Below are 91,005 nucleotides of genomic sequence, written 5' to 3'. Positions count from 1 at the left end.
CAATCGGTTCCCTCAAAACTTGCTTTGCCTGCATTGCCTGCAGCCAAGTCCGGAACCAGGGTCCTGGCCCAACTTCATCCACAGGGTTATGCACAACCCGTGGATAATCGGCTACTGGGACACTCTAGGGGATGAAAAGCCTAGAAGATAGCTGGCTATCCGGCTGTGGATAATTACACTGTTGTGGTTCTCCGGAAGGCCCTGTGAGCCACTTCATCCACAGGCTGTTGGGGATACTTAGGCACAGCTGGGGACAGCCCGGGAGGCAGCTTCCGGTTTGACTCCGGGCTGCGGATTGCCCTAACGTTGTGAAGTCCTTTGTGTCCGCTTTTTGGCCCCGTATGAACTTTCCAGTCGCAGTGCGCCTGGTCAGCTGGGGGAAGCGTGCATATACAAAACTTAGCGTCGGCCAGTTCTTCCCCAATACTGATCGGGTGGGCGCACCTTTGATCCACTGGAGTAACTAACGTGAGCAAGCGGACTTTTCAGCCGAATAACCGCCGTCGAGCCAAGAAGCACGGCTTCCGCCTTCGTATGCGTACCCGTGCCGGCCGTGCCATCCTGGCAGCCCGTCGTGGCAAGGGCCGCACCGAACTGTCGGCCTAAATAACTGGCTCGTCGGTAGACATCCCCTTGCGAGTTTAAGGTGCTGGCCGCCCGCAACCGCCTGAGGACCTCAACCGATTTTTCAACAACTGTACGTTCCGGTGTCCGCAATGGGCGCCGGAACGTAGTGTTATATGCGGCAGCTATTGCTGCCGACGAACCCAGCCGGATCGGGTTCATTGTTTCCAAGAGTGTAGGGAACGCTGTAGTCAGGAACCTCGTTAAGAGGAGACTGAGAGAAGCAGCTGCTGCGTCGCTGCGCGAGCACGGTACGGGCCTTGCCATCGTGGTGCGGGCGCTTCCTGCGTCTGCCACTGCCAGCTGGGACCAGCTGCTGTCGGACTACAACGCTGCACTGGGATCTGCGCTGAACCGGCTGGCCGGCCGCCCTTTGCGGGCTGCCGCCAAAGGTTCGGCCGGTACAACACAGGAGGGGACAACGCGTGCCTAACGCCACTGCCGTCGTCGTCCGCTCCCGCAGAGTGTTGGCCGCCGTCGGGAGGTTCCTCTGGAACCTGCCCCGGAACATCCTCATTCTCCTGCTGATCGCTTACCGCAAGGTGGTTTCTCCCTTGTATGGTCCGGTCTGCCGATTTTTCCCTTCATGCTCGGCGTATGCCCTTGAAGCGGTCACTGTCCACGGGGCAGTCAAGGGAAGCTGGCTCGCAGTCCGGCGCCTTGGTCATTGCCACCCATGGAACGCCGGCGGAGTGGACCACGTCCCCGCCGGCCGCCGGGAATGGCCGGAAGGCCAGACCCCCACAATTGTTGTGCTGAACAATCCGGACATTTACCTGGTTGCTCGGACTGATGAAGAAGGCCGCAGTGCGGCCTGACGAATAGGGATAAGTATGGACTTCTTTGGAACAATCATGGCCCCGTTCAAGTGGCTGGTTTCCATCATCATGATTGGATTCCACGATGGCTTGAGTGCTATCGGGATGCCCGCCGCGAATGGCTGGACCTGGACGCTGTCCATCATTGGGCTGGTGCTGGTGATCCGTGCCGCCCTGATCCCGGTGTTCGTCAAGCAGATCAAGGCCCAGCGCGGCATGCAGTTGCTGCAGCCGGACCTCAAGAAGCTCCAGGACAAATACAAAGGCAAGACTGACCAGTTGTCCCGGCAGGCCATGGCCCAGGAACAGATGGCCATGTACAAGAAGCACGGCACCAACCCGTTCTCCGCCTGCTTGCCCATGCTGATCCAGATGCCGTTCTTCTTCGCGCTGTTCCAGGTGCTGTCAGGAATCACGGCCGCACGCCAGACCGGTGCCGGCATCGGGGCGATGAGCCACGAACAAGTGGTGCAGTTCGACGAATCCAGCATTTTCGGTGCGCCCCTGTCTGCATCCCTGCTGCATGGCGGCGGCGGCAACCAGATGGCTGTCTGGATCCTGTCCATCGTGATGATTCTGGCCATGACGGCCTCGCAGTTCATCACTCAGAAGCAGATCATGGCCAAGAACATGTCCGAAGAAGCCATGGCCAGCCCGTTCATGCGCCAGCAGAAGATGATGCTGTACATCCTGCCGATTGTTTTCGGTGTGGGTGGCATCAACTTCCCCATCGGTGTCCTCATCTACTGGACCACCACCAACCTTTGGACCATGGGCCAGCAGTTCTTCGTCATCCGCCGCATGCCGACGCCGGGATCCCCCGCAGCCAAGGCCCTCGCCGAGCGCCGTGCCGCCAAGGGCCTGCCCGCACTTTCCGTCCTGAGCGGCAAGCGGGAAGAGGCAGCCGACGACGCCGCGGCCGCCGCAGTTGAGATTAAGGGACAGCGCGTCCAGCCCCAGCGCAAGAACAGGAAGAAGAAGTAATGTCTGCCGAGAGCACCGAGCACGCCTTTTCTGAAGAGATCGAAGATCAGGACGATTCCGTGAACCAGGATGCTTCCGCCGCCAAGGTTTCCGCCGCCAGCCGCCTCGAGGAAGAGGGGGACGTCGCTGCAGACTACTTGGAGGAACTGCTGGACATCGCCGATATCGACGGCGACATCGACATTGAAGTCCGCAACGGCCGCACCTACATCTCCATCGTCGCCGACGAGGAAGCCGAAGGGCTCGAAGGCCTGGTTGGCGAAGACGGTGAGGTCCTTGAAGCGCTCCAGGAGCTGACCCGACTGGCAGTCCTTTCAGCCACGGAAAACCGGTCCCGGCTTGTCCTGGACATCAACGGCTACCGGCAGGAGCGCACTGGCCACCTGCAGAAGATCGCCGAAGATGCTGCAGCGTCCGTAAAGGAAACCGGCAAGTCGGTGGCACTGGAACCGATGAGCGCCTACGAACGCAAGATCGTCCACGACGCCGTGGCCGACCTTGGCTTGGTCAGCGAGTCCGAGGGCGAAGGCGCCGACCGACACATCGTTGTATCCGCGGACTAGGGAAGCTGACCCGATAACCATGGTTGACATCACGGCAGCAGAACTCCGCGCTGCTGAGAAAATCTTCGGTGACCGGCTGGACCTGGCCAAGCGCTACGTGGAGCATCTGGCCACGTCCGGAACCGAGCGCGGCCTTATTGGGCCGCGGGAGGTTCCCAGGCTGTGGAGCCGGCACGTCCTCAATTGTGCGGTCATCGAAAGCGAAATTGCCCAGGGAAGCCATGTTGCCGATGTCGGAAGCGGCGCCGGACTGCCTGGACTATGCCTGGCCATCGCACGACCGGACCTTGAGCTGACGCTCATCGAACCGTTGGAACGCCGCGTGATCTGGCTCCAGGAAGTGGTGGATGACCTGGGACTGGACAATGTCACGGTTATGCGCACACGCGCGGAGCTGGCCGTAGGACAGGTTGAGGCTGACGTGGTAACCGCCCGTGCCGTTTCGGCCTTGACCAACCTGGCCGGCCTGACCATCCCGCTCCTCGGCGGCCACGGTGAAGTGGTGGCCATCAAGGGACGCAGCGCCGGGGAGGAAATCGAGAAGGCGGCCAAGACCATCCGTAAGCTGGGTGGCGTGGAGACCTCGGTGGTGACAGTAGGTGACAACCTCCTCGAGGAGCCCACTACCGTGGTCCGCATCGTGGTGAACAAGTCCCAAAAGAAGTCCTGACCCGGGCCCGCTGACGGCTGTCAGCAGGCAGGAGCGGCTAGGCTAGACAACGGCAGCAAAATTGGCTGAACGAGAGTGAGTGTGCCCCAGTGACCAGTAGTGAAGCCTCCGCACAACGGATCCCGCCGTTTGTGTCTTTGGGGTCGGCACGTTCTGTCGCTGGGTCCGGGCTTGCCGGTGTCGGCACGGCTCCTGCCCGAGGTGGAAATCATCCGAAAACGGGTGTCTCTGCAGCGTCCGGTAAGGCAGTTTCACGTGAAACAACCGGTGGCGGTCGATCCAACGTCATTGACGCTATCGATGATTCCAGCCCCATCGCACGGGAGCTTGCCCATGAGACGAAGCGCCGTGAACGCCTAATGGGGCGCCAGCTCCCTCGCCCGGAAAAGACTCGGATCTTTACGGTGTCCAATCAGAAGGGCGGCGTGGGCAAGACCACCACCACGGTCAACATCGCAGCCGCCTTGGCAGCTGCGGGACTCAATGTGCTGGTCATCGATATCGATCCGCAGGGCAATGCCTCCACAGCTTTGGGCATCGAGCACCACGCTGACGTGGACAGCATCTATGACGTCCTGATCAACGATGTCCCTCTTGCCGACGTCGTAGCCCCGTGCCCGGATATTGGAAAACTCATCTGTGCGCCGGCCACGATCCACCTTGCAGGGGCCGAAATTGAGCTCGTGTCCCTTGTGGCCCGTGAGCAGCGGCTGCGCCGGGCCATTGATGTCTATGCCAAGGAACGCGAGAAGAACGGCGAGGAGCGGCTGGACTATGTGTTCATCGACTGCCCGCCCAGCCTCGGCCTGCTGACCGTAAACGCTTTTTGTGCAGCCAGCGAGGTACTGATCCCCATTCAGTGCGAGTACTACGCGTTGGAGGGCCTGAGCCAGCTCCTGAAGAACATCGAGATGATCCAGAAGCACCTCAACGCGGACCTCGTTGTGTCAACCATCCTGCTCACCATGTATGACGGCCGTACCAACCTTGCTGCCCAGGTTGCCGCGGAGGTACGCCAGCACTTCCCCGAACAGGTTCTCTCCGCCGTGGTTCCGCGGTCTGTCCGGATCTCCGAAGCCCCCAGCTACCAGCAGACGGTCATGACGTACGATCCGTCCTCAAGTGGTGCCCTGTCCTATTTGGAAGCAGCCGCTGAAATAGCGGAACGCTAAAAATTTTCAATACCGCAACGCACGGAGCAAGGCCCAGCCTGGCTCTACCACTGGAGGGATTTACCCATGAGCGAGAAGCGACGGGGCCTAGGCCGCGGTCTTGGCGCGCTGATTCCAAGTTCCGCCGCAACCAATGGTTCCGGTAACGGTGGGGCGGTATCGCGGCCTGTGGACCTTTTCTTTCCGGAGGGCCGCAGGAAGACAGAACCCACGGAGCAGCCAACAGCCGCAGCAGCGACCAGGACGCAGGAGGCGGAAACGCCTACTACCCCTCCGTCTTCGGTTAAGCCAGCTGCCTCCAAGGCTCCTGCCGGCAAGAGCAGCGATGATAAGAAGGCCCCTGCGGCTGCGCCCGCTCCGGCAAAGAAGGCTCCTGCCAGGAAGTCCCCCGCCGCGGCATCCAAGGCTGCTGCCGCTGAACCTTCTGCCATCGTGGAAGATCCGGAAGTGCCAAAACGGGACGACCCCGTAGGCCCTGAGGAGCCGGCTGAGACTGGTGCGGCCCCCGACTCCGGTGTTGAGCTGGTGGAAGTCCCCGGTGCCCGTTTCGCTGAAATCCCGGTCTCGGACATCCACCCGAACCGGAAGCAGCCCCGCAATGTCTTCGATGAAGACGACATGGCCGAATTGGTGCACTCGGTTCGTGAAATCGGCGTTCTCCAGCCAATCGTGGTTCGCACATCAACCGAAACCGGTAGCGAACCATATGAACTCGTCATGGGCGAACGCCGCTGGCGCGCAGTCCAGGCTGCAGGGCTTGACACCATTCCCGCGATTATCCGTGACACGACGGATGACGATCTTCTCCGTGACGCGCTTCTCGAAAACCTCCACCGCAGCCAGCTGAACCCGCTGGAAGAGGCGGCGGCGTACCAGCAGCTCTTGGAGGACTTTGGTACCACCCATGAGCAATTGGCGGATCGCATTGGCCGTTCCAGGCCGCAGGTATCCAACACTCTTCGCCTGCTGAAGCTGCCGCCGTTGGTGCAGCGGCGGGTTGCTGCCGGAGTGCTCTCGGCAGGCCACGCACGTGCCCTTCTGTCGCTTCCCGACGCTGCTGCAATGGAACGGCTGGCGCAGCGAATCGTTGCAGAGGGTATGTCTGTGCGAGCCACAGAAGAGGCGGTGACCTTGTACCAGGATCCTGCAAAGCCTGCCAAGAACAACATTCCCCGCCCTGGGGCCCGGCATGAGCGCTTGGATTACCTGGCATCTTCGCTCTCCGACCGCCTGGACACCAACGTCAAGATCTCCCTTGGCGTAAGGAAAGGCAAGGTAAGCATCGAGTTTGCCAGCGTTGATGACCTGAACCGCATCATGGATGTTTTGGCTCCTGGATCCACCAACTAATCGCCACAGCAAAAGGGCCCGGTTCGTCTTGAACCGGGCCCTTTTGCTTTGCTCTTCAAATCCCTACTCGCCGGTGTTTCAGCGTCGGACCGCTAAAAAGTGACAATCGAACCGCATAACCGTGCAAAGCATCTTCAGTTAGCGTGCAAATTACATAGCCGCCGGTGTTCATCGACATTCCCAGGGGGCGTTAGTCGGGGTATCCGTCGGGAAGGCTGACTCGGTAGCGGCGGCAGTCAAGTGGCGGGGTGCTCGGCAGCAGTGAGGGTGGTTATCTCCTTCTTTGCGGAACCGTTGGCGGCCGCCGCACCAACGGGTGACATAGGGCGCGAAAGGTCCCATCAAAGGGGCCGCGTTCTCTTGCACGCGGGCAGCAAATGACGGGTATGACCATGCGATTCGTTGCGGATAAAGGCCGTATTCACGATTAGAAGAGGTCCGCGGGAGTTATCGGTCCTACTCCCATGGCCCAACGCCTCGTGTTTCACGTGAAACGATGCCAGCGGGAGGCTTGCGTACACGCTAGTCCCCCACTCGCAGAAACGCCGCCCACACCGCATTCGCTTACGCGCGACGTCTGAAAGCTTGACGTATGTGCTACGCGACCGCGTTCGCGTGGCCGTCGCATGGAGCACCGCCGGGTCCATCCGTGATGATTGAATCGTAGTGCGAGGGCGCAAGAATCTGGTGGCTGGCGGTCCATTCGCAAATTCCTCCAACAGAACAACTAAGCGAATAAGCGATACGGAGGCGAGTGGCTCTTGGTGGATACAGCCCCGCTGCCTTTTCGAACAACCGGAGCACTAGGCGAAGTCGCACGCGAGAAGTCGTGCGCGCGGGTTTCGAGGCGGGTTTATGGTCCAGGCTCGCATCTTGATCAGTGGCTGTGAGGAATCCACTCGGCAGCGTGCCCTTCGTAAACTGACTGCCCCAGTTGGAGTCGACGTTGCTGCACTCAGCCCAGTCTGCTGCTCCGTAGCTGCCGACACGGCAAGTTCTTCCAATGCGCTCTGACCTGCGCGCCTAGCTGCCGGCGCTTCACTTTTTATACCTGTCCCCGCTCCGCGTTCCAGGCTGTCGGAGACATGCGGGTAACGCTTGCAGTAGAAGTGGGCTTGCCCGGCCCTGCAGTTGACGCATCGGTTTCACGTGAAACATGAGGAGCACCCTACAAGGTTGACTTGTTCTCCTTGGCCGCGGGCCGGTTCACCCCTGCTAAGGGCTACCCTTTCAATTTCAAAGCACGGTCTGAGGCGGTGACGAAGCGGTCCCCCAGGCACGGACACTCTGCCATGCCTGTTTCACGTGAAACGCTTCCACGGCCCTTCACTGCCCCTTCGGTAAAGTCTCCGGCTACTGCGAGGGATGACAATGCGGCGTTGCCCGATCTCGGCGTGGGCTTGGACATAGTTCTCCGCACTTGTGATGGAGCCGGATGTCCGCGGGAGGCGCAGCAGACCGTCTCTTGCGATCGCACTGTTTAGGAGTTTCGTGTAGTGCTAGATGGCCACCATGTTCCTCAGGATCATACGTTCGGTGTCTCTATCCGGTGGTCGTCCGGCACAATACCGTATTCGGCTCACCCGGAGGCAGGTATCGATGCCACCGTTGCAGAGGTCCTGCGTCTGCCCGAGGAAGAGTGGTCGTGCACTTTAAACCTTCCTCTTTCGGAAGGGCTGCCAGTACATACGATCGTGGGCCATCGCCTCACCAATGTGGATCCCGGGGCATCGCGGGGCTTCCTGTCCATACGCACTAGTTTGCTGAAGTAGGGGGTGCACTTCAACCGGCATTTGGGCAACTCTGGGCCCTAGTGTCGAGCAAGACTCTCGGCTCCCTACTCCTTTAGCGACGCGTCGGGGCGTTGGATGGCTCCAAGTCATCAGCCGCGCACCCACGTCCAACTCATCCTAGTCTGTCGACTCACGAGCTTCCTGGGTTGGAGGTATGAGTACAGGCCTAGGGGCTCTCCGTTATCAAGACGCTCGAGTGCACGAGCCCTCATGAGCGGTGGATAGTGCTGTGGATAACTTTGTGGATAGGCTCACAGGTGGATCGGGCCGCTCCAGGTCGCCTTGCGTCTCAAGAGGCGATGCCCAGACGAATTCTTTTCTATATGCTTTCATCTTGCTTGCGTGACGTTCCAACGTTTCACGTGAAACAAAGGACGTGGTCAGGCCTATAGGCGGCCGGAGTACCTGCTGAGACGTATAGCAGTTGCTAAATCTCACCTATCGGGTGCTGGAGCCGTTCTTGCGAACAGCACCGACGGCTTCAAGATTGGTAGTCGCAGTATTTGAGCAGCAGGCATCCACTGGACTGGCTTCCGCTAGCCGCACGTCTGCCAGCGATGGGCACGCCTGAGCCTGTGGACAACGCTGTGGATAGTGATCCGCGACCCTGTGGATAAGGCTGGGGAAAAAGCCAGCTGCGGTAGTCCGCCTTCGCCCCATCCTCCTCCCCCGTCCTGTCGCTAGTGACTGCAGTAGACGCTGTGTACTCGCACATGTTGGCGCCACTCATTCGGTGTCTCAATCTACTTCGCATGGATCCCTACACGGCCCGTAATCCGTGGGCGTTCCTAGGTGGCGACTAGCCACGAGGATGACAAGAATCCCGATAGGTTGGGCGATGTCGCAGTCCATGTCCTCTCCCTTGGGATCATCACGGACACTCCCGTAATTGCTAGTTGCCGCGGCGGCCGGCATGCTTCGCCAGGCGTGTTGCTGCCCTCGAATACGTGTGTACCGAGATCTCATGAACGAGCCCAAGGTAGAGCCCCTACCCGATATTCTGTTGAGGTCGTGAGCCGGAAAATTCTGAACCGCATGAGCGCCGACCGGAGCAGTCATCTAGAGCTGAGCTGGGGTACGGGCAATCTGCATGTATAGCAGCACTGTCTCTACCGGAAACTCATGCGCCTGCGGGCCCCTCCACGCAAGCGGTTTCACGTGAAACAGCCCATCGAAGGTGCTGCCTGTTTCACGTGAAACAAGCACGTCGCGGCGGCAGGCACTGCTTGGGCGTCCGCCCATGCTGAACGACCGCTGTGGTGGGTCTCCTCCCCCTGCAGGGTAATCGCTATGGTCGCGTGGTCTTCCTGTGGGCAGGACGCACGTGGGCGATGTGCGCCCGGCCTATCGATCCAGCTCCCTTGGTGTGGGCAATGGCGCCGCAAGCGCTTGCTACCGGACCGGCGTGGCTCGACCTCATCGCAGGCTCCATCAACATCAAAACGGATCGGATCTGTGCCCTGTGAAGGGCCAGGGCCTCGGCTGTGGGGGCGCCCGGCTAGGGAGTGCCTACCATTCGCGCCGCTCACAACGGCTTGCTTGTGTGTAGGTATCGTGCGGCGGCTTGGACTTAGTGCCTCTCAGTTTTCGAGCGAGGTCGCGTCGACAGTTGGACGAGGAACGTAGAACTACTGAGGCTGTTCCCGTAGGCGCGGTTCCAGCGGACGAGGAGGGCGGGTCTATAGATCCTAGTTGTCCGTCTGACGGTCAACGAGTCAGAGCCGTAATGGGGATTCCTTGTACGGTAAGAGGCCAGCGCGCAGCCAGCGCGGCGCTCCAGGGTGGTGATATTCATAACCGCGCGCGGTACGAGAATAACGCACGAAGGAATACGAACCCCGACAATGCCAAGTGCAGCGGCGGGGAAAGAATTACGCGCTTCACACCTGCTGCTTTTGTGCGGGACGATGGTCTGACGACTCATCGCGCTTGGGGCGTTTCTTGGCCCCAACTCTGCGACCGCCCCAGGGCGGTATTCGAGACTACGTTGCCGCATTAGGTCCCTGGCGGCGTACTGCGGTACGGGCGTGGCGTGCTGGTTTCACGTGAAACACGCCTGGCCGCGGCAGTGCAGGTAGTGCCCAAAAGACGTGAGAACGTTACAGCTGATGCTTGGCTTCAATACTTTCATACAGTTGCATACCACCGACTCGACCTGAAACTTGCATCGTGCAGGTTCGCCCATCAAAGCTAGTCGAAAAACTCAGTCACAGCGATACGGTGTGCCTGGCTCGATCGATTCAGGGGGCACCCACCACCGCTCCGGAAATTGCAACCAGCGAGTCGATGTTTCCCGTGAAACAGGCACCCCTGGTAGCTACCAACGCTGGCGGCAACACCGCCGCGTATGAGGATGGTGCTCGAAACCCTATAAATAAGACCCAGAAAGGTACCGAACGTCCTGCACATAAAAGAGTGGCCACCGCCTCCCGGCGATGGCCACTCCTACAGGAAACCCATGTTCACCATGGGCGCTACAACCTAGGACAGGACGTCAGCAAACTCCTTCTCGAAAAACTGCTTCGGCTTTGCTCCGATAACGGTGCTCTTCACCTGGCCACCCTGGAAGAGGTAAACGGCAGGAATGGAGGTGATTCCGTACTCCGCAGCGATCGCGGGGTTGTCGTCAACGTTTACCTTGACGACGTCCACCTTTTCACCGTACTCGACGGAGATCTCATCCAGAATGGGGCCCAGCTTGCGGCAGGGGCCGCACCATTCCGCCCAGAAATCCACGATTACCGGCTTCTCGGCCGACAAAACGTCAGTGCCGAAACTTGCGTCAGTTACATCTTTAGCGTTGCTCATAACCTATCTTTCTCTTCGGATAACAGTGCGCGGATCAAGCCGGCAGGTCTGCCAGGTAGTGTTCGACGTCGATTGCTGCGACACACCCGGAACCAGAAGCGGTAATCGCTTGGCGGTAGGTGGGATCCACAACGTCGCCGGCCGCAAATACGCCGGGAAGGCTTGTCTTGGAGCTTCGACCCTCTACTGCAATGGTCCCTTCCGGGGTCAGGTTGAGGACGTTCTTGACCAGGTCAGTTCGCGGGTCGTTGCCGATCGCCACGAAGACACCTGTAACGGCAAGCTCCGACTCCGTGCCGTCCACCAAATTCTTCAACCGAAGACCGGTGACCTTGTCGGTTCCCAGCACGTCAGCAACAGTGCTGTTCCAGATGAAACTGATCTTTTCGTGCTCCAAGGCTCGGTCAGCCATGATTTTGGAAGCCTTGAGGGTGTCGCGACGGTGGACAACCGTGACCGATTTCGCAAACTTCGTAAGGAAGAGGGCTTCTTCCATGGCGGAGTCACCACCGCCGATGACAGCGATGTCCTGATCCTTGAAAAAGAAACCGTCACAGGTTGCACACCAGCTAACACCATGACCGGACAGCCGCTTCTCGTTGGGCAGTCCCAGCTCCCGGTATGCAGAGCCGGTGGAGAGGATGACGGCCTTCGCCTTGAAGGTCTCCCCCGTGGCGATGGTGACCGTCTTGACCGGCCCCTCCAGCTCCAGCGCGGTTACATCCTCAAACTGGATCTCCGTCCCAAAGCGGGCGGCCTGCTTCTCGAAGTTCTCCATCAGGTCCGGGCCCATGATTCCCTCGGGGAAACCAGGATAGTTCTCCACGTCCGTGGTGTTCATTAGCTCGCCGCCGGCAGTAACCGACCCGGCCAACAACAGTGGCTTGAGGTCCGCCCTGGCGGTATAGACGGCCGCCGTATAGCCCGCCGGGCCCGAGCCCACAATGATGACGTCGCGAACATCCGACGCCGTCTTCTCTTCGATGGTCACTGGACCGTGAACCTCTTCCTTGTTCGACTCGCCTCCCTGTGGAGGCCGGCCACATGGCACAACTGCGTCCGCGTGCTGAATATTCCAGCGCCTGGGCAAGGCAAACCCCCGACAGCATGAGAGATAGTTGCAGTCAGGGCGCACTTTCCAGACTACATTCCCAGCCAGGCTGGTTCGCGCCCGGCAGCAACATGCGGAGTCGTAAAGCCGCCCAGGCTCCCGCCCTACTGGACCTTGATCTCAGCCAGCCGGAGGCCGTAGCCGTAACGGGTCTTGGGTGCCGCGAGCTTGGGCAGTGAGTTGATGGACACAATGACATACTGTGCCTGCACGGGCTCCGGGAGGGGCATGTTCAGGTCCGTGGACGTGAAGCTGTTGGTCCCAACCAGCTTGGCACCGTCCGTGGTGGGCTGGTCATTGGTGTACACGCTGATGTTGCCGCCCGATCCCCCAAGCTGGGAGAGCGTGATGGAGGAGACAGTGGACTGGCTCTTCAGCTTCACCACGAGGGGAACACCCTGCGGGGCCAGGCCGCCCCAGTTCTCCGTGGCGAACTCCATGTCGGACCAGTAGCTTGCGGCGTTGCCGTCGTACGCCTTGATCAAGTCGCGGTCGAAAGTGGCGGCAAAGTCGAAGTTACCCTGCCTGCTGACACTCTCGATGGCCGGCGGAACTACCGGTGGTTTTGAGGGAGCTGCCTGCGTTGCCGGCGCGGATGCCTGCGGTGCAGTGGTGCTCGCTGCCGGTGCGGCCGTTGGCTGGGCCTGTGGTTCGGAGGTGAATAGGCTGCCCAGGTTGGTGACGGCAAAGATCAGGCCAGCAATCAGAACCACGGCCAGCAAACCCCCAACCAGCCAACGCATGGAACGGGGCTGGTTTTGGGATTCATCCCGGTCATCGTCGTAGTCGTCCCGGTCAGCGAAGGAGACTCCCGCGGAAGCGGGTGCTGCCGCGCGGGCGAACAGGGCAGACTTGCTCTTGACCGGCCGCGCTTCCTGCTGTGCTTCGTCGGTGTCCTCGTAGCGGTCCTGGTCCCCCGCGTGTGTGTAGTCGTCGTCGGACCACAGGGAAACCTTTGGCTTGCGCTGCTCCGCGGCTGGGTGGGCCTGGGTGCTGCCGACGGCCGCCGTATCGTTCGGGCCCGTGTCTGCCTCCGCGGAACCAGCACGTTCAGACGGAGAAGGAGCACGATTGGTTACCGGCTGGGCGGCGGTGGCATCCGGGTCGACCCGGGAGGCTCCCAACCCGGCCTTTGATGCTGCGGCACCGGAAGCAGCGGCAGCACCAGCAACACCGGCGGCTGCACCCGCAGCAGCTCCGGCACCGCGGTGGCCGTTCGAGGCACGCGGCGGAGAGGCAGGCTGCTGAGAGCCAGCCTGCTGCGGACCAGGTTGCTGTGCTGCGGGGCGAACGGGAGGCCGGGGCGGTACAGCGGGACCGGAACGGTAGGGATCAACCTGGCTGGGGTGCGAATCGGCGTAATTGATGTACCCGGCCTCGACGTGGTCTTCCTCGTCGTACGGCTCAGGCTCGTGGGACCGGGGCTGGCCAAAGATTTCACTGCCCAGGGTGTCCGTGAAGAAGGGCTCAACGTAGGGCGGATTCGAGGTAACCACCAGGTCCAGCAGGTCCGCGGCGGACGTGTGGTTGGTGATGAGGTAGGTGGTGTCCTCGGTCACGCCAAGGTCCAGGACCTGCACGGTGCCAGGGCGTTCGCCGGTGGCCACTTCACGGGCGCTCTGGGCAACCTGTTCGGTGTTTTCCGGCCCGGCAACCAGGATGCTGACCGGGCGGTTGAGGACCTGGTCCACACCGTCCAGCACCAGATCGTGGTCATGCGAGGCCAACACTGTGGCGGTGACCTTGTAGCGGCCGCCCAGTACTGATCCGACATCGATCGGGTTGGACACGTGTTCCTCCTAGACTGTCCGGGATTGCCGGCCTCTATGACGCAACCGCCGTTCAGGCGCCGCGCACGGCCAACCCTGAATGCAACTACCCCTGTACCTGTTCGATCCTAGCCGATCCGCCCCGGACGGCCGCGGAGAAGACGGGCTCCGGGGCACATTCGCGTTACTTTTTGCGCTTGCGCCGGCTGCTGAAATACGGGTTTTCGCCGGCTTTCCCCTGGTAGGTCCGGCGGCCGGGGAGCGGGATCCGTTCGCTGAGCAGGCCGCCCCGAGCCGTGCTTGGCTGGTCCTCGACCGGCAGGTAGCCGCCCTCGGCACCTTGCTGGCTGCCGCCGTCGTACGTTTCCTGGCGGCGGGAACCCCGCTCCGGATCGGGGCCCGCACGGAAGGAGACGGCATCGAACTCGCCGGAGATCCGGGGGATGAGGCCGGTGTCCACGGAGGTGGTGGCCCGTTCAGGACGGTGCCCGGAGGAACCTGCGGCAGGAGCGGACGACGGCGCGTCCCCGGCTTCCGGCGCAGGGGCCTGGCCGCCGCGGCCAAGCCGTCCCAGCAGGGGCCGGAGCATGTCGCTCAGCTCCGAGACGCGGAACAGCCGCAGCAGCAGGAAGTAGACGGCCAGCATGACCGGCCCTGCGATGGCTACCGTCACCAGCGCTTGGAGGCGCCCGCTCCACGCGAAACCGTCCGGGTTGTAGCTGCCCATCAGCCACAGGGCGCCGGCGCCGGCAATGGCCGAACCCAGGGCTGCGTACCCCATCCGGATGTACGAGTTGGCAATCCGCGGCCCGTCGAGGCTGCCCAGCATGCGCCGCAGGAAGAACGCGCTGATGACCACCGAGAGGATGTTGCCCACCATGTACAGGACGGCAATGGCATAGATGATCTGTCCCACCGGCAGGAACTGGATGACGAACGCACCGGCCACGTACACGACTGCGAGAAGCAGCTGCACGTAGAAAGGCGTGCGGGCGTCCTCGTTGGCGTAGAAGACGCGGGACATCATGAAGTTGGCGCTCATGAACGGCGTGCTGAGGGCCAGGATGGTGAGCGTCTGGGCCAGCATGACGCCGTCCTGGCGCAGGCCGCCGGAGAAAAACATGCCCAGCGGACCGGCCAGGGCGAACAGTGCCAGGGCACCGAAAACAGTGGCCACGGCCATAGTCCGCAGGCCGTGCGAGAGGGCGTCGCGCAGTTCCGCGCGGTTGCCGTCCTGCGACGCCCTGGTCATCCGGTTAAAGAGGACAGTGGCCAGGGACAGCGCGATGATTGAGTGCGGCAGCAGGTACAGCTGGCTGGCAACCTCGAGCACGGCATTGCCGGGAAGGGTGGAGGCGGACGGGTCCCCCGCCTCCTGCAGCCGGATGCGTTCGGCGCCGGGGATGGTGGCGATGCGCATGACGTACAGGAAGGCGAGCTGCCCGACGGCGGCCGTCAGGAGGGTCCAGACGCTCAGCCGGGCAGCGTGGCCCAGTCCCACGCCCCGCCACCCGAACCGGGGACGGAGACCCAGCTTCAACCGGAAAACTGGAACCAGCAGGATGGCGGTCTGGGACAGCACGCCGATAGTGGAGAACCCGGCCACCAGGAGCGTCTGGGTGGGCCCCCAGTTGTCCAGGGTGTGGGGGCTGACCTTGTTCGTGCCGAAGATCCAAATGAACATGCCCAACCCTGCGATCGACACCAGGTTGTTCAGGATAGGCGCCCACATGGCAGGTCCGAACGCGCCATTGGCGTTCAGGACCTGGGTGAGCAGGGCGTAGAGGCCATAAAAGAAGATCTGCGGCAGGCACCAGAAGGCGAACGCGACCGCCAGTGCCTTCTGCTGCGGCGAGTAGCCCTGGGTGGTCAGCTCAATGACCCCCGGGGCCGCCAGGGTGACCAGTGCCGTCAGGCCGAACAGGAGCAGGACAGCCAGCGTCAGCAGCCGGCTGATGTAATCCGCTCCCCTGTCCGGAGCCTTGCTCGCCTTGATGATCTGCGGAACCAGCACCGCATTGAACACGCCGCCGGCCACCAGCAGGAAAATCAGGTTGGGCAGGTTGTTGGCGTTGATGAACGTGTCATTGACCGTTGAGCCAAGGCCCAGGGCTGTTCCCAGCATCCAGGTCTTGCCGAAGCCCAGGAAACGCGACACCAGCGTGCCCGCAGCCATGATGGCGCTGGAACGCGTCTCGCTGGCTCCCGCTGCTGCGGGCTGGTCGATGTCCGGCGCAGCTGGCTCGGGGGGCACGCCGTCGGGTGCCGAATCATCGGGCCGGCCGGACCGGTCGGAAGGAAAGTTGGTAGCTGACATCGACTTCATCGTCTCACCCGCAGGCACTTAACACCGCAATGACGACGGCGGCGTCCGGGCTTAGAGGTGTCCCGGCAGGACTTCGCGGGCGAGGTCGGCGATGCGGCGTTCGTTGGGAAAGGACAGCTTCCGGGCCAGTTCCTGGATGGGCACCCAGGCGACGTCCACGGCTTCCTGGTCCGGATCGTTCTCGATGGTGAGCTCGCCGCCGGTGGCGCGCAGGAGGTAGTGGTGCACGGTCTTGTGCACCCGGTGTCCGCTGACGGTGAACCAATAGTCGATGCTGCCCAGGGGGGCCAGGATGATGCCCTCGATGCCGGTTTCCTCGGCAATTTCCCGGACCGCGGCCTCTTCGTTGTTTTCCTTGCCCTCCGGATGGCCCTTGGGCAGGCACCACTCGAGCCGGCCACCCCGGTTAAGGCGGGCGATGATCGCCACCCTCAGTTCGGCGTCGGACGTGTCCACCACGACGCCGCCGGCGGAGACTTCCTCCACCGTGGGCAAGGACGCCGGCGCCGATTGCTGGGCAGGGGCAACGTGCGCCCCGATTGCCGACGGCAACGGTGCGTTTGTCCTCCTGCCTGGAGCGCTCGGTACTGGATGGGCCATGGAGTCCACTCTAACGACTGTTGCCCTCCTGTGATGACCGGAACATGACACGAAGATGGACGGGATATGACGTACTTTTTGGCGGGGAAGGCGAATCAGCGCGGATCGTGACGCTTTTTTGGACTGCCGCCGCGCTGGTTTCTGCCAAGCTTAAGGAACTATGTCGCACGCACATCACAAGATTGATACCCACACCGTCGACTTCAAGGTGGATCCGGTGGTCCTGGAGCTCGGGCAGCGCTTCGTGGACGCCGGCCACGAGTTGTCCCTTGTGGGTGGTCCCGTGCGTGATCTGTTCCTTGGCCGGACCTCCCCCGATCTGGACTTCACCACCGACGCCACACCCGACCAGACCGTAGCCCTGATCAAGAAATGGGCTGACAATTTCTGGGAGATCGGCAAGGCCTTCGGCACCATCGGCATGCGCAAGGCCGGTTTCCAGATCGAGATCACCACCTATCGTGCGGAGGCCTACGATCCCGAGTCCCGCAAGCCCGTGGTGGCGTTCGGTTCCTCCCTGACGGATGATCTGCTGCGCCGCGACTTCACCATCAATGCCATGGCGCTGAAGCTGCCTTCCATGGAATTGGTGGATCCCTTCGGTGGCGTACGCGACCTGCACGCTTCCCTGCTGGCCACGCCCGGTTCTCCGGAGGCGTCCTTCTCCGATGACCCTCTGCGGATGATGCGGGCCGCCCGGTTCGCCGCGCAGCTGGGGGTCTCCGTCCGGGACGACGTCCGTGAGGCCATGGCCAACATGGCGGACCGGATCAAGATCATTTCCGCCGAACGGGTGCGCGACGAGCTGGTCAAGATGGTGTGTGGGGCGCGGCCGCGGACAGGCATCGACCTGCTGGTGGACACCGGGTTGGCCGAGCACGTGTTGCCGGAGGTTTCCGCCCTCCGCCTCGAATCCGACGAGCACCACCGGCACAAGGACGTCTACCAGCATTCCCTCCAGGTCCTGGAGCAGGCGGCCCGGCTTGAAACCGATGCGGAGGGCCCCGTGCCCGGGCCGGACTTCGTGCTGCGCTTTGCTGCATTAATGCACGACGTCGGCAAGCCGGCTACGCGACGCTTCGAACCGGGCGGAGCGGTGAGCTTCCGCCACCACGACATGGTGGGTGCCAAGCTCACCACCAAGAGGATGAAGGCGCTGCGGTTCGACAATGACACCACCAAGGCCGTGGCACGGCTGGTGGAACTTCACATGCGCTTCTATGGCTACGGCGACGCCGGCTGGAGCGACTCGGCCGTCCGGCGCTACGTGACCGATGCCGGTCCGCTGCTGGAGCGGCTGCACCGGCTGACCCGCTCCGACGTCACCACCCGCAACCAGCGCAAGGCCGACCGGCTGTCCTTTGCCTACGACGATCTGGAAGAACGGATCGCCGCACTCCGCGAACAGGAGTCCCTGGATGCGGTGCGCCCAGACCTGGACGGAGCCGCGATCATGGCGCTGCTGGGGCTCAAGCCGGGCCCCGTGGTGGGCCGCGCCTACAAGTTCCTCCTCAACGAGCGGATGGAACACGGACCGCTGCCCACCGAGGAAGCGGAGGCGCGCCTGCTCCGCTGGTGGGCCGAACAGCCTGAATCTGCACCTGCCGGACCGGGGGCAGAAGCCTCTTCCGCCGTCGTCGAACGTTCACCCGTTGAGGAGCCCAAGTGACTAATTCCGCCTTTGCCCCGCGCCCCCAGCTCTGGATCCTTCGCCACGGTGAGACCGAATGGTCAAAGAGCGGGCAGTACACGGGCCTGACCGACCTTCCCCTGACAGTGGAAGGCGAGCAGCAGGCCGTGGAGGCCCGCAAGGTGCTGGACGGCGTCGACTTCGACCTGGTGCTCACCTCTCCGCTGCGGCGCGCACGGCGGACGGCCGAACTGGCCGGATTCCCTGACGCCCGGCACGAGCCGCTCGCCGTGGAATGGAACTACGGCGACTACGAGGGCATCAGCTCGGACCTGATCCGCAAGGACAACCCCGATTACCTGATCTGGACACACGGCGTGCCCAACGGTGAAACGCTGGACGAGGTGGCCGCGCGGGCGGACAAGATCATTGGACGGATCCTGGAATCCGGGATGGACAACGTGCTGATCGTGGCACACGGCCATTTCTCCCGGATCCTCACCGCCCGTTGGCTGGAATTGCCACCCACGGAAGGCCGGCACTTTGTCCTGGGCACCGCCAAGGTCTGCACCCTGGGATGGGATAAAAAGACGCCCGCTATTGTGCGCTGGGGCCTCTAAATCTTCTTTTTGAATAAACTTCTTACCTTTTTACGGGAATTGCTGGCCTTTCGCTGATTCCTGGGGTAACTTTATTCCTGACCCCACGGTGATCTGCCCGGGTCCCAGACCGCAACGCAACCCACGCAGCGGACAGCAGAAAAGGAGGTTGGGATAATGATGACTTTGACTGGCGAATGGAATGCCCCCATCAATGCGTTCCCGGCCTTTGCTGATGACGCACGCGTAGCTCCGGTCTACTCCGGTTCCCGCCGCCCAGCCGCCCTCGCGGGCTTGCTGCGGCGCCGCTAACCGGCACCTGCATCCGCTCACCCGCCAGGACTCCTTCCAAGGCTTCGGCCCTGGCTCTCGGCCTGCCCGGAATGCTGCGCTTCTTCGCTGACTTCCCGGAAAAGCTTTTGGCATAGCCCCCGGCTCTTTCTTCGAATAGTCCCTGCTCGGAGAATTTTGCATCCGGCTTTGTGGTCTCACTTCAGCTTCGCCATAGTCAGGCACCCCTGGAATTGCGCTTTCTTGTGCGATTCCGATTAATTCCCTGGTGGAATTTATGCACCCTTTTTACTGCACTTTCCCGCGCACAAAAACAGCGCTAATTCGCCGTGCCCTTTTGCACCTAATGATCAACGAAAGGAGGTGGTTCCCTTGATGCGAATGATCATGGGACTCCTGTCCCGCCCCCTGCAGCGCCGCAGTTCCTTCAACAGCGCCCTGCTGGAGCAGCACCGGAACGATGTTTTTGTGCTCATGCACCAGCAGCTGGGCGGCCTGCGCTGACGGCCGGCCCCGATCCTGCCGGACACTGATCTCCTGGGACGGGGCCGGCGGTAAGCTCGATGCCATGCACGAGACCCAGCCGCCGGAGGATGAACGACGGCCCCGCATCGTGGTGCCCAGCCGCAGTGATGACGTGTTGCGGAATTTCACGGAGGTGCTCGGTGGCCCGCTGGGGACCAGGACAGCGCCCGGTGTGGTCTCCCCCGGCATCTTCACCGTTGAACGGGTGCTGATTGTCCTCACGGCGCTGGCAGCCTTGGTGGGAATCCTGTTGAAGGGATACTGCAGGGCCAACGGCTGGGAGACGCCCACACAGTTCTACGCCACCTGCTACTCGGACTTCCCGGAGCTGTTCCGGAACCGCGGCATGGCAGCGGGGATGTTCCCCATCCTGGGCAGCGGCAGCCAGTTCGAATACCCGGTGCTCATAGGACTCATCGCAGGGGTTACGGCCTGGTTGGTGCCGGGCGGAGACCCCAAAACCATGGCCCTTGCCTACTTCGACATCAACGCCGTGCTGCTGGCGGCAGTGGCCATGGTCACCGTGGTGGTGGTTGCCCGCATGCCAGGCAGGCGGCCCTGGGACGCGGCCATGGTGGCCGTGGCCCCGGGGATCGTGCTGGCCGGCACCATCAACTGGGATCTTTGGGCCGCCTGCCTGCTTGCCATGGGCATGTACCTCTTTGCCCGGAAGCGGCTTGTCCTTGCAGGGGTGCTGATCGGGCTGGCCACCGCCACCAAGCTGTATCCGGTGCTGGTACTCGGAGCCATCCTGCTGCTCGCCGTCCGGTCGGGCAGGTGGCGACCGTTGCTGGTAACCGGCGCCAGTGCAGCGGCCACGTGGGTGCTGGTTAATCTGCCGTTCGCGCTGATGAACCCTTCCGGCTGGGCCTATTTCTTCCAGTACAGTGCCGACCGGGGCGCCGGCTACAGCTCGGCATGGTTCGCCTACAACCTGGTGGCGGGCAGGCTGGGCTGGTCCGGTCTGGGCGCCGAAGGCGTCAGCATCCTGTCTGCCGGGTTCTTTGTGCTGGCCTGTGCCGGGATTGCCGCCGTTGCCCTGACCGCGCCCCGCCGTCCCCGCCTGGCCCAGCTGGCATTCCTGATCGTCGGGGCCTTCATCCTCACCAGCAAGGTCTATTCGCCGCAATACGTGGTGTGGTTGATCCCGCTCCTGGCCCTGGCCCGGCCGCGCTGGCGCGACTTCCTGGTGTGGCAGGGCATCGAAGCCCTGCATTGGGCCGCGATCTGGATGTACCTTGGACAGGTGACCAGCGCAGGTTCCTCGCAACACAACCTGGACATGCCGTACTACGTCCTCGCCGTTGCCGCGCACATGGCCGCGGTGGCGTACCTCATGGCGCGCGTCACCTGGGACATCTACAACCCCGCATACGACCCCATCCGAAGGCACCACCTCGATGACCCGCACGGCGGGCCCTTCGCGGACGCACCGGACCGGTTCCGCTGGCGCATCCGGCGCCGCGCCGCTTCGCCCCTCCCTTCCAAAGCTTCACCCTCACTTTGAAAGAAGGTCCCATGGTTGATGTTGCGGTAGTAGGTTCCGGGCCCAATGGGCTCTCGGCGGCAGCGGTCATGGCACGTGCCGGGCTGTCGGTGGAGGTCTTCGAGGCAGCATCGACGATCGGCGGCGGCACGCGGACCACCGAGTTGATGCAGCCCGGCCACCTCCATGACGTCTGCTCCGCGGTGCATCCCATGGCCGTTGCATCCCCCTTTTTCCGCGCCTTCGAGCTGTCCCGGAGGGTTGACCTGATAACCCCGGACGTCTCCTTCGGGTCCCCGCTGGAGGGTGGCCGTGCTGCATTGGCCTACAAGTCCCTGGACAAGACCGCGGAAGCCCTGGGGCAGGACGGCCCGGCGTACCGGCGGCTGATGGAACCGCTGGTCCGCCATGTCGCTGACGTCATGGACTTCACCCAGAACCAGCTCCTCCGGATCCCCCGGAACCCGCTCGTGGCCGGCATCTACGGGCTGCGGACCCTGGAACAGGGAACCGGCCTGTGGAACCTCCGGTTCCGGGAAGAACTTGCCCCGGCCCTGCTCAGCGGGGTGGCGGCCCACGCCATCTCACACCTGCCGTCCCTGGCCGCGTCCGGGGCCGGGCTCATGCTGGGCGCCCTGGGGCATGCGGGCGGATGGCCCATCCCCCGCGGCGGCTCGGCATCAATCGCGGCAGCACTGGCTGATGACATCCGCGCCCATGGCGGCGTGATTCACACCGGAACACCGATAGACCGGCTCGAGCAGCTTCCGGCGGCCCGGGCCACCCTGCTGGATGTGGCGCCGCGCGGACTCCTGGACATGGCAGGGGAATCACTTCCGGGCCACTTCCGGCGGGCACTGGACCGCTTCCGCTACGGCAACGGCTCCTGCAAGGTGGATTTCATCCTGTCCGGGCCGGTGCCATGGCAGGCCGACGGACTTTCCGAATCCGGTACCGTCCACGTGGGCGGCACACGGGCCGAACTGGCGCGTTCGGAAAATGAGGTCAGCGCAGGACGCCACCCTGAACGGCCCTACGTGCTCGTGGCCCAACCCTCCCGTTTCGACCCGAGCCGGGCACCCGCCGGCAGGCACACCCTCTGGACCTACTGCCATGTTCCCTCGGGCTCCACAAAGGACATGACCAACCAAATTGTGGCCCAGCTGGAACGGTTCGCTCCGGGCTTCCGCGACCTGGTGGTGGAATCACATGTCATCACCGCTGCGGAGCTGGCCGAGTACAACCGCAACTACATCGGGGGCGACTTCAGTGCCGGCGTCATGGACGTCCGGGGGCTTATCCAGAAGCCTGTGATATCCCCCGTCCCGTGGCGGACGCCGCTGCTGGGCGTCTACCTCTGCTCGTCGTCAACCCCACCGGGGCCGGGGGTGACAGGCATGCCGGGCATGCATGCGGCAAGGCAGGCCCTCAAGGATGTCTTCAAGCTGCCGGTCCCTGACCTTGGCATCGCCTAGGTTCCAGGCATGGCCGGCGCGTGGTTGGGCCGTCCGCTGCTTACACAGTTGCGCAGCAGGCGGCCGGCCCGGGGGATAATGGCGCGATGGGGAAATCAACAAAACTTTCGCTTGCCGTAGCTGCGCTCATTCTCGGAACCTCGCTGGTGGCCTGCGACGACGGGAAGTCCGGGGCGGAAGCCGCCGCGCAACAACTGGCCGGCGCGGTCTCGGCGCTGGATGTGGGATCTGTGGCCTTTGAGGGCAAGGATGCTGCGGCAGCCAACGACCAGCTCCACCAGGTCTTCGCGGCCCTGGATCCGCAAAAGCCGCAGGTCCAGGCAGGCGGGCTTACGCTCGACGGCGACAAAGCATCCGCCCCACTGAATTACACGTGGAAGTTTGGCGACGCCGAGTGGAAGTACACCATCGCGGCAAACTTCAAGAAGTCCGGCGACAAGTGGCTCACTGTCTGGGACCCGGCCATGCTGGCACCCGGCCTGGCGGACAGCGAGATCGTGACCAAGGGCTCCCAGTCGCACAAACGCGCGGACATCCTTGGTGCCGGGGACGTCCCGCTGGTCACCTACCGTCCCGTGGTGAACGTGGGGATCGACAAGCCCCAGCTCGGTGGCGCGGACCCGGCCGATTCCGCCGGCAAGCTGGCCGCACTGGTGGGAGTGGATCCTGCCGCCTACGTACAGCAGGTCAAGGCTGCCGGTGAACAGGCCTTCGTTTCCGCGATCACCCTGCGGGAAGAAGGCCGGACCATCTCCGACCAGCAGATCCAGGCCATTCCGGGTGCCCGGGGGATACCGGCGTCGATTCCGCTGGCGCCGAGCCGGACGTTCGCCCGTGCCGTTCTTGGGTCGGTGGGTGAAGCATCCGCAGAGCAGATCGAGGCATCCAACGGTGCCCTTGTGGCAGGTGACGTGACCGGCGTCGGCGGTCTCCAGCAGCAGTACGATGAACAGCTCCGCGGCTCGGACGCTGTCGTCATCCGTGCACAGCGGGCCGACCTGACCCGCGAACAAATCCAGTCCGCCGGCACCGACCCCCGCCGCGTCCTCTTCCAAGTGGACCCCAAGCCCGGAACCCCGCTGAAAACCACCCTCGATCCGCGGCTGCAGACCCTGGCGGAAAGCACCCTGGAGGGCGTGAAACCGGCGTCGGCGATCGTTGCCCTGCGTCCCTCCACCGGCGCAGTCCTGGCAGCTGCATCCGGACCGGGCAGCAACGGCTACAACACCGCCATGCTGGGACAGTACGCGCCGGGCTCCATTTTCAAAATGGTGGACTCGCTCGCCATGTTCCGCAACGGGATGACGCCCGATTCCACCGTCCAGTGCACTCCCACCCTTACGGTGGACGGCCGCACGTTCAAGAACTCCGAGGGCTACCCCGAGACCTCCCTGGGCGCGGTAACGCTGCGGGACGCCTTTGCACACTCCTGCAACACGGCCTTCATCTCGCAGCGGGACTCGGTGTCACAGGGCCAGCTTGAAGCCGCCGCCACGTCCATGGGTGTTGCGGTGGAAGCGCCGAAGCTTGGTGCTGAAGCCTTCCTGGGTTCCGTACCCGGCCAGGCCCAGGGCACCGAGCACGCGGCCTCCATGATCGGACAGGGAAAGGTGCTGCTGTCCCCGCTGGCGGCGGCAATCATGGCCGGGTCCGTCGCCAAGGGCGCCCCGGTCTCGGCGCAGCTGGTCCTCAACGCCGACGCCGGTGCTCCCGCCGCCGGAACGACAGCAGGGTCCACCGCCCCGGCAGCAGAACCGACGGCCACAGCCACGGCCGAGGCGCCGTCCACGGCCTCGGACAAGCCCATCACTGCAGCGGAGGCGGCATCGCTCGCAGACATGATGCGCGCCGTCGTCACCTCCGGACACGCAGGATTCCTCTCCAGCGTCCCCGGTGCCCCGGTGGGGGCCAAGACGGGAACCGCCGAATTCGGCACCGAGAACCCGCCGAAGACCCACGCGTGGATCGTGGCCGTGCATGGCGACCTGGCAGTGGCCGTCTTCGTGGAGGACGGCGGCCTGGGTGCCACCACCTCCGGCCCGCTGCTGAAGCAGTTCCTCACCGCCGCCGGCTAGGGAGCGGCGTGGGAGGATTGACGGTGTGGCCCATATTGACGTTTCCGGCATCGACTACTTCCTCTCCGACGGCACCCAGCTCCTGAACGGGGTCACCTTCAAGGTCCCGGACGGCACCAAGACCGCCCTGATCGGGCCCAACGGCACCGGCAAGACCACCCTGTTCCGAATCATCGCGGGAGACCTGGTTCCGGACGAGGGCGTGGTGGGCCGTTCCGGGACCATGGGCATCATGCGACAGTTCGTGGGCCAGGTGCGGGACGGTTCCACAGTCCGGGACCTCCTGGTCTCCGCCGCTCCCCCGGCGCTGGCGGCGGCTGCGCGCGAGGTTGATGAGGCGGAGCTGGCCATGATGGAGCACGACGACGAACCCACCCAGGTGCGGTACGCCCAGGCCATCGTGGACTGGGGGGACGCGGGCGGCTACGACGTCGAAACCGTCTGGGACGAGGTCTGTATGGCCGCGCTGGGACTGCCCTTTGACCGCGCGCAGCACCGCCCGGCGTCGACCCTTTCCGGTGGTGAGCAGAAACGGCTGGTACTGGAGGCGCTGTTTGCCGGCCCGGACGATCTCCTGCTCCTGGACGAGCCGGACAACTACCTGGACGTCCCCGGGAAGCGCTGGCTCGAGGAAAAACTGAACGAGTCCAGGAAGACGGTCTTCTTCATCAGCCACGACCGCGAACTGTTGAATAACGCTGCTGGACGCATCGTGACCTTGGAGCCGGGCATCAACGGGGCTGCGGCCTGGATCCACGGCGGCGGCTTCGGCTCCTATGTTGAGGCACGCGCAGACCGGAACGCGCGCTTCGAGGAACTGCGCAAACGCTGGGACGAGGAGCACATCAAGCTCAAGGAACTCGTCAACATGTACAAGAACAAGGCCGCGTTCCGTTCAGACATGGCCAACCGCTACCACGCTGCCCAGACCCGGCTGGCGAAGTTCCTCGAAATTGGGCCGCCGGAGGCGCTGCCCATCGAGCAGAACGTCCAGATGCGGCTCAAGGGCGGGCGGACCGCCAAGCGCGCCATCGTGGCGGAGCGGCTGGAGCTGACCGGCCTCATGAAGCCGTTTTCCACTGAAGTATGGTTCGGTGACCGCGTGGGCGTCCTGGGCTCCAACGGTTCCGGCAAGTCCCACTTCCTGCGGCTGCTGGCCACCGGTGGCACTGACCCCGAACGGGAGCACCTGCCGGTTTCCGATGTGCAGATCGTTGAGGTGCCGCATGAAGGGACGGTGAAGCTGGGTGCGCGTATCCGGCCCGGCTTCTTTGCACAGACGCACGTCCGGCCCGACCTGCTGGGGAAGACTCTGCTGGAGATCCTGCACCGCGGCGACGAGCACCGTTCCGGGCTGGGCCGTGAGGCCGCCGCCGGCGCGCTGGACGGCTACGGCCTGGCGGGGCAGTCGGAGCAGAAGTACGAGTCCCTCTCCGGCGGCCAGCAGGCACGGTTCCAGATCCTGCTCCTGCAGCTCAGCGGTGCCACCCTGCTCCTGCTGGACGAGCCCACGGACAACCTGGACCTGCATTCGGCCGAGGCCCTGGAACGCGCCATTGACCACTTCGAGGGGACCGTCCTGGCTGTCACCCACGACCGCTGGTTCGCCCGGACCTTCGACCGGTTCCTGGTTTTCGGATCCGACGGAAAAGTCTACGAGTCCGCCGAGCCCGTGTGGGATGAGCAAAGGGTGGACCGCGTCCGCTGAGAGGTTGCTCCATCAGATATCGCTGTTTCACTCGTGGTTTGGCAGCCGCAACTGATAGAGCAACTGCAGAGTTGCTCTTTTGCAGTGACCAAGTGATCAGAGACTGTTAGCATTTGCTCATGAAGACCGATGAGCGGCACCGCACAATTGCCGAAATCCTTCGGCAGCAGTCGGAAGCGAGCGTCGAACAGCTGATGCAGGCGTGCGGTGCCTCGGGCGCCACCATCCGCCGCGACCTTGAGGTGCTCTCAGGCCACGGTGTCCTCCGCAGGGTCCACGGCGGTGCCAGGAGCCTGATCGGGCAGGGGCAGAACCCCGGCTACGGGCAGCGCGAGCTGGAGGACCGGGATGCCAAGACCCGTATAGGGGCTGCGGTGGCAGGCCTGCTGGCCGAACGGGAACACGTCTGGCTGGACAGCGGAAGCACGGCGACGGAGGTGGCGCGGGCCGTGTCAGGCAGGGCGCTGACCCTGATGCCCATGTCCCTGCAGGCCCTCAATGCGGCAACTGCGGGTGAGGGAAGTGCAGGCTCCCGGCCTGCACTGTTGCTGCCGGGCGGGAGCGTGGTGCCCGGAGAACTTTGTTTCCGTGGACCCCTGGCCGAGTCCAATATCCGGTCCCTCCGCTTTGATACCGCCGTGGTTACCCCCTGCGCAGTGCATCCCAACGACGGCCTGCTGGCCCACGACCTGGAAGATGCAGCAGTCAAGAAAGCAGGCCTGGAATCAGCTGCACGGGTGGTGGTAGCCGCCTCAGCGGCAAAGTGGCAGGCCCACGCACGGGTGCTCGTGGCCGGGCTGGACCGCGTGGACATCATCGTCACCGACAGGCAGTTCAGTGCGCAGGATAAGGCCGAACTCGAAAAATACTCTGTGGAAGTAGTGAGCGTATGAGCACCAGCACCGGCATGGAACAGCACGCAGGATTGAAAGCCGCCGCCGCGGCCACGTTTGTGGTCTTCGGCATCAACGGGCTTGTCTTTGCCAGTTGGGCAGCCAGGATTCCCGCAGTCACCCAGACGCTGCAGATCACATCCGGCCAAATGGGCACCCTGCTGCTGTGCACGGCCATCGGCTCGCTGCTTGCGCTGCCCACCGCGGGACTGGTGGTGGGCAGGATCGGTACGGCCAACACCGTGCGTTTTGCCGGCCTGCTGGCCGCGGCGGCAGGCGTGGGTATCGCGATGTCGCTTTCGGCTGTTTTCATTCCCGGAACGGCGGTGTCCCTGTTCTTCTTCGGCATCGGCATTGGGCTGTGGGACGTGGCGCAGAATATTGAAGGGGCCGACGTGGAGCACAAGCTCCGCCGGACCATCATGCCGCAGTTCCACGCGGCCTTCAGCGGCGGCGCGTTCATAGGTGCCCTCGTCGGCGCGGGGCTGTCCACCCTGGGCGTGGACCTTCCGCTGCATCTTCTGGTGATCGCCGCCGTGGTGGTTGTGGTGGCCCTGGTGGTCCCACGCTATTTCCTCCCCCACCTGGTTACAGCCACCGTGGAGGGGGCCCCGAAGCCTGCCAAGGGGCAGTCCGCCTGGCGGGACAGCAGGACGCTGCTGATCGGCGTAGTGGTCCTGGGCGCCACGCTCACGGAGGGTGCCGGAAACGACTGGATTGCCAAGGCATCGGTTGACGGACTTGCCACCTCAGAGTCCACCGGTGCCCTTATGTTCGCCCTGTTCGTGCTGGCCATGACCGCTATGCGATTCCTCGGTGGCCGTGTCATTGACAAGTACGGACGCGTCGCCGTGCTGCGCGCCAGCATGGCAGCGGCCGCCGCAGGGCTGGGGCTCTTCGTGCTGGCATCCAATATCTGGCTGGCGGGGATTGGTGCCGCGCTGTGGGGCGTGGGCGCCGCCCTCGCCTTCCCGATGGGAATGTCCGCCGCGTCCGACGACCCGCAACACTCAGCCGCCCGCGTCTCCGTTGTATCAACTTTGGGGTATATCTCGTTCCTGGCTGGACCGCCGCTGCTGGGCTATCTGGGGGACCTGACGGGGATCCACACGGCGCTGCTGGCGATCATGGCCCCCATCCTGGTTGCCCTCCTGCTCGCCGGAGCGGCCAGGCCCTTACAGGTGGAGCAGGCGACCGCCGCGCAGGACACCGATCAGGACAGCGTGCAGGAGTCCTCCAAGCACGAGTAGCCCTTGGGGTTAGGGTGATCACATGCAAAGCAGCAGGCCACGGGGCCGGACCTGGATCAGCCGGCTCGATAGATACCTCTTGAGGCATGTTTCAGACCTGCCGGGCGGTAACCACGACGTCTTCTTCCGGCGGCTTTCCGCTGCCGCCAACCAAGGCAAACTCTGGATTGGCACGGCGGCTGTCATGGCGCTCTTCCCGGGCAAGACGAGGAGGGCTGCGCTGCATGGCCTGATTGCCCAGGGGGTAGCCTCGGCGGTGACCAACGTGGTGTTCAAGACGCTGCTCCCCCGGACCCGTCCGCTCCCTGAACATCTGCCGGTCTTCCGCTTCGTGCATCCGCAGCCCACCAGTTCCTCCATGCCGTCCGGCCATTCCGCATCCGCCGTGGCGTTCGCAGTGGGAGTGGGTTTGGTCCGCCCCGCCCTGGGCGCCGCATTGGCACCGGCTGCCTTAGGTGTGGCCTATTCAAGGGTGCACACTGGGGCGCACTGGCCCTCCGATGTTCTGTTCGGCTCCGCCCTCGGTGCCGGCGCTGCCTTGGTGACCCGCCACTGGTGGCCGGTCCGCCCGCCCATCCCGCAGACCAACCGGGCTTGGACCAGTGCCCCCGAACTGCCTGGTGGTGAAGGCCTCAGCATCGTGGTCAACACCCTTGGCGGCTCCTTCAAAGAAGAGACCGCCGAGGCTTTGCAGGAAGTATTTCCCAAAGCTCATATAAATACCGTGCAGCCTGACGAGGACCTGGTGGAGCGGATCGCCGCTACTGCTGATTACCCTGGTACCCGCGCCCTGGGTGTGTGGGGCGGAGACGGGACCGTGGGCACGGCGGCTGCTGCCGCCGTCGACCGTTCTTTGCCCCTGCTGGTCCTCCCCGGTGGGACCTTGAACCACTTTGCCCGGGACGCGGGGACGGGCAGCCTGAAGGATGCCGTGCGGGCGGCAAACAACGGTGAGGCCGCACTCGCAGACATCGGAGTGGTGACCGCAGAGCGGGGCCTGGCCGGGAACCCGGAGGTATCCGAGGTGGCAATGCTGAACACGTCGAGCATCGGCCTCTACCCGAACTTTGTCCGACGGCGCGAGCACCTGCAGCCCGCGCTCGGAAAACCGCTGGCCGGCGTCGTTGCCATGTTCCGGACCTTCGCCGCGGGTACGCCCACCACTCTCACCGTGGACGGGAAGCGGCACAAAGTGTGGATTGCCTACCTGGGGAGGGGCCGGTACTACCCGCGCGACCATGCGCCCCTGATCCGGCCCGTCATGGACGACGGTGTGCTGGATGTCCGGCTGATCACCGCCGATGAGTCCTTTGCAAGGCTGCGCCTGCTCTGGTCCGTGCTCACGGGCACCGTGGCAAGCTCCCGGATCACGCATCTCCGGGAGGCCACGGGGGTCAGGATCGACGCCGACGGTGCCCCCATGGCGCTGGCCGTGGACGGAGAGGCCCTGGCCGGAGTCCGAAGCGTGGCCTACAAGGTCCGGCCGAAGGCGCTGACGTACTACTCACCGCGCTCCTGAGGGGAGCGGGCGCGGGGAGGACCCTGATTCTCCCCTGAATCATCCCTGATACGAGGCGAAACGCTGCCCGCACCCCGGTAGCGTGGGGCAAGAACACCCAGCGAAAACCGTCCGCAGCCGCGTGCTGCCGTCCGAAGGATGAATCATGATCGAGGCAAACGGGCTGACCAAGGTCTATGGTGCCAAAACCGCCGTGGCCGGTGTCAGTTTCACCGTTAAGGCAGGGCAAGTCACCGGCTTTCTGGGCCCCAACGGGGCAGGAAAGTCCACCACCATGCGCATGATCATGGGATTGGACCGGCCCACATCCGGATCTGTCACGGTGAACGGCCTGCCATACGTCCGGCACAAGGCGCCACTGCGGCAGGTGGGTGCCCTCCTCGACGCCAAAGCGGTGCACACCAGCCGCAGCGCCTACAACCACCTGCTGGCCATGGCGGCCACGCACAGCATCCCCAAAACGCGGGTGCATGAGGTGATCGAGATGACCGGGCTGGAGGCCGTGGCCCGCAAGAAGGCCGGCGGCTTTTCACTGGGCATGGGCCAGCGGCTGGGTATCGCCGCTGCCCTGCTGGGGGACCCGCAGACCCTCATCCTGGACGAACCGGTCAACGGCCTGGACCCCGAGGGGGTGGTGTGGGTGCGGAACCTGGTGCGGTACCTGGCCGGGCAGGGGCGCACAGTGTTTCTTTCGAGCCACCTGATGAGCGAGATGGCGCAGACTGCGGACCACCTGATAGTCATTGGCCGCGGCCGGGTGATTGCCGACGCACCCATCAAGGACATCATCACCGGCAAGGGCCAGTCACGGGTCCGCGTCCGTACCGACCAACCTGACCGGCTCCATCAGCTGCTGTCTGCGCGGGGTGCCTCCGTTGACGTGCCGGAGCGGGAACTGCTCGAAGTAACGGGTCTGGAACCCAAAGCAATCGCCGCGACCGCCCTGGAAAACCAGGTCATGGTCTATGAACTCACCCCCCTTGTTGCCAGCCTTGAGGAGGCATACATGGAACTGACCAAGGACGACGTCGAATACCACTCCCTGCCCACTGTGGAGGTCAGCAAGTAATGAGTTCCACAACCACTGAGTCAACGTCCTCCCGCGAACCGGCACCGTCCCCCGCCGGACCAGCCTCCCGCAACGCCGGAAGGTCCCTTCCCGGTCCCACCTTCTTCCGGGTCCTCAACTCGGAGATCATCAAATTCCGCAGCTTGCTCTCCACCCTGATCCTGCTCGCCTCCACGGCGGTGGTCATGGTGGGATTCGGTGCGCTGTCGGCGTGGGGGACAGGACAGTTCACGAATGCCGCCACCCGTGATCCGCAGGCGGCCTCGAGGATGGCATCCCAGGGCGGAGACCTTGCCATCAGCGCCCCCACCTCCGGTATCGCCTTCGCGCAACTGATCCTCGGGTCCCTGGGTGTGCTCCTGATGAGTTCCGAGTTCACTACGGGCATGGCCCGGTCCACCTTCGCAGCCGTACCCAAGCGGATCCCCGCATTTGCCGCCAAGCTGGTGGTGGTGATGGTGACGTCGTTCGTGGTCACCGCCGTGTCCACCTGGGTGGCCGGGCTGGTTGCCGTGCCCATCCTGGACAACTACGGCCTGAAACTCGACCTGGCCAGCTCCCAGTCGGTGAAGCTCCTCCTGGTCAACAGCATCTACGTGGCCGCCGTCGCCGCCATCGGCATGGCCCTGGGCACGCTGCTGCGGAACTCCGCCGGTGGCATCATGAGCCTGGTGGGCATCTTCTTCGTGGCACCTCTTGCCTTCCAGCTCATCCCCGGGGACTTCTTCAAGGAAGCCCGGAAGTACCTGCCCGGCAACACCGTTGAGCCGCTGACGGCTGTGCAGCACGTTCCGGACACCCTCGAGGCGTGGCAGGCCGGACTGGTCCTGGGCGCCTGGGTGGTGGTTCCCGTCCTGCTGGCCGCCGTGCTGCTCAAACGCCGGGACATCTGACCTCCGGGCTCCTGCTTCCGGCCAATGCATCCGCAGCGACGTGGTTTCCGGCACATGACAAATATGCCTGGGAGGAAACTTTTCTTGCTCGTGATGGTTCCTGCTTGGAGGGCCGTCCTGTTCGCCGGGGGCAGATCTGTTGAACTGCACAAAGCAGGGCGGATAATGGCGGACCTAGGGTGAAACGACGATGTGGTGCATCACACGGTCCGCCGGTGTCCACCAAGGCACGTCGCTCAACCCATGCTATTTCCCAACAGGACGGCGCTTCCATGCATGCTGACCAGCAACTTTCAAAGTCCCTGAAACCCAGGCACCTGTCCATGATCGCCATCGCCGGCGTGATTGGTGCAGGACTTTTCGTCGGCTCGGGGGCAGCCATTCAGCAGGCCGGCCCAGGCATCCTCGTGGCGTACGCGGCCGCCGGCCTGGTGGTCATCCTGGTGATGCGCATGCTGGGCGAGATGGCCGCGGCCAACCCCGAGACAGGCTCGTTCTCCACCTACGCCGACAAGGCGCTGGGCCGCTGGGCAGGGTTCAGCATCGGCTGGCTCTACGCCTGGTTCTGGATCATCGTCCTGGGCATCGAAGCCACCGCAGGCGCTGCCATCATGCACCGCTGGGTGCCGGGCATCGACCAGTGGGTGTGGGCCCTTGTCCTCATGGTGCTGCTGACGCTGACCAACCTCGGTTCCGTGAAGTCCTACGGTGAGTTCGAGTTCTGGTTCGCGTCCATCAAGGTCGCTGCCATCGTCCTGTTCCTCCTCTTCGGCGCTGCCGCCATCCTGGGCCTCGTTCCGGGCGTCCCCGCACCGGGGCTGAGCAACCTGATCAACAACGGCGGCTTTATGCCCAATGGCCCGGGTGCGGTCCTGGCAGGCATCCTTGTGGTGGTCTTCTCCTTTTTCGGCGCTGAGATCGCCACCATCGCAGCCGGCGAATCCGAAAACCCTGTGGATGCCGTCAAGAAGGCAGTGAAATCCACAGTGTGGCGCATCCTGGTCTTCTACATCGGCTCCATCGCCGTGGTGGTCACCCTGCTTCCCTGGAACTCCGCCTCCGTGGCCAAGAGCCCGTACGTGGCGGTCATCGAACTCTTCGGCATCCCCGGCGCCGGAACCATCATGGACGTCGTAGTTCTTACTTCCGTCCTTTCCTGCCTGAACTCCGGTCTTTACACCGCCAGCCGCATGCTGTTCTCACTCTCTACCCGCGGTGACGCGCCGCGCTCATGGACCCGCATCTCCCGCCGGGGTGTTCCCGCCGCTGCCGTCCTTGCCTCCACTGTGGTCGGGTTCGTCACGGTCGGTCTGAACTACATCGCACCGGACACCGTGTTCCTCTTCCTGGTGAACACCTCGGGGGCCATTGCCCTGTTCGTATGGCTGGTCATCTCGGCGTCGCAGCTTGTCCTCCGCCGCCGCATGGGCGCCGCGGCCAAGGACCTGCAGCTGAAGATGTGGCTGTTCCCGTACCTCACCTGGGCAGCGATCATCAGCATCGTGGCCCTGCTCATCGGCATGGTGATCGTGGAGTCCACCCGGGAATCGCTGCTGCTCTCCCTGGCCCTGGCTGCCGTGGTCGTGGCGGTCGGTGTGCTCCGTTACCGTCGGCACGGCGCTGCCGCCGGCCAGCCGGACGCCGTGGAGGTCGAACCCGCAGCGGCACCTGCGGAGTAGGCGCGGCGCTAAACTCGGGACCATGCCTTTGCCTTCCTCTGCCGCAGACCACATCCAGGACCTTGGCGCCTATGTCAGCGCATCGCCGTCGAGCTTCCATGCTGCGCACGAGGGCGGCCGGCGGCTGGAGGAGGCCGGGTTCACCCGCCTGGATGAACTGCAGCCCTGGGAGGGCGGGCCGGGTCGGTTCTTCATCATCAGGGACGGCGCACTGATCGCGTGGGTGGTCCCCGAAGGTGCGGGGCCAACCACGGGGTTCAACATCCTCGGGGCGCACACCGATTCGCCGTCGTTCAAGCTCAAGCCCAAGCCCACCACCGGTGCCCACGGCTGGCTCCAGGCCGGAGTGGAAATCTACGGCGGACCGCTGCTGAATTCCTGGCTGGACCGCGAGCTCCGGCTCGCGGGCCGGCTGGTGATGCTCGACGGCGCAGAGCACCTCACGGCCACCGGCCCGCTGCTCCGCTTCCCGCAGCTGGCCATCCACCTTGACCGGGCCGTGAACGAGGGGCTCACCCTGGACAAGCAGCGGCATATGAACCCGGTGTGGGGGCTGGGGAATCCTACGGATTCGGACCTGCTGGGCGTGCTGGCAGGTTCGGTTGCCGGCTCCCCCGTCGATCCGGGACAGATCGGCGGGTACGACGTCGTCATCGCGGACACGCAGGAGCCTGCGGTTTTCGGCGGCAAGGGGGAGTTCTTCGCATCAGGGCGGCTGGACAACCTTTCAGCCACGCACGCCGGGCTTGCGGCGCTGGTTGCGCACGCGGGCTCCGGGGATGCCGGCGGCCCCATTGCCGTCCTGGCCGCGTTCGACCACGAGGAAATCGGCTCCAACTCCCGATCCGGTGCGTGCGGACCCATCCTTGAAGACGTGCTGGTGCGCATCTCTGACGGCCTCGGCGCGACGGTGGGCCAGCGGCGGCAGGCCCTGGCGGCGTCGTTCTGCCTCTCAGCCGACGCCGGGCACGCGGTGCACCCGAACTATCCGGAGCGGCACGATCCCGCCAACCATCCCGTGCTGAACGGCGGTCCGCTCCTGAAGATCAACGCCAACCAGCGCTACGCCACGGACGCGTACGGCGCCGCTTTCTGGGCACGGCTGTGCCGCGAAGCCGGCGTGCCCTACCAGGAGTTCGTGTCCAACAACGTGGTGCCCTGCGGCTCCACCATCGGCCCGCTCACCGCCACCCGGCTGGGCATCCGGACTGTGGACGTGGGCGTGCCGCTGCTGTCCATGCACTCAGCACGGGAGCTGTGCGGGGTTGAGGACCCCCTGCGCCTGGCCACGGTGGCGGAGCTGTTCTTCGGGACGGCTGCGTAGTTTCCTAACGGATGAATCCCCGGTGATCAATCTCGTGGGCGGGTACCCCCACCCACGTTTCCCCGTCAGGGACGTTGCTGAGGACTGCGGCGCCCATTCCGATCGTCGCGTAGTCTCCCACTGAGGTCCTGTCCCGAACGCTGGAATTCAACCCCAGGTAGGCGCCCCTGCCAACCCTGACTCCGCCGCCCAGCGAAACGCCGGCGGCGAACGTGGCAAAGTCGGACACGTCGTCGTCGTACGAAAACGTCACCGCTGGCATGGCCACCACGTGCGACCCCAAGGTAACAGCGGCAGTGAGGGTGACATTCCGCAGCAAGATGCTGCCCCGCCCCACCCGGCACCCCTCGGGAAACTGGACGGTGGGATCCACCGCCGTGGCGTACCTGGAGTCGTTGATTCCCAGCGATGCAAGCCGCGCCACCACGGCCTCACGTTCCTTGCTGGCCATCACGCACACGAGCAAGAAGGCGTGTGTGTAGTTCGGAGCTTCACCAATGCTGCCCAGGACGGGGGCGCCGTCTACTGTCACACCCGCCATTTCCTTGTCATCGTCGAGCAGGCCGACGACGTCGTACTGCCCGCTGCTGCGAACCATCGCAAGGACTTCGCGGGCGAGGCCAGTTGCGGCAACCAGTATCAGTTCGCTCACGTGCCCACCGGGGATGCTGTTTTCCGGATGGCGTTGATGACGCGGTTGATGCTGGTGGCATCCAGTTCATGGAATACCGGCAGGACCAAAGTCCGCTCACTGAGCCGTTCAGTGTTGTGAAGTCGCGTGTTGCCGGTATCCCGCCATCTGTAGGCGGGCTGCCGATGGGCAGCGTAGGCTCCCCGCCGCGCAGTCACCCCGGCCTCTGCCAGCCGTTCCAGCAATAATTCGCGCGTCGCCGGGAACGCCGGAAGGACTTCCATCCAGAGGGACTGGAAATTCGTCGTGCCATAGGGAGGATCAGTTACAAACCGCAGGCCATCCAGGCCTGACAAAGCGCCTGCATAAATGCCCGCAATCCACCGCCGGCGTTCCACCATGGCCGGAAGCCGCCGTAGCTGGCAGATCCCGATCGCTGCCTGCAGGTCGGTCATCTGGTAATCGAAGCCCACTTCCAGGCACACCTCCCGGGGAGGGACGAACTGCTCCGTGTTCGGCCGCGTCAGGTTGCTTGCATGCCCGCGCAGGGCCCGGGCGCGGGCGGCCCAGTCCGCCCGGCGGGTGGTGAGCATGCCGCCCTCACCAGTAGTGAGAATGTGATCGGGATGAAATGACCACACGGCAATGTCTGATCCAGTCCCAACGGGCTTTCCTCTATAAAGTGACCCCACCGCGCAGGCGGCATCCTCGATCAGTGTGATCTCGTGGCGGTTGCAAAGGTCCCGAATAGGGTCGAGATCCACAGGCACACCGGCTTGGTCCACTACGATCACCGCGCGCGTGTCCAGGGTCAGGGCGGCATGGATCGTTTCTGCAGTCACGTTCCCGGTGGCAGGGTCGACGTCACAGAACACAGGCCTTGCACCCACGTAGGTGACGGCGTTCACTGTGGCTACGACGGAAAGGGACGGAACCACCACATCGTCGCCCGGGCCGATACCGGCCACCACCAAGGCGAGGTGCAGGGCTGCGGTGCAACTCGACGTTGCGACGGCAAAGCGGGCGCCCTGGGCGGCTGCGAAAGCAGCCTCAAATTCCCTGACTTTCCTGCCTTGGGTAAGGCAACCGGAATGAACCACGTCGGCCAAGGCATCGGCTTCCTCTTGCCCGAGCCACGGCTTCACGACTTCTATCCTGGCAACTACTGACTCAGTAGCCACGGGACACCAACTTTCCTTGGAGGAGCAGGAGGAAGACAATGGCTGCCTCTACGTGGTCCACAAGATGCTCTGCGACCAGTCCCCGGAGAGATCGCCCGGGCCTTCCTGAAGCGGCGCAAGAACTCCGGACACTTGGCCATCAAGGCTCCTGCTCCGGGCGACGGCTTCCAGCACTGCCAGGACCCTCAGCCCGGGCAGGTGCGGTGCGTACCCGTCCCTTTGGCGTCGGATCCGGTTTGAAAACTCAGCCGCCAGCCGATCCATTGTTTGCTGCTCAATGGTCAACAGGGTGCCGTCTTCGCCCAGCAATTGGAGAAGGTCGGGTTCCGGGCAATATGGGGCCGTCAGTTTCTGCTGGGCGGACAGGCAGGGGTCAAAGACCCGCAGACGCTCCTTGTGCAGTTTGGCATCCCAAACCAGCGTGAGCCGGGTACCCGCTATCACCAGTTGGTGGCTTCTGGCCCGGCTGAGCCTGTTGACGTGGAGGTGGACAGGGGCATCATTGGGAAGCCTGAAATAGATGTGGCCCACACAGTCACGTCCGGTGCCCAGAGGGTCACCGCCGAAGGCTGAGACGTCCAGGGGAGCCAGGCCGTCCGGGAGTACCTGGTCCAGGATGGCAAAGTCGCCCGGCGCCAGATCCCAAAACACGTCCCGCTCTGTCTTCAGGAGGTTGGTTTCGGACAGGAGGGCTTCGACAAAAAGGATCTCGCCCAATGAACCGGTTTCCATCAGCTTTTGAATTTTCTGGATGGCCGGCTCAAAGGAATGGGGATGGTCGGCCATCAGGACAAGACCACCCGTTTTCGCTTGCGACACCATCTCCTGTCCGTGTGCCAAGCTGTCTGCGAGGGGCTCTTCCACCAGGACATGCTTGCCGGCCCGCAAGGCCGTCATGGCCGTTCCATGGAGGGCACCCAGCGGGGTGGCAATTGCGGCAGTATCTACGTCGACGCTGTCCAGCAGTTCATCTATCGTTTCGAAACAGGGGACAGCTCCGAGTTTCGCGGCGAGCCTGCGTGCCCGGTCAATGTCTACGTCGCATATTGCCGCCAATTCCCAGCCGGGGGAGGCCTGGAAGGTCCTGGCCAGAGCAGCGCCCCTGGATCCGGCGCCCACGACGGCCATTCCCAACTTGGCAGCCGACTGGTTGTCCAAGCCGAAATTGTGTGCCACGGCATTCATCTCGTCCTCTTCCTGCTTGAGCTGTCAGTAGGCGCCGGAAGGCTGAACAACGGCACGGAAAGTGCGCCACAGAATCAGCAGGTCCCCGGCGATCGACCAGTTTTCGACGTAGTACAGGTCCAGGCGCACGGCTTCATCCCATGAAAGGTCCGAGCGCCCGTTGATTTGCCAGAGCCCCGTAAGGCCGGGCTTGATCAGGAGGCGTCGGTGGGTATGCCGCTCGTACGCGCTGACCTCGCTGGCGAGGGGAGGGCGGGGCCCCACCAGGCTCATATCGCCCACCAGGACGTTCCACAGCTGCGGCAACTCATCCAGCGAATACTTGCGCATCCAACGGCCGCATTTGGTGACCCGTGGATCGTTGTGCATTTTGAAAAGTACGCCTGAGCCCTCGTTGTTCTTGGTCAAAGTTGCCAGGCGTTCCTCGGCATCCACCACCATCGACCGGAACTTGTACATTCCGAACGTCTTTCCATCCTTTCCGATGCGCTCTTGGCGGAACAGGACCGGGCCGGGGCTGTCTTTCCTGACGATGACGGCAAGGAGGAGCAGAATCGGTGCCAAGACCAGGAGTGCGGTGCCGGCCAGTGCCACATCCACCACCCGCTTAAGGATGTGCCTTCCGCCCGAGTACTGGGGGATGTCAACGTGCATGAGCGGCAGTCCCTCCACGGGGCGCCAATGGATACGGGGCCCTGCCACGTTGGTCAGGGTTGCTGCCAGCACCATCTCGGCCGAACACTCCTCCAGCTTCCACCCCAGCTCCCGGATGAACCTGTTCCCTCCTGGGAGAGGTCCGGCGATGATCACAGCATCCGCCGTGGCGAGCCTTGCCGTTCGCGGAATGTCATCCGTGGACGAAAGGACCGGGACCAGTCGGTCGTCTACCCGCAGCCGTGCCCCCCGCCGGGAACCCGGGAGGCAGACACCCAGGATTTCGTAGACGGGACCCGATTTCTTCTCGATCTGGTGGACCACATAGCGGACGTCCTCAGGTTCGCCGACAACGATGGCCCGCGACAGGTGCCGCCCCTTTGCCTTTTCCGTTGCAAGCCGGCGCCGGAACGCCCAGCGGTTGGCGGTGAGCGCAACGATTCCCACGGGGAGGGAAACGGTGGCCAGGGCGTCACCGCCTTGGATCGAAAAAATCACGGCGGCCAAAGCAAGGAAACCAAAGACGCGGAAGGTAGCCCCAGCTACACGCTTATACTCGTCAGCGCCGACCCCCAAGACCTTGGGATCGCGTGTCCGGTGAATCTCCAACGCGGCGATCCAAATCAAGGCCACTGCTGCCGTGGCTACGGCTCCAGCCTTGGACCCGTCACGGAACAATCCGCGGTTGGCCAGCTCGGAACCCAGCATGACGGAGCCTGCCACCAGGAGGCTGTCCGTAATCCTCAAAAGATTGATATGGGTTGCGATCCAGTCGGCAGACGATTCCCGTCCCTTGGCTGGTACGTCCACGAGGGCAACAGGCTCTGCCGATCCTGCGTAGATGCCACGGGGAGGATAGTCGCTTCCAAGGTTGCCGGCGTAGATAGGGCGGCCAGTCCTCTTGTAGGGGATTGTGTTCCGTTCCCGGGTAATAGGTACTTCTGCCATCGTGGCCCCTAACGGTTTGTTCACCTGTAATGTGACTCTGACGCAAAGCTAGCTGGGGAGAGCAGCATGCGCCGGGTTTCGGCAGGTTCCCTGTGGATCCTGCGACGGTGTGTTGTGGGAAATGCGGAGACTGCGGAGCCCTCGGACTTAAAGGACAGGCAGGACGTAGGGCTCCGGCTGGGACTTCGCTTTCCCCGCAGCAAGGGCAGTCAGCTGGGCCCGTGATTCGACGCCGAGTTTGCGGTAGATGGCGGTAAGACGCACTTCCACCGTCCGCACGGAAACGAACAGCGTGGCCGCTATTTCCTTATTGCGCATGCCCCTTGCGACCATATTTGCCAGGACCCGCTCATGGTCGGCGAGCAGGAGCAGGGCCGGGTTACCTTGCGGACCTGGTGCTTCCACCCTTTCATTGAGCAGGAGGGCATCCACCTGCTGAAGCCAGGCGTTGGCCCCGATTTCGTCGAATATGACCTTGGCCCGCATCATCTCGTCCCGCGCGTCCCGCAACCTTCCCAGCGCCTTTAGCCGTTCGGCGTAGGACAACATTGTCCTGGCACGCTCAAGCAGAGACTCATGCCGGTTCCGGTTCTCGAGCGCCTGGGCAAACAGCTGGAGGGACTGTTCGCCGTCTGCCAAAATGGCCCGGCTCCGTGCAACCGCTGCCATCAACCAGGGGGACCGAAGCCCTACGGAGCGGCTTTCCAGGCTTGCTAGGGCTTGGGTAGCCTCGCGGTGGCGTCCCAGTCGAACCAGGACCTCCACAAGATCCGCATCGCAGCGGAGCAAGGTGGGATTGTTGAACCGCACGCCGATCTCCGCAGCGCGCGAAAGCTGGGCAAGCGATTCGGCGAGGTCGCCTCGGAGCAACGCGAAGTGCCCCTGCCAGGAGGCAAGCTGGGCGGTGATGGCGGCATGGCTCTCAACGCCGGCGTGGCGCTGTGCTTCCTTCGCATGGGTCTGGGCCATTGGCTCATCACCCAGAGCGTGGGCCCGCCATGCCCGGAGGACATGGCGCATCCCGCGGTGGTAGTTGGAGTCGGGCTCGCGCAGTTCGAGCTCGTCAACCAGCTTCACGGCAGTCCGGACATTGCCCGCCCTGATTTCGTTGTCTGCCGCGGCGAAAAGGGCCGTTTCGCGCCAATTACAGTTGGCGTCTGCTGCGGAAGAACGCACCCGCGCGAAGATTTCCTGCGCCTCACTGTGCCTTTCCGCATAGCTGAGGGCGCGGCCATGGATCAGCAGGCCTGCAATGGTGTTGTCACCGTCCGGGGCATACTTGGGCTTTGCAGGCTCCGGCTCGCCGCCAATAATCTCGGTCAGCATCCTTGCGCGCTGCGTGATCTCAAGGCATTCTTCGGAAGCGGAATCCGCGAACTCCCGTGCCTGGCACAGGATGTCCCTCGCGTCTGCGAGTTCCCACCATTCCGCATAATAGACGGCAGCCACAGCAAGCAAGTTGGCAGCAAAGGATGGATCGAACTGGCCGAATTCCTTCACGAGGCGCAGGACCATGGCAGAACGGATTGCTGCACCCTGGATGAAACCTATTTCGAATGAAAGCCCCGTCAGACGCAGGATGAGGGCCGGATTCCGGGTTATCCGCTGAGCCCACTCCAGATAGCGCTTGGAGTAAACAAACTCCCCGCGGTTGAACAAAAGCTCAGCCACAGTGGAAAGGCGGGCAGCGGTTTCAGCCTCCCAGGGGTTGATGCTCAGTGCCCGCTCGATGTATTCGACGGCGAAGGGGACTTCCCCGGCCCTTATCAGGTCGACCGCGTGGCGCAGCAAGCCAAAGGGTGTCTGCCGTTCCAGGGCGGTGAAGCTGAGGTGCCACCTTCGTGCGTAGGGATCTGTAGCTTCCGAAGCTTCCGCCAGTGCCGAGTGGCTGGCAGTGCGGACGGCAGGCGTCATCGATCCGAAGATGTACCCGCGAAGCAGTTGGTCGCGGATACCTACATAGGACCCCGTCCGTTGCACGAGTCCGCGGCCCAGCAGCTCCTCCACCGCGGCCCAGACATTGGGGTTGACTTTCTCTATTGCGGAGATGTCGCTTCGGAACGATAGTGATAGGAGGTCCAGGACGCTGCGGGCCGCTGCCGTCAGTCCTCCTACGGCCAAGGCGAATTCGGCTTCGAAACTGCCCTTGCAGGGCAGGGGAACAGGGAGGGCAAACTTGCCCTCGGCCTGGCGCTCCAGCAACTGGTTGTAAAGTTCGACGGCGGCGAGCGGGTTCCCGCGGCTGGCTCCGGCGACTGCGTGGGCAGCGGCGTTGGTACCCTGACTGACCGGAAGGGCCTCGAGCATCTTGACTGTGTCGCTGTAGCTCAAGGGATGAAGGGTGAGGACGGGCAGGCCCGAAAATGGGCTGTCAGGAATCTCTTCCCGCAGGCAGACAATCAGTGCGATATCCGTCCCTGCAAGGCGGCGGGCGAGAAAACCGATCACTGCCTGGCTGCTTGGGTCCAGTTGGTCTGCGTCGTCGATAACAATGACGGTCCTGGACGAAGAGCGCTGGTGCAGGCCCCTGAGCAGCAGGGCGGATATTGCCGGCGCGTCGAGGGTTCCAGGCGTATCGCGGAGGATTTGGTCTGCAATTCCGTTGAGAACGGGATCGTCCATCGCATTCAGGAGGGCGGTAAGCCCGGACATAGGCCAGGCGGACTCGAATGCGCTCGCGCCGAGAAAGACGGTCCGGTAGTCGGAAAGATGCGGAGTTTCGGAAACCAGTGCCGACTTCCCGACCCCATGGACACCGATCACGGCAAGGGCGGCATCCTTCGGCCCTCTAATCACGGAGAGGAGCCTGTCCAACTCCCTCTTTCGTCCTGCCAATGACATGGGGTCCCCAATTCTCGAAGAAGGAGACCTGCATTCTTTCGATTTTTAGTAGTAATAAATCCCTAAGCGTCGCCTCGTGGTTATGCTAATAACCACGGGAGCGGCAGGCCGTCGGCTTATCGCCTTCGGCGCGGTACCCAGCCGTAAATGAGAATATAGCCGTAAATCCGGAGCCAGCGCCATACAAATTTCTTCTGGATTTCATCAAGATCGCCCCTTCTTTTCATCAAGACGGGCGCCATGCTCCCTAGCTACCTAATGGACTGCGGCGCTACCCTCCCCTACCTAACGGCCACCGCCGCGCAGCTACCCCCATACTTACGTACTCCAATGGGCTTCCGTCCATAAAAGCGAGTACTCACTACTCGTGATGCCTGCTCAGGGGCGGCGTATGCTCACCAGACGGCCACAAGCCATGGCTGCGTTGCCGGCAGCAGTGACCAAACTGGGAGCACGCACTCCCTTGCCGGCCGACACGGCCCGGTCCGGAAACGACGTGTCTTAAGGGGTAAGTGAATTGTCGATATTTCCCGGGCTTCCGGATTCGGTTGCACACCCTAATCGGTTCGCCAAGTTTATACCCGATTCCGGTGCCCAGTTCGAACTAAATATCAATCCTGTTTTGATGTCCGTTTTTCGGACCTTGGAAGATACCGGACAGTCCTGGACTCTATTGCGGGGTGAGGACGATCTTATGCACCCCGCCGGTGATGTTGACTTGCTGGTTTCCCGAAAGTTACTGCCCCGTTTGGACCGCGTCCTTGAGGCTGCAGGATTCCGCCGGGTAATGGCACAAGGACACGGAAGCCACCGTTTCTATTTTTGCTATCTTCCAAATGAGGATTCCTGGATAAAACTGGACATTGTTTCGGACATTGCTTTCGGAAAGTTCCAGGAGCTGCGGACGGGCCTTGCCGCCGACTGTCTGCGGCGCCGGGTCGCCCATGGACCACTCTGGCTTCCGGAACTCCGGGACAAGGCATGGCTTCAGATCCTGCACTTGGTGCTGGACAAGGGACACATTGCACCCGAGAGAGTACCGGTTGCCCTTGGGGCCACTGCCGTAGCTTCGGCTTCTGACCCAGTGGCTGATTTCCTTGACCGCAAATTCGGAAAGGGGAAAGCGCAAGACCTCCTGGATTTACTGGGTTCCGGCAATTTTCAGGATGTCCCCGCCGCCGCGGCGTCTCTGTCAGGAAACTGGACGCGAAACACATCCGCGCCCAAGATGATTTCGGTAACCCACAGAGTGCTTCGACGGGTGGGACCGTACCTCAAGGGCAGGGGACCTGTGATCGGAGTGCTCGCGCCGGATGGAGCGGGCAAAACCACTCTGCTCGTCGAATTGCAGTCGCACTCTCCACTGCCCTCGACTTATGTCTACATGGGCCTTTGGTCGGGCAGCCGGCACGATCCCTGGGTCCGTCGGGTTCCAGGCGCTGTGGTTGCCAGGAAGGTATTCCGCATACTTCGCGGTAGCCTCACCGCAAGGTACGTCTCGTTCCGCGGCCGGCTGGTGCTCATGGACAGGCTCGCTGAAGACACCTTATTGGCCAGTCCCGAAACTAAAAGCCGCCTTGGTGCGCTGACCGATGCACTTGCCCTGCGCCTTCAACCGACACCCGACCTTGTGCTGGTCCTCGACGCGCCCGGTGAGCTGATGTTCAAACGAAAGGGAGAACACAGTCCCCAGATATTGGAGGAGTGGAGGGCGGCCTACCTGGAGCTGGCTGGGAACCTTCCAACGGCCCGCATTGTTGATGCCAGCCGATCAGCCTCCGAGGTGAGGAAAGAGGCATCAAGCCTTATGTGGCGCACGTTGGTGGGGGAGGAGGCCGCGGACCCTGTTGAGCCGGCGCGGCTGCCACTGCACTTGTGGACCTTGCTCGATTGGCGGTTCCTGCTTCCGGTCGCACAGTGCGGAAGGGTGGGCTACGGGGGCCAAATTGGACCGGACACCGCCGCATCCCTGACCCTGTTGGATCCGGGTGCCACCCGGATTGCCATGGATGGAAGTACTGGAGCAGTTGAATTCGACCTTGTTTTGCTCTCGCAGCCAGACCTCCTGCTGGTTGAAAAGGGTATCCGGTCCCTTAGCGCCGACGGCTGGATCTGTCTGCAGGTAAAACGGAAATTCACCCTGGGTCGAGGCCCGCATACCCTCGGCGGCTGGAAACGTGCCCTGGAACGGGCAGGCTTCGACGAGGTGGAAATCCATTGGCTCGTCCCGACGCTCGAACATCCGGAGCGTCTTGTACCCACTGCCTCTGAAACCGCCGTCAGGAATACCATCGCCCACTACTCAAGTGCACGCTTTGGGAAGGCCAAGGCACCTGTCGCGAGGCTGGCCCTAAGGCTGGGCCTGTTCAACATTGCCGCGCCCGCAGGCATAGTGATCGGCCGACGGGTGGAAGAAGCGGGCCACCAGGAGTCAGCGTGAAATACATTGATCAGATCCTCCGCGACCACTACCGCGAACTCTCACTTGGATCCTTTGGTCTTCGTGGCGGGTGGACCTCCCTGCTGCTTACACCGCAGTTCGTCACGTCCCGCCACGTAGTGGCACTGATCTTCGCCAAGGGCGCGCGGGACCCCAGCCTGGTGGTGAAGATTCCCCGCCAGCCGGGGGACAACGCCAGCGTGTGCAAGGAAGCAGACGTTTTGCTCGAACTCAGGGCGCTGGGGGTGGGGTCCGGACAGGGGGCACCGGAGGTCGTTGGCGTCCTTGATGTCGACGGACAAACAGTGCTTATCGAGACGGCTGTGACGGGCGCCTTGTTGGAGCCCCACATCGTCGCGGAAGACTTTGGCCGTGCGCTTCAAGCGGGCGAGGACTTCGTGGCTGCCCTGCCCTGCACCAAACAGGTCGCGGAAAATCCGGACTGGTACGAAAGGACGGTCCGCTCTCCTTTGGACGATCTCGCTTCGCTGGTTCCTGGCGATAATGAAGTCCTCGAGCTCATAGACCGCACCCATGAAGTGCTCGTGCCACTGCGGGAGGAAAAGCTTCCGGCCGTTGTTGAACACGGTGACCTTAGCTACCAGAACCTTTTCCTGCAGCAGGATGGACGGTTGCAGGTGGTCGACTGGGAGCGTTCGCGGCTTGACGGACTGCCCGCGCACGACTTGGTTTTCTACCTTCAATACCTTGGTCAATCCCAGGAAAATGCGCTGTCATCCCGCCAGCTTCAGCTCCGTGCCTTCGACAACGCCTTCAGTGCGGGCGGCTGGGCAGGCGCTTCGGTGACGCAGCACCTCAGGCGGCGGGGCGTTAACCCGGACCTGCTCCCATATGTGGTCATCGCAACCTGGGCGAGGTCCACCGCAACCATGGCCTACCGGCTGGCGGACCAGGGAGCCGGTTCCGGGGAGGCAGGGCGTCTTCGGTCGGCTGTCACCTATGACCGAGATTTTTGGCTATGGCGCCACTCGGTCACCGACTGGGCCGACCAGGCTCTGTAGGCAGTCACGGGAAGGTTCCTTACATGACTAATGATGGTGGTGGACTGGCCCGGGTCGGTTTCAGGGGAGCAATCTGGCAAGGTATCGCACTGGTGTCAGGCAAGGGCATCGTGCTCCTCACGACAATCGTGCTTGCGCGTCTCCTGTCGCCGGAACAATACGGGCTCGTGGCTGCAGCCCTTGTCCTCATGGCTTACATGGAAACTGTCGCGGATGCCGGAGTGGCACAAGCACTGGTGTATCTGCCTGCTTCTGCAGTAACTGCGCGCTCGGCGCTCCTGGTCTCGGTGGTGATTGGTGCCGTGCTCGCCGTCTTGGCCATACTGGCGGCGCCTTGGATCGGAGAACTGTTCCAGTTGCCCGAGGTTGCACCTTTGGTCAGGGTGCTCGCTATTTCACTGCTGGCCACAGCCCTCGGGGCGGTCCCCGAGGCGCTGTTGAGGCGGGACCTGGAGTTTAAGAAGCTGGCAGTCGCACCGGTCCTCCGCGCATTCACCACCGGAACGGTTAGCCTCATTCTTGCCTTCGCCGGGTATGGAGCATTCTCGCTCGCTGCAGGAACAGCCTCAGGATCAGTTGCGTATGCGATTGCCTGCTGGTTCCTTGTTCGCCACTCCGCTCCCTGGCAAATCTGGCGGGTGGCCGGGGATGCGATCCGGGCAACAATCAAGTTCGGACTTCCCGTGGCCGGCAGTAACTTGCTCGCGAGGCTCATCTTCGACGTGGACTATCTGATCATTGCGGCCGTGCTCGGGGCCCAGGCCCTGGGCTTCTACACGCTGGCATTCCGGCTTCCCGAGGCGCTCATCATCAATGTGTTCTTCGTACTTTCCACCGTCCTGTTTCCCTTGTACACCCAGGTTCAAGACCAGCCCGGGCGCTTGCGGGATGGCTATCTTAGAGGCGTCCGGATACAGGCCCTCTATGGCATGACAGCCGGTGTGGGGCTGGCCGTGCTGGCGCCCGTGGTCGTACCGTTGGTTTTCGGATCCAAGTGGATCGATTCCGTTATCCCACTTGTCTTCCTCTCGCTGTATGCCGCGGCGCGCTCGCTTGGAGCGGGAGCAAACGACGTATACAAGGCAATCGGCCGGCCCGGAATTTCGATCGCTTTTTCCAGCGTTCGATTGGCGGTGCTGGTGCCCGTCCTGCTGTTCGCCGCCCAGTGGGGGATTATCGGAGTAGCGCTGGCCCAAATGGCGGCAGCTGTCTTTTTCGCGTTCGGCATGCAGGCCGTGGCAGCCAGAGTGCTGGGCATAGCGCCGAAAGCCCTGCTGCAAGCGGTCTTCCCTGCGCTGGCATGCAGCGTGATCGTGGCAATTACCGGGCTCGGCATCTTCCTCCTTCCCTACCTCGGCGGATTGCCCACCGCGGTACTGGTGGTGGCAGCCGCCATTGGCGCGGTGTACGCCGCCCTGAGGTTTTGCTTTACCGCACTGCATGACGAGCTTCTGGTCCTCCTCCGCAGGAAGAGGCCTCAACCTGCATGACCCAGGACTAAAGGCAACGGAACCTTCAAAGCCATCCAACCTGAAGCATGGAGTGACATGAGCAATTCAAAAGAAGCGGCCACGAGTGATCCTAAATTCATTCCCGCCTCCCTGATACTTGTAGCGCCGCGCGTGAATTCGGGAGGAGTCGGAGACTACGCACAAGAGCTCATTGCTGCGGCAATTCCTTCCTTCTCCTGCTTCCGTGAGATCAGGACCGGCGGGCCCGGAGATGCGGGAATCCTCGACCTGGTGCGTTACCGGGCACAATTGGCAGAGGTCATCGACAAGGCGGCATCGGACGGACCAGTTGTTGTCCATTTCGAATTATCCGCAGCATCGCTGGCGCCCTTCTGGCTGTTGGCAGGTTGTCCCCGGCACGTGGTCATTACAGCCACGGTTCACGACCCGCCGTGGGCGGTTTGGTGGCCCTTCCGGTTCAAGTCCGTGGCGGCGAGGAAGTGGCTCCACCACGGCATCCACCTTCCGCTTCGGCCGGTAAGTAAGCAGTTTGAGCGCTTAGCTTTGAGAGGGACTGCTTTGTTCGCGCTTACCGACGTCGGGGCACGGGCTTTGCGGGAGGCATTCCCTGCCTGCACGGCAGTGGCGGCGCGGCACTTCATACCCTCCAGGGCCGCCCTTAAACCAGCTTTTGACCGGCCACTGGCCGTAGGACTGTATGGCCATGCCGCCAAAGGCAAGGGTTTCGAGCGGCTCGTGGAATTGCGTGCGGCGCTTCCGCCCGAGGTTGATGTGATCGTGGCGGGGCGTGGAACGGAAAAGCTTCCGCACGTCCCTGGAGTAACCATTCTTGGCGCCGTTGAGGGCGCTGAGGAAGACGCCTTCTTCGAGTCCGTGAGGGCGATCCTTTTGCCGTACGACAAAACAAGTCGGTTCTACGGAAAAATGCTGCCGGCGTCCGGCGTGGTTTCGCGTGCTTTCGCCTATGGCACGCCTGTGCTCGGCTTCGACTCCGGAACGCTCGGTGAAGCGTCGAAAGCGGGCGGACTTATTGCAGTCCCGAATTCCGTGCAGGCGCTGGCCGATGCGGCTTCCATGGTCATCACGGACCAGGCGGAACTTGAACGACTTGAAAGTGAGATTGGAGAACTGCAAAAGGAGCATTCTGTCCGGCAGGCAGTCCTACCTTTTGTCTCGTTTTGGCGCGATGCCGTGGATGCACTGCCGCCCGGGCGTGAGCCCTTGCCGTGAGCTGAGCATCTGTGGAACCGCTGTCAGCCCTTGTTCCGGCTGCGGTTATCCACATACTCCCGCCAGGAACCTAGGGGCCCGGCGGCACCCGGAATAACGTGGAAAACAAACACGAAGCAACGTGCATAAGCAGCGGAGAGGATCTGCGCGTGGAGTCCCTATATCTTGGATTTGGCAGTGCCGCAGTCATACTTTCCGTGGTGGCAGTCCTAACGCATCCGGACCGCCGCTCTGCACTTTCGTTTCTGCTGGGAGTATCCGCCGGGCTGGTCGGCGTGCAGGTTTTCCGCATTCACATCTTCACGATCCTTGCGGTAATTTGGCTGTGCCTGCCGGGAGGTGCCGTCAACAGGAGCTCTGCAAAGTTCCTGGCACCGCTTGGCTTTGCCGCCGTGTTGTTTGCCTCCACTGCGCTCCTCGGAGATCTGGTGAACAGCCCAACTCTGGCACTGCAACTGCTTGGACTCGTTGGCTCAGCCGCAATCGTGGTGCTGAGGGCCAGCCGGGAAGATGCGAAGGCCATGCTGTGGGGCTTGCTTGTCATTTCCACTATTGGCAGTGCAGTGGGTCTGTTGCAGGTCTTCAAGCTCGTGCCGAGCGACCTGTGGCACTTGCAGATCAGTGCCATTGGCCGTCCGACAGGCATTTATCCCGAACCCGACTGGCTGGGCATGTACGCCGGCGTCGGGGTCATTCTCAGTTGGCGGTTGGCCCTGCCGAGGGTGGCGAAGGTGGTTTTCAGCCTGACAAACTTCATGGTTCTTGTGTTGGCAATGGCCCGGGCGTCATGGGTCGCCCTGGTGGGGACGCTGCTCCTGGTCGCGTGTGCCGCGGTGATCTACCGGGGCACACATGCAGTCGGCCCGAGGCTCAAAGGGCCTCGTAAAGGCCGCTTGGCGGCCATTGCTGCCGCCGTTCTGGCATCGGCAGTTGCCCTGACCGCGGTCCCGCAACTCCAGGAGGACCTGGTACGGCGGATCTCGACAATGATAGGCACCGTCCAGGAAGATGACATCTCGGGCCAGGCCCGGATCAGGCAAAACGACTCGTTGATGGCTCTGGCGGACACGGTGCCGGTGTACGGGCACGGGATCAGTGCAGCCGGCAGGGTAGGCGCCTGGGGACAATTCGAGGCCGTGGGCGAGGCACAGAACAACGTCGCCAGTAACTGGATTTTGGGCATGTGGGTTGACGGCGCATGGTTCGCTGTCCCGCTGATCGCCTTCCTGATCACACTGGCGTTGGTAAGGATCCGGACGATTCCGGGGCAACTGCTGACTTTCTGCCTGATCAGCAGTCTTTTCTCGAACGCGGTCTTCTTCCCGATAACCTGGATCCTGGTCGCTCTGGCAATCACTGCGGGCCAGCGCCGGCACAGCACACCCGTCACTGAACAGGAAACTGCGGGCGTCCCGGCAGGGGCGGTGCCGAGACCCTACCCACCCCGCGCAGCTGTGGCCCAGCCTTAGAAAAGGCCACCCCAGTCCGGCAAGGACTCCCAGTACTGCTGGCGACGTGGGCGTGATGGCAGGAGCCGGTGATGGTTTCGCTGGGGGTGCCGCGGCGAAGGTCAGACAAACTGGTAAAGCTGCATGCAGGCTCTTGGAACCGTGAAGGTTCGGGCCAGCCGGAGAATGACTGTTCGAGGCGATCGCAAATGCGAGCCCTCTTCCTCCCCTTCAGTAAAGGCCTGAACGGTTTGCTCAGCGCCCCTGGGTCCGAGCTCCAATCAGCCCAGTCCCTCGGCCCAGGGCAGGCTCCGCGGGGCTGTGCTATGCGTCCGACGGGCACCTCCGGACGTTGTCGCTGCCGCCTAAACCCCACTCAAACATAGGCCGCCCCAGCATTGCTGCTGGTCGGGGTCCCTTCCAAACATGGAAATGCTCCCCGAAAGTCAACACTGATTCCTCAGTCCGGCCTTCGGGGAGCAAGTCCATGCGTCCCCGGTCTTATCGCTCTGGCAAGATCCAATTTCGGTACAGGGCAGCCCAGTCTCTGGAGGCATCCGCATGGAAGAGCTTGCCTGCGAGTGCTGCTTCAGTCCTGCCCTGGCCCACGGCATGTTCGATCGCACCGATCCAGCCGGCGATTGATGTATCCCGCTGTTCGCCTGATTCCGTCACCAGCAGCCTGGACTGCGGTCCATAGAGTCCCCGGAGGCTGGTGCCAGCACGTCCAACGATAGGAACGGCCTGTTCCAGCGCACGGATAGCGATGCCGCTCTGATAGAAGCGCTTGTAAGGGATGATAATTGCGTCACTGGTGGCAATCAGCTCATCAAGCTCGCCTTCACTAACAAAGCGCGCGTCCACAGTCCAGCCGTTGACGGCGGGCCAACCACGGCCAACTATTTCAAGGTTGTACTTTGGCGTGAGCCTGGTGGCCAATTCCTCAAGCAGGGCCACGTCCCTGTCGGGCTTGTACTGCCCAAGTACGCGGACAGTTGGCCTTCCGGTGCCACCGGTACGCCCTTGTACCGCATCACCCACTGGAAGCATGGGATGCGGCAACAGGATCATCCCGGGTGCCAGGCCCAGGTCGCCCATGGCCTCCGCCGCCTCCTGGCTGTGCACAAGGGCTCCCGGCCGCTTCTTCAGCTGCCCCACAAGTCGGGCAACCAGGGGACTGCTGCCAACAGACCGGACCAGCGGGCGCGGATCATGGTAGACGATGATCCCGGAGTTGCCGCAGGTGATTTTGACAGTAAGGAAGTCCAGGAAACCGAGTACAGGCCATGTTAGAAGAACGCGGGTCGGTACAGGGCTTCGGCGTGCCAGGCGACCCGCCGAACGGAGGGCCCCCGAATAGGCAATAAGCCAACGAAGCCGCCCCTTTCCGGATTGCGACGGTTCCGGGACGGAAATCAGCTCTGTCTCCGCCCCGGCGTCCTGCAGATGGCCGCACAGGGCTGAGGTGTAATGTTCCAGCGCAACGCCAAGCGGGTTGACGACGACGATTCGCGCAGTGCCGTTAGCGAAGGGTAGCCCGGAGATTGCCGGCGCTGTCGACGTCATTGCTCTGCTCCCCCTGCCTTTCCGCCGTTTTCTCACCCATGGCCGCACGCATGGCGCGTTCGTAGCGCTGGCACACGTCGGTCCAGTCGTACTGGGCAGCTGCCCGTTCCCTATTGGCCTCCCTGGCCTTCGCCCGCTCGTCGTCATCCTTCAGCATGCGTTCTACCGCCCTCTTGATGGCCAGTGGTTCCGGAGGCACCAGATACTCGTCCGACCCCAGGACTTCCGCGTTATAGGGGGTGTTGCGGGCGACAACGGGTGCCCCGCATGCCATCGCTTGAACGAGGGCAGGATTTGTTCCTCCGACACTGTGGCCGTGGAAGTAAGCGCCGGCATGCTCCCACAGGGAAAGGAGTTTTTTGTCGTCGCTGAGGTGGCCGAGCCAGTCGACATTTGGATGCTCACTCAAGCGGCGGGCAGCTTCGTCCAAGTCACCGCCGTATCCGGTGGATCCAACAATCACCACCTTGTGCTGCTCGGCAAGGAGCTCGGCCGCTTCGAAGAACTCAGATACGGTGTTTTCGGGAACGAACCGGGCGACCATGAGCACATATCCATCGTGCTCATATCCCGGGACCACATCGCTCCTGGCGGGAATTCGTCCGCCATAGGGGATGAAAACACTGTCGCGGCCGAACTCTTCCCTCCACCGGCGCTGGATTTCCAGCGAGTCACTCACAAGGATGGTGCCGTACCGGGCCGTCATCCGCGCCCCAAGCTTGAAGACGGATTTGGCAATCCGGTTCCACTTGGCACGTTCCCATTCAATGCCGTCAACGTTTACAACACTCGGTATTCCGCGAAGCCTAAGCAGGGGAAGGAAGAAACCATTCGCCACGTTCATCACCAGGGCAACCCGGGGCTTGTGCAGCAACGAATGGAGGACCGAGGACAACCCGAACGAGAGGGTGCTGAGTGATTTACTCTCAAGCCCCCACGTTCTCGTGGTCCGCACGCGTGCGTCGCGGGCCTCGTCGTCGTCCTTTGTTTGGCCTGCCCGGCAGTAGACGTTTACATCCCAGCCGCTTTCTGCGAGGAATGGCGCCAGGTGGCGGACGGCAGTCTCGAAACCGCCGTAATAACTCGGGTAGCCACGGGTCCCGATAACAACTACAGACTTGGACATTCGTTCTCCTCTGGGAGCGTGAAACCAGTACCCACAGATCCGCGGGCGGGTGACGGCAGGGCCATGAAGGTAAAGCGGAGAGCCAGCCGCCTAGGATGAGGGGACGCTTCTCCGTGCTTTCTCATTACCGGCCAAGGGAACAGCAGCGGGGCGCGGCGTTGTCCTGGTTTCATGCGCGTTGGACCGGTCACGGGGAATCGGAAGGCGTTCGGCCTCCGGTTCAGGCGTGTAGTACGTATACCCGTCAAACTCCTTGGCAGGCAGGCCGTTGATGAGCGTTCCCAGGACGCTTGCATTGACCTTCCGAAGGTTTCCGAGGGCCTTCCGCAACTGGTCGGTGGTTGTCCGGCCCGCCCTGACAACGACGATTGCTCCATGCGCGATGCGGCTCAGGAGTACGGCGTCCGTTACCGGGAGCAGCGGGGGAGCGTCGATGATGACAATTGCCCGTTCCGCCAAGGAATCAATGAGGTGCTTCATGGCGTGGGAGCTGAGCAGTTCGCTGGGGTTGGGTGGAATCCGGCCGGCCCCCAAAATCGACAGGTTTGGCAAGTCACCGCGCTGTTGAAGGACCTCATCGAGCTCAGCTTTGCCAGTGAGGATGTCGGTGACACCTACGCCGGGAACCACGCCGAAAATCTTGGCGACGCTAGGGTGCCTCAAGTCTCCATCGACGACTACCACCTTTTCCCCAGCTGCCGCCATTGTCGCGGCCAAATTGGCAGCAACGGTGGATTTACCCTCACCACTGACGGAGCTTGATACGACGATAATTCGCGGCGGGTTATCAACGTCGAGGAAGGCCAGGTTGGTGCGCAGTTCACGGAGTGATTCAGCGAATGCGGGGCTATGACCGGCTCCACCCTGCTTTACTGTTGCTCCTACGGCACCAGTGTGATCTCCCTTCAGCTTGGCCTCCACGGGAAGGGCCGCGATCACGGGCAGGGACGAAAGGCGCTCGACGTCGTCGGCAGTACGCAGCCGGCGGTCAAGGTGATTCCGGAGGAGTGCGGAGGCATAAGCCAGGAGAAGACCTCCGGCGAGACCGAAGATGGTAGCCAACGCCAGCCCTGGAGAAGCAGGGGCGGTGGGGACAGTGGCTGCGTCGAGCGGAATCAGGGAGAGCCGCGGGATGGCGGGTGCAGCCGGCTGCCCGGAGGCAGCGGCGGCCTCCCTGTCACGGACCTGCTTGGCCAGTTCGGTGATCCACGCGTCCGCAACTTTTTGGGCTGTTGCCGGATCATCAGACTCGGCTTTGACATAGATTTCAGCCGACTCAAGCGGGACGGTGACCGTGACGTCCTTCAGCAGGTCATCGCTGGCCTGGGACAACCCCAAAGAGGCACGCACGTTGTCGGCCACCAAACGGGATTCTGCCAGCGACTTATAGTTCTTGGCCCTTGCCTTGGCCAACGTGTCACCCTGCAGCAGGGTGCTCACATTGTCGGTTCCCACTGCAAGTACCACCGCAGAAGCCTCCGCGGCGTAGACGCGCGGTTGGAGCGCACTCCACGCCATGACTGCAAGCGTGATGCCAAGGGTTACGGCTGTGATCGACTTCCAGTAAGTGCGGGCTACCCGTACGTAGTCCCTCAATCCCATTCCGGCAGCCTTTTCATCGCTGCCGCCAATCTCCTGATAACTCAAGACTTCGATCCCTTCTGTGGGTTGAAGCGCCGGATAGGCAGCTTCGGCAAAGGGGCCCGGGAAGTCCGGGTCTCTGCGTGTGACCACTTCTGCTGCCATGGATGCCCCTTTTCCGGCTGTTGCCTGTGTCGTTGCTTGACGAAATGGCGTGAAGCAACGCTATGGCGCCTGGGGCCGCCGTGGTCCTTGTGGCCAGGGCGGCTGCGGACACCCGGGGCCAGAAATGTGGATACTGCGGGTACCTGCGGGGTTGCCTGGAGCGCCAGGCAACCCTGAAGGTGCTGGTGGGGAGCTAGCTTGCCGGCTTCAGGGCAGCTTGCCAGGCCCCAGCGGCCTTACTGGCTGAGAACGTCCAGGTGCTGGTGCCGCTGGCTCCCGCAGATGGCTGGACCCTGTCGGCTTCCTCGGTAATCTGGCCGCCTGCCGCTTCCCAGCGTTCGGACCAGCCTGTGGGAGCCGTAATCGCCGGCGTGCCACTGTCGTATCCCGCTCCACCAATGAGCATGGCACCGCTGCTGGCAGTCGTAATGCTTGGGACCGTGATGCTGGTTCCGGACGATACCTGGGTTGCCGCGTTGGCATCCAGAGGAGTGGTGGTGTTAACTCCCCGGTAAGCGGTGATTCCCCCGCCCCACTTCACAGCCGGATTCGTGGTCCATGAGTATGAGGTACCGTCGGCAGTTCCCACGACGTGGTAGTAAGCGAACACTTCTGCACCCGACCAGACGCGCAGTCCATTCACAATGGGTGTCCACCCGGCGGGCACCGAGCTGATCGAAGGGTTCAGGTCTGCTGTAAAGGACGCCACCAGGACATCTCCCGCCGCTGCGCCGGACGGTTTGGGCAGCGTAACGGTGGCTGCCGTGCCGGAGTAGCTGCTTGCCGTACCCACCACTGTGATGCTCCCCGTCGGCGTTGGCGTCGGCGTGGGGGTCGGTGTAGGCGTTGGCGTTGGGCTGGGTGAAGGGGTTGTTCCCAGGGGCCGGTCCGAGTACCAGTACCGCTTTGTGGCGTTATTGCTGGCCATGACCACCACACCCGTAGTTGCGTTGACGCTTTGCTTGGTGGTGGTGACGTCATTCATGTTGGCAGAAGCGCCGTCCTGGATAACCGGGGTTCCCCGGCCGGTGCCAAAGACCGGGTTGTCCATGGAGGCGGTCTTTTCGTAGATACTTCCGGGAATGCCGGAGTAGGCACAGCCTGATACTGAGGTGGACGGGCCGGTGTAGAAGGCCCTGACCAGGTTGTTGGTGGTGTCCAGCAGGATCTGGGGGCGCGTGACGCAGTCGGCAATGGTGGCAATAGTGGACCGGGTGAAGGAACCCGTCCCGGGCCGGAATACCAGGAGCTGCAACTCCGGCAGTGTGGGGTCTGACGACGTGTCGTTCAAGCTCGTTTTTACGGCTGCATACACGCGTCCTGCTGAATCTGCCATGAGTGCTTTCAGGTTCAGGTGGTCATCCGCCTGGCCTTTACCCTGGACAGCCGGCTGGAAGTTCCAGGAGGATGCAGCGGTGGTCGATGTCCCGTCCGTGCGGGTGGCCCAATAAACGGCATTCGAAAGGTGGTCACTCCACATCACGCCGATCTTGTTGCTCCCGAAAGCGACCACGGCCGAGATGTCATCCGGCGCGGGATTCGGATCGGCTACAGGAAGGACGAACGGCGTGCCCCAACTCGTTCCTCCTGGAGCGGACGAATTGACGTAGACGCTGCTTGTGTAGCCGCTCGTGGAGCTCCCGGAGACTTGGGTCCACGTAGCCCAGATGGCACCGGTGGTGTCTTTGTCGATTGTCATCGACTCACTGCTGTTGTTCGTGATGGTGGTGGGGAACCCGCTGTCGAGGGTGTATTTGCCGGCCGAGTAGCTGTACCTGTACAACTTGGCCGGCTGTCCGGATACGGAAGGTTGCGTGCTTGAGTCTCCTGACACCGTCACCACATGGGAAGCGATGTACAACTTGTTTCCGTCCCACAGCGTGTCCGCCAGCGTATTGCCGCGGCTATCGTTGAGGAGGCCGGTGTCCACCCATGTTTTTGAGGTCCGGTCCAGCCGGAAGATATGCCACCCGCTACCTGTGGCCCACATGTCTGCCCACCAGGTACCGTCGTTCCACCACAGCTTGCTTTGCGGCTTGTCAGCGGTGGGAGGGTTGCTCACTCCTGAATAGCTGATGCTTTGGTAGCCATAATTCTCGGCGGCCCGGGCACTGTCGATTCCGGCGATAAGCGTTAACAACAGGGCGACTGCCAGGGCCAGGGAGGAAGCAACGGAGGCAGGCGTTTTAGCTCTGGACATCTTGGGGTTTTCCTTAGGCGCAGGTTCATGGACATTTCCCTTGGCACCCCAGCCGTGCCGGACATTCGCGGGCGAACGTCGAGATTAGGGACAACGTAGTCCGCGCCTTCCAGATGGGGCAATGGGGTCTTTGCCGGCCGCATTTGATAGGGAGATGCGGGGATTCAGCCACTCTTCGCGGAGCTCCAGCAAGACGGAAGTCCCGGCCTTCCTGCCTCCTGTTTTCCACATAGCCCGTCCGGTTGCTGCCGGGCTGCAGCAGCATCCGGCTAGCCTTGAGTCAAGCGCGAATCGCCTATCGGGTCCATATGCACTAAGATATTGAAGTCTGTGCTGCGTCCTGCCCCCGTTCCGGTGGCAAGGCATTGCACGGAATCGCAAATGAACCTCCTGTTACGGAAATGCCGTAACCGCTTAGCCCAAAGGAGGTGGGTTCACATATGCGTCCTTACGAATTGATGGTAATCATCGACCCCGAGGTCGAAGAGCGTACCGTTGAGCCGTCGCTTCAGAAGTTCCTGAACGTCATCACCAACGATGGTGGAACCATCGAAAAGGTTGACATCTGGGGCCGTCGTCGTCTGGCTTACGAGATCAAGAAGAAGTCCGAAGGTATCTACGCCGTGGTGAACTTCACCGCCAAGCCGGAGACCGCCAAGGAACTTGACCGCCAGCTGTCTCTTAACGAGACCATCATGCGCACCAAGATCACCCGCCCCGAAGAGCAGAAGGTTGTTGCTGAGTAATTCAGCCGGCTTCATTCTTCACCCCGCAGGAAACGCACTCTTCACCCAGGATCGAACAAGGAGGCAGTAGATGGCAGGCGAGACCACCATTACGGTCATCGGTAACCTCACCAATGACCCGGAATTGCGGTTCACACCGTCCGGTTCAGCAGTAGCGAACTTCACCATCGCTTCCACCCCCCGCACCTTTGATCGCCAGTCCAACGAGTGGAAGGACGGGGAGACCCTGTTCCTCCGCGCCGCTGTGTGGCGTGAAGCAGCCGAGAACGTTGCCGAGTCCCTGACAAAGGGAATGCGCGTCATCGTGACCGGCCGCCTGAAGAGCCGCTCCTACGAAACAAAAGAAGGCGAAAAGCGCACCGTTATCGAGCTTGAGGTCGATGAAATCGGCCCCAGCCTGCGCTACGCCAACGCCAAGGTCAACCGCACCCAGCGCTCCGGCGGACAGGGTGGCGGCGGCTTCGGCGGTGGCAACAGCGGCGGTGGCTTCGGCGGCGGCAACTCTGGTGGAAACCAGGGCGGCAACTCCGGCGGAGGCTGGGGCGGCGGCAACCAGCAGGCTGCGCAGGACGATCCCTGGGCCACGCCCGGTGTGTCCAACGCAGGCGGCTGGGGCAACGGCCCCGATTCCGAACCTCCCTTCTAAAACCCAAACAACGGCCCGGCGCCGGGACTGCCTGGGTGCATAACGCACCCAGAGCAACTGCCGCCGTCGGACCACCACCATCCCGTGGATCAATATCCACGGGCTCCCTAGAATAGGAGCTCCACGATGGCTAAGGCTGAACTCCGTAAGCCCAAACCAAAGTCCAACCCCTTGAAGGCCGCTGACATCACTGTCATCGACTACAAGGACGTAGCATTGCTGCGCAAGTTCATCTCCGACCGCGGCAAGATCCGCGCCCGTCGCGTCACTGGCGTCACGGTGCAGGAACAGCGCAAGATCGCCCAGGCAATCAAGAACGCCCGCGAAGTTGCTCTGCTGCCTTACTCCGGCGCTGGCCGCGGCTAAGGAAGGGATTAACTAATATGGCAAAGCTCATTCTGACCCACGAAGTAACCGGTCTCGGTGCTGCTGGCGATGTTGTCGAGGTCAAGGACGGTTACGCACGTAACTACCTGCTGCCCCGCAACTTCGCCCTGACCTGGTCCAAGGGTGGCGAGAAGCAGGTTGAGTCCATCAAGGCTGCCCGCGCCGCCCGCGAGCACGCTTCCTTGGAAGATGCTCAGAAGCAGGCCGCTGCTCTGTCCGCCAAGCCGGTCAAGCTGGTCGTCAAGGCCGGCGAGTCCGGCCGCCTGTTTGGCACCGTCAAGCAGGGCGATGTCGCCGACGCTGTTGAGGCCGCTGGCCTTGGCAAGATCGACAAGCGCAAGGTTGAACTGCCCGCCCACATCAAGTCGGTTGGTTCCTACCAGGCCAACGTCCGCCTCCACGCTGACGTTGCCGCTGTGATCGAACTCGACGTGGTGGCAGGAAAGTAATTTCCCACCCCACGTGAGGACCCCCGTCGCCGGATTCCGGCGGCGGGGGTCTTTCGCTTTGGCGGTGGTAGCCTGCTCCGGTGAACCCGACACCGCGCAGCCGTCCTTTCCACCAGGTGGATGTATTCGCCAGCCAGCCCTACCGCGGCAACCCGCTCGCCGTCGTCCTTGATGCCCAGGGCCTGGATGCCGCGGCTATGCAGCACTTCGCCAACTGGACCAACCTTTCGGAAACCACCTTCCTGCTGCCGCCCGAGGATCCCCGGGCTGATTACAAGGTCCGGATCTTCACGGGCTCTGAGGAGTTCCCGTTCGCGGGCCACCCCACGCTGGGCTCGGCCCATACCTGGCTGGAAGCCGGGGGCGTACCCAAGGCGGACGGCTACGTGGTGCAGGAGTGCGCTGCCGGGCTGGTCCGGGTAAGGCTCGACGGCGGGAGGCTGGCCTTCGCGGCACCACCCCTGACGCGCTTCGGCCCCGTGGAAGCGCCGGTCCGCCGGCAGTTGGCGGCAGCACTGCGATTGCGCGTGGATGATGTCCTCGACGCGGCCTGGCTGGTGAACGGTCCGGAATGGATCGGCGTCCTGCTGGGGTCGGCAGAACAGGTGCTGGCCCTGGAACCGGACCAAGCTGCCATGGGCGACCTCAAGGTTGGCGTAATCGGGCCCCACGCACCGGGCGCCGGTACCGACTTTGAGGTCCGCACGTTCCTGCCGGGTGACGCCATGGTGGAGGACCCGGTCACGGGCAGTTTCAATGCTGGAGCCGCTCAGTGGCTGATTGGAAGTGGGCGCGCGCCGGAGCAATACCTGGCTTCGCAGGGGACCGTCCTGGGCCGGGCGGGGCGGATCCATGTCGGCGCCGGGGACGGGGAGATCTGGGTGGGCGGCGATTCCACCACCTGCATCAAAGGGAGCGTTCTGCTCTAAGCCGGGGCTCCGGCCGGGTCTGGTTGCGTACTAAATGCCTTGATCCGGGCGCCCGATACTCCGGGAATACTTCCGTGCTGCCCGCAGTTCATTGGTATAGATGCAAATGCATGTAGAATCAGAATGAACGAGCACCAGGAGAATGCCATGGAAACCCGCCGCATCACCGTCCTTTCTGCCGGGCTCGGCGTACCCTCATCCAGCCGGCTGCTGGCAGACCAGCTCGCCGCAGCCGCCGAGCGGCAGCTCAAGGCAGGCGGCTACGACGTGGCGGTGGATGTTGTGGAACTCCGCGACCTGGCCGTGGACATCGCCAACAACTTCGTTACCGGCTACGCCGCACCACACTTGGCGGAAGTTATCGCCGGCGTGGAGGCATCGGACGGAATCATCGCGGTCTCCCCGGTCTTCAGCGCCTCCTACAGCGGGCTTTTCAAGTCCTTCATCGACGTCCTGGACCCGAAGTCACTGGACGGGAAGGCAGTCCTGCTGGGCGCTACCGGCGGCACGGACCGGCACCAGATGGTGCTGGACTATGCCCTGAGGCCGCTCTTCAGCTACCTCCGCACCCGCATGGCTGCTACCGGCGTCTTTGCGGGGCCCCAGGACTGGGGAACCGCAGAAGAGGGTGGTGGATCACTCGCGGACCGCATCGAGCGCGCGGCGGGTGAGTTCACCCGGCTGCTTGAGGGGCCGCAGCCGGGCCGGAAGCCCGCTCCGCTGGAGTCCCTGCCGTTCGAGCAGCTGCTGGCGGGTATCGCAGGGTCCCGCTAGTTGTATTGACCACAGACGTTAGTGACGCCCGGCGTGGTTTGGTGACATGAAGAAGACCTCCGGGTGGAGTGGGGCTTGTCTAGAGTCCTTTTCCACACACGGAGGTCTTCGTGTCCCACCCTAATGCTTTCCTCACTCCTCGTGGCCGGTTACAGCTCGCGCAGTGTGTTGTTGATCAGTGCTGGAGCCTGCGCCGTGCCGCGGAGCGGTTTCAGGTTTCGGTCCCGACTGCTGAACGTTGGGCGAAGCGCTACCGCCAGGAGGGACCCGAAGGAATGGTGGACCGTTCGAGTCGGCCACATTCCTCGCCCCGCAGGACTGCTACGCGTACCGAACGGAGGATCATCGCCGTGCGTGTGAACCGCCGGTGGGGCCCTGCCAGGATCGGCTATCTGCTGGGTCTGCACCCCTCGACCGTCCACCGGGTACTGTCCCGCTACCGGCTGGCGAAACTAACCTGGCTCGATCGCGGCACAGGACGAGTGATCCGCCGCTATGAACACGACAGGCCGGGGGATTTGGTCCACGTGGACATCAAGAAGCTGGGCCGGATCCCCGATGGCGGCGGACATCGAGTCGTGGGCAGGATCGCTGGCTGGAAGAACAAGACCGGCACCAAGGCCAACCGCCGGCCCGGCTACCACTACCTCCACAATGCCGTGGATGACCACTCACGACTGGCTTACACCGAGATCCTCACTGACGAAACCAAGGAAACGGCAGCAGGCTTCTGGGTGCGGGCAAACGCCTGGTTCAAAGAACACGGAGTTACCGTCCAACGTGTTCTGACTGACAACGGGAACTGCTACCGGTCCCATGCTTTCGCCGAAGCGCTGGGTCCGAATATCAAACACAAACGCACCCGCCCCTACAGACCACAAACCAACGGCAAAGTCGAACGGTTCAACCGCACCATGCTTGAGGAATGGGCCTACATCCGCCCCTACCGCTCAGAAGCCGAGCGAGTTGCTGCTTTCCCCGACTGGCTCCATGCTTACAATCACCATCGAGCCCACACTGCACTCAAAGGTAAGACACCGGCCAGCCGCGTCATCAACCTCTCAGGTCAATACAGCTAGTTGTCCACCTGCTAGTCGTCCAGCAGCGCGATGAACTCCCGTGCCTGGGTGAGGGAGATGTCGGAGTGGCGGGTCAATGCGTTGGCCGCCGCCTCCGTGTCGCCGCTCCGGGCCAGGGTGCGGATCCTGCCGTAGATCTCATCGTTGAGCATGTTGCTGCTCACCTCGCGCGTGACGTCGCCCTTGCTGGCGATGGCCCGGTAGCGGTAGGGGAACCGCTGCGGCTCGTCGTCGTCGTCCTCCTGGACGGACTGTGGCGGCTCGTGGCGCCGATAAGGCTGGGGGTGGGCCGCCAGGGCGCCTACGGCGTCGCGTGAGGCCCTCAGCCCCTCTCCGGTGATCTCGTAATACAGTTTGATGGCGGCCATGGCCTGGCCCTGCGCGATCAATGCGTAAAGCCGCCGGTGTTCCTCTTCCGACAACCGGTCCGCCGCTGCCCTGGCCAGCTCATGTGATGTGGCGGCAGGTTGCGCCGGTGTGGAAGGGTGTGCGGCCTTGCGCTTTCGGCCGGCGCGGTACGCCACCGTCACCCCCGCAACCACCGCGAGCAGGATAAGGACCGGGACCACAAGGGATTCCATTTTCACGAGCCGTTCTGTGTACTTCCTGGCCCTCGCCAGGGGCGGTTGCTTTGCTGGCCATCAGCCCAGCCATTGCCTGCTGCCGGGTGTGCGGCTGCATGTGCTGGCTACCAAGAATCTTAATCCAGATACTGGTTATCCACAGCAATATTCACCGGTGCGCATACAGCCCGGGGTCCTGCCCGTCAAACTCCCCAAGCGGAATATGAGCAAGCCCACGGCATTGTCCTGCCTGCCCTTGGAGCCACCCTCCTGCCCGCTCCCGGCGGCGCGCCCCGCGGGGCCTGTGGATGAAATTCCCCGGAAGAAATATTTACTCCACATGCTATTGGATGCGTTTCCGCAGGTCAGAGCACTGTGGGAGGGTAAAAAACTTTTATATCCACAGGCTTCCCCACAGGCTGTGCACAAGCTATGCCGCTTACTGCACAGGTTATCCACAACCTTGCGGGCATGCTGGCTTTGCTGCCGGGACCCCGGCGGTTAGCGTAGCGGGGTACCTGTTCTTCGCGGCCGAAACAGGGCCTCTCCTGCTTCGGCGCGGGACCCAGTCGGCCGCTTCCCACGTGTAGCTGTGGAAAAGCTGTGGATACTGGGGATAACTCCAGGCGGGGGCTGTTAGGGAACGCTTGGGGCGCTCAATTGTCAGAGCCCGAGGGTAGAACTGGACACGTAGCGGGAGCCGGATTGCCGGAGGCCGCGAGCAGGACGGAACACCGGACGCACGCCCGGTACAAATGGAGGACGGCAGCTTTGTCAATCGCGCATCTGGACCCTGTCGAGGCAACCCGTGGATCGGACGCCAGCAGGAAGCCCCCGCAGGACATCGCTGCCGAACAGTCCGTACTGGGCGGCATGATGCTTTCCAAGGACGCGATCGCCGATGTTGTGGAGATCCTCCGCGGCCAGGACTTTTACCGGCCCGCCCATGAGACCATCTACGAAGCCATCATCGACCTGTACGGCCGCGGCGAACCCGCGGATGCTGTCACCGTCTCGGACGAGTTGACCAAGCGCGCTGAAATCAACAGGATCGGTGGCCCCGCCTACCTGCACGAGCTGATCCAGACCGTCCCCACTGCTGCCAATGCCGGCTACTATGCCGAGATCGTGGCCGAACGTGCGGTGCTCCGCCGGTTGGTGAACGCCGGCACCAAGATCGTGCAGTTGGGCTACGGTTCGGACGGCGAGGTAGAGGACCTGGTCAACCAGGCGCAGGCAGAGGTTTATGCCGTGGCCGAGCGCCGCACCGCAGAGGACTATGTGGTGCTGAAGGACGTCATGGAGTCCACGGTGGACGAAATCGAGGCCTCGGGCCACCGCGGTGAAGGGATGGTTGGCGTCCCCACCGGTTTCTACGAACTCGATGAACTGACCCACGGACTCCACCCGGGCCAGATGATCGTCATCGCTGCCCGCCCCGCGGTCGGCAAGTCGACCTTCGCCCTGGACTTCGCCCGTTCCGCAGCCATCAAGCACAACCTGGCCACTGTCATGTTCTCCCTGGAAATGGGCCGGAACGAGATCGCCATGCGCCTGCTGTCGGCCGAGGCAACCATCAGCCTCCAGGATCTCCGCAAGGGAACCATCAAGGACGAACAGTGGTCCAAGATCGCTACCACCATGGGACGCATGAACGAGGCGCCGCTGTTCATTGACGACAGCCCCAACATGTCCCTGATGGAGATCCGCGCCAAATGCCGCCGCCTTAAGCAGCAGCACGACCTCAAGCTCGTGGTCCTGGACTACCTCCAGCTCATGAGCTCGGGCAAGAAGGTGGAGTCCCGCCAGCAGGAAGTCTCGGAGTTCTCACGTGCACTGAAGCTTTTGGCCAAGGAACTCCAGGTCCCCGTGATCGCGCTGTCCCAGCTGAACCGTGGATCGGAACAGCGCCAGGACAAGCGGCCCATGGTCTCGGACCTCCGTGAGTCCGGCTCCATCGAGCAGGACGCCGACATGGTCATCCTGCTCCACCGCGAGGACGTCTACGACAAGGAGTCCCCACGCGCGGGCGAGGCCGACATCCTGGTGGCCAAGCACCGTAACGGTCCCACCAAGGACATCGTGGTGGCGTTCCAGGGTCATTACTCACGGTTCGCCAACATGGCCGGCGACGCCGGTGGCGGCGGTGGCTTCTAGGAGCCCTGCGCCAGCAGATGGTTGGGCAGCCGGTTCCCGGGCGCCGTACCCCGGATCTCCAGGAGTTCGCGGGCGTGGGCGTGGAGCCGTTTGTCTTCGTCGCTGACCGGCACCCAGGCGGGGACGGGCACTGACGTGCCTTCGTCGTCGCGCGCCACCATAACGGTGAGGCAGTAGGTGGTGAGGTTCAGCTCCCTGCCCTTGGGATCGCCGGAGCGGACGTGGACGGCGATGTGCATGCCCTTGGTCCCGGTGTACACCAGCCGGGCTTCCACCTCCACCACATGGCCGATGAGCAGCGGGCGGTAGAAGCGCACGCCCCCGGAGAACACCGCCACGGTGTCCCGGCCGCAGTAGCGTGAGGCACAGACGTAGGCGGCCTCGTCGATCCACTTCATGACGATGCCGCCGTGGACCTTGCCGCCCCAGTTCACGTCGGTGGGGGCCGCCATGAACCGCAGCGTCACCCGTTCGGCCGTGCCGGAGTCGGTATATTCCTGCCGGTTCATGGCTTCCACGATCTGCTCGCGGACCTTGATCCTGGCCAGCGCATGGTCGCGCTGCTCGATCTCCTCCGGAGTGACGGGCTCGAACTGCTGTACCGGAACGGGCTTGCCGTCCGCTCCCACGGCCACGAAGATCACCATGCACGTGCTGCGCATCGTGGCCGGACCGCCCTTCGGGTCGCCCGAGGAGACAACGGTACGGATGTGCATGGATGACCGCCCGGTGTAGACGATGGTGGCCTCCACCTCCACCATGTCCCCGCTGTTGACCGGATCGGCGAAGTGGATGTTGCCCACGTAGGCGGTCACGCAGTAGGACTTGGCCCATCCCACCGCTGCGGCATACGCCGCCTTGTCCACCCATTCAAGGACCGTGCCGGCATCCACCGATCCGCTGTGGCCCACGTCGGTGGGGGCGGCGAGGAAGCGGAGGGTCACGGAGTTGGGGCGGCCGGTCTCAGTCATGGTGCGATCTTACTGACGGCCCCGGTTACCGGCCGGTTGGGACCGCAACAAACTGCCCCCGCATTAACCACAGCGGCGGCTACGCACCTGAGTGCGCAGCCGCCGTCCGGCAGTGGTGCTTCCGTTCAGGCCGGACTAGGCCAGGGCCGCAAGTTTGGAGTTGCTGCGGGCGAACAGCGCGCGGTCTATGGAGAAGCGGCCGGCACCGGTGAGGGCCAGCGCGAACGATGCCGCGGCCAGGAGCAGGACAAGCTCATACCCTCCGTTTGCGGCAAAGATGCCTGCAGGGGCATGAACCAGGAAGAGGGCGCCGAGCATGTCCAGGACAAGGAGTGCGGCCACCACGCGGGTGAGGATGCCCAGGATCAAGGCAACCCCGCCGGCCAGTTCCAGGACGGCGATGGAGGGAGCCATGAGTTCTGCGGCGGGAACGCCCATTTTGGCGAAGGAAGCCTGGGTGCCGGCAATGGTCCATTCGTTGAACTTCTGCCATCCATGGGCTGCGAAGAGGAAGCCGAGGATCAGGCGGAGGGCGGTGAGGGCTGCGGTGGTCAATCGTGGCTGGGTCATGGCTCCACCCTTCCGGACAATTGGTTGAACTGTTAACTAAAAGTCGAGAGGTGTGGTGTTTCTCATGCCCGTCCGCGTCCTGCCGGTGCACCCGGTTAGGCTGGCACCGTGCCCCAAAAATCCGCGCCGGCAACCACGGCCGCCACCCGCGGCCCGGCCCGGGAGATACTCCGCCTCGCCGTCCCTGCCTTCGGGGCGCTGGTGGCCGAACCCCTCTTCCTGCTGGCGGACTCCGCCATCGTGGGGCATCTGGGTGTTGCCCAGCTGGCGGGGGTGGGGCTGGCATCGGCCGTGCTGCAGACCGCCGTCGGGCTCATGGTCTTCCTGGCGTACTCCACCACTCCGGCTGTTGCCCGCGCCATTGGTGTCGGGCAGTTGGGCAAGGCCCTGGCGGCAGGGCGCGACGGCGTATGGCTGGCGTTGATCCTGGGCGTGCTCCTCGCCGTGGCCGGCTTTGGCGCCGCAGAGCCGCTGATTGACCTCCTGGGCGCCGAGGGCAGCGTCCGGACCTTCGCCGTCGACTACTTCCGTTGGTCCATGCCCGGGCTTGTGGCCATGCTGTTGATCTTCGCCGGCACCGGCGTGCTGCGCGGACTGCAGGACACCCGTACCCCGCTGGTGGTGGCCACCGCTGGATTTGGCGTCAACATCGTCCTGAACCTCTGGCTTGTCTACGGCCTTGGCTTGTCCGTGGTGGGCTCCGCGGTGGGGACCAGCCTTGCCCAATGGGCCATGGCACTGGTCTACCTGGTGATGGTCCGCCGGAACGCGGTCCGGCACGGCGTAACGCTGCTGCCCAGCTGGCGGGGAATCCGCAGCATGACCCGGGTGGGGTCCTGGCTCATGCTGCGCACACTCAGCCTGCGCGCCGCGATCCTGGCCACCGTGCTGGTTGCCACCGCCCAAGGCGAGGTGAATCTCGCAGCCCACCAGCTGGCTATGACCATCTTTTCCTTCCTGGCGTTCGCGCTGGATGCCCTGGCCATCGCTGCCCAGGCGCTTATTGGAAAGGAGCTGGGCGCATCCAACGCGGCCAGGGCCCGGCTGCTGACCGGAACCATGATCCGCTGGGGCGCTGGCTTCGGCGTGGTAACCGGCCTGCTGCTGGCCGCGGCGGCACCATGGGCCGGGGCGCTGTTTACCCCTGACCACCAGGTGCAGCAGGTGCTTACCGTGGCACTCTGGGTCCTGGCCGCGGGGCAGCCCATTGCCGGTTACGTCTTTGTCCTGGATGGTGTGCTGATCGGTGCGGGGGACGCGCGCTACCTCGCCCTCGCGGGACTGGTAAACCTACTGGTCTACGTGCCTCTGCTGGCATGGGTTGCGCTGTCCGGCGCCCATGGTGCCTCCGGGCTCGGCTGGCTCTGGGTGGCCTTCGCGCTGGGGTACATGGCGGCGCGCGCAGTCACCCTGGGCCTGCGTTCGCGCTCCGACCGCTGGATGGTGCTCGGCTCCGCCTGAGGCGGTCCCGGTTAGACCTCCCAGCCGCCGCCACTAAACTGGACCGGTGACGCAACCATCCACCCCCGCGGGCGCTGCTCCCGGAACCGCCCCCCGTAACGACCTCTGGAAGCCGGTCCTGCTCCGTTCGGCTGCTGCGCTGGTGTTTGGCGCCGTGACGGTCTTCTGGACTTCTCCTTCCGTCGAGGTCATGGGCTGGGCCGGGGGGCTCTACCTCCTGGCCGCAGGGGTGGTATCCCTGCGGACCGTCCCCGCAGCGGGCTTCGCCCAGAAGTCTGCCCCCGGCAAGCTGCTCTCCGCCGGCGGCGCAGTCCTGGCCGGGGCCGGCTTTGCCGTACTGCTCCTGCACAGCGACCTGTTGTTCGGCGTGGTCGCCGCCCTGGGGCTGGGCGTGGCCGGCATCCTCGAGCTCGCCTGCGGCCTGCAGCACAAGGGCCGCCACGTACTCGCAAGGGACTGGATTGCCTCGGGGGTCATCAGCATCGGAACGGCGGTGCTGCTGCCGTTCTTCATCAACCTTGGCGCCCACGCGCTGCTGGGTGTAGCCGGTGGCGGAGCCATTATCTCCGGCGTCCTGTGGGTACTTTCCGGGCTGACCCTGCGGCACGATGCCCGCGCCGGGGCAGGAAAGCCGTAAACTAGGGGGAGCGCCTTCTACTTTCTGTAGAAAATGGGTGCGACACCGCAAACGTAAACCAGGCCGGCCGCGCGCCGCCTGCAGGGAGGAATCACTGTGGCTGACCAGCATCAAGGAAAACCGCGCAAGCTGCGGACCTCGGTGAAGGGTCCCCTGATGTTCTCCGCATTCTGGGCCGTCGTCGCCTTCGTTGCGGTGTTGATCTTCGCCTCCGGGGGGAGCGCACGCGCACCCCGCTTCGACCTCGCTTTCACCGCAGCCGGCATCGCCTTCATCGCCACCCTGGTGGTCGCCGCGATGCTGTCCATGAGCTACAAGGAGAACGCGGAACACCTGGGCAAGGGCTCGGGCGTGAACTTGAGCTCCGCGCCCAAAGCCCCCCACGGAGGCTCCAGCCACGGCTTTGGTGCTCCCGGCGGCCAGAACCCGCCGGTCCCCGGCGAAGATACGGACGGCACGCCCCGCTAACCTGCCGCGGCCTGCCTGGCGCGGTAGGCGGCAACATGGGCCCGGTTGGCGCAGTTGCCCGTATCGCAGTACCGCTTGGACCGGTTGCGGCTCAGGTCCAGCACGCCGGCGTCGCAGTCCTCCGACTCGCAGATGCGCAGCCGGTCCATTTCCTTGCTGCGGATGACGTCAGCCAGGGCCATGGCTGCCTCAGTGCTCATCCGGTCCGCCAGCGGCGCCTCCGGTGCAGTGGCATGCAGGTGCCAGTCCCACCCGTCGTGCTTCATCAGCTGGGGCAGGGCATTCGCGTCACGCAGCAGCCGGTTGACCGTGGCCACGGCGGCGTCCTCATCCGCCGTCCATACGGCGGCCAGTTCGCGGCGCAGCTTCAGCACGCTCTGCAGTTCCGCGGCATCCCGGGTCCGGGCTCCGGAAAATCCTTCCGCGTCCAGGAAGCTGTCCAGGTCGGCAACGGAGGCCAGTCCTTCGCGGCCGTTTGCGGAGGTGTTGATGAGGTTCACCACCGTGCGCAGCGCCACCTCCGTGTCAGGGGCGAAAACCATGTTGACTCCTTACAGCGCCGAAGCGTAGTGTCATGAGCATTACCCCACTTTACTCCTGACAGGAGGCGACGTTGCCTGCCGCCAACAAGCACCACCCCACTTCGGAACTGCCCGCCACGCGGACCGGCTTCCTTGCGTCCGGGCTCGGCATCGCGTTGTTCTCCTCGGCCGTCTTCGGCCTGTCCGGATCATTTGCCAAGTCGCTGCTGGAGACCGGATGGTCCCCGGGCGCGGCCGTCACCGCCCGCCTCACAGGCGCTGCCCTGATCCTCGCCCTGCCCGCAGTGTCCGCATTGAGGGGCCGCTGGCACCAGTTGCTGGACAACTGGCTCACTATCGTGCTGTTCGGCCTCATCGGCGTGGCGGCCTGCCAGTTGTTCTACTTCAATGCAGTGGCACGCCTGTCCGTCGGAGTCGCGCTCCTGCTGGAGTATCTGGCCCCGGTCATCATCGTCCTTTGGCTCTGGGCCGCCAGCCGCCGTCGCCCACGGGTGTTGACCGCCGGCGGGACGCTGCTGTCGCTGGCCGGACTGGTGCTGGTCCTGGACCTCACCGGCGCCGTGAAGGTGGATCTGGTCGGCGTCCTCTGGGGCATGGCTGCCGCGGTTTGCCTGGCCATCTACTTCTTCATCACGGCCAAGGAAAACGACACCCTGCCGCCTATCGTGCTGGCTTCCGGCGGACTCATGGTGGGTGCTGCAGTCATGTGGCTTGCGGCCGCCACGGGACTGCTGCCGATGGCCTTCACCACCGCGGACACCAAACTGGGACCGTGGACCACGCCCTGGTGGGTGTCGCTTGCGGGGCTGGTGGTGCTGGCAACCGTGCTGGCCTACACCTCGGGCATCATGGCGGCAAGGGCGCTCGGCTCCAAGGTGGCATCCTTCGTGTCCCTCACCGAGGTCCTTTTTGCCGTGCTGTGGGCATGGCTGCTGCTCGGTGAACTTCCGGGCCCTGTCCAGCTCCTGGGCGGCGTCCTCATTGTCGGCGGCGTTATCCTGGTCAGGCTCGACGAGCTGCGCGCATCCGGGGCCGGCAACGGCAGGCTGCCGGCCTCACCGCTGGAACACGCGAACGACGTCGAACCAGTCCCTTAACCGCGCCCGCCGCCGTCGTACGCAGAAAAAGTGGTATGCCAACAAAAAGGGCAGGGACACTGCGTGGTGTCCCTGCCCCGCCAGTATGTGGCGGTAAGCCTAGTGAGAGGCCTGGCTCTGCTCTTCGGCGTTGCGCTTGGCCTGCGCGCCAGCTTCCTTCAGTGCCTCGGCAACCTTGGTGAGCATGGCGGTGTGCGTACCGGACCACTCGTTGCGGAACTTGGTGGCGTCCGGGCCTTCCCAGTTGGTGCTGCTCAGAACCTTGGTGAGAGTGGACTTCTGCGTCTCGATCTCGGACGCCCCTGCCTGAAGCTTGCTGCCGAGCTGGCGAAGCTGCTCAACGTCTGCACCCCAAATAGCCATCAGTTTCTCCTTGTTAGGTCGTGGATCCGAACCAGATCGGCATCCCCAGCGGCCCCCCGGCTCATCCGGAAGATCCATTGCCTAAAACCTATCCCGGCCCCCAAACAGTGTCGATGGGCAGCCCTGCCCATGCCGGGCTCCCCATGGACGCCGGGTGGAGACCATGAAAAAGGGGTCGATCCCAGGCGTTGGAAGAGCCTAGCATGGCGTTATGTGCCGGAATATCCGAACCCTCCACAACTTCGAGCCTCACGCCACGTCCGAGGAAGTGCACGCGGCGGCGCTGCAGTATGTCCGCAAGATCAGCGGGAGCACCAAGCCTTCCAAGGCCAACCAGGACGCCTTCGACGAGGCCGTGCACCAGATCGCGCACATCACGCAGCACCTGCTGGACTCCCTGGTGACGCAGGCGCCGCCCAAGGACCGGGAGGAAGAGGCTGCCAAGGCCAAAGCCCGCGCCGCAGTACGGTACGGCGCGGCCTGACCCAGCCTCCGCTGCCTGCCGCTACTTGCCGAAGCTGCGCAGGCGCAGTGAGTTGGCCACCACCAGGACGGAACTGGCGGCCATGGCGGCGCCGGCGATCATCGGGTTGAGCAGCCCCAGTGCAGCCACCGGGATCCCCACCGCGTTGTAGAAGAACGCCCAGAAAAGGTTGGTCTTGATGGTGCCCAGGGTCTTCCGTGACAGTTCGATGGCTTGGGCCACCTGGTGGAGGTCATTGCCCATCACCGTCAGGTCCGCCGCTTCGATGGCCACGTCCGTTCCCGACCCCATGGCAATGCCCAGGTCGGCCTGCGCCAAGGCCGCGGCGTCGTTCACGCCATCGCCGGCCATGGCCACCGTGGCACCCCGGGACTGCAGCTGTTTCACCGCTTCCACTTTTCCTTCGGGCAGGACGCCGGCGTAGACATCGCCTGGCGCGATGCCGACGGCGGCAGCCACCCGGGCGGCGACCGCGGCGTTGTCCCCGGTCAGCAGGATGGGCCGCAGGCCCAGCGCCTTCAGCCGGGTGACGGCGGCGGGGGAGCCTACCTTGACACTGTCCCGCAGGCTGATGATTCCGGCCGGCGTGCCGTCCACCGCCACGCAGATGGCCGTGGCACCCCCTTCTTCAGCGCCGGCCAGCTGGGCCCGCTGGCCTGCATCCAGGACAACACCACGCTGCTCCAGCCAGCCGCTGCGCCCGGCCATGACCTGCCTGCCTTCAACGGTTCCCGACACTCCGCCGCCCGGGGCGGAACTGAAGCCCTGCACCGGCGGCAAGGTGCCGGCGTCGTTCGCTGCAGGTGCGGAACGTGCCCCGGACGCTGCAGCCGCGATGGCGCGGGCCACGGGGTGCTCGGAGGCGGCCTCCACTGCCCCGGCGAGTCGGAGGACGTCCTGTTCCGTGAAGCCGGGGAACGCGGAGGTGGTGTCTACGGCCAGGATGCCGGTGGTCACTGTCCCTGTCTTGTCCAGCAGGATGGTGTCTACGGTGCGGGTGTCCTCCAGAACCTGCGGGCCCTTGATCAGGATGCCCAGCTGGGCACCCCGGCCGGTGCCCGTGAGCAGACCCACCGGGGTGGCCAGTCCCAGGGCGCACGGGCAGGCAATCACCATGACGGCGACGGCGGCGGTGAACGCCTGGCGCAGGTGCCCGCCGTCAGCGTCGGGGCCGGCCGCCAGGAGCCAGAGCACGAAGGTCAGGACGGCAATGCCAAGGACCACCGGCACGAAGACGGAGCTGATGCGGTCCGCGAGCCGCGCGATCGGGGCTTTACCGGTCTGGGCCTGCGACACGAGCCGGGCCATCTGGGCAAGGGTGGTCTCCGAGCCAACCCGGGTTGCCCGCACCAGGAGGCGGCCGGACGTGTTGATGGTGGCACCTGTGACGCGGCTGTCCGGGCCCACCTCGACCGGTACGGACTCGCCGGTCACCAGCGAAGCGTCGACGGCGGACGCACCGTCCACCACCACGCCGTCGGTGGCGATCTTCTCGCCCGGGCGGACCACCAGGACATCGCCCACCTGCAGCCGGTCCGCCGGGATCTTCTGTTCGCTGCCGTTGCGCAGGACAGTGGCATCCTTGGCGCCCAGGTTCAACAGGGCCTGCAGGGCATCGCCGGCCTTCTGCTTGGCGTTCGCCTCCAAGTACCGGCCCAAGAGCAGGAAGGTGGTGACTACCGATGCAACTTCGAAGTACAGGCCGCCGGGCATGCCCTCCATCCCGGGGTGCTCCGTCATTCGCGGGTCTGCCAGCAGCTGCCAGGCCGAGAAGAGGTAGGCCGCCGCCACCCCGAGCGACACCAGCGTGTCCATGGTGGAAGCAAAGTGCCGGGCATTGATGGCGGCCGCCCGGTGAAAGGGCCAGGCCGCCCACGTGACCACCGGCAGCGCCAGGGCCGCGGCCGCCCAGCCCCAGTTAGCGAACTGGAAGGCGGGGATCATGCTGATCATGAACACCGGGACGGTCAGGACAGCCGCCAGGATGAGGCGGGGCCGGAGCCGGGAAGCCGGGATCGCAGCGACCTGGTCCGCTGGTCCCGCCTCAGGAGCCACTGTGTGCTGCGGCCGAAGTGTGGCCTTGTAGCCTGCGGCGTTGACCGTATCCACCAGCTGTTCGTCGGTTATTCCCGCCGGGACCGTGACGTGGGCTGACTCCAGGGGCAGGTTGACCGTTGCTGCGACGCCCTCAAGCTTGCCGAGCTTCTTTTCCACCCGGTTGACGCAGGAAGCGCAGGTCATCCCCTGGATGTCCAGTTCGACGATCCGGGTTCCCGGCGGGTGCAGCAGTTCTTGGTGGCTCATATCAGCTTTCCGGTGTCGGAATGGTTCTTAGGCTTCGTTGGCGACCACCAGGTAGCCTGCCTCGGCCACGGCTTCCCCGATGTCAGTGGGTGAGAGTTCCTTGTTTGCGCTGATGGTCACGGTGGAGATACCGCCGGCGTTCAAGTCGACCTTTACTTCTTCGACGCCTTCGATGGCTTCGAGTTCTTCGCTGACAGCCGATACGCAGTGCCCGCAGGTCATGCCGGAGACGCTGATGGTTGTGGTGGTGGGGGAGGTGGTGCTCATGGCTTGCTCCTTCTGTAGGTTCCGGCGGTGGCCGGGGGATTGTGGGGTGGTGTCAGCGAAGCAGCCGACCGATGGCGTCGGCGGCTTCCTTGACCTTGGCGTCGATGGCTTCAGCGCGGGCGTCCGGGTCCGGCTCGGAGGCTGCACCCACCACGCAGTGGCCGATGTGCTCTTCGACCAGACCAAGGCTTACTGCGTGCAGGGCCTTGGTGACGGCGGCAACCTGGGTGAGGATGTCGATGCAGTACTTGTCTTCATCCACCATTCGGGCAATGCCCCGGACCTGGCCCTCGATGCGCTTGAGGCGGCGGAGGTACGCGTCTTTGTTGCCCGTGTACCCGTGCTGCGGGGCAACATGCGCCTCTTCGGGAGCTTGATCAGCTGCCGCGGCGGCGACGGCTTCTTCGATAGCCTTCATGAGATCAACGTATACCCCGGTAGGGTATAACCGCAAGTACCCCCAGGGGGTATCAATCGTGTCCTCGGCGCCTCCCCGGCGCCTACGGGGGGCTGCGGGCTGCGCTGCGGGGGCACAAAAAAGCTCCGGAGTGCGTTATTGGGGGATACGCACTCCGGAGCAGCTTTTGGGCAATTCCGGCTTCCACCGAGGTGGAGCGGCCTTGCTTGAATCAGCTTACTGGCTGGTAGTGGCGCTGCGCCAGCATCCCGAATAAGTACTTTCGCTTTACTTTAAGCTCCCTGCATCGGCGCGGATTTCCGTGCCGATGAGCGCCTAGGGACGGTCTTCGTGGGCCGGCTTCCGGTAGGGGACCACCAGCACCGGCCGGCTTTGGTGGTGGCTGAGCCACGCGCCGACGGACCCGTTGAGGGCCTCTGAGAGCCGGTGCGAAAATCCGCGTTCGGAGGTGCCCACGATGATGATGGGGGCGTCGAGTTCGGCTGCCACCTGGCCCAAGGCGCGGGCCGGATCCCCGGTGAGGGTGCGGAAGGACCAGTCCAGGGAGGCACCCTCTGATGCCAGTTTGTCCACGACGGCCTGGACATGTTCTTTCAGTTCTGTTGCCAGGGCCAGCATGTCGTCATTGGCGTGCGGGTCGCGCGAAAGCCGGTGTGCGGAGCGGGCAGGATCCCATTCCACCAGGTAGCTTGCTTCATCCACGTAGGCGCAGACCAAGGGTGTGCCCAGCCGGGCAGCCAGGGTCGCCGCGGTTTGCAGGACTTCCGGGTGCTGTTTGGGCATGATTCCCACCAGTAGCGGGGTGCCGTTGAAGTATTCCCCTGTCATGGGGCCCATTGTCCGTCCGGCGAAGGGGTGTGAACAGGTACGTTCGGCCCGGAAGGGCCTGGAGGTCGCGGAAACCTCCGGTGCCGGGCGCGGAGCGGCTAGGAAGCGGCAGGGTACGCCGTGACCACAACATTCTTGCCCCAAGGGTCCTCGGTGTAGCAGCTGATGAGGACCAGCCGGTTGGGCACCATGTCCCACACGGGGCTGTCCTTGAGGCCGGACTTCAGGTACGTCCTGATGCTTTCCACCTGGTAGCTGATGGTCCCGGCTGTGGTTTCGACATCGAAGCGTTCCCCGACGGCTGCGGCTGAGCTGAGGTGGTTGAAGGGGGCGTCTGCGCCTTCCCAGCTGTGGCCGATCACGTAGGTGGTGTTGCTGGAACCACTGCCCGGGATGCCGAACGGCGTCAGCCAGTATCCGTCCTTGGTGGCGGGGGGTTCGATGGTCCGGCTGGACTGCGCTTCACCGTCCAGGTCCAAGGGGTGGACGGCTACGTCGAACTCTGCGGATGGATACCTGATGCGGAGGGGCTGGGCAGCTGCGGGAAGGACAGGTGCTGCCGCAACTTCCGTGGGCATCGTGCGGGCGGTCTGGGAGGCTGAGGCTGGATCCTGTGCGGCAATTGCAGCAGGAATGCCCGTCCCGGCGATGGGAGCCGGGCCACCCGGTGCCCCGCCACCAGCGATGACCACGGCAGCTGCAGGACCATTCCCAACGGACAGCGGCGGCGCCGGGTGGAAAAGCGGAGCACCAAGGGTGAACGACAGGAACGCGAGGATGCCGCAGAACAGGATGGCCACGTCCCCACGGTTCGATGTTCCCCAGGCACGCTGCCAAGTGTGCCTGGGCGCTGCGTGCCGGCTCCGGTCCTGTGGCATGGCACTCCTCGTTGGTTAGTGGCCTTGGCTGGATTGGAAGGAAGGCGCCCTGCCGGGCACTGGCAGGACGCCTTCCTTGTCAGGGGGCCACGGGTTCGTGGCGGATTGCGGTTAGCCGGCGTTGTTCAACGGACGCGACCGGCGGCGGGCTGCCACGGCTGCGCCTGCCGCAGCAAGTGCTCCCACCCCTGCCAGCCAGCCCTGGCCGCCGTCGGAAGCTCCCACTGCGGTCTGGGCGTTGTAGCCCTGGTTGGTTCCCACGCTGACTGGTGCGGGCGCGGCCTTAGGTGCTGCCTTCGCTGCCGCGGCAGCCTGCTTGGCAGGCGCGGGCTGTGCCGGGACCTGGGCCGCCACGACCGGCGACTTCACCTCAGGCGATTGCACCGCAGGGGTTTCCGCAGCGGGCTGTTCCACTGCGGGCGGGACGACGACAGCGGGTGGCTGCACCACAGGTTGGTCAACGGTGATCGGCACCTCGGTGGGCGGCGGCGTCACCGTGGGTTCCTCCGTGGGCGGCGGCGTCACGGTGGGTTCCTCCGTGGGCGGCGGCGTCACGGGAGTAACGACGACGACGGGCGGCTGCTCGGCAGGCGGCGTCACCACAGGAGCGGGCACCTCGCCGGGCGGCAGCGGCGCGCACTGGGCGGCGTAAAGTTCCTTTCCGGCGGCGGTCCAGTTCTTGCCCTCCGATTTCGACGTCGGCGGGATAATGTCCAGCGGATGCTGGTCGTGACCGCCCAGCGCATTGATGCTGAACTCCAACGGCGCCCAGGTGGTGCCGTCACTGTGGCAGACGATGACTTTGTCTCCGGCGGCCAAGGCAGGTGCTGTGAGGCTGATGAGGCCGAGCCCCACCACCCCCAGTGTGGCTAAGGTGCGTTTCATCTTTTTCCCCATCTGTTTGTGAAACGGACCATGGCGGGGACAGGCCAGCGGTTGCGCCGTATGCCCCAGCGGCACGGTCAGCTTGCTTTGAGATTTCAGGCTAGGGAGGCCGCAGGAGCCAGTCGCGAGTAGGGGGTACTCGTCTTTTCCGGCCCCTGGCAGGTCAAGTTACTTGCCGGTACCCAAAACGCTGCCACGTTCCACCTGCTTAAGTGCCGGCATCTTGTCGGTCCCTCTGGCCGTGCCTAACGTTTTAAGTGTTAGGGAGGGGGAATCGTGGAAATCTTCATGTGGTGGCTGGACCTGGACCTCGCCAGCAAGGAGTGGCTGCGGCAAAACCTCCGTGCGGAGGAGCTGCCGCTTCCCGTGCTTCAGGGAATCGCCGAGGCGGGAGGTCCCCATCCGGGCAATCCAGCCGCCGTGCTGACCGCCGCCGACTGGGACTTCATCGAGACCCAGTCTGAGTTCGTGGACTGACCCCTCCCGCCCGGGAGGGGAACCGAGGGGCTGAAAACCGTTGCGCGCCAACCGATCCGGTGGTTGCATGGTCCGGATGGCAACGGAGGCAGAATCATTTGTCCTGGCAATCGGTACCAAAAAAGGGCTGTGGCTTGCCACCAGCCGGGACAGGCAGGAGTGGTCCCTCACAGGCCCGCATTTCCTGATGTCGGAGATTCCCAGCATCGGAATCGATACCAGGGAAGGCCGCACCCGGATTCTGGTCGGCGTCCGCAGCCCGCACTGGGGCCCCACGGTTGCCCACTCCGATGACCTCGGTACAACCTGGACCGAGCCGGAGCAGGGCGCCATCAAATTTCCCGAAGATACCGGCGCGGCGGTGGAGCGCGTATGGCAGATCTACCCGGACGCCGGGTCCCGGCCGGGAGTGGTCTGGGCGGGGGCCGAACCCATCTCCCTCTGGAAGTCCACGGACGGCGGGGAGCACTTCGAGCTGAACCGCGGCCTGTGGGACCACCCGCACCGCAGTGAATGGGGAGCCGGCTACGGCGGGGCGGCGGCGCATTCCATCGTGGTTGACTCCTCGGGTGAGACCGTCCATGTCGCCATGAGCACCGGCGGCGTCTACCGCTCGGACGACGGCGGAACCTCCTGGGAAGCGCGCAACAAGGGGATCTCGGCCTACTTCATGCCGGACCCCAATCCGGAGTTCGGCCAATGCGTGCACAAGATCGCCGCGGATGCCGCCGTCGAAGGCCGCCTCTACGCGCAGAACCACCACGGCGTCTACCGGACGGACGACAACGCGGACAGCTGGAACTCCATCGCCGGGGGGCTGCCCGCAGACTTCGGCTTCGTCATGCTGACCCATCCCCGCCGCGACGGCACCGCCTGGGTGGTCCCGCTGAAGGCCGACGGCGAACGCATCCCTCCGGACGGCAGGCTCGCCGTCCACCGCACCGACGACGCCGGGAACACCTGGAAGCGCCTCAGCGCCGGCCTCCCGGAGCACGAATACAACAGCGTGCTCCGGGACGCGGCGTCGGTGGACGCCGCCGAACCAGCCGGGGTGTACTTCGGCACACGGGGCGGCACCGTCTACGCGAGTGCGGATGAAGGGGAGACGTTCAGGGAGGTGGCATCCCACCTGCCTGATGTCCTGTGCGTCCGGGCGGCAGTGGTGGCCGGTGCCTGAGATTGCGCTGCTGCTTCCCAGCGTCCTGCAGCCCTTGGCCGGCGGGCAGTCCGTACTGGTTGCGCCGGCTGACGGGCCGGTGACGGTGGCAAGCCTGCTTGATGCGGTTGCCTCTGACTATGCCGTGCTGGGCCGGCGGCTGCGTGACGAGACGGGCGCACTGCGAAGGTTCGTGAACATATATGTCGACGGCGATGAGGTGCGGCGGCTGCAGGGCCTGGACACCGAGGTGCTGCCTGGCCAGGAAGTCCTGGTGATCCAGTCCGTCGCCGGCGGCTGAAGTACCACCCCTCCACGGGAAATTCGCGCTTCATCGGACGCAGCGAGTTCAAGCCAAAATCGTTGACAATTTCGTCCGCCATCCGTAGCGTCGGTTTCGTGCAGTACTGATCGGCTGCATCCATTCCTAGCGATGATGCGACAGGAAGGTACAGGGTGGCTGCGAGCCTGAGCCTCAAGGACGTCAACCTGCACTTCGGCGGGGTTAAAGTGCTGCAGGACGTCAGCTTCGACGTCGAGCCCGGCGTCATTTTAGGCCTGGTGGGCCCCAACGGTGCAGGCAAGACGTCCCTGTTCAACTGCATCAGCGGCCACTACAAGCCCAGCTCCGGGGCGATTTCCATCGACGGGACAGAGGTCTCGGGCAGCACTCCGTCCCGGCTGGCCCACCTGGGCCTGGCCCGCACCTTCCAGCATCCAGCCCTGCAGTTGAACGCAACAGTCCTGCAGAATGTGCTCCTTGGCGCCCACACCCGGCTGCCCGGCGGTCCCATATCCTGGGCGCTGCGGCTGCCGCGCACCGTCCAGGCGGAGCGGGCAGTCCGCACCGAAGCACTGGAACTCCTCAGCCGGGGAGGGCTCGGCTGGGCAGCAGAGCTGCCGGCCGATGAACTCTCGCACGGTCTGCACAAAGGCATCGAGCTGTGGCGGGCGCTTCTTTCACGGCCGGCGTTGCTCCTGCTCGACGAGCCTGCGGCCGGACTTTCCCACGGCGAAGTGGAACAGCTCATCGCGACGGTCAAGCGCCTCCGCTCCGAGCAGGACATCACCATCATCATCGTGGAGCACCACATGGGACTGATCTCCGCGCTCACCGACCAGGTTGTGGTGCTGGACCACGGACGCAAGCTGATGTCGGGCACCGCGGCCGAGGCGCAGTCCGATCCCCGCGTGGTCGAGGCTTACATCGGAAAGGACGCCGCGGATGACGCTGCTTGAGCTCAAGGACGTCACCGCGTCATACGGGCCTGTGCAGGTGCTGGACGGGGTCTCGCTGAGTGTTCCGGAAGGCGGGTCCGTGGGGATCCTGGGCGCAAACGGCGCCGGCAAGACCACAACCTTGCGGGCCATTAGCGGCACGGTCAGGACGGGCGGGACCATCAGGTTCGACGGCCGTGACATCCGTGGCCTCCGGTCGGACCAGGTGGCGGCCCTGGGAATTGCCCACGTTCCGGAAGGCCGTGGCACCCTGGGGCAGCTGAGCGTCCGGGAAAACCTGTTGGTGGGCGCCTATCTCCGCAGGGACCGGAAGGCCATTGAAACGGACATTGAGTACTGCCTCGATCTGTTCCCGCAACTACAGGACCGGGTGGGCTCCCGGGCTGCGGCACTGTCCGGCGGGGAGCAGCAGATGCTGGCCGTGGGCAGGGCCTTTATGGCCAAGCCCAAGCTGCTGCTGCTGGACGAGGCATCGCTGGGGCTTGCGCCCGGCACGGCCAAGACTGTGTACCAGGCCATCCGCCGGCTGCGGCTCGAATCCGGCATAGCCATGCTGGTGGTGGAGCAGAACGCGAACCTCGCGTTCTCACTCGTCGATACTGCCGCCGTGTTGGAAACAGGCCGAAACGTGCTTACCGGCACATCGGCGCAGCTCAAGGGCATGGACGAGATCCGCCGCGCCTACCTGGGGGGTTGAACCGGCATGGAAACCTTTATCCAACTCGTGGTCGACGGCCTCGCCACCGGTTCCATCTACGCCGCCCTGGCCCTGGCGATCGTGCTGGTCAACCAGGCCACGGGCCTGATCAACTTCGCCCAGGGCGGCATGGCCGTGCTCTCCGCCTACATTGCCTACGTCTTCGTCCAACTCGGCCTGCCCATCATCGTCGCCATCCTCATCGCCGTGGTGCTTTCCTTCGTCTTCGGCGCGCTGGTGGAGCGTTTCCTGGTCCGGCGGTTTGAACGCGGCGACCCGGACACCGCGGTGGTGGTCACGATTGGACTGCTCACCCTCGTCACCGGCATCTCGGCGGTGCTGTGGGGCTACAACAATCTCGCGTTTCCGTCGCTCTTTCCCCTGACCAGCGTGGAGATCCTTGGGGCGGTGGTAAGCGTCAGGTCGCTTGCCACCGCGGTGACCATCGTGGTCATCATGGTGGTCCTGCAACTGCTCTTCCTCCGTACCAAGCTGGGACTGGCCCTCCGCGCCGTCGCCGACAACCCGTCGTCGGCCGCTTTCTCCGGGCTTCCCGTGGGCCGGCTGCTCATGGTGGGTTGGGGGCTCGCGGCCACCCTCGGAGCCATCGCCGGCGTCCTGGTGGCACCGCAGCTGACGCTGACCCCGGGCATGCTGGACACCGCCCTGGTCTATGCGCTCGCCGCCGTCATCCTGGGCGGCCTGAACAGCCCCATCGGCTGCGTGGTGGCGGCCTCCGCGATCGGTGTCCTGGAGAACCTGGTGGCCGTCTACGTTCCCCTGATTGGCCACGACCTCAAGATTGCGGTGCCTTTCGTGCTGATCTTCGTCATCCTCCTCCTCCGCCCGCAGGGCCTGTTTGGCAGGAAGGTCGTGGTGAGGGTCTGATGAGCACAGCTGCTGCCACCGTACGCCGCCGGCGGGTCCGGCTTGTCCTTGTTGCCGTTGTGGCGGTTCTGCTGGTCGCCGCGCCACTGATCCTGCCGGCGTTTGCAAACCAGACCCTGGTCCGCATTGGGGTCTATGCGGTGGCGGTGCTGGGGCTGAACATCATCATGGGATACACGGGCCAGGTCAACCTCGGACAGATCTTCTTTGTGGGCCTGGGCGCCTACGTCACCGCGTACGGCGTCAACCATGGCTGGAACATCCTGCTGGTGTTCGTTGCTGCCTGTGCCATAGCCGGCGTGGTGGGGCTGCTGGTGGCGCTCGCTGCTGCGCGCCTTGGCGGCCTGGCCATTGCGATGGTCACCATCGCACTGCCGATCGTCGGCGTCCCCCTGGCCAAACGGCTCGCCGATTTCACGGGCGGCTCCCAGGGAGTCTCCGCGCGGTTCACTGATGCCCCCGACTGGTCGGGGCTGGCAAACGACCAATGGCAGTTCTACATTGTGCTGGTGGTGGTAGCCGGAGCATTCCTGCTGGCCCGGAGCCTGGTCCACGGCAAGTACGGGCGGGCCTTCGCGGCGGTCCGTGAAAATGAGGCTGTTGCCGCCTCGATGGGCATTTCGCCCTACCGTACCAAGGTCCTGGCCTTCACCATTGCCTCCGTATTCGGCGGTGCAAGTGGTTTCCTGTACCTCGCAGCGGTGCAGTACACGTCTCCGGAGACCCTCAACTTCGGACATTCCATCAGCCTCCTGGCCGCCATGGTCATCGGGGGTGCGGGAAGCATTGCAGGTTCGCTTCTGGGCGGGGCCTACTACGTCTTCGTTCCGCAGTTGACCAACGCCATAGACCCCAACCTCACCACCGTCAGCCAGGGCGCGATCCTTCTCGCAGTGCTGTTCCTGTTGCCAGGGGGCCTGGTCAGCCTGCCCAGAGTGGTCCGCAGGCTCACCCGCCGTCCTCCCGCCCGGCGTTCCACATCCCGCCCTGCGGCGGAGACTTCCCAGCAGACCACTCCCGCACATCGTCCGGTACCGGATGCTGCGCCGGAGGAACGTGAACAAACAGAGAGGCAGGATGGACCATGAAGATGAGAAAGAAGCCGGGCGGAGTACTTGGCATTGTGGCCTTGACGGCCGCCGTCGCGCTCTCCCTGTCCGGTTGCAGGGGCGACAGCGGGGGCCAGGGCGGCGGCTCCGCGTCCTCTCCGGGGATCACTGACTCGGCGATCACGCTGGGGATCACCACTCCGCTCAGCGGCGCAATCGCCGGGCCGGGCAAGTGCACCGTCGCCGGGGTCTCGGCGTACTTCGGAGCGGTGAATGCCGCGGGCGGGGTGAAGTTCGGCGACGGCAAGACCCGGACCGTGAACATCAAGTCCTACGACGACGCCTACGATCCCCAAAAGTCCCTGTCCAACTTCCAGCAAATGGTCTCTGACAACGTGTTTGCTGCCACCGCCGGCCTGGGAACGCCCACCAACCGGGCGTTCCGCGACGCCGCCATCAGCCAGAAGGTCCCGCAAGTGCTGGTGATGACCGGCGACCCGCTGTTCAGCGACCGGAAGCAGAGCCCCTGGCAATTGGGCTTCGTGCCCATCTACCAGAACGAGGGCGCGGCGTTCGGGAAGCTCCTGGCGAAGTCGGGTGCGCAGCACAAAGTTGCCATCCTGTCGCAGAACGATGACTACGGCAAGGGCTACGTCGCGGGCTTCAAGGACGCAATCAAGGGCGCGTCCAACATCTCCGTGGTGGGCGAGCAGACGTACGAGGCGACTGACACTTCGGTGGATGCGCAGCTCACCCAGCTCGCTTCCTCCGGGGCGGACGTCTTCTTCAACGCCATGTCCATCACGCCGCTCACCATCGCGGCCCTCCAGAAGGCGCAGCAGATCGGCTGGAAGCCCAGCTGGTTCCTGCCCTCCAACACCTCAAGCCCAACCGCCATCCTGGAACCCGGCGGTGGCTCCGCCTACCCTGGCATCTACTCCGTGTCATTTGCCAAGGCCCCGCAGAGTCCGGCATTCGCCAAGGACTCCGACGTCGTGAAATTCCTTGACGAACTGAAGAAGTACGGGAACTACCCGGACGTGCCGGCGTTCCCGCACTGCATGTGGAGCTACATGGTGGGGGCCACCCTTGAGAAGGCGTTCCAGAACATGAAGGAGCCCACGCGGGACAGCTTCATGACGGCGCTGCGGGACATCAAGGACCTGAAGGCGCCGCTGATGCTCGAAGGGACGTCGGTGGACACCACAGTCGATGGCCAGCCGGCGGTGTCCTCCGTGGTGGTGCAGAAGTACAACGGCAAGGGGTATGCGACTGTTGAAAACGTTGGCTGACTAGGCCGGGGACGCGCTGGGCACCGGCGTGGCGCGTCCCGGGGATTCCAGGGTGTCGATGAGCTCGAGCCCCCGCCGCGCCCACGCTATCTCAGCGTGGGCCCGGTCCACCAGGCCTTCGTATGTGAACCGCTTGAAGGCGATGGTGCGTTCCCGGTCCGCGGGGTCCGTTACGGCCAGGCGGCGCACCAGCATCGGATTGTCCACCTGGGCGATGCGCTGGAGTTCACCCTCCCACTGGGCAAGCTCGGCCTCCCACTGTTCCTGATGCCGCCGAAAAAACGCGCGCGCCGTCTCCGGCGATGCCGCCTCAAGGTAGGCGGCACGCAGGTGCGCAGGGTCGCGGACCCGCGCGTATTCCAGCGGGGTCTGCATCCAATCCAGGAAGGCCTGGTTCCCGGCTGCCGTCACATGGTAAACCCGCCGGGTGGCGCGCTGGCCCCTGGGCTGCTCCTCACCTTCGATGAGGTGCTCTTCCTCCATCTTGCGCAGCTCAGGGTAGATCTGCGAGTCCGGGGCGTGCCAGACGTGCCCCACGGACATGGAGAACTGTTTCTGCAGTTCGTAACCTGACAGCGGGCCGACGCGCAGCAGGGCCAGCAGCGCGTACCGAAGGCTCATGCGGTACTCCTCCAAGGGCTCAAGGAAAGTGCGGGGGCGGCTGCACCCCCGCACTTCAGGGTCCCCAGCCTAGGCCGACTGGTAGTTCGTCCGCCACCCGCCGTGGTAGGTGGCGCGTGCCACGGTGGAGTAGGGGACGGGGCTCACTACGGCCCGCACTTCAGTCTGCACATGGGGTTCGACGGCGGCCTTGGCGGTACCGCCGTTCGGCTCGCCCCAAACGACCTTCAGTTCCGTGCCTTCGGGAACGTTGGGATCGATGGTTGCCAGCGAGAGTGCGCGCCGTTCGTTTGCGCTGTAGCCGGTGAACATGGAGTACCCCACCACCGTTCCGTCGGCGTCCACCACTGAGTCGTAGTTGGCTGAGCCGTAGTTGGCCAGGGGCAGGTCAAAGAACTTGTAGCTGGGCCCCCCCACGTTGAACAGCGACGCGAAGATGGAGGTGACATCTTCTGCGTCCCAGGCCAGGGTGACCTTCTTGCGCTGCATGGCCGGATCGATCCGTTCGAGTGCGTCACGGCCGATGAAGTCGTGATCGAATTTGACGAACGAGCCGTAGCCCAGCTCCCACGGAGTGAGGTAGTAGTCCTCGATGTTCCCGGACACGAACGAGCCCGCCAGGGTTCCGGTGGCTTCATATCCGTCCGCGGGCAGCCATTCGCGGTAGCCGCGCTCGGCTTCGCCGCTGTAGATGGCCGGCAGCGGCGACGGGATCCAGCCGGACTCCAGGGTATTGGACGGGTAGGCGCGGGAACCCACGGGCACCAGCCCGAACTCGGCACCTGCCTCTACGATTGCATCCCGGATGCGGTCGTGGTCCGCGTACGGGCCCCAGACCTCCAGGCCCGGAGCGCCGGCCATGCCGTGCCGCAGGGTGCGGACCGTGGTCCCGGCGATGGTCATGGTGGACATGTTGAAGAACTTGAGCTGCTCCAGTGCGCCCCCGTTGAGCTTTTCGATGACCTGCCAGGCATTGGGGCCCTGGATTTGGAACCGGTAGTACTGGCGGGTCACGGGATGCCCGTACGGCCGTGACGGGGACCGCCGGTCCACGGTGATGTCCAGGTCCCGGTAGCCGCCTGTCTCGCCGTGATAGAGCAGCCAGTTTGCTGCGGGTGAACGGCCGACATATACGTACTCGTCCTCCGCCTCGTGGAACAGGATGCCATCACCGATGACGTGGCCGGACTCCGTGGTGGGCACATATTGCTTGGCCTTGTTCACGGGGAATACGGCGGTGGAATTGATGGCGGTGGCGGTGATCAGCTTGATGGCATCCGGGCCTTTCATGAACAGGTTGTCCATGTGGTGGGACTGGTCGTAGAGAACGGCAGTCTGCCGCCACGCGGTCTGCTCCTTGATCCAGTTCTGGAAATCGGCCGGGACCACAGGATAGATGTAGGAGCCGATCTGGGAGTTGCGGAGGAGGTCCACCGCCCCTTTGGACGCGTCCAGGACTTCCTGCAGATTTTTCGGTGCCACGATGAACCTCTTGTTCTGTGTTGGATTGTTGGTGGGTATCAGAAGACGATGGTTTGGTTGCCGTGCCGGATGACGCGGTCCTCGGCATGCCACTGGACAGCGCGTGAGAGCACTGCCCGCTCTACGTAGGCTCCTCTGGCCTGAAGGTCCAGGGCCGAGTGCGCGTGCGTCACGCGGGCCACGTCCTGCTCGATGATGGGCCCCTCATCCAGGTCCTTGGTCACGTAGTGCGACGTGGCGCCGATCAGCTTCACCCCCCGCTCCTTGGCCTTGCGGTAGGGCGCTGCGCCCACGAATGCGGGCAGGAATGAGTGATGGATGTTGATCAGCGGAACGGCTGCCGCGTCCAGGAAATCGGGTGACAGGATCTGCATGTAGCGGGCCAGCACCACGAAGTCCACGTTGCCGTCCAGCAGCTGCAGGATCTGTGCCTCGGCCACCGACTTGTCCGGCCCTGCTGAAGGGACGTGGAAGAACGGGACGCCAAAGGAGCGCACGTCCTCCGCGGTATTCGTGTGGTTGGAGATCACCATGGGTATGGTCACGGGTAGTTCGCCCCTCCGGTGCCGCCAGAGCAGTTCCAGCAGGCAGTGGTCGGAGGTGGATACCAGTATGGCCATGCGCTTGGGTATGGAGCGGTCCGTCAGCGTCCAGGACAGGCCCAGCGGGGCGAGGGTCTTGGCTACGTCGGCCTCGATTTCGGGCAGCGCCGCCGTCAGGTCCGGACGGTTGAATACAACCCGCTGGAAAAAGTCACCGGACGAAGGATCGCTTGAGTACTGGTCCAAGGAGACGATGTTCCCCTTGTTCCGGGTCACCAGCGCGGCCACGGCAGCCACGATGCCCGGCCGGTCCGGCCCGTGGACAATCAGGCAGGACTGGTCCTTCCGGGACTCTGTATGCAGGACCATTGATTCCCGTCCCTAGCGATCTTCGGCCGTGAAGTGCCGGACCCAGTTTGCCGTCGCCAGCAGGCCGCCGAACGTGTAGAAGTGCAGGCCGAGCTGCGGGGGCAGGTGCTGGTCCTGCCCGGGTGCATGCTGCGCAAGCACGGCAGCCAGGTCGTTGACGAACCGGTCAGGTCCCGCGTCTCCCATGAGGTTGGTCAGTGAGAAGCCGTATTTCTTGACGATCATCGCGTTGGCTCCCACCCCGAACCGGCGCGCAAAGCTGAGGAGCCGCTTGACCCCTGCCGGTCCGGGCGTTCCGACCCGGATAGGTGCCTTGATGCCCCTGGCCCTGACCTCCTCGATCCAGCCGGCGACTGGGCCGGTGTCGAAGGCAAACTGCGTAATGATGAAGGCGCCGAGGTCCTGTGCGGCGAGGGCTGCGGTTTTGTCTTCCACCGCCCGCCAAAGAGTGTCCTTGGGGATATCGGGGTGGCCTTCCGGGTAACCGCCAATTCCCACCTCCCGGACGCCGAACTGCGGCAAGAGCCCGGTGTTGATCAGCGCGAGTGAGTCCCCGTACGGGCCCTCGGGTTCTGCGGGGTCGCCGCCCACCACGAACACGTGCTCGGCGGCGCCCACCTCCTGGAGGCGCTGGAGGAACTTTTCAAGGTCGCCCCTTGATGCCAACCGGCGCGCTGAAATGTGCGGCACGGGGACGAACCCGAGGTCGCGGACAGCCTTGGCCGCTGCTACCCGCATCTCCAGGTCCTCGTTGCCAAGGAAGGTGACGTTGATACGGGTGCCCGGCGGAATCTTGTCCTTTGCCTCGATGAGGGCGGCAATGTCCTTGCCGGTCATTTCCACCGAGAAGTTCTTGATGAGTTCCAGTGATGCTGCGCGGTTGGGGGCGGGCATGATTCGGGTCGCCATCAGCTCATCCTTTCGGCGGGTGCAACGGTGCACCCGCCTCCGACATTACCTATGTCCATAGGTAATGTCGATAGTTATCTACCCAATTTTGACCCTCCTGCTGCCCGCCCGCTCCTAGCCTTCTGCTGCCTCCGGCTCCAGATGGGCGATGGCGCGGGTGTCCTGGAAGGCCCGGACCCCTTCGATGCCCTGTTCCCTGCCCATGCCGGACTGCTTCATTCCGCCAAAGGGCGCCCGCAGGTCCAGCCGCGTTGCACCGTGGTCGTTAACCCAGACGTAGCCGCAGACCAGGCGCCCGCCCACGCGGTCGGCCGCTGCCGGATCGGCGGTCCACACCGAGCCGCACAGTCCCGCCCAGGTCGCGTTCGCCGCCTGCACTGCCTCCTCCTCCGTATCGAACGGGATCAGGGGGATGACGGGTCCGAACTGTTCCTGGGTGACAACCCGCAGTGAGGGGTCCGGATCGATCACCAGCGCCGGACGCAGGAAGTTCCCGCCCCGCAATTCAGGGTCAGAGGGAAGGGTGCCGAACTCCCTGACGTCGGCACCTGCTTCCTTGGCTTCCTCGATGAGCTCGGCCACGAATGCCTTCTGCACGGGGGAGTGCAGCGGACCCATGGTGGTCCCCTCGTCCAGCCCGTAGCCGATGACTGCTTTTTCAAGCCGCTGCGTGAGACCCGCCACCACCTCGTCCAGGCGCGAACGGTGGACGTAGATCCTCTTCGCGTTCATGCAGATCTGGCCAGTGGTATCGAAAATGGCGGCGTAAAGCCGGTCCAGGTGGGTGTCATCGAGGATCGCGTCCGCGAGGATGACGGCGGCGTCGTTTCCGCCAAGCTCCAGCGTCACCCGGGTGAGTGACTTCGCGGCCATTTCCATGATGCGCTTGCCGCCGCCCACACTTCCCGTGAAGCAGACCTTGGCGATGTCCGGGCTGGTGATGAGCGCGGCCATGTCTGCGTCCTTGCCGGTAACCACGTTAAGTACCCCGGGCGGCAGTTTTTCGGCAATCCGCTGGACCACGCGGGTGGTGGCCAGCGGGGCCGTGGGTGGCGGCTTCACGATGGCTGTGTTCCCGGCGAGCAGCGCGTGCGGCAGTGATGCCGCGAGGATGGCAATGGGCCAGTTGAATGGCACGATGACCGTCACCACGCCCAGCGGCTGGAACGTGACCGAGGTGGAGACGGGAATTCCTGGCGCGGGCGGCAGCACCTTGGCAGTGTCGACGTCGGGAGCCAGTTCCAGGGCGAGGTTCCACCTGATTTCGAACACCAGGGAGTCCACCCAGGCTTCCATTCGGATCTTGCCATTTTCCTGGGACAGGATGGCGGCATCCTCATCACGGAAGTCGGCAATGCCCTCCAATGCCTGCCGCATTTGGTCGGCGCGCTCCCGTGCGCTCAGGGCAGCCCACCCGGGGTAGGCGGCCTTTGCCGCAGCGATGGCGTCCTGGACGTCGGCCGGGCCCGCTGCCGCCGCGTGGCCCACGATGGTGCCGGGCTTGCCCGGATCGGCAATGTCCATGGTGGCCGCGGCCTGGCGTTCGGCGCCACCGATGTACAGCCCCGTGGTCACCGGGGCGGACGTGTCCACTGTGTTGGTCATGATGTTGCACCTCTCTGTGCGGTACTGCCGGGATCTTTTAATTTTGTCACTGGCGGATGTTTGGCGTTCCGTGCGTATGGAACGTCTCGATGGTCTTCATGCCCCAGGCCTGGCCCTTTTTGCGCTCCTCCTGGCTCCACTCCACTACCGGTGAGTCCGGGTCCAGCAGCAGGCGGGCCCCGGCGTTGGCCAGTTCGATGCGGTTGCCGCCGGGTTCCCAGACGTAGAGGAAGAATGTCTGGTTGATGGCGTGCTTGTGCGGCCCGGATTCGATGTGGATGCCGTTTTCAAGGAAGATGTCCGCGGCCTTCAAAATGTCCTCGCGGGTATCGGGGGCGAACGCCACATGGTGGAGCCTGTTGCCGTGTTTCAGCCAGTCGTCGGAGTACACGATGTCGTAGGACTTGTTGTTGAAGTGGAACCACCAGGCCGCGTAGCCCCCGTCGTCGAGCCGGATGCGCTCACTCTCCCGCCCGCACAGCGCATGGGCCACGAACTCCCCGTTGGCCACCACGTCCTTCGCGAGGAAATTGATGTGGTCCAGCCGCCGCGCGTTGACGCCCCTGCCGGGGAAAGCCGAGGCTTGGTTCTTCAGCGCGGGTTTGTCGTCCGTTGCCACATACCGTTCGGTTTCGTAGTAGACGCCCATAAGGTGCCCGTCCGGGTCACGGAAGGAGTACGTGGGCCCGGTCCCCACCTCGCCTTCCTCCCAGCCGATGCCCAGGCCGGTGGCTTCAATCGCGGCGACCCTGCGCTGCAGCGCCTCCTGGCTGGTGGTCCGGAAGGTGGTGCGGCCGACGCCGGCATCCTCCGAGGCGGTGAGCTTCAGGGTGTAGAGCTGGTATTCGTCCCACGTCCTCAGATAGGCGGACTTCCTGCCGTCGCTGCTGGTCTCCGCAACGACGCGCATGGCGAGCAGGTCCCGGAAGAACCAGAGGCTTTCGTCGAAGGCGGGGGTCAGCAGTTCGACGTTCCCCAGATGGGCAACGTCGAACGAGGTATACCCGGTCATGGAGCTTCCTCTCTAAGGGGGGGGTGTTCCGGCGTTGAGGCGGGACGCGGGAAAATCTCGTGCCGTCCGATGCCATGGAGTGGGTCACCATAGTGCCTTACGGCCCACGGTCAGTCCTTTCCGGCGAACATTGCCAGAGAATCACGCTCTGGAACTTTGGTCAATACATCCCATACAATTTTGTTAGCAATCGCGCGCCAGCCCTTTCAGGGGTGCGTTTCGGCAGTGCCCACTGAACCGAAGGAGAAAGCCATGGCCCCGAAGTCCCTCCAGGAATTGCTTGATGCAGCAGGCAACACCGTTGATCTCCTGCGCAATTCCCAGCTCGGCACCTATATCTATCCGGTGGTGCCCGCAGAGTTCACCAACTGGCGCCGCGAGCAGCGTGCCTGGCGGGAGACAGCAGTCCTTTACGATCAGTCCCACCACATGGTCAACTTCTTCATGAACGGCCCCGACGCCCTGAAGCTTCTTTCTGACACTGGCATCAACAGCTTCGCCAATTTCCCGGTGAACACCGCCAAGCAGTTTGTACCGACGGCGTCCAACGGCGGTGTGATCGGTGACGGCATCCTGTTCCACCTGGCCGACCAGGAGTTCGTCTACGTGGGCCGGGCACCGGCGGCGAACTGGCTCCAGTTCCACGCCGAAACCGGCGGGTACCGCGTGGAATGCACCTACGATGACCGGTCGCCGTCCCGCCCCTACGGCCAGGCGGTCACCCGGAAGTACTTCCGCTTCCAGATCCAGGGTCCCAACGCCTGGCAGATCATCGAAAAGCTCAACGGCGGAACCCTTGAGCAAGTGAAGTTCTTCCACATGGGCCACTTGAACATCGCCGGGGAGCAGGTGCGCACCTTGCGCCATGGCATGGCCGGGGCCCCGGGGCTGGAAATCTGGGGACCCTACGAACAGCACGGCAAAATCCGGGATGCCGTACTCGAGGCGGGGGCTGAATTCGGAATCGAACCGTGCGGGTCCCGCGCCTACTCCTCGAACACGCTGGAATCGGGCTGGATCCCGTCGCCGCTGCCGGCGATCTACAGCAGTGACGCCGAACGGGCCTACCG

General features: G+C 63.9%; 81 protein-coding genes (1 of these 81 cut by a window edge). 50 read left to right on the top strand and 31 right to left on the bottom strand.

Annotation, left to right across the window (positions count from 1 at the left end; genetic code table 11):
• Nucleotides 1–468: 468 nt before the first annotated feature.
• The 8 genes from rpmH (at nucleotide 469) to LFT44_RS20695 (ending at nucleotide 6,181) form a co-directional block, all read left to right on the top strand.
• Nucleotides 469–606: a 50S ribosomal protein L34 gene (gene rpmH / locus LFT44_RS20730; protein ID WP_003800212.1), complete on the top strand. Its 138-nt coding sequence runs from the start codon at nucleotides 469–471 to the stop codon at nucleotides 604–606.
• Nucleotides 607–646: 40 nt separating this feature from the next.
• Entirely contained in the window at nucleotides 647–1,057 is a 411-nt protein-coding gene (gene rnpA, locus LFT44_RS20725; protein ID WP_236800387.1) for a ribonuclease P protein component, read from the top strand.
• A complete protein-coding gene (gene yidD, locus LFT44_RS20720) occupies nucleotides 1,050–1,442 on the top strand; it encodes a membrane protein insertion efficiency factor YidD (RefSeq protein ID WP_236800386.1) in 393 nt (130 codons plus the stop codon). Before rnpA ends, yidD begins: the two co-directional genes overlap by 8 nt.
• Nucleotides 1,443–1,457: 15 nt before the next feature.
• Entirely contained in the window at nucleotides 1,458–2,426 is a 969-nt protein-coding gene (gene yidC / locus LFT44_RS20715) for a membrane protein insertase YidC (protein ID WP_236800385.1), read from the top strand.
• The gene (locus LFT44_RS20710) at nucleotides 2,426–2,989 is read left to right on the top strand and encodes a Jag family protein (RefSeq protein ID WP_236800384.1); all 564 of its coding nucleotides are present in this window, start codon (nucleotides 2,426–2,428) and stop codon (nucleotides 2,987–2,989) included. Before yidC ends, LFT44_RS20710 begins: the two co-directional genes overlap by 1 nt.
• Nucleotides 2,990–3,008: 19 nt before the next feature.
• Nucleotides 3,009–3,659 carry a 16S rRNA (guanine(527)-N(7))-methyltransferase RsmG gene (gene rsmG / locus LFT44_RS20705; protein ID WP_236800383.1) on the top strand — a complete coding sequence of 217 codons (651 nt, stop codon included), beginning with the start codon at nucleotides 3,009–3,011 and terminating at the stop codon, nucleotides 3,657–3,659.
• 89 nt (nucleotides 3,660–3,748) lie between these two features.
• Nucleotides 3,749–4,831 carry a ParA family protein gene (locus tag LFT44_RS20700; protein WP_236800382.1) on the top strand — a complete coding sequence of 361 codons (1,083 nt, stop codon included), beginning with the start codon at nucleotides 3,749–3,751 and terminating at the stop codon, nucleotides 4,829–4,831.
• Nucleotides 4,832–4,897: 66 nt separating this feature from the next.
• Nucleotides 4,898–6,181, top strand: coding sequence for a ParB/RepB/Spo0J family partition protein (locus LFT44_RS20695; RefSeq protein WP_236800381.1), 1,284 nt, complete (start codon nucleotides 4,898–4,900; stop codon nucleotides 6,179–6,181).
• A 4,274-nt stretch (nucleotides 6,182–10,455) separates the two neighbouring features.
• Here LFT44_RS20695 and trxA read toward each other — a convergent pair.
• The 5 genes from trxA to LFT44_RS20670 form a co-directional block, all read right to left on the bottom strand.
• The gene (gene trxA, locus LFT44_RS20690; protein ID WP_236800380.1) at nucleotides 10,456–10,782 is read right to left on the bottom strand and encodes a thioredoxin; all 327 of its coding nucleotides are present in this window, start codon (nucleotides 10,780–10,782) and stop codon (nucleotides 10,456–10,458) included.
• 34 nt (nucleotides 10,783–10,816) lie between these two features.
• Nucleotides 10,817–11,773 carry a thioredoxin-disulfide reductase gene (trxB, locus tag LFT44_RS20685; RefSeq protein WP_236800379.1) on the bottom strand — a complete coding sequence of 319 codons (957 nt, stop codon included), beginning with the start codon at nucleotides 11,771–11,773 and terminating at the stop codon, nucleotides 10,817–10,819.
• Between the two features lie 224 nt (nucleotides 11,774–11,997).
• Entirely contained in the window at nucleotides 11,998–13,683 is a 1,686-nt protein-coding gene (locus LFT44_RS20680) for an ABC transporter substrate-binding protein (protein ID WP_236800378.1), read from the bottom strand.
• 163 nt (nucleotides 13,684–13,846) lie between these two features.
• Nucleotides 13,847–15,979 (bottom strand): murein biosynthesis integral membrane protein MurJ, encoded by a 2,133-nt coding sequence (gene murJ, locus LFT44_RS20675; RefSeq protein ID WP_236800377.1) that lies wholly within the window; start codon nucleotides 15,977–15,979, stop codon nucleotides 13,847–13,849.
• Nucleotides 15,980–16,039: 60 nt separating this feature from the next.
• Nucleotides 16,040–16,588 (bottom strand): NUDIX hydrolase, encoded by a 549-nt coding sequence (locus LFT44_RS20670; protein WP_236800376.1) that lies wholly within the window; start codon nucleotides 16,586–16,588, stop codon nucleotides 16,040–16,042.
• A 160-nt stretch (nucleotides 16,589–16,748) separates the two neighbouring features.
• Between LFT44_RS20670 and LFT44_RS20665 the strand changes: the two genes are divergently transcribed.
• The 15 genes from LFT44_RS20665 (at nucleotide 16,749) to LFT44_RS20605 (ending at nucleotide 35,004) form a co-directional block, all read left to right on the top strand.
• On the top strand, nucleotides 16,749–18,257 hold the full coding sequence (locus LFT44_RS20665) for a CCA tRNA nucleotidyltransferase (RefSeq protein ID WP_236800375.1): 1,509 nt from the start codon (nucleotides 16,749–16,751) through the stop codon (nucleotides 18,255–18,257).
• The gene (locus LFT44_RS20660; RefSeq protein ID WP_236800374.1) at nucleotides 18,254–18,838 is read left to right on the top strand and encodes a histidine phosphatase family protein; all 585 of its coding nucleotides are present in this window, start codon (nucleotides 18,254–18,256) and stop codon (nucleotides 18,836–18,838) included. Before LFT44_RS20665 ends, LFT44_RS20660 begins: the two co-directional genes overlap by 4 nt.
• 156 nt (nucleotides 18,839–18,994) lie before the next feature.
• A complete protein-coding gene (locus tag LFT44_RS22040) occupies nucleotides 18,995–19,129 on the top strand; it encodes a hypothetical protein (RefSeq protein ID WP_272910816.1) in 135 nt (44 codons plus the stop codon).
• Between the two features lie 354 nt (nucleotides 19,130–19,483).
• Nucleotides 19,484–19,612 (top strand): hypothetical protein, encoded by a 129-nt coding sequence (locus tag LFT44_RS22035; protein WP_272910815.1) that lies wholly within the window; start codon nucleotides 19,484–19,486, stop codon nucleotides 19,610–19,612.
• A gap of 64 nt (nucleotides 19,613–19,676) precedes the next feature.
• Complete coding sequence (locus LFT44_RS20655; RefSeq protein WP_236800373.1) at nucleotides 19,677–21,140, top strand: glycosyltransferase family 87 protein; 1,464 nt, start codon at nucleotides 19,677–19,679, stop codon at nucleotides 21,138–21,140.
• Nucleotides 21,141–21,151: 11 nt separating this feature from the next.
• The gene (locus LFT44_RS20650) at nucleotides 21,152–22,594 is read left to right on the top strand and encodes a phytoene desaturase family protein (protein ID WP_236800372.1); all 1,443 of its coding nucleotides are present in this window, start codon (nucleotides 21,152–21,154) and stop codon (nucleotides 22,592–22,594) included.
• Between the two features lie 86 nt (nucleotides 22,595–22,680).
• Nucleotides 22,681–24,669: a penicillin-binding transpeptidase domain-containing protein gene (locus LFT44_RS20645; RefSeq protein ID WP_236800371.1), complete on the top strand. Its 1,989-nt coding sequence runs from the start codon at nucleotides 22,681–22,683 to the stop codon at nucleotides 24,667–24,669.
• 25 nt (nucleotides 24,670–24,694) lie between these two features.
• Nucleotides 24,695–26,377, top strand: coding sequence for an ABC-F family ATP-binding cassette domain-containing protein (locus LFT44_RS20640; protein ID WP_236800370.1), 1,683 nt, complete (start codon nucleotides 24,695–24,697; stop codon nucleotides 26,375–26,377).
• A gap of 119 nt (nucleotides 26,378–26,496) precedes the next feature.
• Nucleotides 26,497–27,270, top strand: coding sequence for a DeoR/GlpR family DNA-binding transcription regulator (locus LFT44_RS20635; RefSeq protein WP_236800369.1), 774 nt, complete (start codon nucleotides 26,497–26,499; stop codon nucleotides 27,268–27,270).
• Complete coding sequence (locus tag LFT44_RS20630) at nucleotides 27,267–28,520, top strand: MFS transporter (protein ID WP_236800368.1); 1,254 nt, start codon at nucleotides 27,267–27,269, stop codon at nucleotides 28,518–28,520. The genes LFT44_RS20635 and LFT44_RS20630 overlap by 4 nt, the downstream gene beginning before the upstream one ends.
• Before the next feature lie 22 nt (nucleotides 28,521–28,542).
• Nucleotides 28,543–30,039 carry a bifunctional phosphatase PAP2/diacylglycerol kinase family protein gene (locus tag LFT44_RS20625; RefSeq protein ID WP_236800367.1) on the top strand — a complete coding sequence of 499 codons (1,497 nt, stop codon included), beginning with the start codon at nucleotides 28,543–28,545 and terminating at the stop codon, nucleotides 30,037–30,039.
• 145 nt (nucleotides 30,040–30,184) lie between these two features.
• Entirely contained in the window at nucleotides 30,185–31,108 is a 924-nt protein-coding gene (locus tag LFT44_RS20620; protein WP_236800366.1) for an ABC transporter ATP-binding protein, read from the top strand.
• A complete protein-coding gene (locus LFT44_RS20615) occupies nucleotides 31,108–32,001 on the top strand; it encodes an ABC transporter permease (protein ID WP_236800365.1) in 894 nt (297 codons plus the stop codon). Before LFT44_RS20620 ends, LFT44_RS20615 begins: the two co-directional genes overlap by 1 nt.
• Nucleotides 32,002–32,273: 272 nt before the next feature.
• The gene (locus tag LFT44_RS20610; RefSeq protein WP_236800364.1) at nucleotides 32,274–33,680 is read left to right on the top strand and encodes an amino acid permease; all 1,407 of its coding nucleotides are present in this window, start codon (nucleotides 32,274–32,276) and stop codon (nucleotides 33,678–33,680) included.
• A 22-nt stretch (nucleotides 33,681–33,702) separates the two neighbouring features.
• Nucleotides 33,703–35,004: a M18 family aminopeptidase gene (locus LFT44_RS20605; RefSeq protein WP_236800363.1), complete on the top strand. Its 1,302-nt coding sequence runs from the start codon at nucleotides 33,703–33,705 to the stop codon at nucleotides 35,002–35,004.
• Nucleotides 35,005–35,008: 4 nt separating this feature from the next.
• On the opposite strand, the gene LFT44_RS20600 is transcribed toward LFT44_RS20605, so the two are convergent.
• From LFT44_RS20600 to LFT44_RS20580, 5 genes are all read right to left on the bottom strand, one after another.
• Nucleotides 35,009–35,656, bottom strand: coding sequence for a PglD-related sugar-binding protein (locus tag LFT44_RS20600; RefSeq protein ID WP_236800362.1), 648 nt, complete (start codon nucleotides 35,654–35,656; stop codon nucleotides 35,009–35,011).
• Nucleotides 35,653–36,816, bottom strand: coding sequence for a DegT/DnrJ/EryC1/StrS family aminotransferase (locus LFT44_RS20595; protein WP_236800361.1), 1,164 nt, complete (start codon nucleotides 36,814–36,816; stop codon nucleotides 35,653–35,655). The genes LFT44_RS20600 and LFT44_RS20595 overlap by 4 nt, the downstream gene beginning before the upstream one ends.
• Before the next feature lie 48 nt (nucleotides 36,817–36,864).
• Nucleotides 36,865–37,974: a Gfo/Idh/MocA family protein gene (locus LFT44_RS20590; protein ID WP_236800360.1), complete on the bottom strand. Its 1,110-nt coding sequence runs from the start codon at nucleotides 37,972–37,974 to the stop codon at nucleotides 36,865–36,867.
• A 51-nt stretch (nucleotides 37,975–38,025) separates the two neighbouring features.
• Complete coding sequence (locus tag LFT44_RS20585; protein ID WP_236800359.1) at nucleotides 38,026–39,603, bottom strand: sugar transferase; 1,578 nt, start codon at nucleotides 39,601–39,603, stop codon at nucleotides 38,026–38,028.
• 147 nt (nucleotides 39,604–39,750) lie between these two features.
• Entirely contained in the window at nucleotides 39,751–42,399 is a 2,649-nt protein-coding gene (locus LFT44_RS20580) for a helix-turn-helix transcriptional regulator (RefSeq protein WP_236800358.1), read from the bottom strand.
• A 670-nt stretch (nucleotides 42,400–43,069) separates the two neighbouring features.
• On the opposite strand from LFT44_RS20580, the gene LFT44_RS20575 reads away from it, so the two are divergent.
• The 5 genes from LFT44_RS20575 (at nucleotide 43,070) to LFT44_RS20555 (ending at nucleotide 50,077) form a co-directional block, all read left to right on the top strand.
• Entirely contained in the window at nucleotides 43,070–44,884 is a 1,815-nt protein-coding gene (locus tag LFT44_RS20575; protein ID WP_236800357.1) for a hypothetical protein, read from the top strand.
• Nucleotides 44,881–45,906 (top strand): aminoglycoside phosphotransferase family protein, encoded by a 1,026-nt coding sequence (locus LFT44_RS20570; protein ID WP_236800356.1) that lies wholly within the window; start codon nucleotides 44,881–44,883, stop codon nucleotides 45,904–45,906. Before LFT44_RS20575 ends, LFT44_RS20570 begins: the two co-directional genes overlap by 4 nt.
• A gap of 23 nt (nucleotides 45,907–45,929) precedes the next feature.
• On the top strand, nucleotides 45,930–47,396 hold the full coding sequence (locus LFT44_RS20565) for a lipopolysaccharide biosynthesis protein (RefSeq protein WP_236800355.1): 1,467 nt from the start codon (nucleotides 45,930–45,932) through the stop codon (nucleotides 47,394–47,396).
• A 270-nt stretch (nucleotides 47,397–47,666) separates the two neighbouring features.
• Nucleotides 47,667–48,608, top strand: a complete 942-nt coding sequence (locus LFT44_RS20560; protein ID WP_236800354.1) for a glycosyltransferase — start codon at nucleotides 47,667–47,669, stop codon at nucleotides 48,606–48,608.
• A 200-nt stretch (nucleotides 48,609–48,808) separates the two neighbouring features.
• Nucleotides 48,809–50,077 (top strand): O-antigen ligase family protein, encoded by a 1,269-nt coding sequence (locus LFT44_RS20555; RefSeq protein ID WP_236800353.1) that lies wholly within the window; start codon nucleotides 48,809–48,811, stop codon nucleotides 50,075–50,077.
• 480 nt (nucleotides 50,078–50,557) lie between these two features.
• Here LFT44_RS20555 and LFT44_RS20550 read toward each other — a convergent pair whose 3' ends face one another.
• From LFT44_RS20550 to LFT44_RS20535, 4 genes are all read right to left on the bottom strand, one after another.
• The gene (locus LFT44_RS20550) at nucleotides 50,558–51,154 is read right to left on the bottom strand and encodes a hypothetical protein (protein WP_236800352.1); all 597 of its coding nucleotides are present in this window, start codon (nucleotides 51,152–51,154) and stop codon (nucleotides 50,558–50,560) included.
• A 424-nt stretch (nucleotides 51,155–51,578) separates the two neighbouring features.
• Nucleotides 51,579–52,748 carry a glycosyltransferase gene (locus LFT44_RS20545; protein WP_236800351.1) on the bottom strand — a complete coding sequence of 390 codons (1,170 nt, stop codon included), beginning with the start codon at nucleotides 52,746–52,748 and terminating at the stop codon, nucleotides 51,579–51,581.
• 90 nt (nucleotides 52,749–52,838) lie between these two features.
• Nucleotides 52,839–54,494, bottom strand: coding sequence for a polysaccharide biosynthesis tyrosine autokinase (locus LFT44_RS20540; RefSeq protein WP_236800350.1), 1,656 nt, complete (start codon nucleotides 54,492–54,494; stop codon nucleotides 52,839–52,841).
• A gap of 193 nt (nucleotides 54,495–54,687) precedes the next feature.
• On the bottom strand, nucleotides 54,688–56,694 hold the full coding sequence (locus LFT44_RS20535) for a hypothetical protein (RefSeq protein ID WP_236800349.1): 2,007 nt from the start codon (nucleotides 56,692–56,694) through the stop codon (nucleotides 54,688–54,690).
• 440 nt (nucleotides 56,695–57,134) lie between these two features.
• Between LFT44_RS20535 and rpsF the strand changes: the two genes are divergently transcribed.
• The 7 genes from rpsF to LFT44_RS20500 all read left to right on the top strand — a co-directional run bounded on the left by rpsF (nucleotide 57,135) and on the right by LFT44_RS20500 (nucleotide 61,704).
• The gene (gene rpsF / locus LFT44_RS20530) at nucleotides 57,135–57,440 is read left to right on the top strand and encodes a 30S ribosomal protein S6 (protein WP_013602900.1); all 306 of its coding nucleotides are present in this window, start codon (nucleotides 57,135–57,137) and stop codon (nucleotides 57,438–57,440) included.
• A 70-nt stretch (nucleotides 57,441–57,510) separates the two neighbouring features.
• Entirely contained in the window at nucleotides 57,511–58,086 is a 576-nt protein-coding gene (locus tag LFT44_RS20525; protein ID WP_141158852.1) for a single-stranded DNA-binding protein, read from the top strand.
• 126 nt (nucleotides 58,087–58,212) lie between these two features.
• Complete coding sequence (rpsR, locus tag LFT44_RS20520) at nucleotides 58,213–58,452, top strand: 30S ribosomal protein S18 (protein ID WP_003800144.1); 240 nt, start codon at nucleotides 58,213–58,215, stop codon at nucleotides 58,450–58,452.
• Nucleotides 58,453–58,469: 17 nt separating this feature from the next.
• On the top strand, nucleotides 58,470–58,922 hold the full coding sequence (gene rplI / locus LFT44_RS20515) for a 50S ribosomal protein L9 (protein WP_018769834.1): 453 nt from the start codon (nucleotides 58,470–58,472) through the stop codon (nucleotides 58,920–58,922).
• An 80-nt stretch (nucleotides 58,923–59,002) separates the two neighbouring features.
• Nucleotides 59,003–59,851, top strand: coding sequence for a PhzF family phenazine biosynthesis protein (locus LFT44_RS20510; RefSeq protein WP_236800348.1), 849 nt, complete (start codon nucleotides 59,003–59,005; stop codon nucleotides 59,849–59,851).
• 147 nt (nucleotides 59,852–59,998) lie between these two features.
• Nucleotides 59,999–60,625, top strand: coding sequence for an FMN reductase (locus LFT44_RS20505; protein ID WP_236802967.1), 627 nt, complete (start codon nucleotides 59,999–60,001; stop codon nucleotides 60,623–60,625).
• A 110-nt stretch (nucleotides 60,626–60,735) separates the two neighbouring features.
• A complete protein-coding gene (locus LFT44_RS20500) occupies nucleotides 60,736–61,704 on the top strand; it encodes an IS481 family transposase (protein ID WP_236799187.1) in 969 nt (322 codons plus the stop codon).
• A gap of 11 nt (nucleotides 61,705–61,715) precedes the next feature.
• On the opposite strand, the gene LFT44_RS20495 is transcribed toward LFT44_RS20500, so the two are convergent.
• Nucleotides 61,716–62,285 (bottom strand): hypothetical protein, encoded by a 570-nt coding sequence (locus LFT44_RS20495; RefSeq protein ID WP_236802966.1) that lies wholly within the window; start codon nucleotides 62,283–62,285, stop codon nucleotides 61,716–61,718.
• Nucleotides 62,286–63,038: 753 nt separating this feature from the next.
• Here LFT44_RS20495 and dnaB point away from each other — a divergent pair.
• Nucleotides 63,039–64,424 (top strand): replicative DNA helicase, encoded by a 1,386-nt coding sequence (gene dnaB, locus LFT44_RS20490; protein WP_236800347.1) that lies wholly within the window; start codon nucleotides 63,039–63,041, stop codon nucleotides 64,422–64,424.
• Here dnaB and LFT44_RS20485 read toward each other — a convergent pair.
• Nucleotides 64,421–65,395: an acyl-CoA thioesterase gene (locus LFT44_RS20485; RefSeq protein ID WP_236800346.1), complete on the bottom strand. Its 975-nt coding sequence runs from the start codon at nucleotides 65,393–65,395 to the stop codon at nucleotides 64,421–64,423. The two genes, dnaB and LFT44_RS20485, sit on opposite strands and share 4 nt — an antisense overlap.
• A 135-nt stretch (nucleotides 65,396–65,530) precedes the next feature.
• Entirely contained in the window at nucleotides 65,531–65,965 is a 435-nt protein-coding gene (locus LFT44_RS20480; RefSeq protein WP_236800345.1) for a DoxX family protein, read from the bottom strand.
• Nucleotides 65,966–66,073: 108 nt separating this feature from the next.
• Between LFT44_RS20480 and LFT44_RS20475 the strand changes: the two genes are divergently transcribed.
• The 3 genes from LFT44_RS20475 (at nucleotide 66,074) to LFT44_RS20465 (ending at nucleotide 68,531) form a co-directional block, all read left to right on the top strand.
• Entirely contained in the window at nucleotides 66,074–67,426 is a 1,353-nt protein-coding gene (locus LFT44_RS20475) for an MATE family efflux transporter (protein ID WP_236800344.1), read from the top strand.
• Between the two features lie 46 nt (nucleotides 67,427–67,472).
• A complete protein-coding gene (locus LFT44_RS20470; RefSeq protein ID WP_236800343.1) occupies nucleotides 67,473–68,063 on the top strand; it encodes a hypothetical protein in 591 nt (196 codons plus the stop codon).
• A gap of 96 nt (nucleotides 68,064–68,159) precedes the next feature.
• Nucleotides 68,160–68,531 (top strand): hypothetical protein, encoded by a 372-nt coding sequence (locus LFT44_RS20465; protein ID WP_236800342.1) that lies wholly within the window; start codon nucleotides 68,160–68,162, stop codon nucleotides 68,529–68,531.
• Here the strand turns inward: LFT44_RS20465 and LFT44_RS20460 are convergent.
• Entirely contained in the window at nucleotides 68,528–69,073 is a 546-nt protein-coding gene (locus LFT44_RS20460) for a CGNR zinc finger domain-containing protein (protein ID WP_236800341.1), read from the bottom strand. The genes LFT44_RS20465 and LFT44_RS20460 overlap by 4 nt on opposite strands.
• A 71-nt stretch (nucleotides 69,074–69,144) precedes the next feature.
• Here LFT44_RS20460 and LFT44_RS20455 point away from each other — a divergent pair, with 71 nt between their 5' ends.
• Nucleotides 69,145–70,170: an EamA family transporter gene (locus LFT44_RS20455; protein ID WP_236800340.1), complete on the top strand. Its 1,026-nt coding sequence runs from the start codon at nucleotides 69,145–69,147 to the stop codon at nucleotides 70,168–70,170.
• Between the two features lie 99 nt (nucleotides 70,171–70,269).
• Here the strand turns inward: LFT44_RS20455 and LFT44_RS20450 are convergent, their stop codons facing one another.
• Complete coding sequence (locus LFT44_RS20450) at nucleotides 70,270–70,533, bottom strand: WXG100 family type VII secretion target (protein WP_043448478.1); 264 nt, start codon at nucleotides 70,531–70,533, stop codon at nucleotides 70,270–70,272.
• Nucleotides 70,534–70,744: 211 nt separating this feature from the next.
• On the opposite strand from LFT44_RS20450, the gene LFT44_RS20445 reads away from it, so the two are divergent.
• Nucleotides 70,745–71,017: a DUF2277 domain-containing protein gene (locus tag LFT44_RS20445; protein ID WP_236800339.1), complete on the top strand. Its 273-nt coding sequence runs from the start codon at nucleotides 70,745–70,747 to the stop codon at nucleotides 71,015–71,017.
• Between the two features lie 21 nt (nucleotides 71,018–71,038).
• Here the strand turns inward: LFT44_RS20445 and LFT44_RS20440 are convergent, their stop codons facing one another.
• From LFT44_RS20440 to LFT44_RS20415, 6 genes are all read right to left on the bottom strand, one after another.
• A complete protein-coding gene (locus LFT44_RS20440; RefSeq protein ID WP_236800338.1) occupies nucleotides 71,039–73,321 on the bottom strand; it encodes a heavy metal translocating P-type ATPase in 2,283 nt (760 codons plus the stop codon).
• 27 nt (nucleotides 73,322–73,348) lie between these two features.
• A complete protein-coding gene (locus tag LFT44_RS20435; RefSeq protein ID WP_236800337.1) occupies nucleotides 73,349–73,588 on the bottom strand; it encodes a heavy-metal-associated domain-containing protein in 240 nt (79 codons plus the stop codon).
• A 52-nt stretch (nucleotides 73,589–73,640) separates the two neighbouring features.
• A complete protein-coding gene (locus LFT44_RS20430) occupies nucleotides 73,641–74,006 on the bottom strand; it encodes a metal-sensitive transcriptional regulator (RefSeq protein ID WP_236800336.1) in 366 nt (121 codons plus the stop codon).
• Nucleotides 74,007–74,321: 315 nt separating this feature from the next.
• The gene (locus LFT44_RS20425) at nucleotides 74,322–74,834 is read right to left on the bottom strand and encodes a universal stress protein (RefSeq protein ID WP_236800335.1); all 513 of its coding nucleotides are present in this window, start codon (nucleotides 74,832–74,834) and stop codon (nucleotides 74,322–74,324) included.
• A gap of 98 nt (nucleotides 74,835–74,932) precedes the next feature.
• The gene (locus tag LFT44_RS20420; protein ID WP_236800334.1) at nucleotides 74,933–75,712 is read right to left on the bottom strand and encodes a class F sortase; all 780 of its coding nucleotides are present in this window, start codon (nucleotides 75,710–75,712) and stop codon (nucleotides 74,933–74,935) included.
• A gap of 111 nt (nucleotides 75,713–75,823) precedes the next feature.
• A complete protein-coding gene (locus LFT44_RS20415; protein ID WP_236800333.1) occupies nucleotides 75,824–76,597 on the bottom strand; it encodes a hypothetical protein in 774 nt (257 codons plus the stop codon).
• Nucleotides 76,598–76,873: 276 nt separating this feature from the next.
• Between LFT44_RS20415 and LFT44_RS20410 the strand changes: the two genes are divergently transcribed.
• The 8 genes from LFT44_RS20410 (at nucleotide 76,874) to LFT44_RS20375 (ending at nucleotide 83,395) form a co-directional block, all read left to right on the top strand.
• On the top strand, nucleotides 76,874–77,074 hold the full coding sequence (locus LFT44_RS20410; RefSeq protein ID WP_236800332.1) for a hypothetical protein: 201 nt from the start codon (nucleotides 76,874–76,876) through the stop codon (nucleotides 77,072–77,074).
• Nucleotides 77,075–77,141: 67 nt separating this feature from the next.
• The gene (locus tag LFT44_RS20405; protein ID WP_236800331.1) at nucleotides 77,142–78,251 is read left to right on the top strand and encodes a WD40/YVTN/BNR-like repeat-containing protein; all 1,110 of its coding nucleotides are present in this window, start codon (nucleotides 77,142–77,144) and stop codon (nucleotides 78,249–78,251) included.
• Complete coding sequence (locus tag LFT44_RS20400) at nucleotides 78,211–78,531, top strand: MoaD/ThiS family protein (protein WP_373462134.1); 321 nt, start codon at nucleotides 78,211–78,213, stop codon at nucleotides 78,529–78,531. The genes LFT44_RS20405 and LFT44_RS20400 overlap by 41 nt, the downstream gene beginning before the upstream one ends.
• Before the next feature lie 155 nt (nucleotides 78,532–78,686).
• Nucleotides 78,687–79,469 carry an ABC transporter ATP-binding protein gene (locus LFT44_RS20395; protein WP_236800329.1) on the top strand — a complete coding sequence of 261 codons (783 nt, stop codon included), beginning with the start codon at nucleotides 78,687–78,689 and terminating at the stop codon, nucleotides 79,467–79,469.
• Nucleotides 79,456–80,166 carry an ABC transporter ATP-binding protein gene (locus tag LFT44_RS20390; protein WP_236800328.1) on the top strand — a complete coding sequence of 237 codons (711 nt, stop codon included), beginning with the start codon at nucleotides 79,456–79,458 and terminating at the stop codon, nucleotides 80,164–80,166. The genes LFT44_RS20395 and LFT44_RS20390 overlap by 14 nt, the downstream gene beginning before the upstream one ends.
• Before the next feature lie 6 nt (nucleotides 80,167–80,172).
• Entirely contained in the window at nucleotides 80,173–81,054 is an 882-nt protein-coding gene (locus tag LFT44_RS20385) for a branched-chain amino acid ABC transporter permease (RefSeq protein WP_236800327.1), read from the top strand.
• Nucleotides 81,054–82,142 carry a branched-chain amino acid ABC transporter permease gene (locus LFT44_RS20380; RefSeq protein WP_236800326.1) on the top strand — a complete coding sequence of 363 codons (1,089 nt, stop codon included), beginning with the start codon at nucleotides 81,054–81,056 and terminating at the stop codon, nucleotides 82,140–82,142. The genes LFT44_RS20385 and LFT44_RS20380 overlap by 1 nt, the downstream gene beginning before the upstream one ends.
• The gene (locus tag LFT44_RS20375; protein WP_236800325.1) at nucleotides 82,139–83,395 is read left to right on the top strand and encodes an ABC transporter substrate-binding protein; all 1,257 of its coding nucleotides are present in this window, start codon (nucleotides 82,139–82,141) and stop codon (nucleotides 83,393–83,395) included. Before LFT44_RS20380 ends, LFT44_RS20375 begins: the two co-directional genes overlap by 4 nt.
• Here the strand turns inward: LFT44_RS20375 and LFT44_RS20370 are convergent, their stop codons facing one another.
• From LFT44_RS20370 to LFT44_RS20345, 6 genes are all read right to left on the bottom strand, one after another.
• Complete coding sequence (locus tag LFT44_RS20370; RefSeq protein ID WP_236800324.1) at nucleotides 83,396–84,016, bottom strand: PadR family transcriptional regulator; 621 nt, start codon at nucleotides 84,014–84,016, stop codon at nucleotides 83,396–83,398.
• Between the two features lie 69 nt (nucleotides 84,017–84,085).
• Nucleotides 84,086–85,498: a vanillate/3-O-methylgallate O-demethylase gene (gene ligM, locus LFT44_RS20365; protein WP_236800323.1), complete on the bottom strand. Its 1,413-nt coding sequence runs from the start codon at nucleotides 85,496–85,498 to the stop codon at nucleotides 84,086–84,088.
• Between the two features lie 38 nt (nucleotides 85,499–85,536).
• Nucleotides 85,537–86,409, bottom strand: coding sequence for a formyltetrahydrofolate deformylase (gene purU / locus LFT44_RS20360; RefSeq protein WP_236800322.1), 873 nt, complete (start codon nucleotides 86,407–86,409; stop codon nucleotides 85,537–85,539).
• A 12-nt stretch (nucleotides 86,410–86,421) separates the two neighbouring features.
• A complete protein-coding gene (locus LFT44_RS20355; protein WP_236800321.1) occupies nucleotides 86,422–87,318 on the bottom strand; it encodes a methylenetetrahydrofolate reductase in 897 nt (298 codons plus the stop codon).
• Between the two features lie 114 nt (nucleotides 87,319–87,432).
• Entirely contained in the window at nucleotides 87,433–88,923 is a 1,491-nt protein-coding gene (locus LFT44_RS20350) for an aldehyde dehydrogenase family protein (RefSeq protein WP_236800320.1), read from the bottom strand.
• 46 nt (nucleotides 88,924–88,969) lie between these two features.
• The gene (locus LFT44_RS20345) at nucleotides 88,970–89,935 is read right to left on the bottom strand and encodes a VOC family protein (protein WP_236800319.1); all 966 of its coding nucleotides are present in this window, start codon (nucleotides 89,933–89,935) and stop codon (nucleotides 88,970–88,972) included.
• Between the two features lie 252 nt (nucleotides 89,936–90,187).
• Here LFT44_RS20345 and ligM (LFT44_RS20340) point away from each other — a divergent pair, with 252 nt between their 5' ends.
• Nucleotides 90,188–91,005, top strand: partial view of a vanillate/3-O-methylgallate O-demethylase gene (gene ligM, locus LFT44_RS20340; protein ID WP_236800318.1) — the 5' portion only. 595 nt of this gene lie beyond the right edge of the window; only the first 818 of its 1,413 coding nucleotides appear in the window; its start codon is at nucleotides 90,188–90,190; its stop codon lies beyond the right edge, outside the window.

The organism is Arthrobacter sp. FW306-05-C, from assembly GCF_021801725.1.
GTDB lineage: Bacteria > Actinomycetota > Actinomycetes > Actinomycetales > Micrococcaceae > Arthrobacter.
The sequence above is the reverse complement of the archived record's forward strand: the minus strand, read 5'-3'. Positions and strand labels throughout refer to the sequence as shown.

Coding starts and splice junctions, on each gene's coding strand:
- murJ (WP_236800377.1), bottom strand. CDS start 15,979: ATGTCAGCTACCAACTTTCCTTCCGACCGGTCCGGCCGGCCCGATGAT.
- LFT44_RS20605 (WP_236800363.1), top strand. CDS start 33,703: ATGCCTTTGCCTTCCTCTGCCGCAGACCACATCCAGGACCTTGGCGCC.
- LFT44_RS20575 (WP_236800357.1), top strand. CDS start 43,070: ATGTCCGTTTTTCGGACCTTGGAAGATACCGGACAGTCCTGGACTCTA.
- LFT44_RS20390 (WP_236800328.1), top strand. CDS start 79,456: ATGACGCTGCTTGAGCTCAAGGACGTCACCGCGTCATACGGGCCTGTG.
- LFT44_RS20615 (WP_236800365.1), top strand. CDS start 31,108: ATGAGTTCCACAACCACTGAGTCAACGTCCTCCCGCGAACCGGCACCG.
- LFT44_RS20610 (WP_236800364.1), top strand. CDS start 32,274: ATGCATGCTGACCAGCAACTTTCAAAGTCCCTGAAACCCAGGCACCTG.
- LFT44_RS20385 (WP_236800327.1), top strand. CDS start 80,173: ATGGAAACCTTTATCCAACTCGTGGTCGACGGCCTCGCCACCGGTTCC.
- LFT44_RS20350 (WP_236800320.1), bottom strand. CDS start 88,923: ATGACCAACACAGTGGACACGTCCGCCCCGGTGACCACGGGGCTGTAC.
- LFT44_RS20625 (WP_236800367.1), top strand. CDS start 28,543: ATGCAAAGCAGCAGGCCACGGGGCCGGACCTGGATCAGCCGGCTCGAT.
- LFT44_RS20345 (WP_236800319.1), bottom strand. CDS start 89,935: ATGACCGGGTATACCTCGTTCGACGTTGCCCATCTGGGGAACGTCGAA.
- yidC (WP_236800385.1), top strand. CDS start 1,458: ATGGACTTCTTTGGAACAATCATGGCCCCGTTCAAGTGGCTGGTTTCC.
- LFT44_RS20460 (WP_236800341.1), bottom strand. CDS start 69,073: ATGGTTTTCGCCCCTGACACGGAGGTGGCGCTGCGCACGGTGGTGAAC.
- LFT44_RS20540 (WP_236800350.1), bottom strand. CDS start 54,494: ATGGCAGCAGAAGTGGTCACACGCAGAGACCCGGACTTCCCGGGCCCC.
- LFT44_RS20415 (WP_236800333.1), bottom strand. CDS start 76,597: ATGAAACGCACCTTAGCCACACTGGGGGTGGTGGGGCTCGGCCTCATC.
- LFT44_RS20505 (WP_236802967.1), top strand. CDS start 59,999: ATGGAAACCCGCCGCATCACCGTCCTTTCTGCCGGGCTCGGCGTACCC.
- LFT44_RS20355 (WP_236800321.1), bottom strand. CDS start 87,318: ATGGCGACCCGAATCATGCCCGCCCCCAACCGCGCAGCATCACTGGAA.
- LFT44_RS20480 (WP_236800345.1), bottom strand. CDS start 65,965: ATGACCCAGCCACGATTGACCACCGCAGCCCTCACCGCCCTCCGCCTG.
- LFT44_RS20400 (WP_373462134.1), top strand. CDS start 78,211: ATGTCCTGTGCGTCCGGGCGGCAGTGGTGGCCGGTGCCTGAGATTGCG.
- LFT44_RS20635 (WP_236800369.1), top strand. CDS start 26,497: ATGAAGACCGATGAGCGGCACCGCACAATTGCCGAAATCCTTCGGCAG.
- LFT44_RS20535 (WP_236800349.1), bottom strand. CDS start 56,694: ATGTCCAGAGCTAAAACGCCTGCCTCCGTTGCTTCCTCCCTGGCCCTG.
- LFT44_RS20665 (WP_236800375.1), top strand. CDS start 16,749: ATGTCGCACGCACATCACAAGATTGATACCCACACCGTCGACTTCAAG.
- LFT44_RS20710 (WP_236800384.1), top strand. CDS start 2,426: ATGTCTGCCGAGAGCACCGAGCACGCCTTTTCTGAAGAGATCGAAGAT.
- LFT44_RS20620 (WP_236800366.1), top strand. CDS start 30,185: ATGATCGAGGCAAACGGGCTGACCAAGGTCTATGGTGCCAAAACCGCC.
- LFT44_RS20630 (WP_236800368.1), top strand. CDS start 27,267: ATGAGCACCAGCACCGGCATGGAACAGCACGCAGGATTGAAAGCCGCC.
- LFT44_RS20430 (WP_236800336.1), bottom strand. CDS start 74,006: ATGAAGGCTATCGAAGAAGCCGTCGCCGCCGCGGCAGCTGATCAAGCT.
- LFT44_RS20645 (WP_236800371.1), top strand. CDS start 22,681: ATGGGGAAATCAACAAAACTTTCGCTTGCCGTAGCTGCGCTCATTCTC.
- LFT44_RS20405 (WP_236800331.1), top strand. CDS start 77,142: ATGGTCCGGATGGCAACGGAGGCAGAATCATTTGTCCTGGCAATCGGT.
- LFT44_RS20450 (WP_043448478.1), bottom strand. CDS start 70,533: ATGGCTATTTGGGGTGCAGACGTTGAGCAGCTTCGCCAGCTCGGCAGC.
- LFT44_RS20440 (WP_236800338.1), bottom strand. CDS start 73,321: ATGAGCCACCAAGAACTGCTGCACCCGCCGGGAACCCGGATCGTCGAA.
- LFT44_RS20370 (WP_236800324.1), bottom strand. CDS start 84,016: ATGAGCCTTCGGTACGCGCTGCTGGCCCTGCTGCGCGTCGGCCCGCTG.
- LFT44_RS20670 (WP_236800376.1), bottom strand. CDS start 16,588: ATGGCCCATCCAGTACCGAGCGCTCCAGGCAGGAGGACAAACGCACCG.
- purU (WP_236800322.1), bottom strand. CDS start 86,409: ATGGTCCTGCATACAGAGTCCCGGAAGGACCAGTCCTGCCTGATTGTC.
- LFT44_RS20485 (WP_236800346.1), bottom strand. CDS start 65,395: ATGACTGAGACCGGCCGCCCCAACTCCGTGACCCTCCGCTTCCTCGCC.
- LFT44_RS20375 (WP_236800325.1), top strand. CDS start 82,139: ATGAAGATGAGAAAGAAGCCGGGCGGAGTACTTGGCATTGTGGCCTTG.
- LFT44_RS20650 (WP_236800372.1), top strand. CDS start 21,152: ATGGTTGATGTTGCGGTAGTAGGTTCCGGGCCCAATGGGCTCTCGGCG.
- LFT44_RS20525 (WP_141158852.1), top strand. CDS start 57,511: ATGGCAGGCGAGACCACCATTACGGTCATCGGTAACCTCACCAATGAC.
- rpsF (WP_013602900.1), top strand. CDS start 57,135: ATGCGTCCTTACGAATTGATGGTAATCATCGACCCCGAGGTCGAAGAG.
- rplI (WP_018769834.1), top strand. CDS start 58,470: ATGGCAAAGCTCATTCTGACCCACGAAGTAACCGGTCTCGGTGCTGCT.
- LFT44_RS20695 (WP_236800381.1), top strand. CDS start 4,898: ATGAGCGAGAAGCGACGGGGCCTAGGCCGCGGTCTTGGCGCGCTGATT.
- LFT44_RS20425 (WP_236800335.1), bottom strand. CDS start 74,834: ATGACAGGGGAATACTTCAACGGCACCCCGCTACTGGTGGGAATCATG.
- LFT44_RS20545 (WP_236800351.1), bottom strand. CDS start 52,748: ATGTCCAAGTCTGTAGTTGTTATCGGGACCCGTGGCTACCCGAGTTAT.
- LFT44_RS20420 (WP_236800334.1), bottom strand. CDS start 75,712: ATGCCACAGGACCGGAGCCGGCACGCAGCGCCCAGGCACACTTGGCAG.
- LFT44_RS20435 (WP_236800337.1), bottom strand. CDS start 73,588: ATGAGCACCACCTCCCCCACCACCACAACCATCAGCGTCTCCGGCATG.
- LFT44_RS20565 (WP_236800355.1), top strand. CDS start 45,930: ATGACTAATGATGGTGGTGGACTGGCCCGGGTCGGTTTCAGGGGAGCA.
- rpsR (WP_003800144.1), top strand. CDS start 58,213: ATGGCTAAGGCTGAACTCCGTAAGCCCAAACCAAAGTCCAACCCCTTG.
- LFT44_RS20550 (WP_236800352.1), bottom strand. CDS start 51,154: ATGGGCGACCTGGGCCTGGCACCCGGGATGATCCTGTTGCCGCATCCC.
- LFT44_RS20495 (WP_236802966.1), bottom strand. CDS start 62,285: ATGGAATCCCTTGTGGTCCCGGTCCTTATCCTGCTCGCGGTGGTTGCG.
- LFT44_RS20380 (WP_236800326.1), top strand. CDS start 81,054: ATGAGCACAGCTGCTGCCACCGTACGCCGCCGGCGGGTCCGGCTTGTC.
- trxA (WP_236800380.1), bottom strand. CDS start 10,782: ATGAGCAACGCTAAAGATGTAACTGACGCAAGTTTCGGCACTGACGTT.
- LFT44_RS20445 (WP_236800339.1), top strand. CDS start 70,745: ATGTGCCGGAATATCCGAACCCTCCACAACTTCGAGCCTCACGCCACG.
- LFT44_RS20585 (WP_236800359.1), bottom strand. CDS start 39,603: ATGGCAGAAGTACCTATTACCCGGGAACGGAACACAATCCCCTACAAG.
- rsmG (WP_236800383.1), top strand. CDS start 3,009: ATGGTTGACATCACGGCAGCAGAACTCCGCGCTGCTGAGAAAATCTTC.
- LFT44_RS20655 (WP_236800373.1), top strand. CDS start 19,677: ATGCACGAGACCCAGCCGCCGGAGGATGAACGACGGCCCCGCATCGTG.
- LFT44_RS22035 (WP_272910815.1), top strand. CDS start 19,484: ATGCGAATGATCATGGGACTCCTGTCCCGCCCCCTGCAGCGCCGCAGT.
- LFT44_RS22040 (WP_272910816.1), top strand. CDS start 18,995: ATGATGACTTTGACTGGCGAATGGAATGCCCCCATCAATGCGTTCCCG.